The following is a 91,676-nucleotide window of genomic DNA, read 5'->3' as shown; positions in this document are numbered from 1 at the left end:
ACCGAAGAAAAATTTGCACAAAACTTGCACAAAATCTGCACAAGAGGCACTTTAACACAATTAATTTATTTAATTTTTATTAACTCTCTTAAACAAAAAACCTTGGAATATCGCGTATTTTCAAGACATATTTAATTTTATTTATCCCATATTTACATAGTTGAATTTCCCCTTCTATTTTGACAGGGTGGAGGTCGCTGGTTCGAGCCCAGTCGGAATCACTAAAGTAAAACCCGAACTCGAAAAAGAGAGTTCGGGTTTTTGTTTTTGTAAGTATAGAATTTGTAAGTATGGAAACATCGGTTATTATCGTCTTGGTTCAATGACAGGGTATTTTTATCATTATGGGCTACCGCTGTTTCAGTCATGCCATCTCTTGCACCATATTTTCGTAAGGGCTATCCATTCGCCATGTTTTGTTGTAGTTTTATAAGAAATCATGTGGTTTTTTAAGAAAAATGAGGAAATGGAAAGAGGGGCGAAGCTGTTGTCGCGGTTTGTTGTTGAATTTAGTGATGGTGTGACGATCGTATTTGAAGATGTTATTTCATTAACTTCACATCAAAAGTCACTTATTTTATCAACGGCTCGTCAGTATACAAAGGAGGAATTAAATAATCTCAAATCGGGCTTAAAAGTTACTCTGGAACCTGAACAACAGTTTCATCTTTTAAAAGTAAAAAATTGTATTGTTTCTGATAAATCATCACGAGAACTTTATGAGCAAAACATTATAGAGTTTACTGCTCATTCTGTTGAACGTATGTTAAAACGGTTACATGGAAACAATGAAGTTCAAATCTTTTTCACCGTCATTGATAGTATCAAGAATGCGAATGTTGTGAGTAATCATGCAGAATGGAAAGGTTTTAAATCCTTAAGCTATACTTTTATTGATTCTAGCAATCAAATGACTCGGAAGATAGTCGCTATTTTTGTAAATATAGGAAATAGAATGAGGATTATTACAGTCATAAACGATGAGAAATATGATTCGATGGACTTTCGGATAAGCGAAGATACACAGTTATTTCAAAAAATGCTTCAGTTAAAACAACGGCTTAAAAATACTTACAATAAAAATTAAATTCGTATATAATAGGCACAAAAGAGGTATACAAATGGAAAGGAGGACATATAATGGCCGTAACTACAACTCTAAACGCACATGGGGGTTCTCATATGAACCGTTATGCTGAAGGTGTAAAGGATGTTGCATGGGAGAATGAGAAAGGACGCTACGTCATTCGCAATGTTCCTTTTCGTGTATATGAGGAATATACAAACGAACCAGTGTATAGCTCTGACGTGACGTTAAAGCTGTTACTTCTGAAAGAATTAATGGAAGAGAACGAAATTCCGAACGAAGTCGATTTTATGAAAGCGAAAGAACTATCATTAGAGTGACAGCTGATTGGTAGAAAAAAGAAAGTTTCTATCAATCGGCTGTTTTTTTTGATGAATAGAAGTCTGTAGTCAATGCAATGTAACTTTTCAATGTTTCGTTCTTTTAGCGCTCCATAAGCAAAAGATAAAAACCAGATTGACATTGGTTTAAATTTTCTGTTTCCTTACTCCATATAGCATCAAAATTAAGTTCCTCAAGAGACTGGACTAATTTAGGGAGATAGTAATTGTACATCCTTTGTTGAGAGATTTTAACGAACAGCTTTAAGTATTGAATGTTACATATTTTTTTCCTACTGCAAAGAGTTTTCTACATCCATATTTGCCAATGCCGCTATTTTATTAATTATTTCTTTATTCCATTACCTTTCCCTTCTTTCATTAATCTGTCCATTAGAGAAATAAACTTTTGACTAAAAAGATGGTGTTACAAAACTAGAGTAAAAACTCAAAGTTGTGCAACACGGGTGGTCGCCCGGTTACATAAGGTGATTCAAGAAAGGAAATTTGGTCGATGGATCGAAATAATGCCACTTAAAAGAGAAAAGCAAACTTTCGAAAACTTGGAAAGCAGAGTCCTCATCTTGAAGGGCTCTGCTTTTTAAAAATTTTTCTCAAAAAAATCGAACGAAATTTTTATATCTTACCAATATATAGTACAAAACGATAAGGAGGGATCAGAATGGACGACCAAAACGAATATAACCAACTCATTGAGCTTATTCTATCAGGTAATAAACAAGCATACGGGGAGCTATATGAAAAAACAATCCAAGATGTTTATAAAACCGTTCACTTTCTTATAGAGGACAAAGACGATGTAGATGATTTGGTTCAGGATATTTACATACAGGTATATAAGTCCCTTAGAAAGTACGATCGGGATAGACAGTTTAAGCCTTGGCTAATGGGGATCGTTATCAAACAAGCTCAAGCATATCGGCGAAAAAGATGGGTGCGTTTACGCATTGCAAAAAAGGCAGAAGAATACGAACAAGCAACGGTATTGGATTTTTCTAATGACATCATTGATAAAATAACAAACCAACAACTCGTTAACTTAGTAAATGAGCTGCCTTATAAATTGAAACAGGTTATTATTCTCCGCTATTTAAACGGATATTCTCAAGAAGAAGTAGCCAGGATCTTAGAGATTCCCCTAGGAACAGTCAAATCAAGAATTCATTCGGCTTTGAATAAGTTGCGTGTTAAAGGAAAGAACAAAAATTTTTCTTTCAAAGAAAGTGAGGAATGTATATGAATCTTGAGAATCGGTTAAAGGAGTCTTTACAAGAAAAAGGAAAAGAATTGGTTCCACCGCCTGAATTAAAAACAAAAGTGATGAGTAGTATCACGACAGTAAGCGGGAAAATGAAAAAACGTTTAGTTGCAGGGATTTTAACAGCATCTCTGTTAATCCCAGCGAGTGTTTTTGCTTCCCAATCCTTTTTAGCAGATGAGTTATATGGTTCATTTGAAAATCTGAAAAAGCACATAGCAAGCGCAACGATGGAGAGCTACCTGCTTTTAAGCGCAAAATTGTCACAGGCTAAGGGCGAATTGGAACAAGAAGACTACGATCGATTCAAAGAATTGCTACATGTGGTGACGAGTTCGAAAATGGAGTACGGAGATCCATACGGGAACATTGATTACGATCAAATTCCTTCAGAAAAGGTTGATGAAATTAAGCAAGCAATGATGGAAGTGCAACCTTATTTTGATAAATTGAATGGACAAAAATCGAGCAAAGAAGTCTTAACTCCTGAGGAATATGAAACATATATTGAAGCCCTTATGACATATGAGAAAGTGTTGGTACAGAGTGGAATAAACCCGAGTTCAGGACCTATAGATGTGGAAATGATACCTCCAAATCTCCAAGAAGAATTTCTGAAAGCAAGGGAATTTATTGAATATGTAGATAAGCAAGTACGGTAAAAAGGGGAACTCATCTTTAGAGGAACCTTTTCTATCTAATAAAAACAATACTTCTTCATTGAAGTATTGTTTTTATTTTCAACGGCATCTCCATTAAAAATAAAATTGCCAAAACAATCATAATTCATTAAATAATATTATTTTAATATAGATAGTTGAATTATTATTCGTGTGCATGTATGATTATTACATCTCTGAATTAACCCATTAATAGGAGTGTAAACAACAATGAAATCGACAGAAAAAAAGAAGATCGGTGTATTAGGGTTAACGATCCTTAGTATCAATACAATATTAGGTTTAAAAAATATCCCTTTTGCTGCTACAGTTGGACCATCTGCTATTCTTTTTTGGATTTTAGCTGCATTCCTATTCTTTATTCCAATTGGTTTAATCGTAGCGGAGTTATCGACGACTTATCCCGAACAGGGAGGAGTGAGTGCGTGGGTAAACCGTGCTTTTGGCCAAAAAGCAAGCTTTTTATGCAGTTGGTTTTATTGGGTTGCGAATTTTACTTATTATCCATCTCTCTTACTCGGAATAACGGTCAATATGGCTTATGCCATTAATCAACAGCAAATTATCCAAAACACATGGTTAACGACGATGATAGCGCTTGCGATTTTCTGGGTTATTACGTTGTTGACATTGCGTGGTACGCAAATGAGCGGAAAGCTGGCGGCAATCGGAACCCCGCTTGGCGTCATTGTGCCAGTCATCTTAATTTTCGGGTTTGGGTTCGCCAGCATTCTAAGCGGACATCATTCAGCAACAGAATTTACAGCACGGACGATGATGCCTAATAATCTTTCATTGGATACAGTGATGTTTTTGTCCACATTGATGTTTGCCTTTGCAGGTGTGGAAATGCTTGGAACCATCGCGGAAGATGTAAAAAATCCGCAAAAAACATTTCCAAAAGCCATTTTGATTTCTTCCGTGATAATTGGAGCCATTTATATTCTTGGAACCATCGCTTTTCAATTTGTGATTGACATCAAACCCGATCAAACGGCAACGGCTTTATACTTATTTGCTGATCAAATCACAAAACAGTTCCATTTGCCGTTTCAATTATCGCAGCTTCTTGGAATATGCTTTGTCGTTTCAACGGTGGGTGCATTGTCATTTTTAATTTTGAATCCAAGTGTCATGTTCTATGAAAGCGGAAAGACGGTTCTACCTAGAGTTCTAACCAAAACGAATCAAGCAAATATGCCCGCAAACCTTATTCTTTGGCAAGCCGCAGGCGTATCCATGATATTACTGCTTTCCGGGTTTGTTCCGACTGTATCTGAAGCATTGAACATGCTGATCCTTATGGCAACTCTTGCCTTTTTCATTCCTTATATCTTTTTAATTGGTGCGTATATTAAGCTGCGTCGAACAGACCATGCAACCGTCAGACCGTTCCAAGTAAAGAATAATAAATTAGCTTATTTGGTGGCAGGCGTTGGATTCATATCCGTTATCGGAACAATCGGATTAACCTTGATTCCTGCTCCAGATACGACCGTTTCACAATATGCACCGCTTGTTGTTGGACCTGTATTTTTTGCTGTTTTAGGTGTTTCGTTTTATCGAATGGGAACAAAAGAAGAAAAGGAAACCTTGAAAAAAGCGAGCTAATATCCGTTTCATTGTATGAATAAAAAGTATGCCTTGTTTCATATAGAAAAAGGAGCTGGCTCAACATCGCCTAAAGGCGATGTTTGGAGTCAGCTCCTTCTTTACTTCATTCCCTCTAATATTTATTAAGTTGAACTGCTGACATACTTTATAAATGAACTAGTTTTTCATTAGCAAATCGATAAGTTGTTGTTGTCGTTCTTCTAAAACTTTCGGAGTCCATTCTGATTTTTGATCGATATATATTTTACTAGCTTTAAAAATATCCATGCGCCCATTTAAGTAACGTGCTTTTTTCTCATTAAAATCTAAATTACTCAACGAACTGTTCTTTCTTTTACTAATTAAGACGAGATTCGCAATCTTATCTGTCCAATATTTTCTTTCGTCTTCCGTAAAATCCTGCATCCACTTGCTATTCTCATCTGGATTTTGCGGTAAAATATGCTCAACACTTATATTTTTATATCCAGACAAGTGGACGGTGTTGTCTCCCATTAAATACTCTATTTTTAACAACAAATACTTAGCATATTGCTTCTTATAAACATTACCGCTAATATTCCGCTTAAACTCCTCTAAGTCTACACCAAAAATGTCATCGTTATTTAATAAATCATCAATACTAGATACATCTGTTTGTTCAATTGCTTTTAAAATATTATTCATTGCTTCTAATCTTGGAGTGGAGTTTACCCCACAAATCCAATCACAAGCAAATTTAAATTCCAATTTACGCAAAAATTCATCTAACTTATTTGTCTTAAATTTAGCATAGTAATACATGAGAGGAGGTACCCAGTCTTCTGAACGGAATCCTATTTTCATAATAGTAATCAGATTTTTAAATGCGTTACTTAATTCATTATCGGCCAATTCAATTACATTTTCGTAAACTTCATCATACTGTTTAATAAGATCCAAGGTTTCTTGTCCTTTCTTTAGTTTCCCTGCTTTATAAATCTTTTCCTCAAATTCTTCAAGCAAATTTGTTCTTGCTTTTTCTTTTACAATAATTGTTCTAACGAAATTTAAAAAGCGGTCAAATCCTTCACCAAAACGACCTTCAATTTCTTCCCAATACTTCGCATATTTTTTTATCTCTTTTTCATTACGTAATTGTCCAATATTCATGGATTTAAGAATATCTGCATTTGTTAAAGGGATACCTCTATCATTTAATATAGTAAACATTCTAAATGCATCTTCAGTATTATCAGTTGATACATAAATGAATAACGCTTTATTAAAGATGAACTTAACAAACTCCCCTAATTCTTCTTTATCTTCCAGCTGTTCTCTTAATACAAGTAACGCATTAGCCATATTGGAAATCGATACGTTATCTTTTTCCTTTTCCATTTTTAGTTCATCGATTAAAGTAGTTCCATTAGGCTCAATGACGTATTTTTTGATAAAATCTTCTACTTGATCCCTAATTTGATAAGTGATGCGTGGTCTTTCGGGAACCATGTCAAGCTCGTCAGCTTCTTGGTAAATTTTTTGTTGAAGGTTCTTTTTAAATGAAGGTTCTTCTAACAAATCTCTTAAAACAGCAAACATTAAAAAGAATGTCGTTAGTCGCTGCTGTCCATCTAATACTTCATATTCCGCAAAATCTTCATTTTTTGTTCTCTTTAAAACAAGTGACCCGAGAAAATACTCGCTGTCGCGTTTATTCATAAATGCATAATACAAATCATCGATTAAATCCTCTATATTTTCAGATTGCCAAACGTATGAACGTTGGTATTCTGGTATGACAAACCAAAAATCTGATGAGAAAATTTTCTGCAATACTTTTTTATCTGCATCTATTTTTCCATGTGACATCACATACACACCTCTTTAATACAAAATTTTACCTATTACTTTAATATTATCAAAAACATACACAAAGATATATAATTGCTTTCATTCTATGCTCACAGGTATATTGGAATTTTTATATATAAGTAGTTAGACTTTAGGAATTTTGCTATAGTTAACTATGTAAAAGATTCTAACCAAAGTAGTAAACAACAATGATGGAGGCAATAGTATGAGTAAGTTAACGCTACAGGAACTTGAATCCCATCTTTGGGAATCGGCGAATATACTACGTGGGAGTATCGACTCATCAGACTATAAAAACTACATTTTTGGGTTACTGTTTTTAAAGCGTTTAAATGACGTTTTTGTAGAAACCGCTGAACGGATTGAAAGAGAAGAAGGTGAAGATTACGGTTGGTATGATCGTGATGAACATCAATTCTTCGTGCCTGAAAAAGCACGTTGGAGTTATATTCAATCCCATTCCCAAGACGTGGGGGCAGTGATTAATAAAGCCTTTGAACTATTAGAAGACGAGAATCCATCCTTACAAGGTGTATTAGCCAATATTGATTTTAACGATAAAGAAAAATTATCAGATAAAACAATCATTCAATTAATACAGCACTTCTCACAAATTGACTTACGTAATGAAAACTTATCAGAACCTGACATTCTTGGCCGTGCTTATGAGTATCTTATTAAACAATTTGCTGACGATGCAGGAAAAAAAGGTGGCGAGTTCTATACGCCAAGTAAAGTCGTTGAATTGATTGTTAAACTCATTAAGCCTGAAGAAGGAATGCGCGTATGCGATCCAACAGCAGGATCGGGCGGTATGCTCATTCAATCGGTCGACTACATTAAAGAAAAAGGCGGTAATCCACGTAACATTACATTGCATGGGCAAGAGAAAAACTTAAATACATGGGCGATTTGTAAAATGAATTTGTTGCTTCATGGTTTAAGTGACCATCGTATTGAAAAAGGCGATACGATTCGTGAACCGAAACTATTAGACGAAAACGGTGAGCTTCTATTATATGATCGTGTCATCGCCAATCCTCCGTTTAGCTTGAAAAACTGGGGACGTGAAGAAGCAGAAGCAGACGAATTTAACCGTTTCCGATTTGGTTTACCGCCAAAAAGCGCAGGAGACTATGCGTTTATCCAACATATGATTGCCACACTCAATGATAAAGGAAAAGCGGGAGTCGTCATGCCGCATGGCGTCCTTTTCCGTGGCGGAGCGGAAGGGAAAATCCGTCAAGGCATCCTAGAGGAAGATTTAATTGAAGCGATTATCGGTTTACCACCAAACTTGTTCTACGGAACAGGTATTCCAGCATGTATCCTGATCATCAGCAAGAACAAAGAAGAACATAAAAAAGGAAAAGTTCTATTCATCGATGCGTCAAGAGACTACCAAGAAGGAAAAAATCAAAACGTTCTCCGCGATGAAGATATTCAAAAAATCGTCAGCACATACGATGCATGGAAAGATGTCGAGAAATATAGCCGTGTCGTTACATTAGAGGAAATTAGAGAAAATGACTACAACTTAAACATCGCCCGTTACGTTGATACAACCGAAGAAGAAGAGCAAATCGATGTCGCAGAAGCACTTCGTCAACTCCGTCAACTTGAACAAGAACGGGATGAAATCGAAAAGGTGATGTACGGCTATTTGAAGGAGTTGGGGTATGGTGAGTAAACCAGAGAGAAAACAAGTCCCTCAGCCATTAAAATCTATTCCTAATGATTGGGATTTTGAGCAACTTGGGAAATTAATTGACTTTAAAAACGGATACGCATTTAACTCCTCTAATTATACAGAAGAGGGGAAAATCATTCTCCGTATGAGCAACATTTCAAAGGAAGGTAAATTGCAATTTAGGGAGGATAATATTAAATACTGTTCTGAAGAAGAGTACAATCATTTAGAATCCTTCCATTTGAAAGAGGGTGACCTCGTTATTTGTATGACGGATGTTACCCCTGAAAAAGCAATCATTGGGAGAACAGCCGTTATTGATGCAGATAACAAGTATATCCTTAATCAACGAGTAGGAAGAATCAGAATCACGGAAGGGGAAAGGATTTTAGGATCATTTTTACATTACTTTACTAATTTTGATCTATATCTAAAGTTCATGAGAGAAAGATGTTCTGGTTCAGCACAGTTTAATCTTTCGACGAGTGAAATCAAAAGTGTGTATGTTCCTCTACCACCGATTGCTGAACAACGTAAAATTGCAGCCATTCTCTCATCCGTCGATGAAGCGATTGAGAAAACGGAAGCCATCATCGAGCAAACGGAGAAAGTGAAAAAGGGGCTTATGCAACAGTTGCTCACAAAAGGAATCGGGCATACGAAGTTTAAAAAGACGGAGATTGGGGAGATTCCTGAAGAGTGGGAAGTAAAAACCATCGGAGAAATAGGCTCGCTAAAATCAGGAACAACTCCTAGTCGAGAAAAAGCAGAGCTGTACTACAAGAGTGGGGAGATTCCGTGGGTAAAAACAATGGATTTAAATAATTCGTTTATTGTTGATACTCATGAAAAAGTTACTAATTTAGCTTTAGAAGAAACATCATTAAGTATAATTCCAAAGGGATCAGTCCTTGTAGCAATGTACGGTGGTTTTAATCAAATAGGAAGAACTGGTCTATTGAAGATTGATGCTACAATTAATCAAGCATTGACTGCTATTCTAATAAATACGGAACTTATAGAACCAGAGTTTTTATTAATTTGGCTGAACTATAAGGTAAATCACTGGAAAAAGTTTGCCGCAAGTAGTCGAAAAGATCCTAACATAACCAAAAATGATGTAGCAAATTTCCCAGTTGTAATACCTTCTCTAGAAGAGCAGAGAAAAATATACACTACCATTCTAAATATCTCTAAAAAAATTGAAAATGAAATAATAAAAAAACAGCAACTACAAATTATCAAAAAAGGCCTCATGCAAGTGCTATTAACAGGCAAAGTCCGTGTCAAAGTTGATAATGAGGTGATGTCACAGTGACCACTTCAAGTGAATGGAATGAGTTAAACCTCGTGGAAAAACGATTGATTCATCAGCTTCAAGAGTTGGGCTATGAGCATGTCACAGGCTCAGCTCTTGAGTCTGAACGTGATTCGTTAAGTGAAGTGATTTTAAAAGAACGGTTAAAGAAAGCAATTCAACGTTTGAATCCATGGATTGATGAGAACAACCTTGTTCGCATTATTTACAATCTAACTCACATCGAAGCAACGGGGTTAATGCAAGCGAATGAAAAATTTCATGAGATGCTTGTTAACTATATTTCAATTCAACAAGATTTAGGAAAAGGGAAAAAGAGTCAAACAGTTAAACTAATAGATTTTGATAATCCTTATAACAACGAATTTTTAGTTGTTGACCAGTTCCGTATTCAAAATGCAAGAGGCACGATTCGCCCTGACGTTGTTATTTTTGTGAATGGATTGCCTTTAGTTGTGGTTGAATGCAAAAGCCCGACGTTGCAAGAAGATACGCAAATTTCCAAAGCTGTAAATCAATTACGCCGCTATCAAGAAACTCATGAACAACTTTTCTACTATAACCAATTTATGATTGCGACAAGCAATTATCGAGCGAAAGCAGGGACGATTGGTGCGAAAGTGCAACATTTCAGCGAATGGAAAGATCCATACCCAAGAACGGTGCCTGAACTTGGTGACTCTCCTACGAAACAAGACATTTTAGTGGCGGGAATGTTAGCGAAGGAAAACTTGCTTGACTTGATTCAAAACTTCATTGTCTATGAAGTTGACGGTGGGCGAGTGATTAAAAAGATTGCTCGTTATCAACAATTCCGTGCCGTAAATAAAGCGATTCATCGCATTTTACATGCAAAAACACCGAAAGACCGCGGCGGGGTTATTTGGCATACGCAAGGTTCAGGTAAATCGTTGACAATGTTATATTTAGCTGTAAAACTTAGAAGAATAAAAGAATTACAGAATCCAACAATTGTCGTTGTGACCGACCGTAAAGATTTGGATGATCAGATTACCAAGACATTCCGTAAATGCGGCTTTCCTAATCCACAACAAGCGGAAAGCGTCAAAGACCTTAAAAGGTTACTGCAACAAGGTCCTGGTTCCACGATTATGACTCTTGTGCAGAAGTTCCAAACAGAGAAAGACGAAGATGAGTATCCAGAGCTTTCAAGGTCAGAAAATATCTTTGTGTTAGTCGACGAATCGCACCGCACGCAATACAGAGGTCTAGCGATGAACATGCGTAAAGGCTTGCCGAATGCATGCTATATCGGTTTTACAGGAACGCCAATTGATAAAGAAGATAAAAGTACAACAAGAACGTTCGGTTCTTATATTGACAAATATACGATTGAACAAGCGGTCGATGACGGAGCAACCGTTCCAATCTTCTACGAAGCGAGAATGGTCAACCTTCATTTGCATGGCGACTCATTAGATCGATTATTTGACCGTAAATTTAGTGAGTATAGCGAGGAAGATAAAGAACGCATTAAAAAGAAATTTGCAAAAGAAGAAGCGATTTTAGCCGCTCCGAGTCGCATTGAACAAATTGCCTTAGATATTGTGGAACACTTTGAAAATTATATCTTGCCAAACGGCTTTAAAGCGCAAGTGGTGGCGGTTAACCGTGAAGCAGCAGCCATCTATAAACAAAAGCTAGATGAACTCATTAATGGAAAATATGAAACAGCGTTAATTATTTCAACAGGGCCTGAAGACAAAAACAATGAATTATTAAAAGATTACTCCCTTTCCCGTGAGGAAGAAAAACGATTAATTGAACGATTCAAAAAGCCATTTGAAGAAGATAAACTGGCGATTTTAATTGTTTGCGATAAACTTCTAACAGGTTTTGACGCTCCAATCGAACAAGTGATGTACTTGGATAAACCGTTAAAAGAGCATAACCTTCTTCAGGCAATCGCTCGTACAAACCGTACATATGAAGGAAAAACGTATGGGCTTATTGTTGATTACTTTGGAGTATCCAAATTCTTGGAGAAAGCCCTAGCGATTTTCTCTAAACAAGACATTCAAGGAGCGCTGTTGCCGATTGAAAGCGAATTGCCAAAGTTGAAACAAGCCCATCGAAAAGCGATGAGCTTTTTTGACTATATTAACCGAAGCGATGCCGATGCGTGCGTTCAAGTATTAGAGCCTGAAGATGTGCGGCACGAGTTTGAAAAAGCGTTTAAAGAGTTTTCCAAACGAATGGATATGATTTTACCGAACCCTGCCGCTTCCGAATATGTAGAAGACTTAAAGTTTTTAGGTAAAGTGCGGCAAATGGCAAAAACGTTATATCGTGATGAGCAAATGGACATTTCCGAGTGTGGCGAGAAGGTCAAACAATTAATTGCAGAGCATCTATATGCAGAGTCCGTCGAAGTGATCCATGAACCGATTGATATCTTGTCCAGTAAGTTTGATGAGCGGCTAGAAAAAGCGCCATCTAAAGAAGCGCAAGCGGCGGAGATGGAACATGCGATTCGGCATGAAATTAAAGTAAAGCTGGAAGAAAACCCTGTTTACTATACATCGCTAAAAGAAAAGCTTGAACAATTAATCGAAGCAAGACGTAAAAAGATGATGGATATTGCCGAATTGGTAGAAAAGTTACGCAATATGATCAATGACATGCGAAACGTCAACCAACAAGCACAAAATCTTGGATTTACACGAGAGCAATATCCGTTCTATCAACTGTTCCAAAAGATTCTTCCAGAAGAAGAGCATAAAGATACAATCGATGCGTTAACACATCTCGTGACGGACATTATTGCCGAGGAAAGCCAAGTCATTGATTGGGTAAACAAAGAAGATGTGAAACGTGAGATGAGAAGGAAAATTAAAAAGCAATTACGGGCAAGTGCGATACCTAAAGATCAGATAGAAAACATAACACAACAGATTATGTCGTTAGCGATGGTTCATTATAAAAAGTAAAAAGGGAGAGTATTGTTACTCTCCAATTTTTTTATAAAGGATGGGAGTTATGATGAAATGGTGGATGGTACGTGCAGGAGATCATAATGAACTTATTCCGATTTGGAAACAAAAAGGAGTTGCTTCGATAGGGTGGGCGGAATTTGGAGACCCAAAAAACTATTCGACTAGGGAAGTTTTGATTGAGAAAGCGCATAAGATTTATGAAGAAGAAAAACCTGCTACACGTATTACTTGGGCGAGCCAGGTATGGAGATTTAGCCATGAAATTAAAGTGGGAGATAGAATTATTACATATGCTAAAGACAAACGTGAATACTTAATCGGGACAGTTACTAAAGAGCACGAATATAATGAAACAATTGTAAGTGAATATTATCCAAATGTGATACATGTAAAATGGGAAAAGAAACAAATTCCACGTGATCAATTGTCAGAAGGTGCGAAAAACTCCCTTGGCTCTACTCTTACGGTTTTTCGTGTAGATGGCTGGGGAGAGGAATTAGAAAGACTATTAGCCGGTAAAGAACAGGTAGTAAGTGAACCAGAAGACAATGAAGAGGAAGTTATTAAAGAAGATTTTGTTCAAAAAGCATTGACGATGATTCAAGATAAAGTTGATAAATTAGATCCGTGGCAAATGCAAGAGTTAGTTGCTGGATTATTACAGGCTATGGGCTATAATGTGAAAATAAGTAAAAAAGGACCTGACGGGGGAGTCGATATTTTAGCTCATAAAGATGCATTTGGTTTTGAAAAGCCAATTATTAAGGTACAGGTAAAGCACCGAAAATCAGCTTCGACGGGTCCCGAGATTCAACAATTGTTAGGAGCTCATCCAATCGATGCGAATAGTTTATTTGTATCAACCGGAGGATTTACAACAGCCGCTGAAAATATAGGAAAACAGCATAACGTCAAGCTCATTGATTTAGAAGAGTTAGTAAATTTAATTGTCCAATGGTACGATAGAATGCCGAACGAAACTAGATCGTTGTTGCCGCTGCAAAAAATATATATTCCAGAATAAACTATAAAAGAGCCGTTACTTCACAGTAAGGCTCTTTTCTATTTCTATAAAGTTAAGGTTGGACCGTTTACACGCAACCATTCTTTTCTTTGCTCATAGTCGGACATCACAGATTTAACAAAATGCCAAAAATCATTTGAGTGATTCGGATATTTAAGATGCGCTAATTCATGTACTAATAAGTAATCAATAATTGGCATTGGTGCCATCATAATTCTCCAGTTTAAATAAATTGCTCCTTCATTGGTGCATGTCCCCCATCGCATTTTTTGTTCTTTTAATTTAATTTTAGTAGGGGTTACTCCCATTTTAGGGCAATAAATTTTTAAACGTTCTTGTAGTTTCATTTCTCCGTGCTGAATATACCAATCTTTGAACGCTTGTTGGAAAAATGAGATTCTTTCTTCTTCTGTTAAATGCGGTGGCACCGTGGCAATAAATTTACCTTGTTTAAATATAAGTTCTGGTTTTGTAACTTCTTCACTTTTATATACTTTTAACCGATAGTTACGCCCCAAATAAGCAAATTTTTCCCCGCTTACAAACTCTTTCGGAGCGGGGGGATCGGAAATTTGATTCAACGCCTGCCATTTATCAATAATCCATGGGGCTTTTTTATAAAGGATAGAATCTAAAAGTGTAGGCTCTATCCCCTCAGGAGCTACTACCTTTACTCCTTCCAACCATTCAACCGATATCGTCACATCCCGCTTTTCTGGCTTGTACTCTAATGTATAATCTATCGTTGTCCTGCCATATTGAAAGCTAGGCATATAAATACATACTCCTTATTTGTCAGTTTATTAATAATTTTATCTTCCCCTTGTAAAAGGTCAATGTCAATACTATATTTACAGAACTTATGACAATAAGGAAACTAATCTAATTTGTTATTTTTGCTCTTTAGTAAATAACAAATTAGATTGATTTTCGTTGTATTTTATGGAAAAATTTTAATGTAATTGTATTTTTTGGGCGATACGCATAAATGATGTCATTGCCATTCCAAAAGCTGGACAGGAACAACATGTTCTTGAAAATGCCGAAGCTGCTACTATTGAATTGACCTAAGAAGACCTGAACAGACTTGATGAAGTTTTTCCAAAACCACATAAGAAAATGCCTTTGGATATTATTTAACATTTTTTCAGAGAAGCCTTTCTCCTTTAAACGAAGTGTAGGTGGGAGAGATTCATCAGTTAGAAAAATGAAAACTTGTACTGGTTTGGATTGCTTCCAATAAATCGTATGAAGGGAGGGACAAAATAGTCATGAAAGTAGGATTAGCGTTGGGAGGCGGGGCGGTACGCGGGCTAGCCCACATTGGTGTGTTAAAGGTTTTAAAAAAGCATCAAATACCGGTTGATTTTATTGCAGGCACCAGCATGGGCGGTGCAATTGGAGGTTTAGTTGCCGCCGGTATTGACGTCGAGGAAATTGAAGAGTTTATTCTGAACATCCCACCCTACCGATTCTTAGATATCGGAATTCGAAAACGTGGTATATTCGCTGGAAATAAAATATACGCCATACTTATTGAATTTTTAGAACAAAAGGGACTTGGCGATATTCGAATTGAGGAGCTGAAGATTCCTTTTCGAGCGGTATCGGTAGATTTAATTAAAGGAAACGTGTTTGTCTTTGAGGAAGGGAGTCTTGTTTTAGCCATTCGGGCCACCACATCGATTCCCGGTATTTTCTCTCCGGTACATTATCAAGACAAAGTGTTGGTAGACGGGGGAGTTTTGAATAACCTCCCGGCTGATTTGCTTCGAATGGCAGGAATGGATGTAGTCATTGCTGTGGATGTCGAAAGAGAACATGAAGAACAGGAGCCCTGCAGTCTTTTTGAAGTGGTCTATCGTTCTTTGATGATTATGATGACAAGGCAGCGACGTGCTAATCTCAAGTATGCGGATGTGGTTTTTCGTCCGGAAGTAGGGCACATTTTAGCGTTCGACACAAGCAGAATCCGAGAGTGCATTGAAGCGGGCGAACGGGAAGCTCAACACAAGATTCATGAAGTGTTGACATTACTAAAATGAAACAGAAACAGAGGTTGTCATGATGGATTTCATTGGCGAACAGTGCCTGACACTGTTCGCTAAATGATGGCTGATTGAGAGAAAATGAAATTCCTCTCTCAATCGGTCTTTTTTTTTGACAAAGCAACTGGATTATAGAGTATATGCAAAGTTACAATTGTAAAGCTCTACATAGAAAAAGCGGCTTTATATTATTTCTCATCAGATCGCAGCAAAGGAGTATGTGCTTCTAAATCATTTTTTATTTTCACTTCCGAGAATATGATATGTGTAAGGGTTGTTGCAAAGGAAGAAACATCGTTAATAAATTCTTCAATTTCCTCTAATTGACTAACTGTCAGCATGACCATATAGCATGCTTGCCCGGCAATACGGTAACAAGACAACGCTGTTGGGTATTGTTCAATGAACTCTTTAAACCGTTTATGATCTCCGTTTTTAATCGTCACTTCAATAATACAATCAATTGTAAACCCTAGTTTTTTTCGATTTACCTGAATAGTGTATCCTTCAATCACTCCACTCTCCTCTAATTTTTTTACTCTTTCGGCCACAGAGGGAGGAGACAAGTTAACTTTCTTTCCTAATTCTCTCATTGATAAACGGGAGTCTTTTTTTAATTCTGCAATAATTTTTAAATCAATTTCATCTATTTTCATTTGTAAACCATCCTTTGATTTTTTGTTTCATATAAATGGTATTTCCGATAAATTCATTTTATATAAAATACCAATAAGCTTCAAAGTTTTTTAAAATGAAGGAAAAAGAAAGGGTGGGATCAATGGCTAGAATCTCATTCTCTTTACATGGAGAAACGCCATTTCAACAGTTGCTTGGGCATAACAGACAGATCATGGAATTGTGGAATCAGTTAGGGAATTTGCTTGGAGCGGATGGAGCATTATCTGCCGAACTGAAAGAACAAGTGAGAAGGACATTGGCGCAAAGGAACGGTTGTGAATATTGTCAGGCAAAGGGGAAGCCTGAACCTCATTTATTTGATGAGAAAACTTCGCTGGCCGTGGGGTTTGCGGAAGTGTTTTTAAAGCAAAGAGGCGCTATTGATGAATCCCATTTTTCTATATTAAAAAAGGAATTTAGTGATCAGGAAATAAGTGAGTTGTGTGCATTCATTTGTTTTACGACAGCATCTCAATATTTTGGAGCTATGATGAACTTAAAGCCAAATGAAAATCTTGAAAGAGATAAGTAAAAAAAATATTTGTTTTGACGAGTTTTTGGAGGAATTCTGTGGCTTTGAAAGTGCAAGTGTTTAATAGCTTAGGAATATGCAAAAAGTCCTTCTCATCGAGAGATTTTTTACATGTATTAGGAGGAATTTGAATTTTTGGGGAGGTATTAAACAAATAGTAGGGAGGATTATAAGGAGGTTTCATTAATGGGGTATAAAAAAGCATTACAGCAATACATAGAGGCAACGAATACCCATGATTTTAATAATGTGAAAAAAGTATTACATGAAAATGCTATTTTTTGGTTTACAGATCAAACATGTACAACTATACAAGAAATCCAAAATTATTTTGAAAATGCTTGGAATACCATTAAAGAAGAAGTTTATACTGCAAACAATGTACATTGGTTAACCGTTGATCAAAATTCTGCAACTTGTACTTATACATATCATTATGAAGGTTATCACAACGGAAAATTTGTTTCGGGTAGCGGTAGAGCCACTAATGTGTTCATTAAAAACGAAAAAGGAGAATGGAAATTAATTCATGAGCATTTAAGCAGTCTTTAATATTACAGCTATGCTGTGCTGACGGGGACGATAGTTGAACAAAAAATTATTTTATATGCACAAGGGGTAAATTTTTTATTTATAGTCATTTTTTGTTCAGAAAGAAGGAGGTTAACCAATGCATAGTTTAGAAGAGAAAATATTTGAACTCAAAAACGTTTTAATGAAAGTCTGGTCAATCGAATCAAGCTCTAAATGGACTCCTCAAAATCCAGCAAAGGGACAATGTGGAGTAACTGCGTTAGTGGTAAACGATATATTTGGTGGAGAAATAATGAAAACACCGACTCCTGAAGGTTGGCATTTTTACAACAAAATAAATGGTCAGCGTTATGATTTAACAGAATCTCAATTTTCGGAAGCTATTGAATATATGGATATCCCTTCTAATAGGGAAGAAGCTTTCGCGGATACGAATGAAAGACAATACAATTATTTAAAAACAAATGTATATAAAAACTTTTTTAAAAACTAAATCATATTTGAACCGAACGGCGAACAGGGGTTGGTCCTGTTCACTATCCGTTTTGGTAACAATTATTGTTCTAAATATTATGTGAGGTGTTCTAATATGCCGATGGAAGAAGAACTTATGGGAATGTTAATCGGTGGTTTTTCAATCATAATGGGTATTGCCATGATAACCATCATTTTTCTTTGGATTAAGAATAGAAAACAAAGGATAGCATTCTTCTGGATTTTGACTCATTTTATAACGTTCTCGATTTCGGTATATGTTTTGTTAAAAGCAATATCCTTTGATTATCATCATCCAATGGCATCAGAAGAGGTATCCCTTCTTTTAGGCCAGGCCGGAGTGTTATGGGGGATCAGTATGATTTGCCTGTTATTTGGAATATTTAAGCTTTCAAAAGGAACATTAGTGCAATAAAAAATCAAGTTTAAGAACAAAGTCAAGGCGAACAGCGCCTACCACTGTTCGCCATGCAGCAAAACATCATTGCTCATTCATTCTCTCCATAAAACGCTCCGGTTGTTGTAACGATTGAAAACCAAATGGTCGATAAAACTCGTGTGCGTCTTTTGTCACTAAACAAAAACGGCGGACCGGGGCGATATCAGGGTGTTCCAAGATGCATTCCAACATCCATTTTCCGAGTCCCTTTCCCCGATAAGCTTCGTCAATAAACACGTCGCACAAATAAGCAAACGTTGCTCCGTCGGTAATGACTCTCGCAAATCCAATCTGCGTGTTTTCATGAAATAACGAGAAGCATATTGAATGTTCGAGTGATTTTATGATGGTTTCGCGCTTTCGTGTATTTGCCCAGTATGACTGTGCGAGAAATTCGCACACTTTGTCTACATTGACTTTGTTTCGATCTGTTGAAACCATAAACGGTTTTTTGATGTACTCGATCGTTTGAAACAAATTCCTCTCCCTTTCTGCATTTTTTAGCTGAATTATAAATAATTATCGCAATGGAAGACAATAAGAAATTTTCGAAAATTAAAAATAAAACCAGACACGGTTTGCCTGCTCTATCAAAAATAGAAAGAGGGCGCCCTCAATTGAGGACACCCTCTATTTAATTTATAATTAGTTCGGCAATCTTAAGTCGTTTTCTTTAATCTTGCCAAGCTTTTTAAGCATATAGTAGATGGCATATGAGATTGCAGCTGGCACAAGTACGTAAGTGATCAGCATCGCTGGAACGATAAATGTGACATCATATGTTGTTAGAAGTTGTAATGGAGCGACGAAAGAGCTTAATCCCATACCTGCAATCTCTTTTCCAGCTTCAATTTTGAACACTAACGCGGAGATTGGTCCAGCAACCGCACTGGCAACGACGGTTGGCAGTAAGATGTATGGGTTTTTTGTAATGTTCGGCAATTGTACTTTAGGAGTACAGATCCCTTGAGCCAAAATTCCGCCTAGTTGATTCTCTTTCCAAGAAATGAGAGAGAATCCGATAAAGTGCGCCGCACAGCCTGCCAAAGCTGCTCCACCTGCAATACCGCTTAAATCTAAGGCCATCGCTAATGCCACAGATGATGCTGGTGAGATTAAGAACAATCCCCAAACGACAGCTAAAACGATCGATGAGAGCAGTGGGTTACCTGCAGTTGATGATTTAATCGCTCCGCCTACCGTTGTTAAAATCGGAGCAATGACATGTGATAACCATAAACCAGCCAATCCAGCGATTAACATTGTTCCTAATGGAACAAGCATCATATCAAGAGCTGTTTTTCCGCTGATTCGTTTCCCTACATAAGTGGCAATGGTAGCTGTTAACAGTGCTCCGATTGGTTCTCCTGGTTTAATGAGAACGCCTGCTTCTGTAATGCTTAGAGCACCTGCCCCGACTGCTGCTGCAATCATTGCCGAGAAGATGACAAGAGCGTTTGCTCCCAACATTAAGGCGATTCCCGCACCGACCGCTGGTGCCATCAGACTAATCGAAATCGTACCAATTTGTTCAAGTGCACTAATTCCAAAGTTTGTTCCTAAGTTTTTAATAAGCAAACCAATACCGAGTGTGACAAAAATTCCTTGAGCAATCCCTGTTGAAGCTTTAAAAATTCTTGGCATTACATATTCTTTCATAGGAAGCTCCTTCTTTCTAGTTTTATAAAGTTAAATTAGACCGTTACTAAAACTTTTTGTTTGTAACCGATGCTTTCCATGTATTCACGTAATACAGCATTGGATTGTTTGAATTTTGCTTGCTCTTCTTCCGTTAAGCGAAGCTCGACAATTTCTTTAATTCCTTCACGAGTAATAACGGCAGGAACACCTGTACAAATATCCTTTTCGCCATACTCGCCATCCAATACGCAAGAGAGGGCAATGATTTTATGATCGTCGTTGAAAATCGATCTTGTAATATAAGCTAACGCATTTCCGATTCCGTAGTAAGTGGTTCCTTTTCGTTTTAAGATCTCAAAGCCAACCTTTCTAACCTTGTCGACAATTTCATCTAGATCGATTTCACCAAGTTCTTCTTTTCGTTCCTCTAAAATTTCTAGAAGCGGTTTTCCGCCTACGTAAGTGTGAGACCAAGCTGCAAATTGCGAATCCCCATGTTCACCCATCATGTAGCCGCTAATGCTTCTTGGATCGACATCTAAAATTTCGGATAAAAATGTTTTTAATCTTGAAGAATCTAGCGAAGTACCTGTTCCGATCACTCGATGTCTTGGTAAACCGGATAGCTTCCAAACATGATAGGTGATAATATCAACCGGGTTGGAAGCGATTAAGAAAATTCCATCAAAACCGCTCGCCATAATTTGTGGAACGATATCTTCCATAATTTTTGCGCCAATTCCTAGCGTATCTAGGCGAGTTTGTCCTGGTTTTGGCGGCGGACCAGCAGTAATAATCGCGACATCGACATCTTCTAAATCGCTGTAGGATGCCGCGCGAACCTTCGTTCTTGAATTTACAAAATCGATGCAATGGGATAAATCTAAGGCTTCGCCTATCGCGCGTTCCTTGTTAATATCGATCATTAATAATTCTTCACAAATTCCTTGATTGATGATGGAATAGGCCGCGCTTGAACCAACTAATCCTGTACCGATGATCGCAACTTTTCTTGTTGTTTTTCTCATGCTGTTCATCTCCTTAAAAAATGGGTAGTTTATGTTGTGAAATATTTCACAAAATAGTTTTAAAAAATAATTTTTTTGTCAGGAGATAATTTAATTGTGAAAAATTTCACATTTTCATTGTATAGCTGTTTCAACTGAAATTCAACTATGAATAGCGCTTACAATTTGAAAGAAATTTGAATAAATACATGTTTTAAATGGTAATATCATTGTTTTTTACTATATTATAAAAATTTTACCATTAAAAATTGGTTTATACATTTCATAGCGATCGAATCATGATCAAACATCAGCGTCCAACCTAATGGTGTTTGTCTAATCATTTTTGGATAAGTGTGAATAGATTAACTGTACAAGGGAGAAAAGGAGGAGAGAGAATGAGTGAACCATGGAGAGGTTTTCCTATTAATAGAAATTTTCAATCTATTAGTCCAAGCCGTTCGAACGCAGATTCAGACAGCCGTTCAAAAGCAGAGGTTGATTTTGAATCGGATATCGAACTAAAAAATGATACGGAGCTAGATAATGAAAACGATTTGAAAAATGTAGATGAAAATAAGAATGTTGCAAGAGTCATTCAAAGTGGAAATTCAAGGGTTGATGTTGACATTGATGTGGATTCAGATTCTGCTGCAAGAGTGCGTTCTCGTGCGGAGTCTGATCAAGATCAAGAGCAAGAACAGGGGGCAAGACAACTGAGAATCTAGCAGACGTAAAGGATGGGTGGGAACGTTTAATCTCACCTTTCCTATCTTTTATTCCTTAAGAAGGGATGTGATGGGATGAAAAAGGAGAATGACCAGCAATTTTCGTTAGAGAATGTAGGAAATTTATCCTCGCTAGGGAAAGTTTATTCCATTGATAAACAATCCAATCAATCGCAAATTGGGCATAGCGGAAATTCGGATGTTGATGTGAACGTAGATATTCAAGTGGATACGATGCCAATTGCATTTGCTATTCTTTGTTCATTATTAGCGACAAAACAAATGACAAACGAAGAGTTTGATCTAGCTGTTGCGAAACTAGAGACTCTCACGAATCGTTATAAGAAATCAAACGATCGAAGAGAAACGAACGATCGATCCAAAGCGAATGGGATAAATCCAAAAAGATGGGGATGGTAATATCATTACCTTCCTCATTTTACGTAGATAAGGGGAACAAAATTGAGCAAGGGAACTAATGGTGTTTGTGCAAACACTTTCGTGTAAATTTGAATAGACTACTTGTACAAAGAAGGAAGGGGGTGAGGAAATGAGCAGAAATTTTTTTAGGGATTCCAATGGTCGTAACGGTTCGAATGCAGATGCAGACAGCCGTTCAAAAGCAGATGTTGAATTCGACTCTGATATCGACTTAAGAAATGATACGGAAGTAGACAATGAAAATGATTTGAAAAATATAGATAAAAATACGAACATTGCAAAAGTGATTAAGAGTGGAAATGCAAAGATTCGTATTGACATTGATGTGGATTCAGATTCTGCTGCAAGAGTACGTTCTCGTGCGGAGTCTGATCAAGATCAAGAGCAAGAACAGGAACAGGATCAGAGAGATTAATGAATAGAGATGCTTGACAAAATAAGATATTAGCAAAGAAGCCGATAAACAAAACGATGTTTTGTTGTTTATCGGCTTTAGTTTCTTTTTTGAATTGTGCGAAAGATAGACCGTTGATAGTGACCGGAATGTAAAGTTTTTCATTAACTAATAGAAAGAGTATTTATGCGCTTCAAATAGCGAGAAAGAGGTGGGGTTACTTGCAAAATCAAATGATTGATTGTAGCGAGATTAAGAAAGAAGTAAAAAAAATTAAAGTGAAAACAATAGAAGACGAAGATGTGATCGTAAATAGTGAAAGTAGTTTTGAAATGATCGGGAGAGGAAGACAAGGTGCCGTTTTTAAAATTAATGACGAAATGTGTATGAAAGTATATGGCGATGAAGAAGATTGTGCCAGAGAACATTACGCGATGTCTCTTGGCCAACATACATCGCTTATTCCGAAAATCTACTGTAAAGGTAAAAATTTTATTGTGATGGAAATGGTATACGGAATTGATTTACGTGAATATTTGCAAACGAATCCATTAACGGAAGAACTATCTTATCAGTTGATTCAAATGTTATTGACGTTTAAAGAAATTGGTTATGAACGAATCGATCATCATAAACGGCAAGTTTATCTTCAAGAGGACGGCTCGTTAAAAGTGATCGATGTCGGAAGAACCGTATGGCGAAATCGAACGTATCCGTATCCAAGAAAGTTATTGCGAAGCTTAGGAAAAGATTATGAAGCGGTCTTCTTACAACACGTTCAAGAAATGGCTCCAGAGCTTTATGAAGAATGGCAATACTATATCCATATGGATGAAGTAGCAGCGCAAATGTACGAGGAGATGAAAAGGAAGAAAGATTTTGATTGGAGCTCCATTGGACAAGAAGCAAACAAATTGTTAACGATTAAGAATAAAAAGAGACATTATGAACATTTGCACAATCTTGTATATAAAGTAGTAAAGGAGCTTAAGAAACAAGAAAGATTGAAAAGAGAGAAAAAGAAGAAAAAATAATATAGCAAGGTTTTGAGGAGGAGAGGTAGTTGAAAATTTTAGTCATTTGGCGTTTATTAACGGTCGGAGGAGTGAATGCCGGTTGGCGCAATCGGGCCATTTATTTTAAACAGCGTGGGATCACAACTGAGTTTCTCTATTGTAAAGACCTTGGCGGGATGCATATGATGAAAGATATCGCTCCTGTATATTTAACAACGGATGAACAGAGGATCCATGAAATTTTAACGAAAAATCATTATGATGCGATTATTGTTGTTGATACGAGCAAAGCTTACGATTGGTTAGCAAAAGCAAACTACAAAGGTCCCATCATCATTGAAGCACGCACACCTGAAATTATGAAGTTAAAGCGGAATTTAACAGGATACGATCAAATTCAACCGCAAAAATTCATTGTCCCCTCCCAACATCAAAAACGGGTATTATCCATCCTAGTCAATGAACCTACACCGATTGAAGTCATCTATAACGGTTTGGATCCATCATTTTTCCGCCCGCTAAAACCTGAAGAAATCCATGAACAAAAAGATCCTATTGTTTCTTCTGATAAAAAAATAGTCGCGTATATTGGCAGATTAGATGTGCGGAAAAATTGGCGCCTTTTATTGAAAACAGCTGAACTAGTACAAAAAGAGAGAGAGGATATTGAATTTTGGGTAATTGGTGGAGCCAAAAGTGTGGAACGTCAACAATTTGAAGATGAATGGAAAAAACGGCAATTAACCGACATCATCAAATGGTTTCCCGTTGTTCCTTATCATGAGATGCCGCATGTTTATGCAAAAATTAGACAGTCCGGTGGATGTACCATCGCAACAACAAAGGCAGAATCTTTCGGTAATACGTTTATCGAATCGATGGCATGCGGTGTTCCAGTAGTGGCGCCTAGTGTTTCTTCTATTCCGGAAATTGTCGCAGATGGCAAAACGGGATACTTATTCCGTGAAGAGCATGTTAGAGGAGCAGCGGAACAAATTTATCGTATTGTAGATGATCAAGAGCGATATGGAAACCTTTCGAAATTAGCTCGAGAACGTGTTGAACAGATGTTTTCCATTTCCCATTGCGCGAATCGATATATTGAGATTTTGCGTGAAGTAACAAGGGAGGGGAAGACGGATGAATCCTAAACAGTATCACAAGCTTTTTGAAAGCAAAACAAATAACGCACATTTCATTACATTCGATCATAATGAAGATTACGTTGTAAAATTGTTTAAAAGGACAGAAGAGAAAGCGCTCATTAATGAATGGCTTGCTTACTGTATTGCTCGGTATATGGAATTGCCGGTTGCCCCAGCGTGTTTAGTAGAGATGCCTAAAGAGTTTATAGATACAATTCCAAACAAAGACCAATTTCAATATACGGTAAAACACTTTGCAAGTAAATATATAGAAAATAGCGTCAACGGACATGAAGCAAACGTTAAAAGCATCATTAATCATAAAGATCTTGCAGGAATTATCGTGTTTGACTATTGGCTATGCAACACCGACCGAACGCGAAAAAATGTGTTGTTGCAAGAGCGAGAAGAAGGCAGTTATTTTTTATGGATCATTGATCAAGCTGAAATATTTGGGTCATTTTCTTGGATCACGAATGATCTTCACCACCTTCCGCAAAAGATAATGAAAAGTGCTACACATGAAATGATGGCGCGATTTATTACCGATGAAGAAGACTTTAAAAAGCAAATCAAACTCATCCAAACCATCCCTACACAATTATTAGAAGAAATTCTTTTACTGATTCCTTGCGACTGGCATTTATCCCTTGAAGAACAGCAGGAAATCATCAAAGCGCTTATTTGCAGACGTGACAAAGTATTGCCTATGTTAATTGAAAAGTTTATTAAAAAAGTGTATCGTCCTATACGCAACTCACGAATAAATGGATCATCTCCTTAGTTATATATGATAAGCTTAATTTTCCGGCATGAACAAGCTTTTCTGCCACTTCCCCGAACGAAAACGCCATTCAGACAAATGAATTTGTCTGTCATGCGTTTTACATTCGGAATGGGCATGCTTCTAGCATGCCGGGGCGGCAAGAAAAATCTTGCCGCCTATGGCAGAAAAGCGGTCTTTTATTCATGATGAGATATGTCGGAAACTCAGCTTGAATCTATATAGTGATTGGATCAGTGATACGATATTTGTGTGCAAAAATATAGATAAAAACACAAATATTGCAAAAGTCATTGAAAGTGGAAATGCAAAGGTTCATATTGACATTGATGTCGATTCCGATTCTGCTACAAGAGTACGTTCACGCGCGGAATCTGATCAAGATCAAGAACAAGATCAAGATCAGAATCAGAGAGATTAATGAATAGAGATGTTTGACAAAATAAGATATTAACAAAGAAGCCGATAAACAAAACGATCCTTTATTGTTTATCGGCTTTAGACGTTTCCAGAGGAGAATTAATTCTCCTCTTTTTCCTTTTCTTCATGTTCGCGTTTTTCTGCTTTTTTCGCTTCTTCACGTTTGAGTTCTGCTACTTTTTTCGCTTCTTCGCGTTTGAGTTCTGCGGCCTTTTTCCATTCTTCACGTTTGAGTTCCGCAGCTTTTTTCATTTCTTCACGTTTGAGTTCCACGGCTTTTTTCATTTCTTCACGTTTGAGTTCCGCAGCCTTTTTCATTTCTTCACGTTTGAGTTCTGCAGCCTTTTTCATTTCTTCACGTTTGAGTTCCGCGGCTTTTTTTGCTTCGTTATAACGGCTATCGTTATGATTACCGCTATCTAACTGTTTTGCTTCTTCTTTTTCTTGTTTATCAGAAATTTTTTCTTGCATCTCTTTTGTTACTTTATCGATTTTTTTAGTTGTTTCTTCAACGGCTTTTTCTTGTTCATTCGCTAGATGATTTTGAATTCTTGTTAATGCTTTTTCGTACTCTTCTTGGCTAATCTCACCAGATGCTAGTTTTTCTTCTAGCTCATCGATTTTTTTCTCAGCTTTAAGCTCTTTATTTTCAAGTTTTGCTAGCTTTTTATTAATTTTCTTTTCTAGCTTTTCTTGCGCTTTCGCAATGTTTTTTGCGAGTGCTTCTTTTGCTTTAGGGTTTTCGATTTTCGCTAAAACCGCTTGTAAAGCTAAAATGTTTTGGGACAATTTTTCCTCTAATTGTTGACGGATTGAATCTATTTCAGCAGCTGAATGATTTGTTTGTTTATCTGTTCCTTCTTTAGTTGCTTCTCCAGTTGCTTCATCACTTACAGGATCTTGTTCTTTCGCAGTTTTTTCTTGTTGCGTCTCTTCATACTTGTCCATAGCGAGTTCTTGTTGCTCTAACGCTTTTTCAAGAACCTCTTTAGCTAATTCCTCCTCGCCTTGAGCAAGTAATGCTTCTGCCTCAGCGATGTGCTTTTGAGCAAAATTTGCAAGCAACTCTGCTTTTTCAACATCATCAAATGTTAACGCCAATTTAATTTTTTCGGTAATCGTTTTTAAGAAGTAAAAGAAGTCACCCGGAAGAAGGGACGGCATTTTTTTATTGGTATCCTCTATACCTGTTTCTGTTTTTTGTTCTGATCCCTTCGTTTCATCTAAAGAAGATTCTGCTTTTTCATTGTCAACAGTTGAAGCTTCTGGAGCAGTCTCAGTTACCGTGCTTTCTGGAGATGCTTCCATTGTTTTTGTAGTGTTTGCTGTTTTGTTTTCTTCGACAATGGTGGTGTTGTTCGTTTGTGTCACGGATTCATTCTCACTTGCGTATACATTGCTTGTTCCAAGTGGTAGAGCGAGTGTGGCTGTGATGACTCCAGTTGCTAACACATTGCGGATGTTTTTGTTAAACTTCATTTTGACTCCTCCTGTCAGTTTGTTTTATTTCATGTCGTGCACTATATCTATTCGGCACCGAATGGCTCGTTTTTGTCGCAAAACAAAAAAAAACTCATATTTTTTCACAAATATCCTGATTATTTTGTTTACAGAAATTTGAATGTCTACTAAATTTAGGAAAGGATTTTTTGCAAAAATAGTTAGGTTTTTATCTCTGAATGCCCCCTATATCTTTTTTTATTTACGTATAACTATATTAGAATATGTGAGATGCTCAACTTCTCTTTTTCAATAGCAAAGTGAGTATTTTCGTTGACAAAAACTTATTCTCTGTGATATCAGTTTCACTTTTGAGAGAAAGCATTCAACAATGGTGATTACAACATTGCATTCATTTTCCGATTGAGCCACCGACAAAAATTCGCTATGATGTACGAATGATATCTTGGAAGGGTAAGTTTTTGTCTGTTTCACAATGAGGTGAAGTTGATGCTCAGCATATTATTTAAGTTTAAAAAAGAGAAACCAATCGAACATATGATTGCTGAAATCCAAAAAGGAAATACAGCATTACAAAATAGATTGATTCATGAATACAAACCGTTTATCGCAAAAACGGTTTCAAGTGTCTGTAAACGATTTATTAGTGAAGAGGATGATGAATTTAGCATAGGTTTAATCGCATTTAATGAAGCAATTGAAAAATATGCAGTTAATAAAGGTGGTTCTTTTATTGCTTTTTCTGAACTGATTATAAAAAGAAGAGTGATTGATTATATTCGCAAAGAAGCAAAAGTCAAAACCGTTTCTTTAGAAGAACAAGAGGAAGAAGAAGCGGCACAAACGTATTTAGACACGAGATTATCAATGGATGAATTTTATAAGCAAATGGAGCAGGAAGAGCGAAAAGAGGAAATTATTCATTATCAAAAAGTGTTACAAGAGTTTGGGATTAGTTTTCAAGAGCTGGTTGAACAATCTCCAAAACATTCTGATGCCCGTCTCAATGCGATTAAAATTGCTAAGTTGTTAGCTGAAGACCGCGAACTATGTGCAAAACTTTTTGAGAAAAAACAATTGCCAATTAAACAGCTGCAAAGCAAGGTTCATGTAAGTCGCAAAACATTAGAGAGAAACCGTAAATATATTATTGCGATCACCATTGTTTTAGCTGGTGATTACGTCTATTTAAGAGATTACATAAAAGGGGTGCTTTCATAATGAAAAAAGGAATTGTATTAGAGGTTGATGATGATTTTGTCACGCTATTAACCCCTGACGGTGAATTTGTTCAAATAAAGAAAGAAGGATCTTATCAAATTGGACAGGAAATTGAAGGAATTCCAATGCGGCGCCAAAAAACAAAAAAACCGTTTTTTCATTTTTCTTCATTTAAATTAGCGGTCGCGAGCATCGCCGCAGTATGTCTCCTGGTATTAAGTTTGTTTTCGAGCGTTACTTCGAATGAAGTGTATGCGTATTTGTCGATCGATATCAACCCAAGCATTGAATTAATGATCAATAAAAAGTTAGAAGTGATCAACATCAGGGGCTATAATCAAGATGGCAAAAAATTGGTTGCCAATCTTTCTGACTGGAAAGAAAAAAAGTTTGTTGACGTTACAAAGAAAATTATTGAATTGAGTATGAAAAACGGTTATTTGCACAAAGGGGAGGAAGTGCTGATTACCACCGTTGAAAAAAAAGCGAATCGCTCTTCTTCGCAGCGGCTAGCGAAAGAATTAGATGAAGTAAAACGCTCTTATCAAAAACAAGATATCGTTGTTACAACCAAGAAAAGTACGTTAGAGTTGAGAAAAGAGGCGATAGAAAAAGGATTTACAACTGGAAAATACATGAGGCTAATCGAAAAAGAAAATAAAATAAAAAATAACGAAAGTAGCCAAAATCAGAAAGAAAATGTACCTGTGAACAGAGAGCAAAATGAAAGTAATGATAACCATCTTCCTCCATCAAGTAACCTGCTCAAAAAAGAACAAGAGTCGAAACAGCAAGAGCAGCCACAACTTGAAAGAAAACAAAAAGTTCAACAAAAGCCGAAGCAGCAAGAACAGCCACAACTTGAAAAAGAAGAACAAGCAAAAATGAAAAAACAAGTTCCTTCCAACTATTTCGTTGAAGAAGAAAATCAAGAAAAACAAGAGCTAAAAAGGAAGGGAATACAAGAAAAAAAGCGGGAAGATAGAGAAGAGAGAGAAGAAAGAAAAGAGAGAAAAGGGAGAAAAGAGAGGGAAAAAGAAAGATGGGCACAAAAGAATAGAAATGGAAATGATGATGAACAACAGAGAATAGAGCGAGAACATGAAAAAGAATATGAGCGAGAAAACGATGCACTAAAATTAAAACGGATTCAAAATGATAACAACGCTTTATTTATGCCTGATAACGAATTTGAGAAACGAACATTCACACCAAAACAAGAGGAATAAGAAAAGCGAAAGCGCCCCAATTTCGCCTAAAAGGCCGCCCACGTCCTGAGGGCGACGGCGAAATTCGCCATCCTGGCTCCCCTCGAAACATGCTGAGAGCGACGAATTTGTACATAAGCCGAGTGATCTCACTCGGCTATATCCATTTTATTTAGACTGAGTACGAGCAGTTCCAGCAAGTTGACTTTGGGCCTGTGCTACTAACCGTTTTGTGATTTCGCCCCCGACAGAACCGTTAGCGCGAGCGACTGTATCAGAACCTAACTGTACGCCAAATTCTTGTGCAATTTCATATTTGATTTGATCAAGTGCTTGTTCAATCCCAGGCACAAGCAATTTATTGCTGCTTCTAGCCATGTTTATTTCCTCCTTATATTAGATAATCGCTTGCATGTTTAGTTTGCTATCTCATCACCCAATTTATGATGGTAATGATATGTGGATATCGCAATATTCTGGAACGTATTGTAAATAAACGAAAAACTAAAATAATAAAATAACTGCATTTCTAAAAAAGAGCAGCGTTTATTGCTGCTCGATTTTCATTATTAGAGCATGCCTTCAATGACTTAAAATGAAAATTAACTGTTTTTAGAAGTGCTGACTTTGGCTTCTAATTCGGTTGTCTAAAAACTTTTTTTCCTGTAATATCTCAATTGAATTAAATTTAGTACAGATTTACTTTTTGTTTCATCCTATGTATAAAGTTTGGAGAGAAAAACAATGATCAATCACTTAGATCGAACCAATCAAATCGTCGAAGTTTGTTTACTGGCAGGAAAAATTATGCTGCAAAACGGGGCGGAAACGTATCGGGTCGAGGATACGATGATGCGGATTGCTGCTTCGTTTGGCATTCGGGAGTCCCATAGCTATGTGACGCCGACAGGAATTATTTTTTCGATTGACGGGACTGGACCGACGAAATTAATTCGCATTGCCGAACGCTCAACGGATTTGCAAAAGGTCATCATTGTCAACAGCATTTCCCGCAAAATTAGCAGCGGAGAACTATCTTTGAAAGAAGCTTACGATATGCTAAAAGAAGTGGAGACTAACCGTCTTGCTTATCCGCTTTGGGTGCAAGTGGCAGCGGCAGCGATTGCGAGCGGTTGTTTCGCTATTATATTCCAAGGCAGCTGGAGTGACTTTTTGCCGGCGTTGATTTCCGGCGGGGGCGGTTTTTACTGTCTTGATTTTGTTCATCGTTTAGTAAAAATCAAGTTTTTTGCTGAATTTTTGGCCTCGTTCATTGCTGGAATATTGGCAATGTGCTTTGTTGCTATTGGACTTGGACATGACCTTGATAAAATTATCATTGGTTCAGTGATGCCATTAGTACCGGGAATACCAATTACGAATGCTGTGAGAGATTTAATGGCAGGTCATTTAGTTGCAGGATTATCAAAAGGGGCAGAAGCATTTTTAACAGCGTTTGCCATTGGTACGGGCATTGCGCTTATTTTTTCAATCTATTAAAAAAACGGAGAGAGAACGATGATCGAACAACTTTTGACTAGCTTTATTGCCACCGCTGCGTTCGGAATCATCTTTAATGTTCCAAAAAAATTGTTATTAAACGGCGGACTGGTTGGAATGATCGGTTGGTTCATCTATATTTCGTTTGTCGAATATGATTTTGATTCTGTTCTTGCTACATTTGTTGCTACCTTTTTCATAGCGCTGATTAGCCAACTGTTTGCGAGGATTTATAAAACTCCGATGACGATATTTAGCGTTTCAGGGATTATTCCTTTAGTTCCCGGGGGATTGGCATACGAGGCCATGCGGCATTTTGTCATTGATGACTACAACCTTGCCCTTCAATTGGCTGCAAAAGCATTTATGATATCTGGAGCGATTGCGATGGGTCTTGTATTTTCAGAAGTGATCAATCAAATCATAAAAAAGGCGTAAACGTAAAAAGAGGAACATGACAGCGGCATGAATGAACACGAAAAAGACGAAAAAGCAACCGCCTCGCTCTCTTTAACAGAGCGAGGCGATTTTTCGTTAATTTGTCAATTCTTTAATCCCTGTATTCGCTTTTACGAGAATTTCATCAAATTTTTTGCTGTCTGCCTTTTTCGAAGACAGAAGTGTACCGACAATGGCGGCGATAAATCCTAATGGAATGGAAACAATTCCTGGATTGGCAAGTTTGAAAATTGGTTCGCCAACTAAAATAGCTTTTCCAACTTCTGGTGACCATACGTTCGGGCTGATCGCTACAAGAATAAGGGAACTAAAGAGACCGACAAGCATTCCTGTGATCGCTCCTGTTGTATTAAACCTTCTCCAGAAGATCGTTAAAATAATAATTGGCAAGTTAGCACTTGCAGCGACAGCAAAAGCAAGGGCAACAAGAAAGGCAACGTTCATTTTTTGAGCGAATAAAGCAAGGATGATGGATAATACGGCGACGCCAACAGAAGCCCAACGAGCTGCAAGCATTTGTTCGCGCTCAGTAGCTTCCCCGCGGCGAATGATATGGCTATAGAAATCATGAGCAAACGCAGAGGCTGCTGACAACACAAGTCCGGCCACGACGGCTAAGATGGTTGCAAAAGCAACGGCTGAAACGAATGCAAAGAGGAAATCGCCGCCTAATGCTTCGGCTAAAAGCGGTGCGGCCATATTTCCAGATGGATTGGCAGCAACGATTTTGTCATAGCCAACGAAAGCGGCTGCGCCGAAGCCTAAGAAAATGGTCATGACGTAAAATAATCCAATAATCCAAGTAGCATATACGACAGATTTACGAGCAGTGGGTGCATCTTTTACTGTGAAGAAACGGATTAAAATATGAGGAAGTCCTGCTGTTCCTAAAATTAGGGCTAAGTTCAATGAAATTGTATCGAGTGGATCTTTAAATTTGTTGCCTGGGTTGAGGAATGCGTCACCTAGTGGAGTAGCTGTTTTCATTTCGTTGAACATTTTTACAAAATTGAAGTCAAATTTCGCGAAGACGATAAATGAAATGATAAATGTTCCGACCATTAAAAGAACAGCTTTAATAATCTGTACCCAGCTTGTTGCGGTCATTCCGCCGAATACAACATAAATGGTCATTAATATTCCGACAATTAAAACGGAATACACATAATCAATTCCAAGTAATAATTTAATCAGTCCGCCTGCCCCAACGAGTTGGGCAATCATATAGAAAATGGAAATCGCAATCGTATTTAACGCCGCAATCCCACGTACTTTCGAATCGTCAAAACGGGCTGCAATCATATCTGCCATGGTATATTTTCCTAAATTTCTAAGCGGCTCAGCAACAATGTACAAAACGACAAGATAAGCAACAAGGAAGCCGATGCTGTAGAAGAAACCGTCAAATCCTGATAGCGCAATCATTCCAGCGATTCCTAAAAACGAGGCTGCGGACATATAATCACCAGCGATGGCTAATCCGTTTTGCCACCCTGTCAATCCGCCACCTGCTGTATAAAATTCACTAGTTGTATTTGTTTTTTTCGATGCATAGTACGTAATGACAAGAGTGAGAGCAACGATCGCTAAAAATAGAACAAATGCTAATACATTCATCGTTTTTCAGCTCCTTTGTTGGATCTCTTGTTTAATTTTTTCAATCATGTTATCGAATGTGGCCGCGCGTTTGGAGTAGAGGATGCAGAGTGTCCATGTCATAATAAACTGCGCAAATGCAAATACCCAAGCCCAGCTAATCGAACCGATCGCTGGTTGATTTAAAATGGTAGAGTATGAAGTGAGAATTGGAAGTGTAAAGTAAAATGCTAAGAAGAAAAGTGACGCTGGTAAAATAAATGCTTTTTTCGCATTCATCAATTGCTGAAATGAAGAAGATTGAACGATTGCTGAGTAATCCAACTTTCTTTTCATTTCTTTTGAATGTTGTAATACGTTTTCTTGCATTTTTAATGACCTCCCTTATTTTTTTGTAAATTTTTGTAAAGTAAGCGTTTTCTAAAAAGTTCACCTCCTGATGTTCATAAATTTGTCACAAAGTTATTATATAATTATCAGAAAAATTTGTAAATTAAAAATTTATATTTTTTAATGATCTAGGATAACGCAAAATAGGAGTTTATTCACTCATACCGAATGACAAAAGGGACCGATCGCATGTTGATCGGTCCCTTCATTTTTTACTGTACGCTTTTTAACGTGCGAGCGAGTAATTCAGAAAATTGAGCTCTTGTCACGAAATCGTTCGGACGAAATGAGCTGTTAGATCCTTTGGCAATCCCGTTTGCCGCTAAAGCCGAAATTTCTTTATATGCCCAAAAGCTTTTTGGAACATCGCTAAAATCTTTTTCAGGTATGCCGCTCAGCTTGTAAGCACGTGTTAAAATCGCAGCCATTTGAGCGCGTGTGAGCGTTCCGTTCGGATCAAATGTATGGCTTTTCTTGCCATTCATAATCCCTTTGCTGACGACAGCTGAAATAATAGGATAGTATGGGTGATTGCGCGGAACGTCATGGAATGCAACCGTGCTGTTTTCTACAGGAGCGATCTTTAACGCTCTTGCCAAGAAAATAGCGGCATGAGCTCTTGTTAAAGTGTCGTTTGGTCGAAATGAACCGTCGTTATAGCCCGAAATTATTTGGCGTTCAGCGAGAAATTCAATGGAATTTCGTGCCCAAAAATCATGCGGTACGTCGTTAAAAGATGGTTCTACATAGTTGTCGACATATTCTGCTTGCAGCTTATCGAAATATAGTGCTCCTGTTCCTTGCTTTTCTTTTTTAGCTTCAGCAACGTAAATTTTCGTTAGCTGAATTGGCAAGGAGACATTTTGCGGAACTTGCGCACGAACGTAGCGCCAGCCTGTCCAAGTTAATCCGCCTTCCTTTGTAAAATCAATGGTGTGCACTTTTCCTGCCGCATCGATTAATTTTCCGCGCAACCAATGCCCCTTTCCGTCACCATATACCCATACGCCGATGTTTTTTGGGAGACCTTCCATGGCGATTGGCTTTTTTGCCCTTAGATAACTAGCTGCAATGGCTCCGTTCGCTTTGCGGAAATCGTAGACAAGCTTTAACGCTGTTTTTCCGAAAAAGGTTGGTTCGTTTTGTTTGCTTGTTGCGATCGTTGTTTTTGCTCGCGCTGATTCGGCTTCCCATTGGTTTTTATCATCCATGCCGCTTAATAAAACAACAGGTTTATTTGGATTACGAATGACTTCTACTGTTATCGGAATTTTGGCGATTGCTTTTCCGTATTTAGCAATGATCGTTCCTTTCCCTTCTTTTTCGGCGATAAAGCGGTTGCCAACGATTTTTCCGATCCCCCCCTCTACCTCATAAACGATATTCGCTTGATTAAATGGAAGAGGATGGAGATGTTCATCGAGTACGTAGTTGATTTGTAAATCAACAGTTCTTCCAACTGTGACTTTATTGATATTTGGCACCGTCTTTACAGATAAATAAGTGGGTTGACCGTAAGGAGCGGTGCTGACTGCTAATAAAATCGCAGAAACGGATCGCTCTTTTCCATCCGATGGAGAATTCACAACGGTCGGATATGTTTGTCCGAGGCGGCGGACAGCCATCGTTGTCGATCCGCCACCGTCTAAATTAACCGCCTTGTATGCACCGATGCTCACAAGATATTGCGCAAACTCTTTTAACGTCATGCCATCGCTATAGCCCGGTTGGCGGCCGTCGACCGTGACAAAAAATACTTTTTTTCCTGATGAATCAATGGCGACCGCCGTTCGTGGATGGCGCGTTTTTGCTTGGGGACTGTTTTCGGACATTGTCATTTCTACTTTTCCGTTGTTAACGAGCATCGGTCCGCTGGCTAGAATAAATTGAGCGTTTTTCCAAGGTTCATGTACGTCAATGGTGATTGTGATCGTTTCCCCTGGTTGAATGTTCTTAAATTTTTCTGCTTGTTTTGCACCATGAATGGAAATGACGCAACCGTTCTTTGGGATGGTTGAATTTCCTTTTCCATAACTTGTTACATGTTGAACGGTTCCAGTCACTGCTTCTCCAAGTGTCAAATCATGATCAAGAGATTTTGATAGATTTGTTACGACGATTTCCATTCCATATTCATTTGTTTTCGTGGAGCTATACTCATATTCGGGGGTGTACAAAATAATTTCATTTTCTCCTCTTTGTTTATTAATCGAGTTGAAAACGGCTGTGACGTCTCCGACTGTAAAAGATGCATCATATGAAAAGCGATCAATGATCGCGTTGCCATTGGAATGAATGCCAAAAGCGGTCGGGACACTCATATACTTATCATAGCCTGTTGAAATAACGCCGAGATTGACGATTTTTCCGTTTTCAACGATCAAAAACGCAGGTAAACGCAGTGATGGACGGAAGAAAGCGGCATTGACCGCTCCGACAACATGATGATTTTCATAACTTTTTCTTTTCGCTTGAGCGGATGTTGAAGAGAGCGCAGTGAGCGGATTTGGAATGCCTAGCTCGACTTTCGCGTACGGATTATTCAAGTCAATTTTCAACGTCCGAATCGCTTTTTTTGTATTGGTTTCATTGATGCGAACATCTTGATATGTAACGCCAGGTGTCACCGTGAACTGCTCGTAAATCGAAGCAGCGTTAGCGAAAGCAACATGGGTGAAGGAGATTAACAAAAACAAAGTAATGGTAATAAAAAGCTTCTTTTTGATCATGGTTATCCTCCAAATTTATCCTCATCTATGATTCTTTTACCATTCTATGAAAATAGTAAAATAATTTCAATTGCAAAAAACTATTGTTTTTATCCGTTTTTAGCGTTAAAGTATAAAACGGACAAAGGATTTTTTTATTTTCATAAACTTTTGAACTGTACAGTAAAAAGTTGCTATATAATTTTCAGAAAAATCAAACAAGCGATTGACAAAAATGAGAGGAGTTTGCAGCGATGAGTTTATTCAGAAAGAAATCGATTGAAGCGCTTATACATGAATCAGGAAAAACAGGAGCGGCATTGAAAAAAGATTTAGGAGCATTCGATTTAACGATGCTTGGAATCGGAGCGATTATCGGAACAGGAGTTTTCGTTTTAACGGGTGTTGCTGCCGCGAAACATGCGGGACCATCTCTTGTTCTCTCATTCATTCTCTCAGGGCTTGCTTGTGTATTTGCGGCACTTTGTTATGCCGAATTCGCTTCAACTGTTCCTGTTTCCGGCAGCGCCTATACGTACAGCTATGCAGCGTTTGGCGAAATCATTGCTTGGATCTTAGGATGGGATTTAATTTTAGAATACGGGGTAGCGGCCTCTGCGGTCGCAGCGGGATGGTCTGGATATTTTCAAGGGCTTCTTTCGGGATTTGGTATTGAACTTCCAAAAGCGTTAACAAGCGCATATGATCCAGCAAAAGGAACATTCATTGATCTTCCAGCTATTTTGATCGTTCTGTTCATTACTCTTTTATTAACGCAAGGTGTGAAAAAATCGGCGCGTTTTAATGCGGTGATGGTTGTGATTAAAGTCGCTGTTATTTTACTTTTTATCGCTGTCGGTGCATGGTATGTGAAACCTGAAAACTGGACGCCGTTTATGCCGTTTGGTTTTTCGGGAGTGGCAGCGGGAGCCGCTACGGTTTTCTTTGCTTATCTAGGCTTTGATGCGGTATCGACAGCAGCAGAAGAAGTGCGCAATCCGCAGCGCAACATGCCGATTGGCATCATCGCTTCTTTAGCGATTTGTACACTTTTATATATCGTCGTTTCGCTCATTTTGACAGGAATTGTTCCATACGACCAGCTTGGCGTAAAAAATCCGGTGGCTTTTGCGTTAAATTATATTCATCAAGATTGGGTAGCGGGATTTATTTCAATTGGAGCGATTACAGGAATTACAACCGTATTGCTTGTCATGCTTTATGCGCAAACACGTTTATTTTATGCGATTAGCCGCGACGGATTATTACCAAAGTTATTTGCGAAAGTGAGTGAGCGTAAGCAAACGCCAATCATTAACTCATGGGTGACGGGAGTTGGCATATCCTTTTTCTCTGGAGTTGTACCGTTAAATAAATTAGCTGAGTTAACGAATATCGGTACGTTATTTGCGTTTATGATGGTATCGATCGGTATTCTTGTATTGCGTAAAACCAAACCGAATTTGAAACGGAGCTTCACAGTTCCTTTTGTTCCTTGGATTCCGTTAGCAGCGGTAGCATTTTGTGGTTATTTAGCTTTGCAGCTGCCATTGATGACATGGATTAGTTTCGCTTCTTGGTTATTGATTGGTCTTGTCATTTATTTCTTGTATGGTCGCAAACATAGTGCTTTAAATGAACATGCGAACGTTGAAAAACAAGCAGGATAAGACCTATTGACAATAATGGAAAACGTTTTGTACAATAGAGATGTAAGTAAATAATGGTTCTCCTAGTCAAAGGGGAGTAGCGTTCAGGCATATGCCTGAAAACAAAGTCGTCAATTCATGGACTCAGTCCATCGGCTTTGTTGGCACTTCATGAGTGTCTAGCAAGACCTTTGCCTTTATGGCAGAGGTCTTTTTTGCATTTCCTCGACTTTTGCCAAGAAAAAAGGGAAAACCAACAACTATAGGAGGGATTGTGGATGGATGTATCATTATTGTTCGAGTATGGATGGGTGCTTCTCGTCTTAGTTGCGCTTGAAGGGATTTTAGCAGCTGATAACGCAGTCGTGATGGCGATTATGGTGAAGCACTTGCCACAAGACCAACAGAAAAAAGCCCTTTTTTACGGCTTGGCAGGCGCGTTTATTCTTCGTTTTGCGGCTTTATTTGTTATTTCATATCTTGTGAATATATGGCAAATTCAAGCGATTGGTGCTCTATACTTAATTTTTATTGCTGTTCACCATTTTCTTCATAAGAAAAAGGATGGAACACATAAAGAACATGCAAAAAAATCAGGTTTTTGGGGAACCGTTTTAAAAGTAGAATTAGCTGATTTAGCATTTGCGATCGATTCCATTTTAGCTGCTGTCGCCTTAGCGGTTACTTTACCGGAAACGAATTTACCAGCGATCGGCGGCATGGACGGTGGACGCTTTTTAGTCATTTTTGCTGGCGGTTTAATCGGTGTCATTATTATGCGCTTTGCGGCGAATTTGTTCGTACAGCTATTGCAGAAGCGTCCAAGCTTAGAATCGGCTGCGTTTCTCATTGTTGCTTGGGTTGGAGTAAAATTAGCTGTGCATACGCTCGCTCATCCGAGTGTAGCCATCATTTCTGAACACTTTCCACATTCTGCTTTATGGAAAATTACGTTCTGGGCGGTATTGTTATTGATTGCGTTAGGTGGATGGTTTTTCTCAGGACGAGAAACGAAACAGCAAAAAGAAGCTATTCGTGTGTTAAAAAAAGCTGAAAGTGAATAAGAATGGAAGCATAATTGTGTGAGGAAAGTTCAACCATGTTATAATAAAATTTCATAAGAGAAATGAGGTGATGTGGAACATGTTAAGCGAGAAATTGTTGAATGGATTAAATGAGCAAATGAATTTTGAATTTTATTCAGCACATGCGTATATGGCGATGGCGGCGTATTGTTCAGCCGAAGGATTAGACGGGTTTGCCAACTTTTTCTTAGTGCAAGCAGAAGAAGAGCGTTTTCATGCGATGAAATTTTATAATTTTATTAACGCGTTAGGAAAGCGTGTCATCATCACTGGCTTCCCGTCACCGAACAATGAATTTACATCGATTCGCGATTGCTTTGAAAAAGCGCTTGCTCATGAAAAAGAGGTCACGAAACGGATTTATAAGCTGTCGGATCTAGCGTTTGATGAACGCGAGCATGCGACGATCAACTTCTTAAAGTGGTTCATTGATGAACAAGTCGAAGAAGAAGCGATGTTTGATACGCTTATTCAAAAGTTAAAACGAATTGAAAATGACAACAACTCGCTATTTATGTTGGACAATGAATTGGCGAAACGGACGTTTACGCCAGAACAAATGTAAAGCTGACTCTAGTAGTCAGCTTTTTTATTTATCAACGATTGTCCATTTCAAAAATACGTAATGAAACATACGGTATGTTGAGTGCATGTTCATCAATGAAAAAATGGTAGAAAGGAGTTTTTGGATTGATTCGAGATTATTATCATTTATGCTGCAGATACAGGGGAAGATCCGTTGAAATTCGCGATCGGTTTGGCAGAATTCATCGCGGAATCATTGATCGAGTCACTCCATCGCATGTGTATATACGGCCAATAAGAGCGCGGGGACCGAGAAGTTTTGGCGGATTCGGATTCGGGTTTTTTGGATTCGGTGCTGCAGCGTTTGCGATTGCCATTGGAGCGATTGTCGCCTTGAGCCTCATTCCTTTTTGGTTTTTTTGGTGAAATTAATAGAGATCCCAAGCTTAGCTTTGGGATCTTTTTGTTTTTCATTTTTCGATTTTCATCACATTGGCTGTTCCGGTTAGCACGACTTCTCTTTGTTGATTGGTCACTTCTGTTTTTAACGTAATGATTTTTTTATCGTCGCGTTTTTGAATAACCGTTGCGGTAATCGTTAATGTATCACCAATTTTGACAGGTTTTTTGAACTGAATGTGCTGCGACAAATAGATGGTATCTTTGCCGGGAAGCTTTGTGCCTAAAATGGTTGAGATGTAGCTTGCGACAAGCATCCCGTGTGCAATTCTTCCTTGAAACTGCGTTGTTTTTGCGTATTTGTCATCAACGTGAATGGGATTGACATCTCCTGTTAATTTCGCAAATTGAATTAGATCTTCATCTGTAATCGTTTTCGTGATCGATCCTGAGTCACCAATACGAATGGTCTCATATGGAAGAGAGGAAACAAGCGTCGATTGGTAAGCCAAGGAATCTAACTCAGAATCGATGGGCTGAAAAAAAGCGATTCCAGCCACTTCCTTTGAACGTCTTTCATTTCATTTACATACGCATGGATTTGTTTTTCGATATCCTCTCGCTGTTTCTTTAATTTTTCGGCAATGGCTTCCGTTTGTTGTTGAAGCAATTCATTGGCTTTGTTTGGCATCATCGAAAGCTTTTGGAGTTGCTCATTCACTTTTTGCCATTGTTGCAAAACAGGTTCGAGCGAAGGAGAGTCTAAGTTTGCGTTTATTGGATGAAACGGCTGTAGCGCGGCATTCCACTGCTCAAATAGTTGTGATTTCATCACATTCTCCATTTGTTTGCTGAAAGCGAAAAAGGCATTTAGATTGTTTTCGAAAGGACTCCACAATACGTCAACGATTTGTTTACTTTTTTCCGTCATGATCGTTCCCCCTTTGAATATTCGTTTTCATTAGACGGTGACACAAACATTTTTTTATACAACGAAAAAAATGTCTCCAGCATGTGCTGATAAAGTTCTAGTGATGCGGCCCATGATTGTAAATACGCTTCACCTGCCTCTGTTAATGAATAAATTCGTCTGGCTGGTCCTTCTGACGATGTGTCCCACTGCGAAGAAATTAAATGGTCTTTTTCCAATTGGCGCAATATGCGATAAATGTTTCCGCGGTCGATGGAGTGAAATCCTAGTTTGATGAGTTGTTCAATTAATTGATAGCCGTGGAGATTGAAGTCGCGCAACTGGAGGAGCAAAAATGGAACGACAAATTGCTTTGGAGCACCGGGAAAGTTTTGTTCTGGAGAAGATGAGGAACGTTTTTTCATGTGCTCACCTCAATGAATCTTACTGTTAAGTGTAATTTACACTTATATGGTTTATTTGTCAATTCTTTTCATGGTAAAAAAATCCTGTTATTTTGTCTAAATAGCTCGAAATGGTATATTCCTTTTCTTTTTTTCTATACATGATAGGGGAATAAGAAAAGGAAAGGGGTATCGATCATGGAGAAAACGTTTGATCCATTTTTATTGTGGAAGGAAACGTATGAACAAACAGAAAAGTATTTTGGCAATGTTCTTGATGATGCAATGAAGCGCGAGCAGTTTTCGCAATGGATGGGAACCGTTTTAAATTTTAATTTACAACTGCAGTCGCTTATGAAAGAAGGGGCGGAGCGCTATTTAGCGCAAGTCAATGTTCCATCGAAAGAAGATATTGCCAATGTCGCTGCGCTTGTTGTCAATGTGGAAGAAAAATTAGAAACCTTGGAAGAGATGAGAGAAGAAATAAAAAGGGTCGAAGCAAAACTCGATGAGCTTTTTCGGTTGTTTGAGAAAAAGCAAGAAGAATAACTTGTCCTTTCGCGGCATATAGTGATTCCGTCATATCTATTTTCGTAGTTAGGGGGATTTTTTATGGTAGAGTTAAAAGGAAAAGTGGCGATTGTAACGGGCGGAGGAAAGGGAATTGGCGCAACGATTGCCAAACAATTAGCTGAAAACGGTGTGAAAGTAGTAATTAACTACAATCGGAGTAGTGAGGCGGCTAAAAAGGTCGTTCAATCCATTCATGAATGCGGCGGCGAGGCCATCGCTGTACAAGCAGACGTATCGGTTTTGGAAGAAGCAAAAAAATTGGTAGAAATCGCAATGGAAAAATACGAGAAACTTGATATTTTAGTGAATAACGCAGGCATTACGCGCGATCGTACGTTCAAAAAACTTTCGGAAGAAGATTGGCATAAGGTGATTGATATTAATTTAAATAGTGTGTACAACATGACCGCAGCCGCCTTGCCGCACATTATGCAATCGGAGGCAGGAAGAATTATTAACATTTCATCGATTATTGGCCAAGCAGGGGGATTCGGTCAAACAAACTACGCAGCAGCAAAGGCAGGAATGATCGGCTTTACAAAGTCGTTAGCGCTTGAATTGGCGAAAACAGGCGTCACCGTCAATGCAATTTGCCCAGGGTTTATTGAAACGGATATGCTTGCAGAAGTGCCAGAGCAAATTAAAGAACAAATTAAGGCAAAAATTCCGATGCGGAGATTTGGTCATGCGGATGAAATTGCGCGCGGAGTATTATTTTTATGCCGCGATGGAGAGTACATGACTGGTCAACAGTTAAACATGAACGGCGGTTTATATATGTAAATACATAAAGGGAGAGAGCTGAAATGATCGCTGCGTATAAAAAGTGGCAACGCGTTGTCGAAGTTGTTGCGACCGAAGCGGAACCGGAAGTAGGGTTAACGCCAAAAGAAGTGATTTGGCGAAAAAATAAAGCGAAGCTATATCGCTACATTCCTGTCAAAGAAACAACGCATCGCGTACCGATTTTAATGATCTACGCGTTAATTAATAAACCATATATTCTCGATTTAACTCCAAAAAATAGTTTAGTTGAACATTTAGTAGAGAACGGATTTGATGTATATTTGCTTGACTGGGGAACGCCAGGGCTTGAGGATCGTCATATGAAGCTTGATCATTACGTTTTAGACTACATTCCAAAAGCGATCAAAAAAGTGCTTGACGTATCCAAAGCATCTGAAATCTCGCTGCTCGGATATTGCATGGGCGGAACGATGACGGCGATGTTTGCTGCGTTGCATGATGATTGGCCGATTCGCAATTTAATCTTTTTAACAAGCCCGTTTGATTTTTCGGATACAGGGCTGTACGGCGCTTTTTTAGATGAGCGTTATTTCAACTTAGATAAAGCGGTCGATACGCTTGGAAACATCCCTCCTGAGATGATTGATTTTGGCAATAAAATGCTCAAACCCATTACCAATTTTTACGGACCATATATGACATTGTTGGACCGTTCGGAAAATGAACAGTTTGTGAAGAGTTGGAAATTGATGCAAAAATGGGTGTCGGATGGGGTTCCGTTTCCAGGTGAAGCGTATCGGCAATGGATTCGTGAATTTTATCAAAAAAATAAGTTAATTAAAGGGGAGTTAACCGTTCGCGGTCGACGCGTTCAGTTAGAAAAGATCAAGGCGAATGTGTTAAACATCGCGGCTTCGCGCGATCATATCGCAACGCCGAAACAAGTGGAAGCGTTAATGAATGTTATTGCAAGCGAAGATAAAGAGTACGTTCTTATGGAGACGGGGCACGTTTCGGTCGTTTTTGGACCGAAAGCGGTCAAAGAAACGTATCCGACCGTTGCGGCTTGGTTGGCGAAAAGGTCGAATTAGCGAAAAAAAACAGGCGAGTTAGCCTGTTTTTTTTTGGCGAGTTAGCCTGTTTTTTTTTGGCGAGTTAGCCTGTTTTTTTCTGTATCTGGTTGTTTGTTTGTTGTTGACTTGCCTTTACGGCTTCAAGTAAAAAGTCAACGATATGAACAGCCCGAACGTGTTCGCTTAATCCTTCTCGTTCGATTCCAAGTTTCATTTGCAATAGACAACCCGGATTGGCGGTGACAATCGTGGTTGCTTTTGTTTTCTTGACTTGTTCCATTTTATAGTCAAGAATTTGCATCGACATATCTGGTTGAACGATGTTATAAATCCCTGCCGAACCACAACAGCGATCGGCATCTTTCATTTCGCGAAATTCAACGCCTTCAATCGATTGTAAAAGCAAGCGAGGTTCATGAGCTGTTTTCATGACGTTGCGTAAATGGCACGAATCTTGGTACGTGACAATTTGTTCAGGCAGGCTCAATCCTTTTTTATGAAACTCCATTTCTACTAAAATCGCCGAAATATCTTTAATTTTTGCGGTAAATGCTTTTGCTCGCTCAGCCCAATGCGGATCGTCTTTCAATAAGTGATCATACTCGATTAAAAACGCGCCGCACCCGCCCGCATTCGTAATGATATAATCAACATTTAATTGTTCAAACGCTTCAATGTTTCGTTTCGCTAATTCTTTTGCATCGTTTTTCTCGCCGCTATGGCCGTGCAGCGCCCCGCAGCATGTTTGCCCAGGAGGAATGACAATTTCACAGCCAGCGAGCTGCAGCAACTTCATTGTCGCATCGTTTGTTTCCATAAACATCGTGTCCATTAAACAGCCGGTAAAGAAAGCGACGCGCCGTTTTTTTGTTCCTTCTGGCGCTAGATGTTGAGGACGATCGTTCATTTCTTTCCATGTCGGAACGTTTGGCAGCACTTTTTCCATTGTCGCAAGGTGCTTTGGCAATATGTTTAATATGCCCAAACGACGCACGAGCGATTGCAGTCCAGAGCGCTGATAAAAACCAAGGAGCGCCGTTAACATACGCATGCGGTTTTGATGTGGAAACAGCCCGTTAAAAACCATTTTACGAATGATACGAACAAAAAGAGGGTGTTTTTTATTTTGTGCAATAATATCGCGCGCTTCTTCAAGCAAGTGACCGTATCGAACACCAGATGGACAAACCGGTTCGCATGCGCGGCAGCCGAGGCACATGTTAAGCGATCGCTCGACATCTTCATCTGGTTCGATTAATCCATCGACAACGGCTTTCATGAGCGCAATGCGTCCGCGCGGTGAATGAGATTCTTGAAACCCCGATTCGATGTACGTCGGGCAAGTTGGCAAACAAAAGCCGCAGCGCATACAGTTCAGCAGTTCATCCTCGTTCATTCGTTCTTGGAATTGTTGTTGAATTTTCTCGCGCTCTTTTACTGTTGTCATCTTGTCACCACCACTCGCTTTCGTGTGCTTTTTGCAAACACTTTACCCGGGTTCATGATATTGTTTGGATCCAACGCTTGTTTAATCGCTTTCATTGCGGCGATTCCTTCCGCTCCCAGCTTCCACTCTAAGTATGGGGCTTTCATCACTCCAACGCCGTGTTCTCCTGTAATCGTTCCTCCTAATTCGATCGCTTTGGCGAAAATTTCTTCAAACGCTTTTTCCACTCGTTCCAGTTCATCGCGGTCGCGAGCATCCGTCGGACAAGTTGGATGGAGGTTTCCGTCTCCTGCGTGGCCGAATGTACAAATTTTTACGTTATACTTTTGCGCAATTTCGTTAATCGCTTTCACCATTTTGGCGATTTCTGAACGCGGAACGGTCGCATCTTCTAAAATGGTCGTCGGTTTTAAACGGGCTAACGCAGAAAGAGCAGAACGTCTTGCCGTGCGCAAAGCGTTTGCTTCTTCTTCTGAACGGGCGACTTGTACGGAAATGGCTTGTTGTTCGCGACAAATTTGTTCCATTTTCTTCATATCGCGTTCAACGACTTCTTTTGGCCCGTCTTGTTCGATTAACAGAACCGCTTTGACGTCCGTTGGCAAGCCAATTTGCGCATATGCTTCAACGACTTCAAGCGTCGGTTGATCGAGAAATTCAAGCGTGGCCGGAATAATTTTGTTCGCGATAATGGCCGAAACGGAACGAGCTGCCGCTTCTAAATCTTCGTATAAGGCCAACATTGTTTTTTTCGTTTCGGGCATCGGAATAAGTTTTAATGTGGCTTCTGTAATGATGCCAAGCGTTCCTTCAGATCCAACGAATAAGCGCGTTAAGTCGTAGCCAGCGACGTCTTTCGCCAGTTTTCCTCCTGTGCGAATAATATCCCCGTTTGCGAGCACGACTTCTAATCCCATGACGTAATCGCGGGTTACGCCGTATTTTAAGCCGCGCAGTCCGCCTGAATTTTCATTAATGTTTCCGCCGATCGTTGAAATTTTCATCGAGCTTGGATCAGGGGGATAGAACAGTCCCTTTTCTTCAACAGCTTGAATCAGATCAAGCGTAATCACACCCGGCTGGACAGTGACCGTTAAGTTTTCTTCGTCAATTTCTAAAATTTTGTTCATATGTTTGAAGATGAGCACGATGCCCCCTTCAATCGGGCAGGTGCCTGCACAAAGATTCGTTCCTGAACCGCGCGGAACGATTGGAATGCGGTATTCATTGCAAATTTTTACAATCTCTGAAACTTCTTTTGTATTGCGCGGAGCAATGACAGCGTCAGGAAGAGATTGAAACTGTGGTGTGGCATCATATGAATAAGCGAGACGTCCAGCTTTTGAGTCATCGTAATTTTCGGGACCAACAATTTGAATCAATTTTTGTTTGATTTCGTTTGAAATCATGCCGTTCACCCTCTCTGTAATCAATTGCTTTATTTGTAATGTAAGAATAAAAAAAAAGCAGGGAAACCCGCTATGTATAAAAATATAAAATTAAAACGTTTTCAATCTATTTTTTTGTGTTTTCATCTAAAAAACGAACCGCTAAATAAAGCGTCACTAAGTCTTCTGTTTGTTTCATATTCAAATTCGTTAATTCTTGTATTTTTTTTAGTCGGTAGTGAAGCGTATTAATATGAATATGTAGCGCTTGGGCGGTTCGCTTTAAAGATAAATGATGCTCAAAAAATGTGCGTAGCGTGTCCAACAACTCTTGTTCGTTAAAAAGCGGTTCGATCGTTCGTTTTATAAATTCTTCACGCGTTGGCAACGAAATTTCTTCTAGGCACATTTCTAATCGTAAATCTTCATCAAATATGATCGCATTTGTCTGTTTGGCGACGTGCAGTGCACGCTCCGCTTGTTTGTAGGAAAGATGAACGTTTTTCGCAGAAACGATTTTTCCAACGCCGAAAGAGAAGGGGATGCCATATTTTTCGCTAAGCGCATGTTGCAAATGTTTTATTTTTGTTGCGATCCGTTCTTTTTCATGAATGTGAGCGGTTTGCAAAATAAGAAAGCGGTCGTTCCCCCAGCGAACAATCACATCCCCTTGTTCGTTCCACGCTTTTTTCACATATTTCCATATATCGATTTGCAGCGATGCATTTTTGCTAAAAAATGCACCGACGATGACGCGCCTTGGGAGATGAAGGTCGATGCCGAATAGCTGTGCCCTTTCATAAAAAACGGTTGACCACTCGCGCCGTTGCACCCAGTCGAATACGAACGCTTCAAGCGCTCGCGACTCGAGTTCTAACTGCTCCGTGTAATAGCTCTCTTGAATAAGCAATTCGGTCATTTTCTTCAATAGCTCGCCATATTGTGAAACTTTTTTTGGATCCCCGGTAATGCCGATGACGCCGATGACGTCACCATGGAAAAAGATTGGCAAATTAATACCTGCTTTCACACCTTTCAATCGGCTCTCATCTTCTTTTGTAATGATCCGTTTCTTTTTTTCTTGGCATACGAGAAAGGCGCCTTCATGAAAATTCCCTAATCTTTCCAAATCAGTGCTGGCGATAATGATTCCGTTTGTATCGACGATAATAATATCTTCATCAAGCAAACGCCGCACTTCTGATACAATCTTTTTCGCTAAATGGGGCAATAGCACACGGATCACCTCTTAAAAAAGCCATCGATTATTGGGCATTATATGTTAAAACGTGCAAACGATTGCTTTAATTGCTCTGCTGTGTTAGCAAGTTCCTCGGAAGAAGCGAGCAATTCTTGCATCGTCGCGTTTTGCTCTTCTGTTGTTGCGGCAATTTGTTCAATATTTTGTGCGGATGTAGCAGAAATATCGATAATTTGATCGGCCGCCTCGGTCATTGTTTTCATTTTTTCATTCACATTTAAAATAGCTTGACAAACCATTCGGCTTTGCTCTTTTACATCCATAATGGATGAGTATAAATTTTTGAAAATGTGCCCAACTTGTGAAACGAGAACATTTCCGTTTTTAAAGGATTCACTGCTCTCGTTCATCACGTTGACCGCGTTTGCTGTTTGCGTCTGTGATACTTCGAGAATCGAGCGAATATTTCCAGCAGCGGCTGCTGTTTGTTCGGCTAGTTTACGCACTTCTCCTGCGACGACGCCGAATCCTTTCCCATGTTCACCTGCGCGTGCCGCTTCGATGGCCGCGTTTAAAGCAAGCAAATTTGTTTGGTCCGAAATGTCGGTGATGAACCCAACGATTTTGTTAATTTCCTTCGATTTTTCATTCAATGTTTGAATGACGGTAGATAGACGATCGATTTGATCATTAATGAGACGCATTTGTTCGATGGTTTGTTCAACAAATTGCGCTCCTTGTTGAACTTGTTCGGTCGTGTTTGTCGTGAGTTGTACCGTTTCTTCCATGCGCATCATGACAGTCGTTAGCTCATCTGAAATCGCATGAACCGATTCATTTGTTTTTTGAGACATCGTTACTTGTTCTTCTGCACCTGCTGAAACTTGTAAAATGGCTTGTGTAATTTGTTCGTTTGCTTCTGTTGTTGTTTCTGCATTCATGCGTAACGTCTGTGACATTTCATTGACATGTTCCGCTGATTTTTGAATTTGTTCAATCGATTGTTGCAAATGATCAGCTAACTCATTCATCGCTAACGCAATTTGTCCGATTTCATCGTTTTTCGTATAGCTCATTCGCTTCGCGCGCAAGTTTCCGCTCGCTAATTCTTTGCATAAATGAACGGCTTCACGCAAGTTGCGGCTAATTTTTTTGCTCACGGCTATGAGTGAGACGATCGATAGTAAAATGGCAGCGATGATCGTTATAATCATCATCAACATATTTTGTTTTGTTTTTTGATCCATTTCGCTGACTAGTTTATGTCGTTCTTCGGTCACAAGTTTTTTTAACAGATCCAGCTTTTCAATACTCATATCGCGAATGGTCGCTGCTTTGTTTTGCAAGCTAATTTGCTGAAAAACATCAATTTGCTCACCGCGATTGCGATAGGCGAATACAGTCGGTTGGATTTCACCGGAAAACAGTTTATTTAACTGTTCATCCATTAGCAGCGTCGCTTTATAAATGGTTTTAGCTTCGTCTGATTTCATATGCGGCTTCAATTGTTTCATGTTGTCATGAAACAACGTGGACTGTTGTTCATATTGTTGGAATGTTTCTTGTTTTGGGTTTGTAATATAGTCGGTAATGGTAATATATTTTTGTTTAAAAAGCGAGGCAATTTCTGTTATTAAAATCGATTGATCACTTTTTTGTTCGACTTGTTTCACAACTCCCATTAAGTTGTTGACAAGCAAGGCGACAAAAATGAAAACGCTAACAAAAAGGGTTGTTGTAAAAATGAAAACGATACCATATTTTTGGCCAATCGACATCGCTCTTCCTTTTCTCATCCGAGAGCCCCCCTCACTGTTTTAAGTAAAATTATAGCATGATATGTAAAAAGTGGCGATACGATTTGCTGAAAAAGTTTTTTGGACGATTGTTCAAAAAACAGCCAAAAAATGTCACGTTTTTTGTTGCAATCGTTTTCATTATACGTTAAAATGCAATCAGAAAGAATCCGAAACGTTTTGGAGGAAGAAGAAGTGACAACAATTAAAGATATTGCGAAGGTAGCTGGAGTTTCTGTTACAACGGTATCGCGAGCATTAAATGGTTACCCTGATGTCAGTGAAAAAACGCGCCAAAAAATTATCGAAATCGCTAAGCAACTCAATTATAGTCCGAATACGCTAGCGCGCAGTCTTGTCATGAACAAATCCAAAACGATCGGATTGCTTGTATCTGGAATGAATCATTCAGCGATAAAAGATAATTTTACGTTTGAGGTGCTGACGGGAATTAACGATTATATCGCCAAAACAGACTACGATTTAATTTTATTCAGTACAAATTCGACAAAACAAAGAGAGAAGACGTATTCCCAGCTTTGCCGGGAACGAAGAGTCGATGGCGTCATTCTTCAAGGCATTAAGACGGACGATCCGTATTTAACAGAGGTAGTGGAAAGCGATATTCCTTGCGTTTTAATTGATATTCCGATTCAATCGGACAAAGTTGGCTATGTAACGACCGATAATGTGTTGGGGGCGAAAAAAGCAGTCCAACATTTAATCGAGTTAGGGCATGAAAACATTGCCATGATGAATGGGCATGACTATGCGTTCGTAAGCAAACAAAGGCTTGAAGGCTTTCGCCAAGCGATGGAAGAAGCGAATGTAGCGATCAACGATGATTGGATTGTAAACGGCGAATTTTCTGAAGAAGTGGCGGAGAAAAAAGCGCTTGAGCTTTTTAGTAAACATCGTGAAATCACGGCTATTTTTTGCGCCAGCGATTTGATGGCGCTAGGCGTGGTGAAAGCGCTCAAACAAATGGGGCTCAGTGTGCCGGATGATGTTTCCGTCGTCGGTTATGATGATATTTTGTTAGCTTCATATGTTTCTCCATCATTGACAACGATTGCGCAAAATAGATTTCAAATGGGCTATGAAGCCGCAAGCATGTTAGTCGAAATGCTTGAAGGAAAAGAAGCGAAAGTCGTCATGCTTCGAACGCAATTAATTGTTCGCGAATCGACAAAAAAGAATCAATTGCTAAAGGGACGAATGTAGTCCCTTTTTAAAAACAACTTTTCCGAAACGTTTCGGTTTTTGATTTTTTAGTAAATTAATAGAAAGGAAGTTTGCGATGCTAAGGTACGACTTAGGGACGGGAGAATATAAAAACTGGATTGTTTCTGAAGTGGAATTTAATCCGCATCACCTTGGAAAATGCGAATCGATTATGGCGCTTGGAAATGGTTATATGGGGCTTCGTTCGTCAACAGAAGAGTCTTACTTAGGTCAAGTGCGCAACTTGTTTATTGCTGGGACATTTAATCAGTTTGATGAATATGAAGTAACCGAATTGCCCAATGCTGCTGACGTTGTTGAGTTAGACATTTGGATCAACGGTGAAAAATTTTCGTTAGAAAAAGGAAAAATCATTCACTATCGCCGCGATTTAAATGTAAAAACGGCAGAATTAATTCGTCATGTTATTTGGGAAAATCGCCGTGGTGAGCAATTCGAGTTTTTATTTAGACGATTTGTATCGCTAAAAAACTTGCATTTAATCGGAATGAAAATGGAAGTGACAGCGCTCAATAGCGATGCGGAAATTAAAATCGGTTCAGGCATTAACGGACAGATGACAAACACAGGAGTGCAGCATTTCCATGAAGGAGAAAAGCGCATTTTTGATAAAAAATATTTGCAACTGCTTCAAAAAACAACGGAATCAAAAATTGATTTTGTCTTTAACACAACACATCGCTATGCGATTGATGGCGAGGAAATAGAAAAAGATCCGCGTATGGTGATGGGTCGCCGCAAAGTGTTTATTGAAACAACATTCCAATTGCAAAAAGGGCAAAAGTTGACGTTTGAAAAAATTTCAAACGTTTATACAAGCCGCGATAAAGAATACGATCATGAAAACTATAGCCTTGAACAATTACGCGAAGATTCGTTGAACAACCTAAAAGAAGAAGCGAAAAAAGGGTACGATCAACTGTTTGCCGAAAACGTTTCGGAATGGGCAAAACGTTGGAAAGAGATGGAGATTACCATTGAAAGTGAAAACGATTTCGATCAATTAGCGATTCGTTTTGCACACTATCATCTTATCATCATGACGCCTGCCCATGATAACCGTTTCGGTGTTGCAGCAAAAGGATTAACAGGAGAAGGATACAAAGGACATTCTTTCTGGGATACGGAGATTTTCATTCTTCCGTTCTTTACATACACGTTCCCGAAAGTGGCGCGCAGCTTGCTTGAATATCGCTATAACACCATTGAAGGGGCAAGAAGAAAAGCGCGGGCAAACGGATACGAAGGAGCGATGTATCCGTGGGAGTCGGCTTTCACTGGTGACGAAGTGACACCTGAATGGGGTGCGGTCGATATCGTTACAGGAAAGGCGACAAAAATTTGGTGTGGATTTATTGAACAACATATTACGAGCGATATCGCTTATGCCGTATGGCAATATTACCAAGTCACTGGCGATCAAGATTTTATGGATCGCTACGGGTACGAAATGCTATTTGATACAGCGACGTTCTGGGCGAGTCGCCTTGAATGGAATGAGGAAAAGCAAGAATACCACATTAATGATGTCATCGGTCCAGATGAGTATAAAGAACATGTCAACAATAATGCATTTACAAACTATATGGCGCATTGGAACATTCAAACAGCGATTCGCTACTATGAAGAGTTAAAACAACATCGGCCAGAAATTTTAGAAAAGCTAAACGAGAAATTAAATCTCGATGATGCATACAAAAAGTGGACAGAAAAAGTCGATAAAATTTACTTGCCGCAACCGCGCGAAGAAGATTTAGTCATTCCGCAAGATGACACATATTTAACAAAACAAATTATCGATTTAACGAAATATAAAAATCAAACGCAAGTCGGCACGATCTTTGAAGACTACAACATGGAGCAAGTCAACAATATTCAAGTTTCTAAGCAAGCGGACGTTATGGTGTTGTTCTACTTGCTTGAAAATAAATTCTCGCAAGAAGTGAAGCGAGCCAACTGGAATTATTATGAGCCAAAAACATTGCACGACTCTTCATTAAGCTTGTCAACACACTGCATTTTGGCAAGCGATATGGATGATCGCGAATTAGCGTATGAATTATTTGAGCGCGCTGCTCGCATCGACTTAGGCCCAAATATGAAATCATCTGATCATGGCATGCATACAGCTTCCATTGGCGGAATATGGCAATCTGTCGTGTGCGGTTTTGGCGGCGTGCGCATGTTAGATGGCAAGCTGCGCATCAATCCAAAATTGCCAAAACAGTGGAAAAAGTTAGTGTTCCCGATTTATTGGCGCGGCGATCGTCTTGAAGTGACGGTCACTCATGAAACACTTCACGTTAAAAAAGTAACAAACGAAAACGAAAAAGTTGTGTTTGAAGTGTTTGGCACCATCCACGAAGTAAGCGATGAAAAAACGATTCCATTAACATAAAGAGAGGGTTTTTATAGACATGACGAAAAAGATTAGCGCGTTCATTTTCGACTTAGATGGCGTCATCACCGATACGGCAGAGTATCACTATTTAGCCTGGAAACAGCTCGCGGAGGAGCTGGGCATCTTTTTCGACCGCGAGTTTAATGAACAGTTAAAAGGTGTCAGCCGCATGGAATCATTAGAGCGAATTTTAGCGTTCGGCAATCAAGCCGAACGCTATACGAAAGAAGAGAAAGAGGCGCTGGCTGCAAAGAAAAATGAACACTACAAACAGCTTATTGAGAAGATTACGCCAAATGATTTGCTTCCGGGAATTGCGGAGCTGTTAGAAGATTTGAAGAAGCGAGGAATTAAAATCGGGCTGGCTTCAGCGAGCAAAAACGCTTTTGCGGTCATTGAGCGCCTGCAAATCGGCGGTTACTTTGACACGATTGTCGATGCAGCCAACATTCAACATAGCAAACCGCATCCTGAAATTTTCCTGACAGCTGCCCAGCAACTCGGTGTACCATGCGTTGAATGTGTAGGCGTTGAGGATGCGGAAGCAGGCATTCAAGCCATTAAGGCCGCGAACATGTTCGCGGTTGGTGTCGGCACAAAAGAGGCGATGAAAGATGCTGATTACATCGTTGAGAGCACAGCCGACTTAAATTACGAAAGCATTCTTAAAGCCTTTCAACAAAAATAGCGAGATGAAGGGGATCTCCCCCTTCCTATAGATTTCACAAAAAAAGAAAGGGGTTTTACAGGATGAATAAGAAAAAATGGTTGGCAACTGTTGGTGTTTCGACTATGCTTTTTGGAAGCGTTTTAACTGGATGCAGCGGTGGAGAAAAAGCAGCCGAAAAAGAAGGCGACAAACAAGCTGCTGATGAAAAAGTTGAAGTTACGTTAGCCGGTTGGGGCGGCAACCCAGTGGAGCAAAAATTGCTTAAACAAACGTTGGATGAGTTTGAGAAAAAATATCCGAACATTAAAGTGAAGTATGAAGTCATTTCGGAACAATACATGGATGTGATTAAAACTCGTTTAATTGGCGGCGAAGGTCCAGATGTCTTTTATCTTGATGCGTTTGAAGCTCCTGCTCTAATTGAAACAGGCGTATTAGAGCCGCTTGATCAATATGTAACAGATGATTTTGATATCAATGATTTTGAAAAGCCTTTACTTGATGCATTCAAAGGAGAAGACGGCAAAATTTACGGATTCCCGAAAGACTACTCAACACTTGCATTATTTTACAACAAAAAAATGTTTGAAGAAGCGGGATTAGAAGTTCCGAAAACATGGGATGAGCTTCGCGAAGCAGCGAAAAAGTTAACAAAAGGAACAGAAGTGTACGGTTTCGGTGTCGCTCCAGAATTGGCGCGTCTTTACTACATTGCTGAATCAAAAGGAGGCAAAGTTGTAACGGATAATAAAGCAAGCTTTGCGGATCCGAAAGTAGTTGAGGCGTTACAGCCGATCGTGGATATGCACTTGAAAGATAAATCAGCAGCGCAACCGAGCGAAGTTGGCGCTAGCTGGGGCGGTGAGATGTTCGGCCAAGGAAAAGCGGCGATGGTGATTGAAGGAAACTGGGCGATTAATTTCTTACAAGAAACATTCCCGAATATCGAATTTGGTACAGCTGAAATGCCAACGATTAACGGTCAAAAAAGAACGATGGCGTATACCGTTGCTTATGTCATGAACGCATCATCTAAGAATAAAGAGGCGGCGTGGAAATTGATTTCGTTCTTAACTGGTAAAGAAGGAATGAAAATCTGGACAAGCAAAGGATATACATTGCCAACACGCAAGTCTGTTGCGGCTGAATTAGGTTATGACAAAGACGAACTTCGTAAAGTGTTTGTTGCAGGTGCAGAGTACGCAACCGTATGGCAAAACGGAACGAACTTGCCGATTATTATGAATAACTTTAACAACCAATTCGTGAGCGCGTTTTTAGGTGAACGTCCATTAGCGGAAGCATTAAAAGAAGCACAAGAAACAGCCAATAAAGAAATTGAGGCGAAATAATGGCGGGAGGAGATGCTTCTCCTCCCTCCCCAATCTTTGCTGTTCACTTCTTTCTAGTGAAGTGGTTTGGACGCTTCACTAGAAAGAGGAGAATAGCGATATTCTCTTCATTATGCAAGGGAGATGAAAAGCATGAGAAAAGTGTTTTCGAAAAAAGCGTTGCGAGAAGCTGGTTCAGGTTATTTATTAATGTCCCCGGCTTTGTTCGTTCTTCTTCTATTTATTATTGGTCCGATTTTGTTTGCGATTTATCTCGCTTTTCATAAAGTGCAATTTTTAGGGACGACGAGCTTTGAGTTTGTTGGACTTGATAACTTTAAGCGTATGCTTGATGATACTCGGGCGAAAATTGCGCTTTGGAATACTGTCAAATATGTGGCCATTGTCGTTCCAGCGCAAACGATTTTAGCGCTTGTGTTAGCGGCAACATTAAATGCTGGATTGAAAGGGCAAAAGTTTTTCCGCATCGTTTACTTCTTGCCGACATTAACTTCATCTGCGGTGTTAACGCTTATTTTTATGTGGATGTACAACCAAAACGGACTCATTAACCATGTGCTCAAATTTTTTGGTTTACCCACCTATAACTGGTTAGGAGATCCTTCCGTTGCGTTAAATGCGATCATGATTATGAATATTTGGTCGACGGCTCCATATTTTATGGTTATCTATTTGGCAGCGCTGCAAGATATTCCTGATTCGCTTTACGAAGCAGCGGAATTAGATGGGGCAAATGCATGGCAAAAGTTTTGGTATATTACGGTGCCAAATTTAAAACCGGTCACTTCATTTGTTGTCATTATGGGTCTAATCGGTACGTTCCAATTGTTTGACCAGTCTTACATTTTCTCACAGGGTTCAGGCGGACCGAACAACTCGACATTAACAGTTGTGCTTCTTATTTATCAATACGCCTTTAAGTCATTAGGTACAATGGGGTATGCGGCAGCATTAGCGTTCGCGCTTGCGATTATCATTTTAATTGCGACGATTCTACAACGGAAATTTTCAAAAGAAGAGTCGCTGTACTAAGGAGGGGGACGGCCAATGAAAAAGAAAATAGGCTTCGGAAAAGCGCTTTTGTACACCATTCTCGTCTTATATGCGATCATTACGCTCATTCCGTTTTTATGGGCGTTATCGTCTTCGTTTAAAACGTTAGAGGAAATTGTAAGCGGATCGATCAACTTTATTCCGAAAAACTTTACGCTTGATAACTATAAACAAATTTTCGTGGAACAGGCGTTGTTTCCACGCTGGTTGTTAAACAGCGTGTTTATTGCGGTGACCGTGACGGCGCTCAACTTAATTTTTAACTCAATGGCTGGCTATGCGCTTGCTCGTCTTCGGTTCCCGGGAAAGAATACGTTATTTATGATTATTTTGGCGGTTTTAATGATTCCTGCGCAAGTAACGATGATTCCAAACTATTTAATTTTGAAACAGCTCGGCTGGCTAAATACTTATCAAGGAATGATTGTTCCAGCGATGATTAACGCAACGTTTATTTTTATGATGCGCCAATTTTTCATTAACTTCCCGAAAGAATTAGAGGAAGCGGCGGCGTTGGACGGATTAAGCCGCATCGGGACGTTTTTCCGCATTGTGTTGCCGCTCGCTCGACCAGCATTAGCGGCGCAAGCGATTTTCGTTTTTATGGGTTCATGGAACGACTTTATGCGTCCGCTGATCATTTTATCGGATCCGCAACTATTTACGCTTCCGCTCGGTTTAAACTCGTTTAAAGGTCAATACATTAGCTACTGGAACTACATTATGGCGGCATCCATGGTATTTACATTGCCTGTTCTCGTGATTTACGCCTTTTTCAACCGCTATTTCATTAAAGGAATTTCGTTTACAGGTGGAAAATAAAAACAATCCCGTGCGATTTGCGCGGGATTGTTTTTTTAATCGGCATCGTAGCTTGTATCGATGCTCGGGTGCATAAACGGGACGCCTTGTACCCGTTTTTTCTTTTCGAGAAGTTCACGGTTTTCAGCTGTATTCCAACCGATATCGTTTGTCGGATGAACCCATTCATCTCCTGTCATCGTGCTCGGATCGGTTTCATCGCTCCAATGGTTAAGCGGAGAATTTTGGGAGTTATATTTACTATCACCAATGACGACTCCGTAACGATTAACAAATGGCGGCTGCATGCGAATCCCCGTTCCTTTAAAAGATGGGGCATGGATTTGATGAGGTTGGGTTTCATCCAAAATAGGCGACTCCATGTTTTTTTTGTTTTCCAATGCGATCACCTCATCATTAGTTTGACCTTCGGAGCGATTGTTATGAATAAAAATGTTTCGTTTTACTGACATTAAGAAAAACAAGGGGGGGAGAAGATTGAAAAATCGTTCATTTCCTGTTGCTTATTTAGAAAGCAATGCTCTTGAAAAGATTCAGGATTTGGAGAAAAAATTGCGTGAAGAAACAGGCGAAGAAATTGTATTAATCGCATACAAACGTGAGGAGGAATTGAATTGAAACGAAAATTGACACATGATGCGGCGAAAACAAATAATCAAACGCCGACCGAAAGCATGCCAAAAGATGAGTTTGCTGCCCAATATGCAGGGGAAGAAGATATGAGCCGCGGCGCCAATCGCAATTCGCAAAAAGGAAGACAAGGGAAGTAAACGATGAAGAACAAGGAAAAGGGGAAGACTATTCCGATTCCAAGCGATGTTTTAAAAGAAGAATTTGGGCACGAACTTGGCGATTTCAACGCTCAAAAAACGATCGAATTGCTGGAAGAAACGAAAAATAAGAAAGGAAAGACCTAGATGGGAAAAACAACAAGAAAAGTTGCGATCATCGGTACAGGATTAGTTGGTTCAAGCGCGGCCTATTCCATCATCAATCAAGGAATTTGTGAAGAATTATTAATGATCGATATCAACAAGGAACGCGCGATAGGTGAATCCTTAGATTTATCCCATTGCATCGATTTTGTAAATTCAAGAACGAAGGTTCGCGCGGCATCCTACAGCGATTTAGAAGATGTTGATGTCGCGATTATTACTGCTGGTCCGCCGCCAAAACCAGGTCAAACTCGCCTAGATACGCTAGGAATTGGCGCAAAAATTATGGAAGATATCGTTCCACAAATTATGGCGAGCGGTTTTGATGGAATTTTCTTAATCGCTTCCAACCCGGTTGATATTATCACCTATCACGTTTGGAAGCTATCCGGTTTACCAAGACATCGAGTGATCGGAACAGGTACTTCGCTAGATTCTTCAAGATTAAAAACATTTTTATCCGAAATTTTAGATGTCGATCCAAGAAGCATTAGCGGCTACATGATGGGTGAACATGGGGATTCGCAATTTGCAGCTTGGTCTCACACTTACGTAGGCGGAAAGCCGCTTCTAGAAATTTTAGAGGAACGAAAAGAAGAACTTGGTGAAATCGATTTAGATGAAATTGTCGACAAGGTTAGAAAGGTTGGCTTTGAGATCTTAAAACGAAAAGGAACCACTTATTACGGGATCGGAAATGCGTTAGCTTACATTACAAAATCAATTTTCAATGACGACCATAAAATCATTGCCCTCTCTTGCGTGTTGGACGGCGAGTACGGCGAGAGAGAAATTTGCACAGGTGTTCCTGCCGTTATTACTCGCGAAGGAATTAAAGAAATTATCGAGCTTCGCTTAACGGAAGAAGAGCAAGCAAAATTCAAACAATCCAATGCTATATTGCGTCAATACATGGAAAGCATCGGTTACAAACAAGAGATTTTAGTACAATTTTCGCAAAAAAATTCCATCTTTTAGGAATAGGAAGAAGGAGTTTCTTATGAAAGAATATGTAATGCCAAGAATTTTTAAAGCTTCAACAGGTATTGCACAAGGAATTTTTGTCACACTCGGTATTGGTTTGCTTATTAAAAACTTAGGAACAAACTTTGGAATTAGTGCACTTGAACAAATTGGCACGATTTCGATTAGTCTGATGGCACCAGCCATCGGTGCGGGAATTGCCTTAATGCTGGGAGCAAACGCTCTTGTCATCTTCTCGGCGATGATTGCAGCGGCAGTCGGAGCAGGCGCGCTAAGCATTACAGAAGCAGGTGTTCTCATTAAACCAGGTGAACCAATTGGCGCATTGCTAACGGCAACGATTGCCACTTATGTAGGGAAACGAATCAGCGGAAAAACCGTTCTCGATATGATGATTGTTCCGTTGGGAACGATGTTAATCGCTGGATTGGCCGGTTTATGGTTATCACAAATCATTGCCCCTGTTTTAACAACGGTAGGAGGAGCGATTAAATCATCAACTGCAGGTAACCCGCTGCTCTCATCGATCGTTTTAGCTGTCGTTTGGGGATTGTTCTTAATCTCACCAGCATCATCTGTGGCATTAGCGATGGCCTTAGATTTAAGCGGCATTGCCGGTGGAGCAGCTTTGGCAGGATGTGCGGCGCACTTTATCGGATTCTCTCTCATTTCTTGGAAAGAGAATCAACTAGGCGGAATTTTAGCTCAAGGGGTCTGCACTCCTAAAGTGCAATTGCCGAACATTACGAAAAACCCATACATCTTACTGCCAACCGTCGTTGCCAGTGCGGTTGCTGGACCAATCTCCGCGTTAGTGTTCAAAATTGAAGCAGGAAAAGAGATTGCAGGTATGGGATTAAGCTCTTTCGTTGCACCAATACAGCTTTTAACAATATATGATGCTAGATTTATCGTTCCAGCGATGTTGATCACTTATGTCATTGTGCCAGCTGTTATCTCATATGCCATCTACTATATGCTTAAAAAGCTTGGCAAGATTAAAGAAAACGATTTAAGATTACCGATCTAATTATATAAAGAGGCTGACTCAACATCGCTCAAAGGCGATGTTTTGAGTCAGCCTCTTTTAGTGCAGATGTTCGTAAAAAATATGGATGGGCGGTTGCGGTAGCTGGGTCGAAATAAACGATCATCGCTGTTTCGTCTTGACGAATTTCTTTTGTTTCTAAATAGTGCGGCAGATCAAATGGAACGATTTCCATGACGGTATGTTTAAACAAATCTTTTTCATTTAACTGCAAGGACGCAAACGTTTCTCCAAGCGCCTCTGGATGGTCGAGAACGTACGAATAAATTTTTGTGCGCAACGTTTTATCGCTTTTTTCATCCCACCATGGTTTGCGTGGTTTATGCTTTTGATTGCGCAAATAGTCGTATTTCATCAGTCCTTCAATGATTGGAAGCTCTTGTAATGATTGGGTCTGTAAGAATTGATATAAACGTCGGAATAAATCTTCTAACTGATGGCCGATGCGCGCCCAACCTTGTTCATCCCAATACGTTCCAAACTGTTGGAAAAAGTCAAACGGCGTTTCAAAGATGTTCGTCACTAAATATTCAATCGTTTCATCCATGCGATGATCATTCCAATATTTTTCAAGCACATCTTCCACTTGTTTAATGCGAACGATGTCAGAGAAGGAAAGAACGTTGTTGGATAAAATTTCATATGGCGCATGATCCATAAAGACGTAGCCGTATTCTTTTGCGCGTAAGCGAAGTCCTGTTCCGCGCAGCATTTTTAAAAATCCAAGCTGTATTTCTTCAGGGCGAAGAGCGAACACATCATTAAACGTTTTGCGGAATGAAGTGTAATCCTCTTCTGGAAGTCCGGCAATTAAATCGAGATGTTGTACAATTTTACCGCCATTTTTAATCATCGTGACGGTGCGTGTTAACTTTTCAAAGTTTTGTTTGCGCATGACTAGTTTGTTTACTTCATCATTGGTTGATTGAACGCCAATTTCAAAGCGGAATAGCCCTGGAGGCGCTTCTTTATTCAAAAACTCAATCACTTCAGGGCGCATAATATCAGCGGTAATTTCAAATTGAAACACGGTCCCCGGTACATGTTCATCAATTAAAAATTGAAACATCTCCATGGCGTAACTTCGGCTAATATTAAACGTGCGATCAATAAATTTAATATTCTTTGCCCCGTTTTTCATTAAATAACGCAAATCTTCTTTTACTTTTTCCCGATCAAAATAACGAACGCCGACTTCAGTCGAAGAAAGGCAAAACTGACAGTTAAACGGACAGCCACGACTCGTTTCGATATAGGTGATCCGTTTGGAAAGATGCGGAATGTCTTCAGGGAAGCGAAACGGTGACGGCATTTCCGCTAAGTTAACTTTATTTTGCTGTGGGTTGATGATGACGTTTCCGTTTTGGCGAAAGGCAATGCCGTGAACAGATGATACGTCTTTCCCTTTTTGCAATGCGAATAAAAGTTGTTTAAACGTTTCTTCTCCTTCGCCGATGACGATAAAATCAAACTCTGGAACGTTTTCCATCCATTCTTTTACGTCGTACGATACTTCCGGTCCGCCGACGACAACAATTAAATCGGGGCGGATTTTTTTAAGCATTTTAACGATTTTAATCGTTTCTTCAATGTTCCAAATATAGCAGCTAAATCCGATGATATCTGGTTGACGTTGATATAAATCCGTGACAATGTTTAAGGATGGGTCTTTGATCGTATATTCAACGATATCAATTTGAAATTCGGGTTGGGCGTATGCTTTTAAATAACGAATGGCTAAATTCGTATGAATATATTTGGCATTTAACGTTGTACAGATGATCTTCATCGCACGAAATCTCCTTTATGTTCAATCGTTTAAAGCAAATCATAATTATATCATAACCAAATTCAAATGAAAAAGGCTGTCCTTTTCAGACAGCCTTTTTAAGCAAGGTTATATAATCATCTGATGATTAAATCATAATGTAAGCGTAAACATTTTTCGATATCACAATTTAAAAATTTTTCACATTTCTTTTGATGAAAAACATGATATTGTATTTCATTTGTGTCGCAGAAAGTGCTACTATAAAAAAAGATAGCGAATGTTCGAACATTGTTGTTATGGGGTGAAAATGGGTGATTTATAAACAAATTAAACCGAAAAAAATATACGAAGAAGTTGCTGAAGCGATTTTTGAAATGATCAAAACAGGGCAGTTGAAACCTGGAGATAAATTAGACTCCGTTCAACAACTTGCTGAAAATTTCCAAGTTGGGCGCGCGGCTATTCGTGAAGCATTAAGCGCGTTAAGAGCGATGGGGCTCATCGAAATAAAGCAGGGGGAGGGAACTTATGTTCGTGAATTTGATCCAGCGATGCTTTCTTTCCCGATTTCCATTGCGATTTTAATGAAAAAGGAAGATGTTGCTCATTTACTTGAAGTTCGTAAACTATTAGAAGTTGGTGCTTCCGGTGTAGCAGCACGAAAGCGAACAGAGCGAGATTTAAGAGCAATGGAGCATGCTTTGATCCAAATGCGTGAGGCGATTGGTGACGAAGAACTTGGGGAAAAAGCTGACTTTTTATTTCATATGGCGATTGCCGCTGCTTCGCAAAATCCGCTTTTAGTCAGCTTAATGAACAACGTATCCGGCATGATGATGGAAACGATGCGAGAAACAAGGCGAATATGGCTATTTGCGAAACAAGCGACGAGTGAGCAATTGCTTGAAGACCATATTCGAATTTTTGAAGCGATTAAAGCTCAAGACGATGAGTTAGCCCAAGAGCGAATGAAAGAACATTTAGGGCATGTCGAGAATGTGCTTGCTGACTATATTAAGTAAGCGTTTTAAGTAAGCGCTCACAAATGATTAGGCTGTTTTTTTGTGAAAAAACAGCCTAGTTACTATTTTTTGTACTATACTCATCAGATGACCAGTTGACTAATGGAAAATTTCGGGGTAAAGTGATAAAAAAGAAAACGTTTTCTTTGTAGAAAGAGGGGAAATGGGAATGAAAGTGACATTATTTGTAACGTGTCTAGTTGATTTATTTCATACGAACGTTGGGAAGGCAACGGTTGAATTATTGGAACGTTTAGGATGTGAAATTGAGTTTCCAGAAGCGCAAACATGCTGTGGGCAGCCAGCGTACAACAGCGGTTATGTGAAAGAAGCGAAGGAAGCGATGAAACATATGATTCGCACATTCGAACATGCGGAGTATATCGTCACTCCGTCTGGTTCCTGTGCGACGATGTTTAAAGAATATCCGCATATTTTTAAAGGGGATGCAGAGTGGGAAGCGCGAGCAAAAAAGGTAGCGGATAAAACGTATGAATTGACACAATTTATCGTCGATGTACTAAAGGTTGAGGATGTCGGTGCCAAGTTAGAAGGGCGTGCAACGTACCATACATCATGTCATATGACACGTTTGCTTGGTGTAAAAGATGCGCCAATGAAACTATTAAAAAATGTGAAAGGGCTTGAATTTGTTCCGCTTCCAAATGCACAAAATTGCTGTGGATTCGGTGGGACATTTTCAGTGAAAATGGGTCCAATTTCTGAACAAATAGTCGATGAAAAGATTCACCATATTGAAGAAATTGATGTTGATTATTTAATCGGAGCGGATTGTGGCTGTTTAATGAACATCGGCGGACGAATGGAACGAAAAGGAAAACCGATTAAAGTGATGCATATCGCTGAAGTGCTGAACAGCCGATAAGAATCAAAGGGGGAATTTTTCATGGCGATGAAAATTAGTACAGAAGAGTTTAAGGAACGAGTCGAAAAAGGCATTCATAATTCATTTATGCGCGGTGCAGTTGCTGGAGCACAAGATCGATTGCGGACGCGCCGTCTTGAAGCAGCGGCAGAGCTTGGAAATTGGGAAGAGTGGCGCGCACTCGGTGAACAAATTCGCCAACATACGCTGCAACATCTTGATTATTATTTAATGCAGTTAAGCGAAAATGTAGCGAAGCGCGGCGGTCACGTCTTCTTTGCTCAAACAGCCGAAGAAGCAAACGAATATATTCGCGATGTCATTGTTAAAAAGAATGCAAAAAAAATTGTGAAATCAAAGTCGATGGTAACAGAAGAGATTCATATGAATGCGACGTTAGAAGCTGTCGGCTGTGAAGTGATTGAAACCGATCTTGGCGAGTACATTTTACAAGTAGATGACCACGATCCACCTTCCCATATCATTGCGCCAGCGCTTCATAAAAATAAAGAGCAAATCCGCGACGTGTTTAGAGAAAAATTGGGATACACAAAAACCGAGAAGCCGGAAGAACTGGCGCTTCATGCGCGCGAAATGTTGCGCCAAGAATACTTAACAGCTGATGTCGGAATTACGGGCTGTAATTTTGCGATTGCGGAGTCAGGATCGATTACGCTTGTGACGAATGAAGGAAATGCCGATTTAGTGACAGCGCTTCCGAAAACGCAAATTACAGTGATGGGAATGGAACGAATTGTTCCGACATTCGAAGAAATGGAAGTGCTTGTAAGTTTATTAACACGCAGTGCGGTCGGGCAAAAATTGACGAGTTACATTACAGTATTAACGGGTCCAAAAGATGAAGGAGATGTGGATGGACCAGAAGAGTTTCATCTCGTTATTGTCGATAACGGTCGCTCCGCTATTCTTGGAACAGAATTTCAGTCTATTTTACAGTGTATTCGCTGTGCAGCTTGTGTCAGCGTATGTCCGGTGTATCGTCACATTGGCGGTCATTCATACGGCTCGATCTATTCAGGTCCGATTGGAGCGGTATTGTCTCCTCTGTTAGGCGGATATGATGACTACAAAGAGTTGCCGTATGCATCGACATTATGTGCGGCTTGTACGGAAGCATGTCCGGTGAAAATTCCGCTTCATGAATTATTGCTAAAACATCGTCAGACGATTGTCGAACGTGAAGGAAAAGCGCCGATTTCAGAAAAATTGGCGATGAAAGCGTTCGGGCTAGGCGCAGCGTCAGCATCGCTTTATAAACTCGGTTCTAAATTAGCATCAAGTGCGATGAATCCATTTACCGTAAATGAACGCATTTCGAAAGGTCCAGGTCCACTGAAAGCATGGACAGAGATTCGTGAATTCCCGGCTCCAGGAAAAGAGCGTTTTCGCGATTGGTTTAAAAATCGAGAGAAAGGCGGAGATGAGTGATGACCGTCGGAAATATTTATCGTCGTGAAGCATTTTTACAAAATATTGCCCAGCGTCTCGGACGAGATGTATATACAACAGGCGTTGTTCGGCCGATGTGGAAATATGCTCCGCAGCATACCGTTTTTCAGGGTTATAGTCAAGATGAGCTTCTTGAGGAATTGAAAAAGCAATGTTTGCGCATTCATACGACACTAGTGGAAACGACGTGTCATGATTTAGCTGCTACGTTAAAGCGAATCGTGGTTGAGCATGGCGGAGGTCCTGTTGTTACATGGGATGATCCGCGGTTTGACGAATACGGATTAATGCCTTTATTGCAAGAAGAATGGCCGAACGAGAACGTCTCTGTGCACATATGGGATGCCAAATTAGGAAGAAAAAACATCGAGTTTGCTGAGAAAGCAAATGTTGGCATTACCTTTAGCGATATCACGCTAGCGGAATCGGGAACGGTCGTGTTGTTTAGCGGAAATGGAAAAGGGCGAACCGTCAGCTTTTTGCCGACGACATATATTGCCATCATTCCAAAAAGCACGATTGTCCCAAGAATGACACAAGCAGCTTCTTACATTCATCAGCAAATTGAGCAAGGAAAACAAGTTTCTTCATGTATCAACTTTATTACAGGGCCAAGCAACTCTGCCGACATCGAAATGAATTTAGTTGTCGGTGTGCATGGACCGGTAAAAGCAACTTATGTTGTCATCACGGATCGATGAGTAGTTTCGACTACTCATCTTTTTTCTTTTTTATAGGTTGTTGCTTTATAGTGTCAGGAACAGGATCCCCCTCATAAGTTGGTTGAAATGATGGTGAATATATTACCAAAGATAGTCGAAGCACTTGATATTCATATTTCGACTGCCTTTTAAAATCCTTTATGTGATCCGTTCTCTCGGACATCCAACACAGAAGTGCTTAGCACTTTCAAATCAAAAACAACACTTTTACAGCCTTGTGGTTTTCATTTTCTTTTTATTTCGATTAATTAAAATTACAATCGTAATCAATTGGGTGATGAAGCCCAAACCAACTGTTAAACTAAAAACAAATCGTAAATCGTCATAAGATAATTTGCCGAAGAAAAACTCATAAGTGATTGCAAGAACAAATAGTGAAGTCATAGCATGGAACGAATTTTTGTACGCACTATACTTGATCCTAATTCTATGACTATTTTCAGTTTGTTCGAGTTCTTTTAAATACTTTTCCTCAATCCAGATCCCGAATAGCAATAATGATACGATAACAATAATTGAAATAATGTCCATTTAAAACACCTCCTTCAAAAATTTTATCATATGAAAAACAAAATTTTTATAAAAGTAACAAAATTTTCAAAAAGAGCCTTTTTATTAAGATTACTAAAATTTCCTATGATATTAAATTCATATAAGATTACTAAAATTTTCATAATATTAAAAAGGAATAAAAAAGTTTATGGAGAATATATTTACAAAATTGAGAAGTCTTTAGGAGGGGGAACCTTGAAGGGCGGTTTAACTGAACGTGAGGGAATGAAAGATTTAGAGATCATTCGCTTGCTTGAAAAAGAAAATGAGAGATTGAAAGAACAATTGCGGCGATATTCTTTCATTTTGGAACAAGTGATGGATGCGGTTGTGTTGCTTGATGACCATGGGTGTTTTATTGAGATGAACGAAGCGGCATGCCGTCTATTTCGTGCGTCAAAAGAACAATTAATCGGTAAAAGCTTTCACGTTTTTTTACAGCTGGTTCCACCACACATCTTCCAATTTCAAAAACAAATGTTGCGAAAGTTCGGCACATACGATGATGAACTTATCATTCGCTTAAGCGATGGTGAAATTAAACACATTCAAATTTTTATGAGGAAGCATGCATTCCATCATTTTGACCTATATATTCTCCGCGATATTTCCTCTAAAAAAGCCCTTGAGCGTGAGCGGACGATTAATGAATCGCTTTTTAAAGATGTGTTTAATCGTGCAGTCGATGGAATTGTCATTTTTGATGCGCACGGTCGTTTTATTGATGCGAATCCTTCTTTTTGTGCGGGCGTCAATGTAAAAAAAGAAGAGCTGTTAAAACTTTCTATGCAAACGTTTATTCCGATTGAATATCACGTTATGTTTGAACAGTTGTTATTGATGTTGAAAAAGAAAGGAACAGCAGCTGGAGAGCTTCCGTTCATTTTGGCGGATGGCACGCAGAAGTTGTTCGAATTGACATTGACGGCAAACGTACATAGCGGGTTTTACATGGCGATTATGCGAAACGTTACGGAAAAACGTAATATGGAAATTAATTTGCAGCGAAGTGAAGAGCGATTTCGAGCGATTTTTGAACAAGCGCATGAAGCAATTTTAATTTGTGATGACTTCGGCAATATTTTACGGGCGAATCCAGCGGCGAGCCGCATGTTTGAAAAGCCGCTTCATGAGTTAGTTCAGTGCAATTTGCTTGAATTTGTGAATAAAAAAAGTAAAAAAGTGAACAAAGTGATTCGTAACTTTTTCCGTTTCGGCGAAATTCGTGATGAGTTAACGTTTTATATGCCGAACGGTGAAGAGAAGCAGTTGGAGTTTACGTCGAAAAAAGCCGTCGTTAACGGCTACCATTTGACGATTTTTCGCAATGTTAGCGAAAGAAGAAGAATGGAAAAAGATCTTCGCGAAAAAGAGCAAAAATTCCGGAGCATTTTTAATCATGCGATGGATGGAATTATTCTTTGGGATAACGAATATAACATATTGGATGCCAATCCGATTGCCTGCTCGATTTTGGCCATTAAGAAAGAGAAGTTGTTGCAAAAGAATGTTTTTCATTTTATTTTGCCAGAACATCAGCGCGAATTTCAGCGATGGTTAAAGAATTGTATGGAAAATGAAGAAACATATTTTGAATTTGTCGTTGTTGCAGCAGATGGCACGCAAAAAACGGTTGAAATTTCTTTAAAGCGCGACATTATTCAAAATGTTGGAATGATGATGTTGCGCGATATTACCGAAAAGAAAGAAATGGAAGAGCAATTGCGCAAATCGGATACGTTAAATGTGGTCGGAGAGTTAGCGGCCGGAATCGCTCACGAAATTCGCAATCCAATGACTGCTTTAAAAGGGTTTATTCAATTATTACAAGGAAGCATTGGCAGTGATCGTGAAGATTACGCGATGTATTTCCATGTCATTACATCCGAACTCAAACGAATTGAATCGATCATTACGGAATTCCTCGTTCTTGCGAAACCGCAAGCGATTCAATATCAACAGAGCGATATTTGTAAAATTATGCAAGATACCATTGATTTGTTAAGCGTACAAGCGACGATGCATAACATTCAAATCGAGGCGCGTTATGATGATCATCTTCCAGAAATTTATTGCGAACCAAAGCAATTAAAACAAGTGTTTATTAACATGCTGAAAAATGCGATCGAAGTAATGCCTAAAGGCGGAACGATTACCGTGACGGTTGAGAAAAGCGATGAGGAACATATTCGTATTGCCATTCGCGATCAAGGTTGTGGCATCCCTCAAGATAAGCTTAAAAAATTAGGGGAACCGTTCTATACGACGAAAGAGAGAGGAACGGGATTAGGATTGATGGTGAGCTATAAAATTATTGAGGAACATAAAGGGAAAATTGATGTCGAAAGCGAAGTCGGAGTTGGAACGACATTTTACATTACCATTCCAATTGCTTTACAATCGGAGGATGAGTGAAACCTACCTTAACGAAGGTAGGTTTCATCGTTTTTGCATATGAGAGTTAATGTTCCGATTCAAACAAACGAGGCAAAGCCTGTTCATACGGTCCGTAAACAATCCCTTTTTCCGTAATAATGGCGGTGATGAGCTCGTTTGGCGTAACATCAAATGCTGGATTGTAAACGTTGACGTCTTTTGGAGCGATTGACACCCCAGCGATGTAGGTGATTTCTTCGGCGCTTCTTTCTTCAATTGGGATGTCTTGCCCTGTTTTCGTTTTTAAATCGATCGATGAGAGCGGGGCGGCGACGTAAAAAGGGATATTGAACGCTTTCGCAAGCAAAGCGAGCCCAAATGTGCCAATTTTGTTTGCCGTGTCGCCGTTTGCCGCAATGCGGTCGGCTCCAACGATGATGGCATCAATGTTTTTTGTCTTGATCGTATGTGCAGCCATATTATCCGTAATTAATGTCACATCGATGCCGGCTTGCATTAATTCCCAAGTTGTCAACCGCGCCCCTTGCAAAACAGGGCGAGTTTCTAAGGCGAAGACGTGAAAATCCATATCTTTTTCTTTGGCGATATAAAACGGTGCTAAAGCTGTTCCATAGCGTGCGGTAGCAATCGAGCCTGCATTACAAATCGTCATCACACGCTTTTTGTTTTTTAATAACGAAAGAGCATGCTCCCCAATTTGTTGACATGTATCTTCATCTTCGATTTGAATGCGAATCGCTTCGTGAACAAGCGTTGTTTTCGCTTCATTGACAGATGACGCATCGGCAATGCTCTGAATGAGGCGATCGAGCGCCCAAAATAAATTAACAGCAGTCGGTCGAGCGCTTGCTAAGTAATCGCGATCTTTTTGCAGACGTTGTTTCAATTCATCTAAATCGTCTGTTTCGTATTGATTTGCGGCAAGGGCAAGACCGTAAGCAGCAGCAATGCCAATGGCAGGTGCTCCGCGCACTTTTAATGTGGCGATAGCGTTCCAAACATCATGAATATCTTTTAATTCTAAGTATTCAGTCTTATGCGGCAATGCTTGTTGATTTAAAATCGTTAAATGGGTGTCATGCCACTCAACAGAGCGCGGAATATGGATCATACCTGTTCTTCCTTTCTTAGTTGTTCACAAGGGATGTTTTCTCGAAAAAGCGTTTGATTTCGTTCATCGTTTTCATCGTTGAACGATGAACAATGAGTTCGCGTCCGAGGCGAAGAGCGTGCCGTTTTGCATCGAGTCGTCGCTGAAACGGTTCGATTGTATCAAGATCAGCAACATGGGCTAAACCGATCGTCCGGCGGATGATTTCGCAACCCGCAAAACCGATTGCTTCCGTGAATGTTTCTCTTAAAACATCTTCTAAAAATCCATCTGCTTTTGCATACACTTCTTCACTTTTCGTTTCCCAAAGTTCAGAGAATGTACGCGCAAACACTTCCCATGTTTTTTCTACATGAGAAAATAAAGGTAGGCGATCTTGTTCATTTCGGGACAACGCATTTAAAAGCAAGTTTGCAAAAAACTGACCTAAATCGAAGCCGAACGGGCCGTAAAAAGCGAATTCTGGGTCAATGACCTTTGTTTCTGTCTCGCTCGCAAAGATGCTGCCCGTATGTAAATCTCCATGGACTAACGCATCGCCTTTTGTTAAAAATGTTCGTTTTAATTTGGCGACTTCTCGTTTTAGAACGTCATCGCTCCAAAGCTTCTCCACATCTTGCCGCAATTCCGTTTCAAAGTGATTGGTATCGTGATCAAAAAATGGATCCGTAAAGACAAGGTCTTCAGTAATTTTACAAAGCTCAGGATTTGTAAATTGTTGGGCGAGTTGTTTTTTTTGTTGTTGATTCATGCCGAAATCGGATGTATAAAAAAGCGTTTTGGCAACATATTCCCCAATATGTTCGGAGAGAAGAGGGAATGTTTTCCCTTCAATCAATCCTTTTCGGGCGATTTGTAAATGGGATAAATCTTCCATGACCGTAATCGATAAAGACTCATCGGAATAGTACACTTTAGGGACATATTCAGGAACGTAGCTCGCGAATGTACGTAATGCTTGGCTTTCGATGATGGCTCGTTTTAATGTCAGCGGCCAGCTTTCGCCAACGACTTTCGCATATGGAAGTGCTTGTTTTATGATGATTCCGTGTCCGTCTTTTGTATTGACGATATGGAATACAAGGTTTAAATTTCCATCCCCAATTTCTCGGCAAGATAGTGAAGCATCTTCAGGAAATAGGCGAAGGCGTTCTGCAAGTTCAATCGCTGAACGTTCTGTTAACGGTTCGTACATGTCGGCTTCCTCCTTGATATAAAAATGAAAAACCTCTTTCGCTTGCGAAAGAGGTTTGAAGATCGGCTTCTCACCTCTTATCTCTCAGCGTATCGCTGCAAGAATTAGCACCGTGCTTAACAAACGTTAAGTCGGTTGCCGGGCTTCATTGGGCTCGTCCCTCCACCTGCTCTTGATAAGAGTTTTATCGCATATTTATTTTTTATGAATATTTAAAACAATGAAAAATTTTAAATAATTTTACTTGATTCGAATGATACATGAAACGTTTTTTGTTTGTCAATACAATTTTTGCAAAAATTTTGAAGAACTATGTGTGATAAAGGTCCGGACGACGATCAGCGAAAATTGGAATTTTTTTGCGCACTTCTTTTACTTTTTTTAAATCAATGGTTGCTGTGACGATGCCAGGATGTTCATCAGCTTCGGCAATGATTCCCCCCCAAGGGTCGATGACAAGAGAATGTCCAGCAAACACATTATTCGGATCGCTTCCGGCACGATTGCATGCGATGACATAACATTGATTTTCGATCGCCCTCGCTTGAAGTAATGTGCGCCAGTGGGAAAGGCGAGCAAGCGGCCATTCAGCGACGACAAACAAAATTTCCGCCCCTTTCGCCGTATGAACGCGAATCCATTCAGGAAAGCGAATATCATAACAGATGACGCCTGCGCATGACGTTTCGTCTAATGTAAACAGTCCTAACTGGTCGCCAGCTTGCAAATAAAGATGTTCGTCCATGAGTTGAAATAAATGGACTTTGCTATATTCACTAACGACCTCTCCATGACGATTGACGATGTACATCGTGTTCGTAATTCCGTTGTTTGTTTTTTTCGCAATGGAACCAGCCACAATATGCGTATGGTACGTACGCGCCAGTTGACTAATCAATGTTTTCGTTTTTTCACCGTTTTCGTCAGCAATTTCTTCTAGTCTTGTTAAGTCATATCCCGTTGACCAAAGCTCAGGCAAGATGACGACATCAGGATGCTCATCGCGAAGCTGTTCGAATTGCTTATGAACTTGTTGTTTATTTTCTGTTGGATTTCCAAAGGCAATATCCAATTGTAAGCAGGCAATTTTCCACTCCATCTTCTTTACCTCCAAAAAATAACTTTACAAGCTGTCTTTAACAATATATTATTTTTGATTAGAATTTCAAGAAATTTTTGAGTAGGTGTATACAATGCAACATTTCGATCAATCTGAATTATTAAAACAATTACCGAAGCAGTTTTTTGCCTCGCTTGTTGAGAAGGTTGGAAAATCATTGGAAAAAGGTCATGATTTAATTAATCTCGGGCAAGGAAATCCAGATCAGCCGACACCCGCACATATTGTGGATGCGTTGCAACAAGCGGCATCCAATCCAAAATATCATCGATACTCTCCGTTTCGCGGCTATTCGTTTTTGAAAGAAGCGATTGTTCAATTTTATAAGCGAGAGTATGGAGTGAATCTCGATCCTGAAAAGGAAGTCGCCATTTTATTTGGCGGAAAAGCAGGTTTGGTGGAGATTCCGTTATGCCTTTTAAATCCCGGCGATGTCGCTCTTGTCCCAGATCCTGGTTATCCAGATTATTGGTCTGGAATCGCCTTAGCGCGGGCGAAAATGGAAATGATGCCGCTTCGCCAAGAAAATCATTTTTTGCCTGATTATCGCGAGTTGTCGCCGACCGTGTTAGAAAAAGCGAGCGTTATGTTTCTCAATTATCCAAATAATCCAACCGGAGCCGTGGCGACGGAATCATTTTTTGCCGAAACGGTTTCGCTTGCTGAAAAATACGGCATTTGCGTCGTTCATGATTTTGCGTACGGAGCGATTGGGTTTGATGGCAAAAAGCCGATCAGTTTTTTACAAATCGATGGAGCGAAAGAAGTCGGCGTCGAAATTTACACCTTTTCAAAAACATACAATATGGCAGGTTGGCGCATTGGTTTCGCCGTTGGGAATGAACATGTCATTGAAGTGTTGAATTTGTTACAAGATCATTTATATGTCAGTTTATTCGGCGCCATTCAAGAAGCAGCGGCAGTTGCTTTGCTTTCATCTCAGCAGTGTGTTCGCGAATTAGTTGCGCTGTATGAACGGCGGCGCAATACGTTGATCGGGGCGCTGCGAGAAATTGGATGGGAAGTAGAGGCGCCTGCGGGTTCCTTCTTTGCTTGGTTGCCGGTTCCAAAGCCGTTTACTTCCGAGCAGTTCGCTGATCTTCTTCTTGAACAGGCGCATGTTGTTGTCGCTCCGGGAATTGGATTTGGAGCGCATGGAGAAGGATATGTGCGCGTTGGCTTGCTGGCAGAGGAAGAACGGTTAAAAGAAGCAGCAACGAGAATTGGAAGATTAAAACTTTTTGGTTAAACAATGAAAAAAGATTGACAACGTTCTAAAGTAGTGTCATAATTCAAATTAAATTTTGTCAGTGCTAAAAATTATGAAAAATGAATAAACATCGCATTCTTATCAAGAGTAGGTGGAGGGACGAGCCCAATGAAGCCCGGCAACCGACTTAACGTTTGTTAAGCACGGTGCTAATTCTTGCAGCGATATGCTGAGAGATAAGAAGAGTACGGATTTTTCTTGCCTCTTCTTATGAAGAGGCTTCTTTTTATATATGATAGTCTTGATTTTCCGATATGAACAAGCTTTTCTGCCACTTCCCCGAACGAAAACGTCATCAGACAAATAAATTTGTCTGTCATGCGTTTTACGTTCGGGATCGGCACGCTAGAAGCATGCCAGGGCGGCAAGAAAAATCTTGCCGCCTATGGCAGAAAAGCACTCTTCCATTCATGATGAGATACGTCGGAAACTCAACTTAAATCTATATAGTTTTACGAAAAGAGGTTTTGGTCATGAGTGAAGTCATTGCGACATATCTTGTGCATGATACGAAAGATTTGCAAAAAAAAGCTGAAAGCATCGCATTAGGATTAACAGTTGGTTCTTGGACTGATTTGCCTCTTTTAGAGCAAGAACAATTAAAAAAACATAAAGGAACTGTCATTTCGGTCGAACCGTTAGAAGAGAATAGCGGATTTATTAAAATTGCTTATCCAAGCGCCAACTTTAGTGCAGATTTACCAGCTATACTCATCACAACGTTTGGAAAATTATCGTTAGATGGAAAAATTAAATTAATAGATTTACAGTTTTCGGATGAATTGAAAAAGCAGTTTCCTGGTCCGCGCTTTGGAATCGAAGGAATTCGCGAAAAAGTTGGCGTGTTTCATCGTCCGCTTGTGATGAGTATTTTTAAAGGGGTCATCGGCCGCGATCTTGCTTATTTATGTGAACAGCTGAAACAGCAGGCGCTTGGTGGGGTGGATTTCATTAAGGATGACGAAATTTTGTTTGAAAATGATTTAGCGCCATTTGAACAGCGAATTGTGGAAGGGAAAAAAGTTTTAAATGATGTTTATGAGCAAACAGGAGAGAAGACGTTATATGCGGTGAATGTAACCGGAAAGACGTTTGAGCTAAAGGAAAAAGCAAAGCGAGCAGCGGAGCTTGGGGCAGACGTTCTTCTATTCAACGTGTTTGCGTATGGGCTTGATGTGTTGCAGGCGCTTCGCGAAGATGATGAAATTGCGCTGCCGATTATGGCTCATCCGGCTGTGAGCGGTGCGCTGATTTCGTCCAAATTTTACGGCATCGCCAGCCCGCTTTTGCTTGGCAAGTTACTTCGCTTGGCGGGGGCGGATTTTTCCTTGTTTCCATCGCCGTACGGAAGCGTTGCGCTTGAACGAACAGAAGCGTTACAAATCGCCGCGGAATTAACGAAAGAAGAAAGTTTCAAAAAGACGTTCCCTGTTCCATCGGCTGGCATTCATCCGGGGCTTGTGCCGCAGCTTATTCAAGATTTTGGGATTGATAGCATCATTAATGCAGGAGGCGGTGTGCACGGTCATCCAGATGGCGCTATCGGTGGCGGTCGAGCGTTTCGTTCAGCAGTAGATGCCGTTTTAGCGGGAGTGGATCTTAAGCAAGCAGCCAAAGAGAATGAAGCGTTGCAAAAGGCGCTCGATCTTTGGGGAATGGTTGAGGTGAAATGATGAAAAAACCGATGATTTTTTGTGATTTTGACGGGACGATTACGAATAGCGACAACATTATTGCCATTATGAAACGGTTTGCTCCGCCGGAATGGGAGCGCGTGAAGGATGATATTCTTGATGGGCGCCTTTCCGTGCAAAAGGGAGTCAGTTACATGTTTTCGCTTTTGCCGTCAAGCTTGAAGAAGGAAATTGTCGCATTTTTGCTTGAAAACGCCACGATTCGCGAAGGGTTTGCTGATTTTGTTGCTTATGTCAAAAAGACAGACATTCCGTTTTATGTGGTGAGCGGAGGAATCGATTTTTTCGTGCATCCGCTTTTAGAGAAATGGATTGAAAAAGAACACATTTTTTGCAACTCCGCTCGCTTTGATCGGGAAACGATTGAAATTATTTGGCCGTATTCATGCGATGAGCATTGCCGCAATCAATGCGGCTGCTGCAAGCCTTCACTGATACGAAAGTTGGCAAACGAAGAACATTCAATCATCGTGATCGGCGATTCCATTACCGATCTTCAAGCGGCTAAATTAGCGGATCATGTTATTGCTCGCGATTTTCTCCTACAAAAATGTCGCGAACTCAACCTTTCACACACTCCGTTTACAACCTTTTTCGATGTCATTGACTTTTTTGAAGAAATGAAGGTGAAACGATGAGCGTATTGATTAAAAAATGGGAAGAGCTTGCGGCAGTGAAAGAAGAACTTGCCCAGAGAGACTGGTTTTTCGCCACAAGCGGCAATCTTTCCATTAAAGTAACGAACGATCCGCTCACCTTTCTTGTCACAGCGAGCGGGAAAGATAAACGCAAGCGAACAAGCGAAGATTTTCTTCTTGTTGATGCGTTTGGCAATCCAGCAGAACAAACCCATTTGAAGCCTTCTGCCGAAACGCTGCTGCATGTGGAAGTATACACAAAAACAAATGCGGGTTGCTGTCTTCACGTTCATACAATCGATAATAATGTTATTTCGGAACTATATGGTGAGCAAGGCGAAGTGACGTTTACTGGCCAAGAAATCATAAAAGCGCTCGGTTTATGGGAAGAGGATGCGGTCGTTCGCCTTCCGATCATAAAAAACGATGCCCATATTCCGACGCTAGCCAAACAGTTTGCCAAATACGTGAACGAAGATGCAGGTGCCGTGCTTATTCGCAATCATGGCATTACCGTATGGGGAAAAGATGCATTTGAAGCGAAAAAATTTTTAGAAGCTTATGAATTTTTATTTAGTTATCATGTGAAATTGTTGATGCTGACGCGCCAGTCCGCGTTTGTATCGAATTAACATACATTAAAGGAGGAAAAAGGATGGCTATCATTCGCTTTCATGAAACAAACGAAACGATTGAAAAAGAGCAAGAGGTGATTCAATTTTTACAAGAGCAAGGGGTTATTTACGAAAAATGGGACATTGCGAAACTTCCTGAGCATTTACGCGAGAAATACGTATTAACGGATGAAGAAAAAAACGAAATTCTTGAAACGTTTAAAGAGGAAATTGCGGACATTTCCGCACGTCGCGGCTATCGAGCACAAGATGTTGTCGCCCTATCCGAGCAAACACCAAACCTTGAACAGCTGCTTGAAAACTTTAAAAAAGAGCATCACCATACGGATGATGAAGTGCGTTTCATTGTGAGCGGCCACGGAGTATTTGCGATTCAAGGAAAAGACGGAAAGTTTTTCGATGTCGAATTAAATCCTGGTGATTTAATCTCTGTTCCGGAATATACACGCCATTATTTTACATTGCAAGAAGATCGAAAAGTGGTTGCTGTTCGTATTTTCGTGACGACAGAAGGTTGGGTGCCGATTTATGAAAAAGAAGAAGCAAATACATAAAAAAATAGAAGGCTTTATGCCTTCTATTTTTTTGCAAATAAAACAACGCCGCTGATGGTAATGATGCTGCCAATGAGCTGTGCGCCGTTCATTTGTTCTCCTAACCATACATAAGCGAAAAGAGCTGTAAACAGAGGATTAAAGTTTAAAAAAATTCCCGATTTCGTTCCGCCGATTTTTTGGACGCCAATGTTCCAAAAAATCATTGCCAATACGGTTGCTCCAAAGCTTGTATACAATAAAGCAAAGGCAAATGAAGCATCGATTGTTTTGATGGAAAACGATGAAAGAGTAAACGGAAGCATCCCGATCGTTCCAAACACTCCAGACCAAAATGTGGCTTCGAGAGGGGAATGCCATTTCATCGCTTTTTTCGCAAACGCAGAATATAATCCCCAAACGAGGACAGCTGCTAACATAAATAAATCGCCAATGTTAAAATGAAGGCGAAGCAATGTTTCGATGTGTCCGTGTGTCATGACGATCATGACACCGAGGAGGGAAATAAACATCGCTAGCCATTGTCGTTTTGCTAGCGTTTCATGATAAAAAAAGTAAGAAACGACGGCAATCGCGATTGGGTTTAGTGTTGAAAGCAATCCGACGTTATCCGCCGATGTGTATTGAAGCGCTTGAAACATAAGCACATTAAAAAAAATTACGCCTGTCAGCCCCATTGCCAGCAGCGAAGCAAAGGCCTCTTTTTTCAATCGTAACGTTCGTTCTTTCCATAACACGATTGGAATGAGACAAAGAATAGCTAAAAGCCAGCGCATCGATGTTAAAGCGAGAGGAGAGGCGTGTCCAACAAGAAATTTACCAGCGACAAAGTTTCCCCCCCATAAAGCGCTGGTAATTAGTAGCAATAAATAGTATTTCATTCTATGTTCCGTCCTTTACCATGTTTCGATCAAAAAAATCATGAAAAGCAAGCCAAGAATAAAGGCATATGTTGCCGTTCGCTCATTTCCATCTCCATGGCTTTCGGGAATGAGTTCCTTATAAATGATGAATAACATCGCCCCGGCGGCAAATGCTAAGCCGTAAGGGACGAGCGATTGAATGATCGATGTTAAATAAAAGCCAAGAAGGGATGCAATCAGTTCAATTGAACCCGTGAATGTTGCAATGAAAAGCGCTCTCCATTTCGAAATATTTTGATTCAAGAGAAAAAGGGCAACAAGAAATCCTTCAGGCGCATTTTGAAAACCGATCGCTAAGGCAATTAAGCTTCCTGTATCTGCTTTTTGCGAAGCGTAGCTTACGCCAACAGAGAGTCCTTCTGGAATGTTATGTAGCGTAATGGCCGCAATGATTAATAATGCTTTTTCATCGAAAGCAATCCCTTTTTTCGAGTGCTCTAAATCGATATGCGGTACTGTTTTTTCGAGAACGGTTAATACGATTACACCGAGAAATAGTCCGACAGCGAGTGAAAGAAAATTTCCATTTGCGAGCGATTCAGGGATGAGGCTAAGCATGGATGCCGCCATCATAATGCCGGCGGAAAAAGCTAGTAAAATATCGCGCCATCGATGAGTTAACGAGCGCGATAAAAATAAAATTGGAATAGCCCCCATTCCTGTCGAGAGCGCGGATAATATGCTGCCAACGAGCATTTCATTCACGAGTGTCCACCCTTTCTTCACGTTGGAGTGGAAGTAAAACGGTTACCGTCGTTCCTTTATTAACAACGCTGTCAATAGTAATTTTTCCGTCATACATCTCAATGATGCGCTTACAAACGACAAGCCCTAGCCCTGTTCCTGTTTCTTTGAGCGTGAAAAATGGTTGAAAAATTTTATCTAGCATTTCTTTTGGAATGCCGCATCCTGTATCTTTCACTTGCAGTTTTGCCCATGTTTTTTCTTTTGATAAAGAAATGGTCAACCACCCATTTTTCGGCATCGATTCGAGCGCGTTTTTTGCCAAATTTAAAATCACTTGTTTTAGATGATCTTTTGAACAAAAGATCGGTAACGGTATCGACGGAAAGTCGAGAGTGTAAAGGACATTATGCAAATGAGCTTGCGATTCAATAATGGGATGCAGTTCAGTGACGATTTCACGTAAATCGCATCGTTCTAGCTTTTGGGCAGTCGGTTTTCCAAGAACTAGAAATTCGCTTACGATTTGGTTAATGCGTGCAATTTCTTTTTCGATGACGGAAAAATACAGTTGGGATTCTTGATCTTTATGTTTTTCGCTTAAAAGCTGAATAAAACCTTTAATGCCGGCAAGCGGGTTGCGAATTTCATGGGCGGTACTAGCCGCAAGCGTTCCGACAAGTTCGAGCTTTTGCGCTTCGTTTTGAATTCGTTCATACATTGTTGCCCGTTTGAGAAGCCAATATTTGATTAACAAAAAGATGATGTGGGTAACGACAACGATGAGCAAAATCCAATGAATAGAAGACAGCAATAACTGTTTTTTGTCTAAAGGTGGTACATATGCTTCAATTTTCCAAGGAACATTATTTAAGTGAACAGAAATCGTTTCGATTTTTTCGTTTCGTTTTTGTTTGGTTGCAAACAAAATTGAACGATCCGAATCGTACAAGCAAAATGAAATATGCGGATTGACGACTTTTATAATATTTTTAATGTAATCGAGGCGAACATCCGCAATTAAAAAACCGCTAACCTGTTCTGAAGATAAGTCAATAATCGGAGTAACAATCGTTGTCAATATTTTATCGTTTTCTTTGTGTGCTTTCGAAACGACGGTCTGTTTTGTTTGACGGGCGAGTTTAATCCAATATTTAGAACCGTTTACCTCGCGTTCGTCCGCTAAAAAAGAAAGACGATCAAAGCGTTGGTCATCGTCAAGTAAACCGTTCAAAATGGATTCCATTTGCTTATGCTTCATCGGTAAATTTCCACCGATGATGAAAGCAAGTGTTTCTAGTCTTGTGATTGTTTCGGCAATAAATCGATCAATATCATTTTTATGAATATGAGCAAACATCGCTGTTTCCTCTTTGGCGATGGCTGTTTGTCGCTCGTTTTGCCAGTAAATAAGATAAATGCTTCCTAATATAGAAGGTACTAAAACGATCAAGATATACAACAATATGTCTTTAAGCTTCCATTTCCCCATAAGTTCTTCTCCCTTAGCAGAAACAAACTGTACAGGAATATTATAACACCCTAAAATTGTGAACAAAACCAAAAATTATAAAAGGCCGAAGCGGGATCCACCGCTTCAGCCTTTTGTTTTAAGCTGTTGCTTTTTTCACGATTGCTTCTATTGGTTTTGGAATCATCGGGTAAAAGACGATGCCGCTGACAAGGAGAGCAACACCGAGCATAAATGTTTTTAAATCCGCTGTTCCGGCGATAACGACCCAAATCGAATAAATGGTTGCTAAAATTGAAATCAATCCATCGGATAATCGTTCGGTTGCCGTGCGATAGGTTTCACCTGTTAGCACAAGCTTGAACTGGAATAAAGAAGCGATTAAATATGGAACGAGATAAGATAATGTCGCAATATAAATGACAAAATCAAATGCAGCCGACATTGAATTCGATACCGTTGAAAAAATAAAAATTTGAGCAAGTCCATTTGAAACAATTAAAGAGAAACGCGGCATTCCTTTTTTGTTTTCTTGTAAAAAGGCAGGGATAAACAACCCTTGTTTTGCTGCTTGGTATGGCACTTCAGCACTTAACAAAACCCATCCTAAGGTTGATCCAAGCAAGCTAATCAGTCCAAGCCCAGCAAGAAGATAAGCTCCCATTGGGCCTAAAATCGTTTCGATCGCATCGACGAGCGGCTTTTCTGAGTGAATGAGCTGCTCTTGCTTTAAAAGCCCCATGACAAGTACGCTAATTCCGATATAAATAGCAAGGGAGATGAATAAACCTAAAATCGTTGCTCGCTTAACATCGCTTTGTTTGCGCGCACGAGAAGCGAAAACGATCGCTGATTCAATACCGATAAATGCCCATAATGTGTTGACAGCGGCGTTGTTTACTTGGCTTAGTAACCCGAACGCTTCTCCGGCTTCGTTGTAGCGCGGAGCAACAAATGGATCAAGATAGCTTTTTTCAAATGCGAACAAACTAATGACAATAAATAAGAAGAAGCCAAGTACTTTTGTAAACGTTGCTAAGAAATTTAATTTTCCTGCTCCTTCAACGCCGCGGAGAATGATGAAATGCATTCCCCATAATAAAACGGTACAAATAATAAACGTGAGCAAGTTTCCGACTTTCACATCAAGCGAACCGATTGTAAACGCATGTTGTTGGCTTGTTAAAATCGGGAAAAACGTAGATAAATAGCTTGTAAAGGTCGTAATAATCGCAACATTTCCAGCAAAGTTTCCGATCCAATATCCCCATGAAGCCATAAATCCGGATAAAATGGAAGCATTCGATCCTTTTGGGAATAATTCTTTTGCATAAATTTGCGGACCGCCATTTAACTCTGGTTTGCGGATCGCTAAATTTCCGAAAACGAGCGCAAGCATTAACACGCCGCCGCCTGTTAATAACCATGCCAAAATAACGCCAGCAGGGCTTGCCGCTTCTGCTAAAGAGCGAGGGAGCATAAAAATGCCCGATCCGACCATATTGCCAACGACCAATGCAGTGAGTAACCAAAAGCCTAATTTTTGTTGATTCATTGTTGTTTCTCCTTTCTGAAAATAAAAAACACACCCTAAGTTCTCTACGGGTGTATGGAACAACCGTATCAACGACTAGAACATGACAAACTTCGAAAGAAAAAATATTCATTTGACGTTATGATCATACAAAGTTCGACAAGATTCGTCAATCATCTTTTTGTGATGAAAAACAGGAATTTTTCGCTAGAAAATGGAATATAATCTATGATTGGGAAATTAAAAGAAAAGGAAGGGATTCATTTGAAGTTTTCACAGTTTCGGTACGAACGGCCGGACGTAGAAAAACTAAAAGCGGAGTTTCATAAGGCGTTGCAAATGTTTCAACAAGCAACAACAGTGGAAGCGCAACATGAAGCGATGAAGCAGATTAACGCGATTCGCAACGAGTTTAGCACGATGGCGAACATTTGTTATATTCGTCATACGATTGATACAAATGACGAGTTTTATAAACAAGAACAAGACTTTTTCGATGAAGTTGAGCCGATTATGAAAGGGCTTGTGAACGATTATTATAAAGCGCTTGTCGCTTCGCCGTTTCGGGCGCAGTTGGAAGAAAAATGGGGGAAGCAGTTGTTTGCTTTAGCGGAAACGGAACTAAAAACGTTTTCTCCAGACATTTTAGAAGATTTGCAGCTGGAAAATAAATTAGCAAGCGAATATACAAAGCTTGTTGCTTCAGCAAAAATTTTCTTTGAGGGCGAAGAACGGACGTTAGCGCAGCTTCAGCCGTTTGTGGAATCACCGGACCGCGAGATGCGCAAGCGGGCGAATGAGGCGAGATTTGCGTTTTTCCAAGAAGATTTGCGTTTTTCCAAGAACATGAAGAAAAATTTGATGATATTTATGATCAGCTCGTGAAAGTACGTACGAACATGGCGAAAAAACTTGGCTTTGAAAACTTTGTCGAGCTCGGTTATGCCCGTTTAGGCCGGACGGATTACAATGCTGAGATGGTTGCAAAGTTCCGCGAGCAAGTAAAAGAGTTTATCGTTCCGATTGCAGTGAAGCTCCGAGAGCGTCAACAAGAGCGAATTGGCGTTGACAAGTTAAAGTATTACGATGAAGCGTTTGCGTTTAAAACCGGAAATCCGACTCCAAAAGGCGATGCGAAATGGATTATTGAAAACGGGAAAAAAATGTATCAAGAGCTTTCACCGGAAACCGATGAATTTTTTCGGTTTATGATCGATCATGAACTAATGGATCTTGTTGCGAAAAAAGGAAAAGCGAGCGGCGGCTATTGTACATACATTGAAAATTACAAAGCACCGTTTATTTTCTCCAATTTTACGGGAACATCCAGCGATATTGACGTACTGACGCATGAGGCAGGTCATGCCTTCCAAGTGTATGAAAGCCGTCATTTTGAAATCCCAGAGTATAACTGGCCGACTTTAGAAGCGTGCGAAATTCATTCGATGAGCATGGAATTTTTTACATGGCCGTGGATGGAATTGTTTTTTAAAGAGGATACAGAAAAATATAAGTTTAACCATTTAAGCTCCGCATTGCTGTTTTTACCGTATGGAGTAGCTGTCGATGAGTTTCAACATTTTGTCTATGAGAATCCGGATATAACGCCGGCGGAACGAAAGCAGGCATGGCGCGAAATTGAGAAGAAATATATGCCGACAAGGGACTATGATGGAAACGATTATTTGGAACGCGGCGGCTTTTGGCAGCGCCAAAGCCATATTTACACGACGGCGTTTTATTACATTGACTACACGTTAGCACAAATTTGCGCTTTCCAATTTTGGAAACGTTCGCGTGAAAACTATAAAGAAGCGTGGAACGATTATGTCAAACTATGTCGTGAAGGCGGAAGCAAGCCGTTTACAGAATTAGTTCGTGTCGCTAACCTTATTTCGCCGTTTGAAGACGGTTGCGTTCAATCGGTTGTCGGTGAGATTGAATGTTGGCTTAATAGTGTTGATGATAAGCAACTTTAACATAATTCTCCCACTTCAAGCGTGTGAAGGGAGTCGTCAAACGCGCTAAGTGGGAGATGAATTTCGGTAAGGTGCAGTCTAAAACTTTAATAAAAATGAATTGATCTATCCAATTCCCCAGGCTAAAACGTATCAAATCAACCAGCAACGAGACATTCCTCCTCACTATACCATCCAATCCTGCACTATTTCCCGAACAAAAACAAAATTTACAGCGAATCGTACACAGTAAAATTGAAAAATGTGTAAAATTATCGAAAGGGGATTTTATGAAATCGATTATCCGTTTTAGCATGAAAAATACGGTTGCTTTATGCCTAATGGTTGTCATACTAATCGGCGGTGGGATTTATTCGGTAATGAATATGAATATCGAAAAATATCCGAGCGTCGATATTCCATATTTGTCCGTTTTTGTAGCTTATCCAGGGGCGTCTCCGGAACAAGCAATGAAAGAGATCGGGGAGCCGATTGAAAAGGAAGTTATGAATATTGATGGGGTAAAGAATGTGTATACGGATGGAACACCGTGGGGAGCTTGGATTACTGCTGAATATGAGATGAGTATTGATATGGATGAAGGAGAAGCGCTCATGCGTCAAGCGGTTGACAAAGTAAAATTGCCGGAGGGAGCAGAGGAACCTGAGTTTTTCCGGCAAACTCCCGATAATCCGGTCATCTATTTAGCAGGGGTGTATGGAACTGGCAATGCCCAAGAATTGCAAACGTTTGTAAAAAATGAAGTCGTGCCGGCATTAGAAGGAATTGACGGTGTAGATAAAGTAGAAACATCGGGATTAGAAGATAAAAAAGTGTATGTTCGCCTGAAGCCGGAACAATTAACAGAATACGGATTAACCGTTGACCATGTAAAGCAAATAATTATGGCTAACAATCTGTCAATCCCGACGGGGAATTTGACCATGAACGATGAAATTTTGCCCGTGCGTGTTAATAAAGAACTAACTTCGCTCGATAGCGTAAAAAATATCCGCATTTTACTGCCAAAACCTAAGTTGCCTACAAATCCTGGTGAAATTCCAGTAACATCTGTCAAATTAGGAGATATCGCAGAAGTCGTTTTTGATCGCAAAGAAAAGAACTATACACGAATGAACGGGAAAGAAGCAGTAACGTTTGGGTTAGTTCCGGAAAGTGGCGCCAATATAGTTGCAATTGTAAAAGAAGCAAAGGAAAAATTGGAAGACTTAGAACTGCCAAAAGGATATAAGATTGAAACATTGTTAGATCAGTCAACGACCATTAAAGAGTCTGTCTATGCTATGCTGCGGGAAGCCATTTTAGGTGCGGTAATGGCAGTCATTGTAACCTTATTATTTTTAAGAAATGTTCGTTCTACGATTATTGCGATTATCTCGATTCCGCTTTCCATCTTTACATCGTTTTTAGTTCTTCATTTCTTCTTAGGTTACACGTTAAATATTATGACACTTTCGGGAATTGCAGTCGCTGTCGGACGTGTTGTGGACGATTCCATTGTCGTTATCGAAAATATTTTTCGCCGCATCCGCGCAGCGAAAGAACGGAATGACGAGCTAGTGGAGCAATCAACAAGAGAAGTTGCTTCAGCGATTACCTCTTCTACGATTACGACGGTTGCGGTATTTTTACCAATGGCATTTGTCCCTGGAATTATTGGCCGATTCTTTGCCCCGCTTGCATGGACAATTGTGACCTCGTTATTGTTCTCGCTATTAGTAGCCATTACAGTTGTTCCGTTATTCGCAAGAATTTTCTTATTAAAACTTGAAACAAAAGAACATCGTGAAAGCATTTTGCAGCACTTTTATCGAAAAGTGTTGAACTGGGCACTTGCACATCGCTGGTTGACGCTTGCCGTTGCCTTTGCTCTTTTAGTGAGCAGCGTCGCTTTTATTGCGCCACAGCTTGGCACGACATTTTTGCCGACAGAGACCTCTCGTTCTTATCGCATTCATGTAACGATGGAACAGGGAACAAGCGTTGAGAAAACGAATAAAATCGCAACAGACATTGAAAGTATTTTACTTACTCAAGAAGAAATTGAACAAATTTCCACATCTGTTGGCGAGGGAAGCGCAAAAATTTCTTTTTCCGTAAAAAAATCCATCGAGGATGTAGATTCTCTCATTAAGGAAATTCGCGAAGAATTGGCAGAGGTGAATGGGGCAAAAGATATTACGATGAATGGGGTAGGAGATATGACTGGCGGTGCTTCTTCACAGCTTCAATTTATCGTAAATGGACCAAACATCAAAAAAATCGAAGAAGCAAGTGAACAAATGGTGGATGCTTTAAAAGATGTTGAGGGGCTTGCGAATATAAAGACAACGCTTGAAGGAGAAAAGCCGGAAATCAAAATCAATTTAGATGATGAAAAACTTGCTGAGCATCATCTTCTTCCAGCTACAGTAGCACAAAGCTTGCGCAGCTATATTGCCGGAGATGTTGTGACAAAAATGGTTATTGATGATACAACGACAGAACTTCTTGTCAGTATAAAACTGGATGATGTTGCTTCACTTGAAGCGCTTGGTGAGCAAACAGTAACGAACATGCTCGGTCAACCAGTAGCTTTAAAAGAGGTCGGAACGCTTGAACGAGTAAAAAGCCGTGTGACTGTCAACCACTTGAACGGTAAAGATTTTGTATCATTGCAGGCAACGATTATTGAATCAAATACAGGAGAAATCAGTAAAAAAGCAGATGAGGCACTAAACAAATTAGACCTTCCTAGCGGTGTTTCTTGGTATAAAGAAGGGGCATCAGCGGCGATGGAAGAAGGCTTCCGCAATATGTCGATTGCCATTGCCGTTAGTATATTGCTTGTATATATGGTCATGGTCATTGCATTTGGGGAGGGGAAAGCACCTTTCGTTATTCTGTTTGCCATCCCTTTCTCGGTCATTGGAGCATTGCTTGGTTTATGGGTGGTCCAAGAACCAATCGGTATGCCGGCGATGATTGGTTTGCTCATGCTTAACGGAATTGTTGTGACAAACGCGATTGTCTTAATTGATCGGGTAAAACAAAACGAAAAAGTCGGAATGGAAAAACATCATGCATTGCTCGAAGCAGGTGTTGTTCGGCTTCGTCCCATCTTAATGACAGCGATTGCGACAGTAGGAGCATTAATTCCAATGGCATTTTCCAACCATGCCGGCTTAGTTTCACAATCGTTAGCGGTGGTTGTGATCGGCGGACTAACAACATCAACGTTGTTAACGTTGATTATCGTACCCGTACTTTACAGTTTGTTGCATTCTGCTAAGAAAAAAAGTGAAATTGGACTTGAACGCACGGTAAAGTATTAAAGTAGATAAGTAAGAAACCAGATGAAAGGTTTCTTGTATAATGGCAGAAAAGCGGTCTTCTATTCATGATGAGATATGTCGGAAACTCAACTTGAGTCTATATATAAATTTATTATCAAAATGACGCAAATTTTATATCGATCATGAGTGAGAAAAAGAAACGCCTAATCCGCATCAATCGGATTTAGGCGTTTTATTTGTTCAATGGTTTGGCAACGATGTTGCCGTTTTCCACATCAATCTGGATGTGCTTGACGTGTTCTGTTTCGTCAAGAAGCAAGTCGGCGATTTGATCTTCAACATGTTCTTGGATGACGCGGCGAAGCGGACGAGCGCCAAATTCTGGATGATATCCGAGTTCAGCTAATTTTTCTTTCGCTTCTTGTGTGACGGTTAATGTGATGTTTTGTTCTTTTAATGTGTTTTGTAATTCTTCTAGCATCAAGTCGACAATTTGTAACATATGTTCTTTTTCAAGTGGTTTAAATTCAATGATTGCATCGAGACGGTTTAAGAACTCAGGTTTAAAGTACATGCCCAATTTATCAAGCAAGTTTCCTGGCTGATTAGTTCCTGCGTTTGATGTCATAATGATGACCGTGTCTTTAAAGCTCACTGTACGTCCTTGGCTGTCTGTTAAGCGTCCATCTTCTAAAATTTGTAGGAATATATGTTGTACGTCTGGATGCGCTTTTTCAATTTCATCGAGCAAAATGATGCTGTAAGGATTTCGGCGCACTTTTTCCGTTAATTGTCCCGCTTCTTCATAGCCGACATAACCAGGAGGAGAGCCGATTAATTTCGCTACAGCGTGTTTCTCCATATATTCGCTCATATCTAAGCGAATCATCGCGTCTTTTGAGCCGAATAATTCTTCAGCGAGCGTTTTGGACAATTCTGTTTTACCAACACCTGTTGGACCGACGAACAAGAAGGAACCAATCGGACGATTTTTTGCTTTCAAGCCAGCACGGCTGCGACGAATCGCTTTTGCCACTTTTCGTACCGCTTCTTCTTGACCAATGACTTTTTTCGCTAAGTTTTCTTCTAAATGTTTCATTTTTGTTTGTTCGTCTGCTTGTAATTTTCCTACAGGAATCCCTGTTTTCTCTTCAATAATTTGTTGAATATGAATGACATCGACAATCGGTTTTTGTTGCTCGCCTTTATTTTCAAGTTGTTTCTCTAATCTCAATTCTTCTGTGCGCAATTTCGCTGCCAATTCATAGTTTTCTTCTTGCGCAGCTTTTTCTTTTTCTTTTCTAATTTGTTCGAGCCGCTCGTGGATGGCTTGTTCATCGGTTGGAATCGCACGCAAGCTTACTTTTGAACCCGCTTCATCTAGCAAGTCAATCGCTTTGTCTGGAAGGAAGCGGTCTTGAATGTAACGATGAGATAATGTGACGCAAGCTTTGATTGCTTCATCTGTATATTTCACTTGGTGGAATTGTTCGTATTTTTCTTGAATGCCTTTTAAAATTTCGATTGCTTGTTCGATCGTTGGTTCATGAATCATGACTGGTTGGAAGCGACGTTCAAGCGCAGGATCTTTTTCAATTTGGCGATATTCTTTTAATGTTGTTGCACCAACCACTTGGAGTTCGCCACGGGCTAATATTGGTTTTAAGATGTTGCTTGCATCCATCGAACCTTCAGCAGAACCAGCACCGACAAGTAAATGAATTTCATCGATGAATAAGATGACATTTTTTCGTTGTTGCAGCTCAGCGATTAATTGTTTCATGCGTTCTTCAAATTGACCGCGAATACCTGTGTTTGCAACAAGGGAAGCGACATCGAGCAAATATACCTCTTTATTTAATAATTTTGTTGGCACTTTTCCTTCGGCAATTTTTAATGCCAACCCTTCAACGATGGCTGTTTTACCGACGCCTGGCTCACCGATCAGAACAGGGTTGTTTTTCGTGCGGCGGTTTAAAATTTCGATCACACGTTCAATCTCTTTGTCACGGCCGATGACAGGGTCAATTAATCCTGCTTTCGCAAGTTGTGTTAAATTACGACCAAATTTATCGAGCAAGCCGTTTCGTTTTTGAACAGGTTCATTTTTGATCATTTGTTCAGCATGTTCGAATGGGGAAGCTGTCGGTTCGACAAACGGTTTGAAGAAGTCTGTGAAGAGTTGTTCGAAATGATCGAAGCCGAAACCAGATGGGATGGATGGGATGTGCAATTGTTGTTTTTGTTTTTCGTAGCACTCATGGCAAAGGTGCCATTGTTTTTGTTCATCGTTAAATTGGAATTTCATAAATACAGAAGCTTTATTTTTTTGGCACGCTTGGCACATCATAGGCATCAACCTCCTTTTTTACTTTGACTATATTTGACCTTTCTGCTTTTATTATAATTTGACCTTTTTTGACTTTCAAGTGCTTTTTTAAAAAAAAATAAAAAATTTCCGATGAACGAGCGTCATCGGATTTCTTGATAGAGAGGCAATAAGATCGAAACGGTTGTTCCTTTCCCAAGTTCGCTTTCAAAATGAATCGATCCGTTATGCAGTTTGATAATTTGTTTCACGATTGCGAGTCCAAGTCCTGTGCCGCCATGTTCGCGTGAACGAGAGCGATCAGCGCGGAAAAATCGTTCGCCCAACCGTTCAAGGTCATGCGGGGAGATGCCTTTGCCTGTATCGGCGATGACCATTTGGCATTTCCCTTGCTTTTCAGCGATTTCTAAACGAATGGTTCCGCCGTCTTCGGTGTAACGCAACGCATTGTCGATTAAGTTTTGCAGCACTTGTTCGATGCGATCGGGATCACCAACGACAATAAGGTCATGATCGACATTCATTTCAATATGAATGTTTTTTTCGTGAAGAAATGGTTCGTATTTTTCGATCGTTTCTTCGGCTAACTGCGCGATGGAAAAAGGCGTTTGATGAAGCGGATAGGTTCCTTCCAACTGTGCAAGATCGAGCAAATCGCGGACAAGGCGCTGCATGCGGCTTGCTTCGCGATGAATGAGTTTTAAATATTTTTGTTTTTGTTCTTCTTCTCGGACCACTCCATCGAGAAGAGCCTCGCTATATCCTTTTACATAGCTTAAAGGGGTGCGCAGTTCGTGCGAAACGTTCGCTAAAAACTCTTTCTTTCGCTGGTCTTCTTCGGCAAGGGCACTTGACATTTGATTAAATGCTTTCGCAAGTTGACCGATTTCATCTTCGGTGAAAACGGCGACTTTTTCGCTAAAATCTCCTTGAGAGACTTTATAAGCAACATGTTCCATATGCTTGAGCGGATTTGTTAAATGGATAATAATTTTGCGACCGACAAAGACGGTGACAAACAAAAAAATGGCGCCGCCGCTTAATACGAATATTTGAATTTGTTGAAACACTTCTTCAATCGAAGCGAGCGGAATGTATAAATATAAAATGCCCATCAAACGATGTTTGTCTAATAACGGAATGATGATTCCGAGAATGTTGCGGGCAAATGTTTGTTCATAACCTTTTTTGGTAATCGTTTTCCCTTCAAGCAATTGTTCGCGCTCTTTTTCGTTAATGATCGAATGATGGTCGATTTCAAATGGTAAACAAGCACTTAACTCGCGCGGATTGTTGACAAGGACAATTTCAGCATTCGAGATTTCGCTTAGCCATTCTACTTTTTGTTTAAACGATTCATCAATCGGACCGCCTTCATATTGTTTAGCGAGATTCATTCCTTCGCTCAGCAAATTTTGTTCAATGTTGGCAATATAAATATTTTCATATATATAAACGATCATCATATATGAGAACAAAACAGCCGCACCGAGAAACAAGCTGATCGTTAGCCACAATTTTTTTTGAAGGGAGAGGGCTTTAATTCGTTTCATCAATTTTATATCCCACTCCCCAAACGGTTTGAATGATGTTTCCTGCTTCTCCGAGTTTAATACGCAACGTTTTAATATGCGTATCGACGGTGCGCGTGCTGCCAACATAATGAATGCCCCAAACGCGATCGAGCAATTGTTCGCGCGTAAACACTTGTCCGCGATGTTTTGCTAAAAGAACGAGCAGTTCAAACTCTTTTAATGTCAAAACGACGGGTTGTCCATGGACGAGAACTTTTCGTCCGCGTTCATCGATTTCAATGGAACCGATGTGTAAGTAAGGAGATGTTTCCATCGTTTTTGTTCGGCGCAGCACGGCTTGAACGCGAGCGACCACTTCGTTCGGGCTGAACGGTTTGACGATGTAGTCGTCAGCGCCAATTTTCAATCCGTAGACGCGATCCCATTCATCGCTTCGGGCAGTTAAGAAGATGATTGGAACTTGTGATTGTTCGCGAACTTTCATACAAAAGCGATAGCCATCTAAACGAGGCATCATAATATCGAGCAAAATTAAATCAACATGTGTCGTTCGAA

Annotated in this window: 85 protein-coding genes, 3 pseudogenes and 3 riboswitches (1 of these 91 running past the window's edge); of the genes and pseudogenes, 56 read left to right on the top strand and 32 right to left on the bottom strand. The window is 39.7% G+C overall.

Going from position 1 to position 91,676, the window contains the following annotated elements; translation table 11 throughout:
* The first annotated feature begins 487 nt into the window (after positions 1 to 487).
* The 5 genes from EDD69_RS08560 to EDD69_RS08540 all read left to right on the top strand — a co-directional run bounded on the left by EDD69_RS08560 (position 488) and on the right by EDD69_RS08540 (position 4,977).
* On the top strand, positions 488 to 1,087 hold the full coding sequence (locus EDD69_RS08560) for a hypothetical protein (protein ID WP_132948540.1): 600 nt from the start codon (positions 488 to 490) through the stop codon (positions 1,085 to 1,087).
* Between the two features lie 95 nt (positions 1,088 to 1,182).
* Positions 1,183 to 1,407 carry a hypothetical protein gene (locus EDD69_RS08555; RefSeq protein ID WP_132948539.1) on the top strand — a complete coding sequence of 75 codons (225 nt, stop codon included), beginning with the start codon at positions 1,183 to 1,185 and terminating at the stop codon, positions 1,405 to 1,407.
* 682 nt (positions 1,408 to 2,089) lie between these two features.
* Positions 2,090 to 2,668, top strand: a complete 579-nt coding sequence (locus tag EDD69_RS08550) for a sigma-70 family RNA polymerase sigma factor (protein WP_132948538.1) — start codon at positions 2,090 to 2,092, stop codon at positions 2,666 to 2,668.
* A complete protein-coding gene (locus EDD69_RS08545; protein ID WP_132948537.1) occupies positions 2,665 to 3,348 on the top strand; it encodes a DUF3600 domain-containing protein in 684 nt (227 codons plus the stop codon). The genes EDD69_RS08550 and EDD69_RS08545 overlap by 4 nt, the downstream gene beginning before the upstream one ends.
* Before the next feature lie 228 nt (positions 3,349 to 3,576).
* Entirely contained in the window at positions 3,577 to 4,977 is a 1,401-nt protein-coding gene (locus EDD69_RS08540; protein ID WP_132948536.1) for an APC family permease, read from the top strand.
* A gap of 159 nt (positions 4,978 to 5,136) precedes the next feature.
* On the opposite strand, the gene EDD69_RS08535 is transcribed toward EDD69_RS08540, so the two are convergent.
* A complete protein-coding gene (locus EDD69_RS08535; RefSeq protein ID WP_132948535.1) occupies positions 5,137 to 6,810 on the bottom strand; it encodes a DUF262 domain-containing protein in 1,674 nt (557 codons plus the stop codon).
* 208 nt (positions 6,811 to 7,018) lie between these two features.
* On the opposite strand from EDD69_RS08535, the gene EDD69_RS08530 reads away from it, so the two are divergent.
* From EDD69_RS08530 to EDD69_RS08515, 4 genes are read left to right on the top strand one after another with little or no spacing between them, the layout of a single operon-like run.
* Positions 7,019 to 8,503 (top strand): type I restriction-modification system subunit M, encoded by a 1,485-nt coding sequence (locus EDD69_RS08530; protein WP_132948534.1) that lies wholly within the window; start codon positions 7,019 to 7,021, stop codon positions 8,501 to 8,503.
* On the top strand, positions 8,496 to 9,821 hold the full coding sequence (locus EDD69_RS08525; protein WP_165871760.1) for a restriction endonuclease subunit S: 1,326 nt from the start codon (positions 8,496 to 8,498) through the stop codon (positions 9,819 to 9,821). The genes EDD69_RS08530 and EDD69_RS08525 overlap by 8 nt, the downstream gene beginning before the upstream one ends.
* The gene (locus EDD69_RS08520; RefSeq protein ID WP_132948532.1) at positions 9,818 to 12,772 is read left to right on the top strand and encodes a type I restriction endonuclease subunit R; all 2,955 of its coding nucleotides are present in this window, start codon (positions 9,818 to 9,820) and stop codon (positions 12,770 to 12,772) included. The genes EDD69_RS08525 and EDD69_RS08520 overlap by 4 nt, the downstream gene beginning before the upstream one ends.
* A gap of 49 nt (positions 12,773 to 12,821) precedes the next feature.
* A complete protein-coding gene (locus EDD69_RS08515; protein ID WP_132948531.1) occupies positions 12,822 to 13,802 on the top strand; it encodes a restriction endonuclease in 981 nt (326 codons plus the stop codon).
* Positions 13,803 to 13,846: 44 nt separating this feature from the next.
* Here the strand turns inward: EDD69_RS08515 and EDD69_RS08510 are convergent, their stop codons facing one another.
* On the bottom strand, positions 13,847 to 14,575 hold the full coding sequence (locus EDD69_RS08510; RefSeq protein ID WP_132948530.1) for a M48 family metallopeptidase: 729 nt from the start codon (positions 14,573 to 14,575) through the stop codon (positions 13,847 to 13,849).
* Positions 14,576 to 14,774: 199 nt separating this feature from the next.
* On the opposite strand from EDD69_RS08510, the pseudogene EDD69_RS15555 reads away from it, so the two are divergent.
* Together EDD69_RS15555 and EDD69_RS08500 are read left to right on the top strand one after the other, a co-directional pair.
* Positions 14,775 to 14,942: pseudogene (locus EDD69_RS15555) on the top strand (aldo/keto reductase); the annotation flags it as partial.
* Positions 14,943 to 15,073: 131 nt separating this feature from the next.
* Positions 15,074 to 15,847, top strand: a complete 774-nt coding sequence (locus EDD69_RS08500; RefSeq protein WP_132948529.1) for a patatin-like phospholipase family protein — start codon at positions 15,074 to 15,076, stop codon at positions 15,845 to 15,847.
* 191 nt (positions 15,848 to 16,038) lie between these two features.
* On the opposite strand, the gene EDD69_RS08495 is transcribed toward EDD69_RS08500, so the two are convergent.
* Positions 16,039 to 16,506 carry an Lrp/AsnC family transcriptional regulator gene (locus EDD69_RS08495; RefSeq protein ID WP_132948528.1) on the bottom strand — a complete coding sequence of 156 codons (468 nt, stop codon included), beginning with the start codon at positions 16,504 to 16,506 and terminating at the stop codon, positions 16,039 to 16,041.
* Positions 16,507 to 16,628: 122 nt separating this feature from the next.
* Here EDD69_RS08495 and EDD69_RS08490 point away from each other — a divergent pair, with 122 nt between their 5' ends.
* From EDD69_RS08490 to EDD69_RS08475, 4 genes are all read left to right on the top strand, one after another.
* Complete coding sequence (locus EDD69_RS08490; RefSeq protein WP_132948527.1) at positions 16,629 to 17,060, top strand: carboxymuconolactone decarboxylase family protein; 432 nt, start codon at positions 16,629 to 16,631, stop codon at positions 17,058 to 17,060.
* Between the two features lie 186 nt (positions 17,061 to 17,246).
* Positions 17,247 to 17,612, top strand: coding sequence for a YybH family protein (locus tag EDD69_RS08485; RefSeq protein ID WP_132948526.1), 366 nt, complete (start codon positions 17,247 to 17,249; stop codon positions 17,610 to 17,612).
* Between the two features lie 118 nt (positions 17,613 to 17,730).
* Positions 17,731 to 18,087: a YunG family protein gene (locus tag EDD69_RS08480; RefSeq protein WP_132948525.1), complete on the top strand. Its 357-nt coding sequence runs from the start codon at positions 17,731 to 17,733 to the stop codon at positions 18,085 to 18,087.
* 96 nt (positions 18,088 to 18,183) lie between these two features.
* Positions 18,184 to 18,504, top strand: coding sequence for a hypothetical protein (locus tag EDD69_RS08475; protein WP_341539345.1), 321 nt, complete (start codon positions 18,184 to 18,186; stop codon positions 18,502 to 18,504).
* A 66-nt stretch (positions 18,505 to 18,570) separates the two neighbouring features.
* Here the strand turns inward: EDD69_RS08475 and EDD69_RS08470 are convergent, their stop codons facing one another.
* The 3 genes from EDD69_RS08470 to EDD69_RS08460 all read right to left on the bottom strand — a co-directional run bounded on the left by EDD69_RS08470 (position 18,571) and on the right by EDD69_RS08460 (position 21,197).
* A complete protein-coding gene (locus tag EDD69_RS08470) occupies positions 18,571 to 19,005 on the bottom strand; it encodes a GNAT family N-acetyltransferase (protein WP_132948524.1) in 435 nt (144 codons plus the stop codon).
* 168 nt (positions 19,006 to 19,173) lie between these two features.
* A complete protein-coding gene (locus tag EDD69_RS08465; protein WP_132948523.1) occupies positions 19,174 to 20,187 on the bottom strand; it encodes a PTS sugar transporter subunit IIC in 1,014 nt (337 codons plus the stop codon).
* Positions 20,188 to 20,222: 35 nt separating this feature from the next.
* A complete protein-coding gene (locus tag EDD69_RS08460; RefSeq protein ID WP_132948522.1) occupies positions 20,223 to 21,197 on the bottom strand; it encodes an L-lactate dehydrogenase in 975 nt (324 codons plus the stop codon).
* A 377-nt stretch (positions 21,198 to 21,574) separates the two neighbouring features.
* Here EDD69_RS08460 and EDD69_RS08455 point away from each other — a divergent pair, with 377 nt between their 5' ends.
* The 7 genes from EDD69_RS08455 to EDD69_RS08425 all read left to right on the top strand — a co-directional run bounded on the left by EDD69_RS08455 (position 21,575) and on the right by EDD69_RS08425 (position 26,105).
* Complete coding sequence (locus EDD69_RS08455) at positions 21,575 to 21,904, top strand: hypothetical protein (protein ID WP_132948521.1); 330 nt, start codon at positions 21,575 to 21,577, stop codon at positions 21,902 to 21,904.
* A gap of 75 nt (positions 21,905 to 21,979) precedes the next feature.
* Complete coding sequence (locus EDD69_RS15465) at positions 21,980 to 22,324, top strand: hypothetical protein (RefSeq protein WP_207893266.1); 345 nt, start codon at positions 21,980 to 21,982, stop codon at positions 22,322 to 22,324.
* 130 nt (positions 22,325 to 22,454) lie between these two features.
* A complete protein-coding gene (locus EDD69_RS08445; RefSeq protein WP_132948520.1) occupies positions 22,455 to 22,760 on the top strand; it encodes a hypothetical protein in 306 nt (101 codons plus the stop codon).
* 200 nt (positions 22,761 to 22,960) lie between these two features.
* Positions 22,961 to 23,773, top strand: coding sequence for a protein kinase family protein (locus tag EDD69_RS08440; RefSeq protein WP_132948519.1), 813 nt, complete (start codon positions 22,961 to 22,963; stop codon positions 23,771 to 23,773).
* Positions 23,774 to 23,802: 29 nt separating this feature from the next.
* The gene (locus tag EDD69_RS08435) at positions 23,803 to 24,906 is read left to right on the top strand and encodes a glycosyltransferase family 4 protein (protein ID WP_132948518.1); all 1,104 of its coding nucleotides are present in this window, start codon (positions 23,803 to 23,805) and stop codon (positions 24,904 to 24,906) included.
* The gene (locus EDD69_RS08430) at positions 24,896 to 25,684 is read left to right on the top strand and encodes a HipA family kinase (protein WP_132948517.1); all 789 of its coding nucleotides are present in this window, start codon (positions 24,896 to 24,898) and stop codon (positions 25,682 to 25,684) included. Before EDD69_RS08435 ends, EDD69_RS08430 begins: the two co-directional genes overlap by 11 nt.
* 151 nt (positions 25,685 to 25,835) lie before the next feature.
* Positions 25,836 to 26,105 (top strand): hypothetical protein, encoded by a 270-nt coding sequence (locus tag EDD69_RS08425; RefSeq protein WP_132948516.1) that lies wholly within the window; start codon positions 25,836 to 25,838, stop codon positions 26,103 to 26,105.
* Between the two features lie 98 nt (positions 26,106 to 26,203).
* Here EDD69_RS08425 and EDD69_RS08420 read toward each other — a convergent pair whose 3' ends face one another.
* Positions 26,204 to 27,583 carry a DUF5667 domain-containing protein gene (locus EDD69_RS08420; protein ID WP_132948515.1) on the bottom strand — a complete coding sequence of 460 codons (1,380 nt, stop codon included), beginning with the start codon at positions 27,581 to 27,583 and terminating at the stop codon, positions 26,204 to 26,206.
* Positions 27,584 to 28,045: 462 nt separating this feature from the next.
* Here EDD69_RS08420 and sigI point away from each other — a divergent pair, with 462 nt between their 5' ends.
* Both sigI and EDD69_RS08410 read left to right on the top strand, forming a co-directional pair.
* Positions 28,046 to 28,786 (top strand): RNA polymerase sigma factor SigI, encoded by a 741-nt coding sequence (sigI, locus tag EDD69_RS08415; RefSeq protein ID WP_243643072.1) that lies wholly within the window; start codon positions 28,046 to 28,048, stop codon positions 28,784 to 28,786.
* The gene (locus EDD69_RS08410; protein ID WP_132948513.1) at positions 28,786 to 30,015 is read left to right on the top strand and encodes an anti-sigma factor domain-containing protein; all 1,230 of its coding nucleotides are present in this window, start codon (positions 28,786 to 28,788) and stop codon (positions 30,013 to 30,015) included. The genes sigI and EDD69_RS08410 overlap by 1 nt, the downstream gene beginning before the upstream one ends.
* A 147-nt stretch (positions 30,016 to 30,162) precedes the next feature.
* Here the strand turns inward: EDD69_RS08410 and EDD69_RS08405 are convergent, their stop codons facing one another.
* A complete protein-coding gene (locus EDD69_RS08405; protein WP_132948512.1) occupies positions 30,163 to 30,372 on the bottom strand; it encodes an alpha/beta-type small acid-soluble spore protein in 210 nt (69 codons plus the stop codon).
* A gap of 366 nt (positions 30,373 to 30,738) precedes the next feature.
* On the opposite strand from EDD69_RS08405, the gene EDD69_RS08400 reads away from it, so the two are divergent.
* On the top strand, positions 30,739 to 31,494 hold the full coding sequence (locus tag EDD69_RS08400; RefSeq protein ID WP_132948511.1) for a threonine/serine exporter family protein: 756 nt from the start codon (positions 30,739 to 30,741) through the stop codon (positions 31,492 to 31,494).
* Between the two features lie 18 nt (positions 31,495 to 31,512).
* Positions 31,513 to 31,932 carry a threonine/serine exporter family protein gene (locus EDD69_RS08395; protein ID WP_132948510.1) on the top strand — a complete coding sequence of 140 codons (420 nt, stop codon included), beginning with the start codon at positions 31,513 to 31,515 and terminating at the stop codon, positions 31,930 to 31,932.
* A 96-nt stretch (positions 31,933 to 32,028) separates the two neighbouring features.
* On the opposite strand, the gene EDD69_RS08390 is transcribed toward EDD69_RS08395, so the two are convergent.
* The 3 genes from EDD69_RS08390 to EDD69_RS08380 form a co-directional block, all read right to left on the bottom strand.
* Positions 32,029 to 33,570, bottom strand: a complete 1,542-nt coding sequence (locus EDD69_RS08390) for a solute symporter family protein (protein ID WP_132948509.1) — start codon at positions 33,568 to 33,570, stop codon at positions 32,029 to 32,031.
* Positions 33,571 to 33,576: 6 nt separating this feature from the next.
* The gene (locus EDD69_RS08385; RefSeq protein ID WP_132948508.1) at positions 33,577 to 33,918 is read right to left on the bottom strand and encodes a DUF485 domain-containing protein; all 342 of its coding nucleotides are present in this window, start codon (positions 33,916 to 33,918) and stop codon (positions 33,577 to 33,579) included.
* Positions 33,919 to 34,151: 233 nt separating this feature from the next.
* Positions 34,152 to 36,668, bottom strand: a complete 2,517-nt coding sequence (locus EDD69_RS08380) for a phosphodiester glycosidase family protein (protein ID WP_132948507.1) — start codon at positions 36,666 to 36,668, stop codon at positions 34,152 to 34,154.
* Between the two features lie 233 nt (positions 36,669 to 36,901).
* Between EDD69_RS08380 and bcaP the strand changes: the two genes are divergently transcribed.
* The 4 genes from bcaP to EDD69_RS08360 all read left to right on the top strand — a co-directional run bounded on the left by bcaP (position 36,902) and on the right by EDD69_RS08360 (position 40,332).
* The gene (bcaP, locus tag EDD69_RS08375; protein WP_132948506.1) at positions 36,902 to 38,317 is read left to right on the top strand and encodes a branched-chain amino acid transporter BcaP; all 1,416 of its coding nucleotides are present in this window, start codon (positions 36,902 to 36,904) and stop codon (positions 38,315 to 38,317) included.
* A 59-nt stretch (positions 38,318 to 38,376) separates the two neighbouring features.
* A riboswitch (yybP-ykoY riboswitch) is annotated at positions 38,377 to 38,477 on the top strand.
* Positions 38,478 to 38,574: 97 nt separating this feature from the next.
* Entirely contained in the window at positions 38,575 to 39,360 is a 786-nt protein-coding gene (locus EDD69_RS08370; protein ID WP_132948505.1) for a TerC family protein, read from the top strand.
* Positions 39,361 to 39,439: 79 nt separating this feature from the next.
* Positions 39,440 to 39,946, top strand: a complete 507-nt coding sequence (locus tag EDD69_RS08365; RefSeq protein ID WP_132948504.1) for a ferritin — start codon at positions 39,440 to 39,442, stop codon at positions 39,944 to 39,946.
* A gap of 125 nt (positions 39,947 to 40,071) precedes the next feature.
* Positions 40,072 to 40,332 carry a hypothetical protein gene (locus EDD69_RS08360; protein WP_132948503.1) on the top strand — a complete coding sequence of 87 codons (261 nt, stop codon included), beginning with the start codon at positions 40,072 to 40,074 and terminating at the stop codon, positions 40,330 to 40,332.
* 44 nt (positions 40,333 to 40,376) lie between these two features.
* On the opposite strand, the gene EDD69_RS08355 is transcribed toward EDD69_RS08360, so the two are convergent.
* From EDD69_RS08355 to phaQ, 3 genes are read right to left on the bottom strand one after another with little or no spacing between them, the layout of a single operon-like run.
* A complete protein-coding gene (locus tag EDD69_RS08355) occupies positions 40,377 to 40,817 on the bottom strand; it encodes a MaoC family dehydratase (RefSeq protein WP_132948502.1) in 441 nt (146 codons plus the stop codon).
* Positions 40,818 to 40,822: 5 nt separating this feature from the next.
* Complete coding sequence (locus EDD69_RS08350; protein ID WP_132948501.1) at positions 40,823 to 41,236, bottom strand: hypothetical protein; 414 nt, start codon at positions 41,234 to 41,236, stop codon at positions 40,823 to 40,825.
* Entirely contained in the window at positions 41,233 to 41,640 is a 408-nt protein-coding gene (phaQ, locus tag EDD69_RS08345; protein WP_132948500.1) for a poly-beta-hydroxybutyrate-responsive repressor, read from the bottom strand. Before phaQ ends, EDD69_RS08350 begins: the two co-directional genes overlap by 4 nt.
* A 177-nt stretch (positions 41,641 to 41,817) precedes the next feature.
* Between phaQ and EDD69_RS08340 the strand changes: the two genes are divergently transcribed.
* From EDD69_RS08340 to phaC, 3 genes and pseudogenes are all read left to right on the top strand, one after another.
* Positions 41,818 to 42,168: a DUF4349 domain-containing protein gene (locus EDD69_RS08340; RefSeq protein WP_132948499.1), complete on the top strand. Its 351-nt coding sequence runs from the start codon at positions 41,818 to 41,820 to the stop codon at positions 42,166 to 42,168.
* 63 nt (positions 42,169 to 42,231) lie between these two features.
* Positions 42,232 to 42,975, top strand: a complete 744-nt coding sequence (locus tag EDD69_RS08335) for a 3-oxoacyl-ACP reductase (protein WP_132948498.1) — start codon at positions 42,232 to 42,234, stop codon at positions 42,973 to 42,975.
* Between the two features lie 32 nt (positions 42,976 to 43,007).
* Positions 43,008 to 44,030: pseudogene (phaC, locus tag EDD69_RS08330) on the top strand (class III poly(R)-hydroxyalkanoic acid synthase subunit PhaC); the annotation flags it as partial.
* Between the two features lie 64 nt (positions 44,031 to 44,094).
* Here the strand turns inward: phaC and EDD69_RS08325 are convergent.
* From EDD69_RS08325 to EDD69_RS08310, 4 genes are all read right to left on the bottom strand, one after another.
* Positions 44,095 to 45,459: a (Fe-S)-binding protein gene (locus EDD69_RS08325; RefSeq protein ID WP_132948496.1), complete on the bottom strand. Its 1,365-nt coding sequence runs from the start codon at positions 45,457 to 45,459 to the stop codon at positions 44,095 to 44,097.
* Entirely contained in the window at positions 45,456 to 46,868 is a 1,413-nt protein-coding gene (gene glcD, locus EDD69_RS08320) for a glycolate oxidase subunit GlcD (RefSeq protein ID WP_132948495.1), read from the bottom strand. The genes EDD69_RS08325 and glcD overlap by 4 nt, the downstream gene beginning before the upstream one ends.
* A gap of 106 nt (positions 46,869 to 46,974) precedes the next feature.
* Entirely contained in the window at positions 46,975 to 48,084 is a 1,110-nt protein-coding gene (locus EDD69_RS08315; protein ID WP_132948494.1) for a CdaR family transcriptional regulator, read from the bottom strand.
* Positions 48,085 to 48,122: 38 nt separating this feature from the next.
* Entirely contained in the window at positions 48,123 to 49,844 is a 1,722-nt protein-coding gene (locus EDD69_RS08310; protein ID WP_132948493.1) for a methyl-accepting chemotaxis protein, read from the bottom strand.
* Positions 49,845 to 50,039: 195 nt separating this feature from the next.
* On the opposite strand from EDD69_RS08310, the gene EDD69_RS08305 reads away from it, so the two are divergent.
* The 6 genes from EDD69_RS08305 (at position 50,040) to EDD69_RS08280 (ending at position 57,387) form a co-directional block, all read left to right on the top strand.
* Positions 50,040 to 51,068, top strand: a complete 1,029-nt coding sequence (locus EDD69_RS08305) for a LacI family DNA-binding transcriptional regulator (protein ID WP_132948492.1) — start codon at positions 50,040 to 50,042, stop codon at positions 51,066 to 51,068.
* Positions 51,069 to 51,144: 76 nt separating this feature from the next.
* The gene (locus tag EDD69_RS08300) at positions 51,145 to 53,487 is read left to right on the top strand and encodes a glycoside hydrolase family 65 protein (protein ID WP_132948491.1); all 2,343 of its coding nucleotides are present in this window, start codon (positions 51,145 to 51,147) and stop codon (positions 53,485 to 53,487) included.
* Positions 53,488 to 53,506: 19 nt separating this feature from the next.
* Positions 53,507 to 54,178 (top strand): beta-phosphoglucomutase, encoded by a 672-nt coding sequence (pgmB, locus tag EDD69_RS08295; RefSeq protein WP_132948490.1) that lies wholly within the window; start codon positions 53,507 to 53,509, stop codon positions 54,176 to 54,178.
* A gap of 62 nt (positions 54,179 to 54,240) precedes the next feature.
* The gene (locus EDD69_RS08290; RefSeq protein ID WP_132948489.1) at positions 54,241 to 55,512 is read left to right on the top strand and encodes an ABC transporter substrate-binding protein; all 1,272 of its coding nucleotides are present in this window, start codon (positions 54,241 to 54,243) and stop codon (positions 55,510 to 55,512) included.
* Between the two features lie 132 nt (positions 55,513 to 55,644).
* Positions 55,645 to 56,544 carry a carbohydrate ABC transporter permease gene (locus EDD69_RS08285; protein ID WP_132948488.1) on the top strand — a complete coding sequence of 300 codons (900 nt, stop codon included), beginning with the start codon at positions 55,645 to 55,647 and terminating at the stop codon, positions 56,542 to 56,544.
* A 15-nt stretch (positions 56,545 to 56,559) separates the two neighbouring features.
* The gene (locus EDD69_RS08280; protein ID WP_132948487.1) at positions 56,560 to 57,387 is read left to right on the top strand and encodes a carbohydrate ABC transporter permease; all 828 of its coding nucleotides are present in this window, start codon (positions 56,560 to 56,562) and stop codon (positions 57,385 to 57,387) included.
* A 35-nt stretch (positions 57,388 to 57,422) separates the two neighbouring features.
* Here the strand turns inward: EDD69_RS08280 and EDD69_RS08275 are convergent, their stop codons facing one another.
* Positions 57,423 to 57,749, bottom strand: coding sequence for a DUF3905 domain-containing protein (locus EDD69_RS08275; RefSeq protein WP_132948547.1), 327 nt, complete (start codon positions 57,747 to 57,749; stop codon positions 57,423 to 57,425).
* A 115-nt stretch (positions 57,750 to 57,864) separates the two neighbouring features.
* On the opposite strand from EDD69_RS08275, the gene EDD69_RS15335 reads away from it, so the two are divergent.
* Genes EDD69_RS15335 through EDD69_RS08265 form a run of 5 tightly spaced genes read left to right on the top strand, consistent with a single transcriptional unit; the run spans position 57,865 to position 60,336 of the window.
* On the top strand, positions 57,865 to 58,005 hold the full coding sequence (locus EDD69_RS15335; protein WP_165871758.1) for a hypothetical protein: 141 nt from the start codon (positions 57,865 to 57,867) through the stop codon (positions 58,003 to 58,005).
* Positions 58,002 to 58,157: a hypothetical protein gene (locus EDD69_RS15330; RefSeq protein WP_165871757.1), complete on the top strand. Its 156-nt coding sequence runs from the start codon at positions 58,002 to 58,004 to the stop codon at positions 58,155 to 58,157. Before EDD69_RS15335 ends, EDD69_RS15330 begins: the two co-directional genes overlap by 4 nt.
* 3 nt (positions 58,158 to 58,160) lie before the next feature.
* On the top strand, positions 58,161 to 58,304 hold the full coding sequence (locus EDD69_RS15325) for a hypothetical protein (RefSeq protein WP_165871756.1): 144 nt from the start codon (positions 58,161 to 58,163) through the stop codon (positions 58,302 to 58,304).
* Positions 58,305 to 59,300, top strand: coding sequence for an L-lactate dehydrogenase (locus tag EDD69_RS08270; protein ID WP_132948486.1), 996 nt, complete (start codon positions 58,305 to 58,307; stop codon positions 59,298 to 59,300). It begins immediately after the preceding gene.
* A gap of 22 nt (positions 59,301 to 59,322) precedes the next feature.
* Positions 59,323 to 60,336, top strand: a complete 1,014-nt coding sequence (locus EDD69_RS08265) for a PTS sugar transporter subunit IIC (protein WP_132948485.1) — start codon at positions 59,323 to 59,325, stop codon at positions 60,334 to 60,336.
* Between the two features lie 28 nt (positions 60,337 to 60,364).
* Here the strand turns inward: EDD69_RS08265 and EDD69_RS08260 are convergent, their stop codons facing one another.
* Positions 60,365 to 62,143, bottom strand: coding sequence for a B12-binding domain-containing radical SAM protein (locus EDD69_RS08260; RefSeq protein ID WP_132948484.1), 1,779 nt, complete (start codon positions 62,141 to 62,143; stop codon positions 60,365 to 60,367).
* Between the two features lie 293 nt (positions 62,144 to 62,436).
* Between EDD69_RS08260 and EDD69_RS08255 the strand changes: the two genes are divergently transcribed.
* The 4 genes from EDD69_RS08255 (at position 62,437) to EDD69_RS08240 (ending at position 66,204) form a co-directional block, all read left to right on the top strand.
* Entirely contained in the window at positions 62,437 to 63,147 is a 711-nt protein-coding gene (locus tag EDD69_RS08255) for a FadR/GntR family transcriptional regulator (protein WP_132948483.1), read from the top strand.
* 169 nt (positions 63,148 to 63,316) lie between these two features.
* Complete coding sequence (locus EDD69_RS08250) at positions 63,317 to 64,033, top strand: (Fe-S)-binding protein (protein ID WP_132948482.1); 717 nt, start codon at positions 63,317 to 63,319, stop codon at positions 64,031 to 64,033.
* Between the two features lie 21 nt (positions 64,034 to 64,054).
* On the top strand, positions 64,055 to 65,482 hold the full coding sequence (locus EDD69_RS08245; RefSeq protein WP_132948481.1) for a LutB/LldF family L-lactate oxidation iron-sulfur protein: 1,428 nt from the start codon (positions 64,055 to 64,057) through the stop codon (positions 65,480 to 65,482).
* Entirely contained in the window at positions 65,482 to 66,204 is a 723-nt protein-coding gene (locus tag EDD69_RS08240; protein ID WP_132948480.1) for a LutC/YkgG family protein, read from the top strand. Before EDD69_RS08245 ends, EDD69_RS08240 begins: the two co-directional genes overlap by 1 nt.
* 228 nt (positions 66,205 to 66,432) lie before the next feature.
* On the opposite strand, the gene EDD69_RS08235 is transcribed toward EDD69_RS08240, so the two are convergent.
* Entirely contained in the window at positions 66,433 to 66,756 is a 324-nt protein-coding gene (locus tag EDD69_RS08235) for a hypothetical protein (protein WP_132948479.1), read from the bottom strand.
* 216 nt (positions 66,757 to 66,972) lie between these two features.
* Here EDD69_RS08235 and EDD69_RS08230 point away from each other — a divergent pair, with 216 nt between their 5' ends.
* Entirely contained in the window at positions 66,973 to 69,192 is a 2,220-nt protein-coding gene (locus EDD69_RS08230; protein WP_424565346.1) for a PAS domain-containing sensor histidine kinase, read from the top strand.
* Positions 69,193 to 69,238: 46 nt separating this feature from the next.
* Here the strand turns inward: EDD69_RS08230 and mtnA are convergent, their stop codons facing one another.
* The 3 genes from mtnA to EDD69_RS08215 all read right to left on the bottom strand — a co-directional run bounded on the left by mtnA (position 69,239) and on the right by EDD69_RS08215 (position 72,579).
* Positions 69,239 to 70,285 carry an S-methyl-5-thioribose-1-phosphate isomerase gene (gene mtnA, locus EDD69_RS08225; protein ID WP_132948478.1) on the bottom strand — a complete coding sequence of 349 codons (1,047 nt, stop codon included), beginning with the start codon at positions 70,283 to 70,285 and terminating at the stop codon, positions 69,239 to 69,241.
* 16 nt (positions 70,286 to 70,301) lie between these two features.
* Positions 70,302 to 71,480 (bottom strand): S-methyl-5-thioribose kinase, encoded by a 1,179-nt coding sequence (gene mtnK / locus EDD69_RS08220; RefSeq protein WP_132948477.1) that lies wholly within the window; start codon positions 71,478 to 71,480, stop codon positions 70,302 to 70,304.
* Positions 71,481 to 71,554: 74 nt separating this feature from the next.
* A riboswitch (SAM riboswitch) is annotated at positions 71,555 to 71,662 on the bottom strand.
* Positions 71,663 to 71,790: 128 nt separating this feature from the next.
* Positions 71,791 to 72,579: a carbon-nitrogen family hydrolase gene (locus tag EDD69_RS08215; protein ID WP_132948476.1), complete on the bottom strand. Its 789-nt coding sequence runs from the start codon at positions 72,577 to 72,579 to the stop codon at positions 71,791 to 71,793.
* A gap of 94 nt (positions 72,580 to 72,673) precedes the next feature.
* On the opposite strand from EDD69_RS08215, the gene EDD69_RS08210 reads away from it, so the two are divergent.
* Positions 72,674 to 73,849 carry a pyridoxal phosphate-dependent aminotransferase gene (locus EDD69_RS08210; RefSeq protein WP_132948475.1) on the top strand — a complete coding sequence of 392 codons (1,176 nt, stop codon included), beginning with the start codon at positions 72,674 to 72,676 and terminating at the stop codon, positions 73,847 to 73,849.
* Between the two features lie 96 nt (positions 73,850 to 73,945).
* A riboswitch (SAM riboswitch) is annotated at positions 73,946 to 74,053 on the top strand.
* Here EDD69_RS08210 and EDD69_RS15320 read toward each other — a convergent pair.
* Complete coding sequence (locus EDD69_RS15320) at positions 74,020 to 74,238, bottom strand: hypothetical protein (RefSeq protein WP_165871755.1); 219 nt, start codon at positions 74,236 to 74,238, stop codon at positions 74,020 to 74,022. It overlaps the preceding riboswitch by 34 nt.
* A 105-nt stretch (positions 74,239 to 74,343) precedes the next feature.
* On the opposite strand from EDD69_RS15320, the gene mtnW reads away from it, so the two are divergent.
* Genes mtnW through EDD69_RS08190 form a run of 4 tightly spaced genes read left to right on the top strand, consistent with a single transcriptional unit; the run spans position 74,344 to position 77,391 of the window.
* Positions 74,344 to 75,543 (top strand): 2,3-diketo-5-methylthiopentyl-1-phosphate enolase, encoded by a 1,200-nt coding sequence (mtnW, locus tag EDD69_RS08205; RefSeq protein ID WP_132948474.1) that lies wholly within the window; start codon positions 74,344 to 74,346, stop codon positions 75,541 to 75,543.
* Positions 75,543 to 76,202, top strand: coding sequence for a 2-hydroxy-3-keto-5-methylthiopentenyl-1-phosphate phosphatase (locus EDD69_RS08200; protein ID WP_207893265.1), 660 nt, complete (start codon positions 75,543 to 75,545; stop codon positions 76,200 to 76,202). Before mtnW ends, EDD69_RS08200 begins: the two co-directional genes overlap by 1 nt.
* Positions 76,199 to 76,834, top strand: a complete 636-nt coding sequence (locus EDD69_RS08195; protein WP_132948472.1) for a methylthioribulose 1-phosphate dehydratase — start codon at positions 76,199 to 76,201, stop codon at positions 76,832 to 76,834. Before EDD69_RS08200 ends, EDD69_RS08195 begins: the two co-directional genes overlap by 4 nt.
* A 23-nt stretch (positions 76,835 to 76,857) precedes the next feature.
* The gene (locus tag EDD69_RS08190; RefSeq protein WP_132948471.1) at positions 76,858 to 77,391 is read left to right on the top strand and encodes a 1,2-dihydroxy-3-keto-5-methylthiopentene dioxygenase; all 534 of its coding nucleotides are present in this window, start codon (positions 76,858 to 76,860) and stop codon (positions 77,389 to 77,391) included.
* A 23-nt stretch (positions 77,392 to 77,414) separates the two neighbouring features.
* Here the strand turns inward: EDD69_RS08190 and EDD69_RS08185 are convergent, their stop codons facing one another.
* From EDD69_RS08185 to EDD69_RS08170, 4 genes are all read right to left on the bottom strand, one after another.
* Positions 77,415 to 78,272 (bottom strand): DMT family transporter, encoded by an 858-nt coding sequence (locus EDD69_RS08185; RefSeq protein ID WP_132948470.1) that lies wholly within the window; start codon positions 78,270 to 78,272, stop codon positions 77,415 to 77,417.
* Between the two features lie 15 nt (positions 78,273 to 78,287).
* A complete protein-coding gene (locus EDD69_RS08180) occupies positions 78,288 to 79,019 on the bottom strand; it encodes a ZIP family metal transporter (protein ID WP_132948469.1) in 732 nt (243 codons plus the stop codon).
* On the bottom strand, positions 79,012 to 80,490 hold the full coding sequence (locus tag EDD69_RS08175) for a PAS domain-containing sensor histidine kinase (protein WP_132948468.1): 1,479 nt from the start codon (positions 80,488 to 80,490) through the stop codon (positions 79,012 to 79,014). Before EDD69_RS08175 ends, EDD69_RS08180 begins: the two co-directional genes overlap by 8 nt.
* Before the next feature lie 118 nt (positions 80,491 to 80,608).
* Positions 80,609 to 82,024 (bottom strand): amino acid permease, encoded by a 1,416-nt coding sequence (locus EDD69_RS08170; RefSeq protein ID WP_132948467.1) that lies wholly within the window; start codon positions 82,022 to 82,024, stop codon positions 80,609 to 80,611.
* A gap of 243 nt (positions 82,025 to 82,267) precedes the next feature.
* On the opposite strand from EDD69_RS08170, the pseudogene EDD69_RS08165 reads away from it, so the two are divergent.
* Together EDD69_RS08165 and EDD69_RS08160 are read left to right on the top strand one after the other, a co-directional pair.
* Positions 82,268 to 83,982 (top strand): annotated as a pseudogene (locus EDD69_RS08165) (M3 family oligoendopeptidase).
* Positions 83,983 to 84,251: 269 nt separating this feature from the next.
* Positions 84,252 to 87,296 carry an efflux RND transporter permease subunit gene (locus tag EDD69_RS08160; protein ID WP_132948466.1) on the top strand — a complete coding sequence of 1,015 codons (3,045 nt, stop codon included), beginning with the start codon at positions 84,252 to 84,254 and terminating at the stop codon, positions 87,294 to 87,296.
* Between the two features lie 193 nt (positions 87,297 to 87,489).
* Here EDD69_RS08160 and EDD69_RS08155 read toward each other — a convergent pair whose 3' ends face one another.
* The 3 genes from EDD69_RS08155 to EDD69_RS08145 form a co-directional block, all read right to left on the bottom strand.
* A complete protein-coding gene (locus tag EDD69_RS08155) occupies positions 87,490 to 89,607 on the bottom strand; it encodes an ATP-dependent Clp protease ATP-binding subunit (RefSeq protein WP_132948465.1) in 2,118 nt (705 codons plus the stop codon).
* A gap of 122 nt (positions 89,608 to 89,729) precedes the next feature.
* Positions 89,730 to 91,139: a sensor histidine kinase gene (locus tag EDD69_RS08150; RefSeq protein ID WP_132948464.1), complete on the bottom strand. Its 1,410-nt coding sequence runs from the start codon at positions 91,137 to 91,139 to the stop codon at positions 89,730 to 89,732.
* A protein-coding gene (locus tag EDD69_RS08145) for a response regulator transcription factor (RefSeq protein WP_132948463.1) crosses the window boundary here: on the bottom strand, positions 91,126 to 91,676 show its 3' portion. Its footprint extends 127 nt past the window's final position; the window shows 551 of its 678 coding nt (coding positions 128–678); its start codon lies beyond the right edge, outside the window — the gene reads right to left on this strand; its stop codon occupies positions 91,126 to 91,128. The genes EDD69_RS08150 and EDD69_RS08145 overlap by 14 nt, the downstream gene beginning before the upstream one ends.

It is taken from the genome of Thermolongibacillus altinsuensis (assembly GCF_004341205.1).
Lineage (GTDB): Bacteria > Bacillota > Bacilli > Bacillales > Anoxybacillaceae > Thermolongibacillus > Thermolongibacillus altinsuensis.
Note: the sequence above shows the minus strand (reverse complement) of the source record. Positions and strands in the feature narration are given on the sequence as shown.

Excerpts from the sequence above, each read along its gene's own strand:
- EDD69_RS08555 (WP_132948539.1), top strand. The coding sequence starts at position 1,183 with ATGAACCGTTATGCTGAAGGTGTAAAGGATGTTGCATGGGAGAATGAG.
- EDD69_RS08550 (WP_132948538.1), top strand. The coding sequence starts at position 2,090 with ATGGACGACCAAAACGAATATAACCAACTCATTGAGCTTATTCTATCA.
- EDD69_RS08545 (WP_132948537.1), top strand. The coding sequence starts at position 2,665 with ATGAATCTTGAGAATCGGTTAAAGGAGTCTTTACAAGAAAAAGGAAAA.
- EDD69_RS08540 (WP_132948536.1), top strand. The coding sequence starts at position 3,577 with ATGAAATCGACAGAAAAAAAGAAGATCGGTGTATTAGGGTTAACGATC.
- EDD69_RS08535 (WP_132948535.1), bottom strand. The coding sequence starts at position 6,810 with ATGTCACATGGAAAAATAGATGCAGATAAAAAAGTATTGCAGAAAATT.
- EDD69_RS08530 (WP_132948534.1), top strand. The coding sequence starts at position 7,019 with ATGAGTAAGTTAACGCTACAGGAACTTGAATCCCATCTTTGGGAATCG.
- EDD69_RS08515 (WP_132948531.1), top strand. The coding sequence starts at position 12,822 with ATGATGAAATGGTGGATGGTACGTGCAGGAGATCATAATGAACTTATT.
- EDD69_RS08510 (WP_132948530.1), bottom strand. The coding sequence starts at position 14,575 with ATGCCTAGCTTTCAATATGGCAGGACAACGATAGATTATACATTAGAG.
- EDD69_RS08500 (WP_132948529.1), top strand. The coding sequence starts at position 15,074 with ATGAAAGTAGGATTAGCGTTGGGAGGCGGGGCGGTACGCGGGCTAGCC.
- EDD69_RS08495 (WP_132948528.1), bottom strand. The coding sequence starts at position 16,506 with ATGAAAATAGATGAAATTGATTTAAAAATTATTGCAGAATTAAAAAAA.
- EDD69_RS08490 (WP_132948527.1), top strand. The coding sequence starts at position 16,629 with ATGGCTAGAATCTCATTCTCTTTACATGGAGAAACGCCATTTCAACAG.
- EDD69_RS08485 (WP_132948526.1), top strand. The coding sequence starts at position 17,247 with ATGGGGTATAAAAAAGCATTACAGCAATACATAGAGGCAACGAATACC.
- EDD69_RS08480 (WP_132948525.1), top strand. The coding sequence starts at position 17,731 with ATGCATAGTTTAGAAGAGAAAATATTTGAACTCAAAAACGTTTTAATG.
- EDD69_RS08475 (WP_341539345.1), top strand. The coding sequence starts at position 18,184 with ATGCCGATGGAAGAAGAACTTATGGGAATGTTAATCGGTGGTTTTTCA.
- EDD69_RS08465 (WP_132948523.1), bottom strand. The coding sequence starts at position 20,187 with ATGAAAGAATATGTAATGCCAAGAATTTTTAAAGCTTCAACAGGGATT.
- EDD69_RS08460 (WP_132948522.1), bottom strand. The coding sequence starts at position 21,197 with ATGAGAAAAACAACAAGAAAAGTTGCGATCATCGGTACAGGATTAGTT.
- EDD69_RS08455 (WP_132948521.1), top strand. The coding sequence starts at position 21,575 with ATGAGTGAACCATGGAGAGGTTTTCCTATTAATAGAAATTTTCAATCT.
- EDD69_RS15465 (WP_207893266.1), top strand. The coding sequence starts at position 21,980 with ATGAAAAAGGAGAATGACCAGCAATTTTCGTTAGAGAATGTAGGAAAT.
- EDD69_RS08445 (WP_132948520.1), top strand. The coding sequence starts at position 22,455 with ATGAGCAGAAATTTTTTTAGGGATTCCAATGGTCGTAACGGTTCGAAT.
- EDD69_RS08430 (WP_132948517.1), top strand. The coding sequence starts at position 24,896 with ATGAATCCTAAACAGTATCACAAGCTTTTTGAAAGCAAAACAAATAAC.
- EDD69_RS08420 (WP_132948515.1), bottom strand. The coding sequence starts at position 27,583 with ATGAAGTTTAACAAAAACATCCGCAATGTGTTAGCAACTGGAGTCATC.
- EDD69_RS08410 (WP_132948513.1), top strand. The coding sequence starts at position 28,786 with ATGAAAAAAGGAATTGTATTAGAGGTTGATGATGATTTTGTCACGCTA.
- EDD69_RS08405 (WP_132948512.1), bottom strand. The coding sequence starts at position 30,372 with ATGGCTAGAAGCAGCAATAAATTGCTTGTGCCTGGGATTGAACAAGCA.
- EDD69_RS08400 (WP_132948511.1), top strand. The coding sequence starts at position 30,739 with ATGATCAATCACTTAGATCGAACCAATCAAATCGTCGAAGTTTGTTTA.
- EDD69_RS08395 (WP_132948510.1), top strand. The coding sequence starts at position 31,513 with ATGATCGAACAACTTTTGACTAGCTTTATTGCCACCGCTGCGTTCGGA.
- EDD69_RS08390 (WP_132948509.1), bottom strand. The coding sequence starts at position 33,570 with ATGAATGTATTAGCATTTGTTCTATTTTTAGCGATCGTTGCTCTCACT.
- EDD69_RS08385 (WP_132948508.1), bottom strand. The coding sequence starts at position 33,918 with ATGCAAGAAAACGTATTACAACATTCAAAAGAAATGAAAAGAAAGTTG.
- EDD69_RS08380 (WP_132948507.1), bottom strand. The coding sequence starts at position 36,668 with ATGATCAAAAAGAAGCTTTTTATTACCATTACTTTGTTTTTGTTAATC.
- bcaP (WP_132948506.1), top strand. The coding sequence starts at position 36,902 with ATGAGTTTATTCAGAAAGAAATCGATTGAAGCGCTTATACATGAATCA.
- EDD69_RS08370 (WP_132948505.1), top strand. The coding sequence starts at position 38,575 with ATGGATGTATCATTATTGTTCGAGTATGGATGGGTGCTTCTCGTCTTA.
- EDD69_RS08365 (WP_132948504.1), top strand. The coding sequence starts at position 39,440 with ATGTTAAGCGAGAAATTGTTGAATGGATTAAATGAGCAAATGAATTTT.
- EDD69_RS08350 (WP_132948501.1), bottom strand. The coding sequence starts at position 41,236 with ATGACGGAAAAAAGTAAACAAATCGTTGACGTATTGTGGAGTCCTTTC.
- phaQ (WP_132948500.1), bottom strand. The coding sequence starts at position 41,640 with ATGAAAAAACGTTCCTCATCTTCTCCAGAACAAAACTTTCCCGGTGCT.
- EDD69_RS08340 (WP_132948499.1), top strand. The coding sequence starts at position 41,818 with ATGGAGAAAACGTTTGATCCATTTTTATTGTGGAAGGAAACGTATGAA.
- EDD69_RS08335 (WP_132948498.1), top strand. The coding sequence starts at position 42,232 with ATGGTAGAGTTAAAAGGAAAAGTGGCGATTGTAACGGGCGGAGGAAAG.
- EDD69_RS08325 (WP_132948496.1), bottom strand. The coding sequence starts at position 45,459 with ATGACAACAGTAAAAGAGCGCGAGAAAATTCAACAACAATTCCAAGAA.
- glcD (WP_132948495.1), bottom strand. The coding sequence starts at position 46,868 with ATGATTTCAAACGAAATCAAACAAAAATTGATTCAAATTGTTGGTCCC.
- EDD69_RS08310 (WP_132948493.1), bottom strand. The coding sequence starts at position 49,844 with ATGAGAAAAGGAAGAGCGATGTCGATTGGCCAAAAATATGGTATCGTT.
- EDD69_RS08300 (WP_132948491.1), top strand. The coding sequence starts at position 51,145 with ATGCTAAGGTACGACTTAGGGACGGGAGAATATAAAAACTGGATTGTT.
- pgmB (WP_132948490.1), top strand. The coding sequence starts at position 53,507 with ATGACGAAAAAGATTAGCGCGTTCATTTTCGACTTAGATGGCGTCATC.
- EDD69_RS08290 (WP_132948489.1), top strand. The coding sequence starts at position 54,241 with ATGAATAAGAAAAAATGGTTGGCAACTGTTGGTGTTTCGACTATGCTT.
- EDD69_RS08285 (WP_132948488.1), top strand. The coding sequence starts at position 55,645 with ATGAGAAAAGTGTTTTCGAAAAAAGCGTTGCGAGAAGCTGGTTCAGGT.
- EDD69_RS08280 (WP_132948487.1), top strand. The coding sequence starts at position 56,560 with ATGAAAAAGAAAATAGGCTTCGGAAAAGCGCTTTTGTACACCATTCTC.
- EDD69_RS08275 (WP_132948547.1), bottom strand. The coding sequence starts at position 57,749 with ATGGAGTCGCCTATTTTGGATGAAACCCAACCTCATCAAATCCATGCC.
- EDD69_RS15325 (WP_165871756.1), top strand. The coding sequence starts at position 58,161 with ATGAAGAACAAGGAAAAGGGGAAGACTATTCCGATTCCAAGCGATGTT.
- EDD69_RS08270 (WP_132948486.1), top strand. The coding sequence starts at position 58,305 with ATGGGAAAAACAACAAGAAAAGTTGCGATCATCGGTACAGGATTAGTT.
- EDD69_RS08265 (WP_132948485.1), top strand. The coding sequence starts at position 59,323 with ATGAAAGAATATGTAATGCCAAGAATTTTTAAAGCTTCAACAGGTATT.
- EDD69_RS08260 (WP_132948484.1), bottom strand. The coding sequence starts at position 62,143 with ATGAAGATCATCTGTACAACGTTAAATGCCAAATATATTCATACGAAT.
- EDD69_RS08250 (WP_132948482.1), top strand. The coding sequence starts at position 63,317 with ATGAAAGTGACATTATTTGTAACGTGTCTAGTTGATTTATTTCATACG.
- EDD69_RS08245 (WP_132948481.1), top strand. The coding sequence starts at position 64,055 with ATGGCGATGAAAATTAGTACAGAAGAGTTTAAGGAACGAGTCGAAAAA.
- EDD69_RS08240 (WP_132948480.1), top strand. The coding sequence starts at position 65,482 with ATGACCGTCGGAAATATTTATCGTCGTGAAGCATTTTTACAAAATATT.
- EDD69_RS08235 (WP_132948479.1), bottom strand. The coding sequence starts at position 66,756 with ATGGACATTATTTCAATTATTGTTATCGTATCATTATTGCTATTCGGG.
- mtnA (WP_132948478.1), bottom strand. The coding sequence starts at position 70,285 with ATGATCCATATTCCGCGCTCTGTTGAGTGGCATGACACCCATTTAACG.
- mtnK (WP_132948477.1), bottom strand. The coding sequence starts at position 71,480 with ATGTACGAACCGTTAACAGAACGTTCAGCGATTGAACTTGCAGAACGC.
- EDD69_RS08215 (WP_132948476.1), bottom strand. The coding sequence starts at position 72,579 with ATGGAGTGGAAAATTGCCTGCTTACAATTGGATATTGCCTTTGGAAAT.
- EDD69_RS08210 (WP_132948475.1), top strand. The coding sequence starts at position 72,674 with ATGCAACATTTCGATCAATCTGAATTATTAAAACAATTACCGAAGCAG.
- mtnW (WP_132948474.1), top strand. The coding sequence starts at position 74,344 with ATGAGTGAAGTCATTGCGACATATCTTGTGCATGATACGAAAGATTTG.
- EDD69_RS08200 (WP_207893265.1), top strand. The coding sequence starts at position 75,543 with ATGAAAAAACCGATGATTTTTTGTGATTTTGACGGGACGATTACGAAT.
- EDD69_RS08195 (WP_132948472.1), top strand. The coding sequence starts at position 76,199 with ATGAGCGTATTGATTAAAAAATGGGAAGAGCTTGCGGCAGTGAAAGAA.
- EDD69_RS08190 (WP_132948471.1), top strand. The coding sequence starts at position 76,858 with ATGGCTATCATTCGCTTTCATGAAACAAACGAAACGATTGAAAAAGAG.
- EDD69_RS08185 (WP_132948470.1), bottom strand. The coding sequence starts at position 78,272 with ATGAAATACTATTTATTGCTACTAATTACCAGCGCTTTATGGGGGGGA.
- EDD69_RS08175 (WP_132948468.1), bottom strand. The coding sequence starts at position 80,490 with ATGGGGAAATGGAAGCTTAAAGACATATTGTTGTATATCTTGATCGTT.
- EDD69_RS08170 (WP_132948467.1), bottom strand. The coding sequence starts at position 82,024 with ATGAATCAACAAAAATTAGGCTTTTGGTTACTCACTGCATTGGTCGTT.
- EDD69_RS08160 (WP_132948466.1), top strand. The coding sequence starts at position 84,252 with ATGAAATCGATTATCCGTTTTAGCATGAAAAATACGGTTGCTTTATGC.
- EDD69_RS08155 (WP_132948465.1), bottom strand. The coding sequence starts at position 89,607 with ATGATGTGCCAAGCGTGCCAAAAAAATAAAGCTTCTGTATTTATGAAA.
- EDD69_RS08150 (WP_132948464.1), bottom strand. The coding sequence starts at position 91,139 with ATGAAACGAATTAAAGCCCTCTCCCTTCAAAAAAAATTGTGGCTAACG.